The following is a 100,336-nucleotide window of genomic DNA, read 5'->3' as shown; positions in this document are numbered from 1 at the left end:
AGCTGTTTTAATACACGCACTATGGACTCATCAATGATTCACCATTAAGACACCTCGGAGATAAGCTACACTAAACTCTTATTTAAGGTTATCTTAGATTTTTTGTTTTTTGTCGGTTGTTTGTTGTGGATTGGGAGTTATCAGTGATCTGTTATGAGGTATCGGTAGATTGTCCAGAAATAGAAAGCCCCTTTCTTTAAACGATAATCTTTTACAACCAACGACGAACGACAATCAACATACAATAAAAAAGGAGAGCAATACTCTCCTTTTTATACAAAAACAAAATAATAATTCTAAAATAATAATTCTAAAATTATAAAATCTTAAAATGATGTTGTGATTCCTACTGTTAGTCCTGCAGCTTCTGTTACATAACGACAAACCCCTCCAACACATAATAATCCTCCACGTTGTCTTCCATAGCTTGTTGATACACGTGTTGTTCCTTTCGTATAACTAACACCTGCATTATAATAATGAATGCGTTTTTCTTTATCGTCATTTCCATAATTATACATGTCATTTACGAATACAGCCCAATTGGCATTATATGCAAATTCCAAAGTACCTCCTACCCAATTCTTTTTATCTCGATCTGCCCACATATGTTGCGCTTCTAAACGCACTGACTTATTATCTAAAAATTGATAAGTTGTTTCTGCGCTTAAAATACGAGCGTTAACATCTTCAAACTTTCCTTCCAAAGCTTTCATATTATAGTATTGATCTAAATACATAAAAATGGAAGACCAACTATTCGACCATTTCTTACGTACTTCGATTCCAAAATCTCTATAATACTTTTCCCCAAAATCGAGCCATTTAGACTCTAATTCTTGTTTATCGAAATTCATTTCTGTTTTTAGACCAGCCCAATATGACCCATTCACAACTAAATTAGTTCCAAATTCACCCCCCAATACACTTCCTTTAGGGAATTCATAATAAAAATCAAACTGTCCTCCTATTTCTCCAGCTCTTTTTCCTAACCAATCAATACTCCCTTGAGCTTGATACACATAAATATTTTGTAACGAATAATCATATTGTTTCGTTAAAGCAGGCACATAATTAATAACCCCTGTTAAATATTCATTACCAATAAATTCTCGTTGAGACGCATTTTGTATATTTTCGATTCGTCTAAGGTTAACGTCAATAGACATTCCTTTTTGAAAATATCCTGAATTAATTAAAAATCCTTCTCCTTTTTGCTTAGTATCAGGTTTCACAAACCCAGACTGGATCACATAATCTTTATCATTACGCACATATTCTGCTCCAAGATAAAATCCTCCCAAAGCATAATCAGCGCGAATTGCAAAGTTTGAATTAAAATCATTCAAGTTTTCATTATCCTCATTGTCATCATCAAGTTTACGTCCAAGATAACTAGCACCGAAACTCAATAAATGATTGTCCCAACCCAACAAGTCATCTATACTTACAGACAAATCAGCTCCAAACAACATAGATTTAGCAAAATCAAATCCCATACCGATTCGTTGTTTACCACCCATCACTGTAACTTTCCCCCAAGAATCAATATTATATTTTGCATTTAATCCAAACACTGCGTTGTTGACTCCTAACTGTCTATCTTCCCAAGCTCTAAAAAGCAACCCACTTCCAAATTGATCATAGAAATGTCCTGCGGTAACATCTAGTCCTTTTTCTGCATTATTATATCTCGCATATATAGTCCCAATGTCAAAATTTTTAAACTCTGGATTATAATTCAACATCGGATTTGGCGCATAACTCTCTAGCTGTGTACCAAAAGACCAATTCTTATAGTCATAATCTACTTTTAAATATGAATTAGCGCGAAAACGATCTTTCTCTGCCTCTATTGGATCTAATTTGATTTTTTTATCATCTACATACCATTGAGAATTATTTTCTAGACCAACTCTAATCTGAGCATGTGCATTTACTAAACTAAAAAAAACACCAACGGCTAACAATACTTTCTTCATGTTCTAGTTATTTATCGCTGCTTTTACTTGTTTATATAATTCTTTTTCTATTCCCGGTGTATAACTAGTATGTTTATATACAACCTTACCTTTATAGACTACAGCTGTAAAAGGAACATTCACCACGTTCATAGCACGCTTTAGTTCATGGTTTTGATCCAACAGCACTTGATAATCCCATCCTTTCCCATTTACTAAAGGTTTTACTCTTTTTACCGATTTTGCATCATCAATTGAAACAGCAATTAACTTTACGCCTGTTTCCTTTTGCCAGTCTGCATATACATCATTAATAGCAGCTAATTCTTTTAAACAAGGTCCACACCAAGTAGCCCAAAAGCTTAAAATCACAGGCTTCTCTTCTTTACTTAAATCACTAATATTAAATGCTTTTCCATCTAAATCTTTCAATACCACTGAAGGTAATGTATTTTGCTGTGCCATAACACTGAAAGACGAAACAAATAACAATAATGCTACAAAAACTCTCATAAAAAATATTTTATTATATTGAAAAAGTAAATATATGCAAAAAAACAAAACCTTAACTTTTTATTATGTTTTTTTTATTTGTAATATTGTATTAATATTAACCATTAATTAACAACAAATCAACATGAGAAAAAAAATCTTACAATCTGCAATCCTAGTACTAGCAATGGCTTTTATGGTAGGATGTTCAAGCGATGACAGTTCTTCCAACGGTGGTGGAGACAATGGTAGTGGAAATAACGGCGGTGGTAACAACGGCGGAGGTGATAACGGTGGAGGTGACAACGGTGGAGGTGATACAGCTGTATATCAATATGTACAAAAAATATTAGTTGAAGATATTACTTCTGCAAGTTGTGTTTGGTGTCCGTTAGCAACTTTTGCAACAGAAGAGATAGCGAAATCTGAATTAGGTGATAAAATTATTTCTGTTGCGGCACATGATGACTTTAATCCAAATTTAGTAAGAGATCCTTTTGTATTACCAGGCATAAGAGACCTTGTTAGAGCCGTAAAACTTACAGGTTATCCATTTGTTGCTTGGAATAGAAATACAACTATTAAAGGTACTGCTTTCCAATCTTTTATTCCTGAAAGAAGAATAGATGGAAAACCACAATATGTTTTCGATGCTAGTTTATTTGCAACATTCCACAGTAAAAACAATCTTTTTCAAGATAGTTCTCCAATCGGAATTAAAATAGAATCTGATTTAACTAATACTAACGGAAGCGTTAAAGTTAGTTTGAAATTTGGTGCTGATCTAAACCAAGATTTAAAATATGTAGTTTACATTATTGAAGATGGTCTAAAATTCCAACAAGCCAATGTATCGACTCTATATGGAAATGACACAGGTGAAGGTAGATGGGAAATGGATTTCATCCACAATCAAGTGGTACGCGCTACAAACAATTTCTTAGGAGAAGCGATTGCTGCAGGAGAATCAGTAACTACAAATGAATTTAAAACAACTTCAAACTTATCTTATACAGTAGCAAACTTAGACAATGTTAGTGTAGTTGTTGCAATTTTAGATAAAAATGGTAATGTATTAAACGCACAAAAAGCAAAAGCAAATACAACACAAGACTACCAAATTGTAGAATAATTAAATATCCTTTATAGTACAAAAAAAGCTTATGTAGACACATAAGCTTTTTTTGTACTATAAAGTGAAAATATTTTATCTATGAAAAGAGACATTAAAAGTTATTTCAGAAAATTTCAAAAACAAAAAAGCCTGACAATTACTTGTCAGGCTTTATTTGCTCCCCCTCTTGGGCTCGAACCAAGGACCCTCTGATTAACAGTCAGATGCTCTAACCAACTGAGCTAAGGAGGAAGGTATCTTACCTTAAATGCAGTGCAAATATAACATCATTTTTTATTTCTGCAAATACATTCGCTTTATTTTTTATCTACTTGAATATCGCTTTGTAAATATCGTTACCATTAGCAAACAACAGCAACCCTATAAGTATAAAGAAACCAACCATTTGAGCATTTTCTAAAAACTTATCACTTGGTTTTCTTCCCGTAATCATTTCATACAATAAAAACATCACATGCCCTCCATCTAATGCAGGAATAGGCAATAAGTTCATCACACCTAACATAATGGATAATAAAGCAGTAATATTCCAAAAATACTCCCAACTCCAAACCGAAGGAAAGATATCGTAAATGGCTTTGAATCCTCCTACACCTTTATATGCACCTGTTTCTGGTTTTACGATTTTCTTTAATTGATCAAAATAGCCTCCTACTTTTTCAACTCCTTTTGCAATTCCAACAGAGAAAGATTCACCTAACGAATACTTCACCTGACTGATGTGGTATACTCCCATTTTTTCTAGGGTATCTATCGTTAAAATTGGTGCGTAGAACAGATTCAATTTACCCTCTTGATCAATTTTTAGATCAACCGTCAATTCTTTACCGTCTCTTTCAATTACCGCAGGCACAACCTTACCTTTATTATCAGCTAATACGGCTTGTACTTGATCTGCAAATGGCGTATTTACCCCATTCACACTTTTTACTTGATCTTTTAATTGCAGCGTTTGAGCGTTAGATTGATCTCCTTCTTCATTAAAAGCAACTACTATAAATGGAATTCGCAAAGAAACAAGTCCTCCAGCTTTCTTCCCATCACTGATTTGCCCTAATAAATTAACGGGTAAATCAATTTGCTCTTTTACACCATTGCGTTCCACTTCTACCTGATGCCCCATCATAATAGCATAACCAACATCGTTAAAGCGATCTATTTCTTTTCCATCAACCGCTACAATCTTATCACCCGTCTTCATTCCTGCCTCTTGCAAGATAGGAGATTGTACCCATACACCGTGATCCATATCCTTATTAGAAATATACAAATCACCATACGCATAGGTCATCCCGATATAAATAACAAAAGCCAAGATAAAGTTTACGGTAACTCCTCCCAACATAATGATCAAACGTTGCCAAGCTGGTTTCGAACGAAATTCCCATGGTTGTGGCTCACTCTTCATTTGCTCTGTATCCATACTCTCATCAACCATTCCCGAAATTTTCACGTAACCTCCTAAAGGCAACCATCCAATTCCATACACCGTATCTCCTATTTTCTTCTTAAACAAAGAAAACTTAACATCAAAGAAAAGGTAGAATTTCTCTACGCGAGTTTTAAATAATTTAGCTGGAATAAAATGCCCCAACTCGTGCAGAATAATCAAAAAGGATAAGCTCAATAAGAATTGAGAAAGTTTAATCAATATTTCCATTGTCTAATTTCGTTTCAAATCTGAATAATAAGCAAAAATAAAATATTAGTTGAACTATCAACTATATTTTAGGAAAGTATTCGGAAGAAAGACTTGATTCTTTTGAGCACCGCTTGTACTTCCATACGCACTCTTCTTTTCTGTTGTATTTTATTCTGATATAAAAGTACTTTTTTACCCATTTATTTTGCTCAAACATCCAATAGCGTGAGATTTATTCTTTGTTTTTACTTTTTGTTATCGAGAATCAAGATGAAAAACGACAAAAAGACGAATAATAAAAAAGTATTTTCTAACTTTGTTATCTTAAACTATTATTTATACTATGTTACAGATAGCTTTTATTAGAGAGAATCAAGAACAAGTGATTAAAGGCTTGGCAAAAAGAAATCTTGATGTTACGGAGGTGCTAAACGAAGTGCTTGCTTTAGATGAGAAAAGAAGAGCAACACAAGTTGAATTAGACAATGTCTTAGCGGAATCCAATAAGCTATCCAAAAGTATTGGTGAGTTGATGAAAAATGGAGAAAAGGCAAAGGCAGAACTTATCAAAGAAAAGACATCAAATTTACGTGAGCAAAGCAAAGAACTAACAGAAAAGTTAAATCAAGTATCTGCGGCACTTACGGAAAAATTATATACGATTCCCAACATACCAGCGGATATTGTACCAGCGGGTAAAGATGCAGATGACAATATCACGGTTCACCAACACGGAGAAATTCCGACCTTACACGAAGGTGCATTACCACACTGGGAGTTGGCAAAAAAATATGATTTAATTGATTTCGAACTAGGAAATAAAATAACAGGAGCTGGTTTTCCCGTATACAAAGGAAAAGGGGCACGTTTACAACGCGCTTTAATTTCTTACTTTTTGGATAAAAATACCGCTGCTGGATATAGAGAATACCAAGTACCGCATGTGATCAACGAAGCATCTGGTTTTGGAACAGGTCAATTGCCAGACAAAGAAGGGCAGATGTACCACATCGGAGTAGACGACTTGTACTTAATCCCAACAGCAGAAGTTCCGATCACCAATATGTTTAGAGATGTGATCTTACAAGAGAATGACTTCCCTATTCTATGTACAGGATATACTCCTTGTTTCCGTCGTGAGGCAGGATCATACGGTGCGCACGTGCGAGGATTAAACCGCTTACACCAATTTGATAAAGTGGAAATTGTTCGAATAGAACACCCTGATCGTTCTTATGAAGCATTAGATGGTATGGTAGAACACGTGCAAGAGTTACTACACGAATTAAAATTACCTTATAGAATTTTAAGATTATGTGGTGGTGATATGGGTTTCACTTCTGCATTAACCTATGATTTTGAAGTATTCTCTACCGCGCAAGACAGATGGTTAGAGATCAGCTCTGTTTCTAACTTTGAAACTTTCCAAGCCAATCGCTTGAAATTGCGTTTTAAAGATAAAGAAGGTAAGAGTCAATTGGCACATACCTTAAATGGTAGTTCACTAGCTTTACCACGTGTATTAGCTGGAATACTGGAAAATTATCAAACACCAGAAGGAATTGTGATACCTGAGGTCTTAAGACCGTACACAGGATTTGATATTATTGATTAATTTTACACGATAAATACACGCATATGAAAAGCACCAAATCCTAAAAAGACATTTGGTGCTTTTTTTATCTTTGCATAACCCTAATAGAGACTTATGATTATTTACAATATCACGATAAACATTCACGAAAGTGTACACGATGCATGGATGGCATGGACGAAAGAATTTTATATTCCTGGCATCTTAAACACAAAAAAATTCGACAAAGCTCGAATGGTTAAAGTCTTGGTGGATGAAGACATGGGAGGAATTACGTATTCTATCCAATTCGAAACGGCCAATGCTGAACTTTTACAGCAATTCTACAACGAAGAGCACGATTATTTTGAAGCGGAATCACGCAAGAAATTTGGTGATATGATGCTTACGTTTAAAACAGAATTAGAACTTATAAGCGAACATTAAACCGAGAATCAATGGACAAAGTTAGAGCAAAAAAACACCTGGGCCAACACTTTTTAACAGACGAGAATGTTGCAAAGCGCATCGCCGATACGCTTACCTTAGAGGGATATAAAAAAGTATTAGAAATTGGTCCTGGAATGGGGGTCTTAACCAAATATGTTTTGGAGAAACCCATTGAAACTTTCGTTGTAGAGATTGATACAGAATCTGTTGATTACCTAAACAAACACTACACGAAACTCCACGATCATATTTTTGCACAGGATTTTCTAAAATTCAACATTGTTCAGGCTTTTAATCAAGAGCCTTTTGCGGTGATTGGAAACTTTCCATACAACATTTCCACGCAAATTGTATTTCGCGTTTTAGAACTTCGCGATTATGTCCCTGAATTTTCGGGCATGTTTCAAAAAGAAGTAGCAGAGCGAATATGCGAGAAAAAAGGAAGTAAAACCTATGGTATTCTCTCGGTTCTCACTCAAGCCTTTTACGATACAGAATATCTATTTACCGTATCAGAACATGTGTTTAATCCTCCTCCTAAAGTCAAATCAGGCGTGATGCGCATGCGTCGAAAGGAAAATTACACGCTACCTTGCAATGAGAAATTGTTTTTTACTGTTGTAAAAACAGCGTTCAATCAACGTCGAAAAACATTGAGAAACAGCCTTAAAGGTTTTGGTTTACCCGATGAAATTCGCGAAGAAGCTATTTTCAACTTACGCCCAGAACAATTGGGTGTTGAAGAATTTATTGATCTTACAAAAAAAATAGAAGTACATGGAATTCAAAATCAGTGATGAAACTATTCTACAAATCGAAGAGCTTATTGCTACAGGAAGAGAAGCAGAATTATTAGAGCTTCTCAAAGATATTCACGCCGTGGATATTGCTGAGATGATGAATGAGCTTCACTCAGAGGAAGCTATTTATATCTTCGATATACTAGATAGTGAAGTTACTGCAGAGATATTACTTAATTTAGATGAGGACTTACGAGAAAAAATCTTAAAGAGTCTTTCACCGAAAGAGATTGCAGAAGAGTTAGACGAACTTGACACAGATGATGCGGCAGATATTATAGCCGAATTATCCGAAAAAAGACAAGAAGAAGTGCTATTAGAGTTGGAAGACTTAGAGCACGCTAAAGATATTGTTGAGCTTTTGCGTTATGACGAAGATACTGCAGGGGGATTAATGGCTAAAGAATTCGTTTCAGTGAATGTCAATTGGTCAATACTCACCTGTGTCAAAGAAATGCGCAAACAAGCAGAGCATGTTTCTCGTGTACACTCTATCTACGTTGTAGACGACGAAGGACGATTAAAAGGACGCTTATCGCTTAAAGATTTATTAACTTCTTCTACGACAACGCACATTAGCGATGTATACATACCCAAAGTTGACTATGTTAAAGTGGACACGGAAGATACGGAAGTAGCGCGTATCATGCAAAAATACGATTTAGAAGCTATTCCTGTTGTAGACGAGATGGGGCGATTAGTTGGTCGAATTACTATTGATGACATTGTCGATGTCATTAAAGAAGAAGCTGACAAAGATTACCAACTTGCAGCGGGTATCTCACAGGACGTTGATACCAATGACAGTATCCTAACCTTAACCAAAGCAAGACTTCCTTGGTTAATTCTTGCGATGATTGGTGGTTTTGTTGCAGTAAATGTATCGCGTAGCTTTGAAGATGCTATGGAAAAATTTGGTGTACTCTTCTTCTTTACGCCTTTGATTGCTGCTATGGCGGGAAATGTAGGGGTACAATCATCAGCTATTATTGTACAAGGACTCGCTAATAATACAATATCGGGGTCAATTTGGAAACGATTGGGTAAGGAAGTATCCTTGAGTTTACTCAACGGATTTTTGTTAGCTATTTTATTGATGATTGGAAGCCACGTATTATTAGGTGTTGACTACATTATTGGGGTTACTGTTTCTATTGCACTGATTAGTGTAATTATCATCGCTAGTCTCATTGGAACATTTGTGCCAATTTTACTCAATAAATATGGTGTAGATCCTGCCTTAGCGACAGGTCCATTTATTACAACAAGCAACGATATTTTTGGTATTTTGATTTACTTTTCAATCGCAAAAGTAATTCTAGGGTTTTAAAATTTCTGTTATGGCAACAAAAAAAGTACTTCATTTAGATAGCAACCACCCGTTAATGTTAGCACAATTAGCTGACATGGGGTATGAAAATATTGAAGATTACAGTTCAAGTAAAGAAGCGATTGAAGCGAGTATTCACGAATACGAAGGTCTAATAATTCGAAGTCGATTCAAAATCGACGCTGCATTTCTAGAAAAAGCAACTCAGTTAAAATTCATTGGACGCGTTGGTGCAGGTTTAGAAAATATTGATTGCGAATTTGCAAAAGCGAAAGGCATTGCCTTAATTGCAGCACCAGAAGGGAATCAAACAGCTGTGGGGGAACATGCTTTAGGAATGTTGCTCACTTTGTTTAACAAGTTAAACCTAGTAGATCAAGAAGTTCGTCAAGGGATTTGGATTCGAGAAGGCAATAGAGGCATTGAACTAGAAGGAAAAACTGTCGGTATCATTGGATATGGTCATATGGGAAACGCGTTCGCTAAACGCTTACAGGGCTTTGACTGTGAGGTAATCTTTCACGATATCAAGGACAATTTAGAAAATCAGTATGCCAAACAGGTTTCACTCGTTGAATTACAACGAAAAGCGGATATTGTGAGCTTACATATTCCACAAACTCCAGATACCTACTACATGATCAATCAATTGTTTATCGAACAGATGGCTAAACCCTTTTGGTTGATTAATACAGCCCGAGGAAAAGCGGTGCAAACTGCCGATCTAGTTGATGCATTAGCAAGTGGAAAAGTAAGAGGTGCAGCACTTGACGTGCTAGAATATGAAAAATCTTCATTTGAACATATGTTTGCTGATGAAACACTCCCACAACCGATGCAATACTTAATTCAATCGGACAAAGTGTTACTATCGCCTCATATAGCAGGATGGACAATAGAAAGCAAAGAAAAATTAGCACAAACGATTATCGATAAAATACGTCGTCAATTTTTATAAAAAGTAAGAGGGTGCCCCAAAAGGTCACCCTCTTTTATGAAATTTATATTTTAAATTATTTAGAATCCTACTTCTAAAAGTATCTTTTTACCAGAAGCTTTTCTATTAACAATAGTATCTCCTTCTTTCGCAATGGTAATTAACGCAAATTCTCCAGCGTTTTCAGCAGTTCCTTCTACCAAAACATTAATAAATTCAGCACTAGTTTTAGAATAACTTTTAGTCCATTTCTTCACTTTTTCCGGAAGCGGTGCATTAGGGTCAACTACTACAGGAATATCACTTTCTGTATTCCACATATAATCTGTCGTTACTTTCGTACTACTTGACTTATTTACGGCAATTGTTTTCAAATAAACTTCATCAGTTATTTCGACAGTTACGTCGTAAACCTCGCTCTTCAAGGTTGGTTTTGGATCACTGTCATTATCTGTACTACAAGCTGTAGCACCCATTGCAAGAACTGCACATACTAAAATAAACTTAACTTTTCTGAACATTGCTTTCACTTTTATTTAACAACTCAAAAATAGCTTTTTTTTTACATTATGCAACCAATAACCAAAAAAATTATCTAATAGAACGCAAAAACAACAAAAAAACAACAACTCTATTAATACAATTCTTTTAAAAACAAAAAAAACACCTCAAATTAGGTGTTTTTTATATATTTCTAATTAAACTTATTCGCTTCTTCTTGAATTTTTCGTTCGAGTTCTGCCTCAAATTCTTCCATCACAGGTTTCACCGTACTTTCAGGCAAATCTGCAATCTTAATATACATTAGTCCGTCGATTGCATTATTAAACAGGGGATCCACATTAAACGCAATGACCTTTGCATTTTGCTTGATATATTTCTTGATCAAAACAGGAACTCTTAATTTTGCAGGTTCAACATCTTCAATAATCTTATCAAACTTATTCAAATCCGATTCGGTTTCATTAAAGATTAAATCTTTATCCGCATCCTTTAAGTTTACTTTGTATTCCATTTTAGGAGTAACATATTGTGCAATAAAAGGATCAAAATAATGTGAGCGCATAAATTCAATCATCAATGATTTTGAAAAATCAGAGAATTGATTACTTATACTCACTCCACCGATTAAGTACTGGTGTTCTGGAAAGCGCAAGGTTGTATGCACAATTCCCTTCCACAGTAAAAACAACGGCATTGGTTTTTGTTGATAATCTTTAATAATAAAAGCACGTCCCATTTCGATGGATTGTGCCATCATCGGGTACAATTCAGATTCAAAACGGAATAACTCATTAAGATAAAAACCGTTTATACCGTATTTTTTATAGATTTCAGACCCTAATCCCATGCGATAAGCGCCACAAATCTGTTCTGCTTCGCTATCCCATAGAAACATATGGTGATAATATTTGTCATATTGATCTAAATCGAGTTCATTATTCGTTCCTTCACCGACTTCGCGAAAAGTAACTTCTCTCAGTCGACCAAGTTCTAATAATATTGTGGGAATCATATCCGATTTACACAAGAAGACTTCATAATTTTTACTTTGCAGTAAACGGAAATCTTTTTCGCGTAAAACTTCAATTTCTTGTTTGATTCTATCAAGGGGTTGTGGAGGGACGATGTCCTTTACCATCTTTGGAAATTTAAAATTAAAAGAAGGAACCTTAATCCACTTACGGGAGTCCTCATCTTTGTAAGCATTGGATAATAAATACGTTTTAAAACGCAAGAAATTACCGTAATCGCTCAAATCATAATGTTCATTTTGTTCTTCTACAGATATTGGTCGCCCAATACGCACTTTTATTACACGATCTTTTTGCGTTAGCAATTCAGAAGGCAACTTTGCTGTACGTAAAGTGGGATTGATCTGAGATAAAAAGTAAAATAATTTACTGTTTTTTGCATGAAAGTAAATAGGAACAACGGGGACATTGGCTTTTTTTATCAGCTTAATTGCGCCTTCTTCCCATGGTTTATCAACAACCAAACGATCATCTTTATAGGTCGACACTTCTCCTGCCGGAAAAATACCCAAAGGTTTTCCATCACTTAAATGTCTCAGCGTTTCTTTTAGTCCTAAAACACTTGACTTTACATCTTTATTATTTTCAAACGGATTGACAGGCATAATGTATGGCTTCAAAGGCTCGATACGATGCAATAAAAAGTTAGCAATGATCTTAAAATTAGGATCGTGCTCTAACATCAATTTCAACAATAAAATACCATCAATTCCTCCCAGTGGGTGATTTGATATCGTTATATAAGGACCTTTTTTAGGTAATCGCTTTAATTCCTCAGGATCAATTTGAAACTCTATTTGAAATTCTTCTAAAATCGAATTCAAAAACTCCAAATCTTCTAAATGTTTATTTCTATCGTAAATCTTATTTAATGTGGTAACCTTAAGCGTTTTCATAAGCAACCACCCGGTAAAAGTACCAAATATACCATACTTGTCCACATTAATCGCTTTCGCTACTTCCTTAGCTGTTACTAACCCCATCAATTTCAAAATTTAAGTAAGACAAATATACTAAAATCTTTAGGTAATCTATTTTATTTTATCAACCTTGCCCGCATATCCTTAGTCATATTGAAGATAAAAACCTAAATCACTGATTAAAAAAAAGATATCTCTTTTCCTTTTGAGATTCTTACGCTACGCTTCAAAAGTCTTTTTACTTCTTCCATCATTCCTCTGCAAATTTGCAATTCCAAGCGCAGTATTCCTCTCCAATCGCCAGACCACCGATTGCCCTAGTCTGGTGCGAATGCTAATTAAAGATTAAAATATCACCTATAACAAGCTTTTAAATGAGAATAAAACATATTTTTTCTATTTTTGGTTTTCACACAAAAATACGCAAAATGAAAAAAATCATATCCTATAATGTCAACGGGATTCGCGCTGCAATAAAAAAAGGTTTACTTGATTGGATGCAGGAAGAAAACGCAGATATCATCTGTATACAAGAAACCAAAGCAAAAGAAGATCAAATTCCAACAGACGAAATTACGTTAGCAGGATATCCATATCAATACTATTTTTCAGCTCAAAAAGCTGGATATAGTGGAGTTGCCATTTTTTGTAAAGAAAAACCCAATCACATCACCTATGGAACGGGTATTGACTACATGGATTTTGAAGGTAGAAATCTCCGTGTTGATTTTGATTCATTTTCGGTTATGTCCTTATATCTTCCATCGGCATCGAATATTGATCGATTGGATTTTAAATATCAATACATGGATGACTTTTTCGACTACATTCAAACGTTGAAAAAAGAAATCCCCAACCTAATCATCTGTGGAGATTATAATATTTGTCACAAGGCCATCGATATTCACGATCCTGTCCGCAACGCGAAAGTATCTGGTTTTTTACCTGAAGAAAGAGCGTGGGTTGACAAGTTTGTTGCCCATGGTTTTATCGATAGTTTCCGCATGTTCAATACCGAGCCACACCAATATAGTTGGTGGACGTATCGCGCTAATGCAAGAAACAACAACAAAGGATGGAGAATTGACTATAACATGGTATCTGAACCAATGCAAGATCGCGTGTGTAATGCTGCAATTTTACAAGATGTCAAACACTCAGACCACTGTCCGATTGTTGTAGAAATCAACGAATAATCTCACTTATAAACACACCCCATTCCATGATAAAAAGACTTTCCATCGGCTTATTCGCTATACTTTTACTTTCCTCTTGCGTAACAAGAAGGCTATACAACGAACTCGATCAACAGTATCAAAGTGCACTTGAAGAAAATCAACGACTATCGGATGATTTAACCACTTTAAATAGCTCGATGAGTGACTTAGAGCAAGCAAAGAAACAATTGGCCCAACAACTTAAAGATTTGCAACAAGAGCGACAAAATTTAAATGCAGAGATTTCCGCTGCACAACACCGTCTTCAAGATTTGCAAAGCTCGTATACTAATTTAGAAAAACACAGCGAAGAATCTTTACAAGCTGAAGCTGCTCGTTTGGCAAAAGCACAGGCGGAATTAGATTTAAAATCAAAACGCGTTCAAGAATTAGAAGCAATCTTAGCGGCCAATGACAAACAGATGAAAGCACTAAGAGACAATCTCTCTCAAGCGTTAAATGCGTTTGAAGGAAGAGGACTTACAATTGAACAAAAGAATGGAAAAGTCTATGTATCGATGGAGAATAAATTACTTTTCAAGTCAGGGAGTTGGGCAGTAAATGACGAAGGTCGTCAAGCGGTGGTAGAACTAGGTAAAGTTCTAGCCCTTAATCCTGATATAGCTGTTCTTATCGAAGGTCACACAGATAATGACAAGGTCTTAGGAAACTTAGGTGATGGTGTTCAAAACAATTGGGATTTATCCACCAAACGCGCTTTAGCTATTGTTGCTATCTTAACGGAGAATGGATCAATCGACAAAAAGAATTTGACGGCTGCTGGACGAAGTGAATATGCCCCTTTAATGAGTAATACCTCTAATGAAGGTAAAGCCAAAAACAGACGTATTGAAGTTATTCTAACGCCTAATTTAGATAAAATAAACGAAATGTTGAATCAACTATAACGTTTATTTCACCAAATTCAAAAGCACTATAACCACATATTATAGTGCTTTTTTTAAATTATTTTGCGATTAATAAAGTTCAATTTGCCATCTTATTAACACATAAACTAATTTTTATTAGTTAACTTGCCTTTTTTCAATCAAAAAACAAACGACAATGTTCCCCTTATCTTTAAGCCAAAAAAACATCAATGATATCATCGATTTTAGTCAATTGAATGGTATTTATAAGTGGTTTTTTGATCATTTGAAATTTTTGCATCTAGAAGTTCACGAAACACATATCGTAACGACAATAGCGCTACTTCTGGCATTTTCACTTGTTATGTTTACTTTAGATTACATTCTAAAAAACATCTTCATCGTTATTGCGCGAAAATACGCTGCCTTAAGTAAAACACAATTAGATGATATCATCATCAACAATAAGGTATTGCACAATATCACCCATTTTATTCCAGTGGCCTTGGCGCGTATCTTATTTCCCATTTTCTTCATGGGATTCCCCAATGTGATCAATTTTGTGCTATCACTAACGAATATTTTATTTGTTGTGGTCATCACGTTACTTTGTCGATCGATCATCCGTACGGTACGAGATTACGCCAAAACCAAACCAAGCTTAGCAGATAAACCCATCGATAGCTATACACAAGTTGCGAGTATTATTCTTTACTTCTTTGCAGGAGTAATTATTTTTTCTACCCTAACGGGTAAAGATCCTGTTAAGTTTCTAGTATCTCTAGGGGCTGCCTCTGCGATTTTAATGTTGGTTTTCAAGGATACTATCATGGGATTTGTAGCTAGTATACAGGTGTCTACCAACGATATGGTTCGCGTAGGGGATTGGATTGAAATGGCTAAATTTGGAGCAGATGGAACAGTTTTAGAGATCAACCTTAGTACTGTAAAAGTGCAAAACTTCGACAAGACTATTACCACTATTCCCACTTATTTACTGATTAGTGACTCCTTCAAAAACTACCGCGGCATGCAAGTTTCAGGGGGAAGGCGAATTAAGAGAAGTATCAATATCAAGATGTCCTCTATCCGCTTTTTAGAGCCTTCAGAAATCAATGAATTAAAGAAAATTCAATTATTAAAACCGTATATTGAAGAACGTCAAAAAGAAATTGACGAATACAATATCAATACCAATGCCGATCAATCAATGCCAGTTAATGGTCGTCGTATGACAAATATTGGTTTATTTCGAGCTTATGTATTGCGCTATGCACAACAAAATCCAAACATACACAAAGAATATCATTTGATGGTTCGTCACTTACAACCAACAGAGCACGGACTACCTATAGAATTATATATGTTTACCAATAGTACCGTTTGGGCTTTTTACGAAACTGTTATGGCCGATATGTTTGACCATGTCTTAGCTGCCATTGACTACTTTCACCTGGAAGTATTTGAACTCCCTTCGTCTGATGATGTAAGGCAGTTTATTGCCAATAGCCAGGATTCAACTAAAAATTCAACTCATTTATAACAAAAAAGCTTCAAGGAAATCCTTGAAGCTTTTTTTGTTCTTATTGTTCTAATTTATCAATGATCTTCTCAATCTTCTCTTCTGTTGTGGTTAATTTTTTCTTGCAAAAAACAATCAACTGAGAAGCGCGTTCTACTTTTTCTGCAAGTTCGTCTACCGTAACTTCATCGTTTTTCAATGCAGTTAAAATTTGATCTAACTCATTTGCTGCGGTTTCGTAAGTAAGTTTTTCCATTGCTCTATTTCTTCTATGTGATCTATTGTTATCTTATATTGCTTATTGTAAAGCGTTATTTCTAATTCATCTCCTTTTTGTAATACGGTTGAAGCCGTTACAACCTTACTTTGATGTCGAACAACGGCCAATCCTTTTTTTAAAAGGTGATCTAAGTCATAAAGAGATAAAATTTCTTCCGTCTGTCCAAGTACTCCTTTTGTTTGTGCGATCTTGTGTTTGACACGTGCAAAAATCACTTCTTTTAACCTATTGATTTTTTGTTGTTCTACCACTAAACGCTGTTTCGCCCATAAAGTCAACCGTGTAGAGGTATCAAATAACGTGTGTTCTTCTTTTTTCAACAAACTATTCGCCTCTGCTCTCAACGTTAATTCAACGAGATTTAATTCATTTGTTGCCTGTTGAATCAATCGTTTCACAATATAAGACAGCGCGGTTGTTTGGGCTTCTAGATCTGCTTGATTTTCGGTGATTCTGAATTTACTCATTCTACCTATGTTCTCTTCAAGTTGAAGTACAGTTGATTTACTTTGTTCTACAAGACGTTGGCTCTGCATTAGTATTCCTTTTGCACTTTGAGCTAAAAACACATCAAATTCCAAAGCCAAGGCTAAAATAAAAGCCGCTACAGCACTTGGGGTTTTAAAATGTGTATGAGCAACATAATCTACAACTGTGTAATCCGTCTCATGTCCGATTCCCGTAAAAACAACAAAAGGCATTTGTGCAATCTTTGCCGCGACCTCATAAGCATTAAACACGTCTAAATCAAACTTTGATCCTCCTCCTCGAATGAGCACAACTGCTTCATAACTTCCCTTAGCAATTACCTCTAGTTGCCTGACAATACTCTGCACAGCCCCATCTCCTTGTACTTGTGTATCATAGCAAGTTAATTCAAACGAAAAATTATATGGATTTTGTTGTAAGTGCTGAACAAAATCTTCGTATCCAGAAGTGCCAACAGAAGCCACCACCGCAATTTTTTGAACAACCAAAGGTTGTTTAATCTGCTTATTCAGGTCTATCAACTTATGCTGTTGTAATCGCACTAAAGTTTGTTGCTTTTTTCTTTCAATCTCTCCTAAACTAAAAGCATAATCAACATGAATTACATGCAAGGAAAATCCAAAAACAGGATGAAAAAGCGCTTCTCCATAGCATAGAATTTCAGCGCCTTCTTTGACAACTTTTTCCAAATCATCACCACCATCAATGACACAACGCTCTACATTTCTACTCCAGATCGTTGCTCTGCATTTGGCTAAAACTTGATCCTCTACTTGCTCAACGAGTTCTAAATAATAATGTCCACGTCTATCCTTATTTACTTTCAGCACCTCTGCCTTAACCCAAAAATATTTGCCCAGCATCAGTTCGTCAAAAACTTGCTGTACACGATTGAGAATGGCGTGTAGTGAAAATATTTTTCGAGTGTCTTGCATAAGAGAAATAAGAACGAAATTACAAAATTTTATAGGACTACCTCCACTTTTTTCGATTTGATTCACGCTACAGCATCTAGAGAAATTCAGTTACAATAGAGTTGAAAACTATTCGCTGACAGGCTAATTGTCGGAACAAAACTTTATATTTGTTGCCATATTTTAATACTATTCTTTATGACATCTGTAAAAATTATAAATAAATCACAGCATCCATCCCCTCATTATGAAACTTCACAATCAGCAGGTATGGATTTAAGAGCCAATCTTTCAGAACCCATTACATTAAATAGTTTAGAAAGAGCCATCGTGCCTACAGGATTGTTTATTGAATTGCCTGATGGATACGAGGCTCAAATCAGACCGAGAAGTGGTCTAGCAGCAAAGAAGGGAATTACTTTATTAAATTCACCTGGTACTATTGATGCAGATTACAGAGGAGAGATTGGTGTTATTTTGGTCAATTTATCCAAAGAGCCTTTTGTAATTGAAAATGGAGAGCGCATTGCTCAAATGGTTATTGCAAAATATGAACAAATTCAATGGGAAAGTGCAATCGAACTATCTGAAACTGAAAGAGGAACAGGTGGTTTTGGAAGCACTGGAGTAAAATAAAAATAAAAAAAAGCTGAAAAAATGAGAATTATTGTACCAATGGCTGGACGAGGATCCCGTTTACGCCCACATACCCTTACTACACCGAAACCTTTAATTCCAATTGCCGGTAAGCCTATCGTACACCGTTTAGTTGAAGATATTGCAAAAGTATTAAATGACGAGATTGAAGAAATTGCGTTCATTATACACGAAAGCTTTGGTAAACAAACAGAAAAAGACCTAATTGCAATTGCAGAAAAATTGGGTGCAAAAGGGACTATATGTTATCAAAATGAGGCTTTGGGAACAGCACATGCTATTTTATGTGCAAAAGAGAGTATGACAGGTCCAATTGTTGTTGCTTATGCTGATACTCTATTCCGTGCTGATTTTAACTTAGACAAAACAGCAGATAGCGTTATTTGGGTCAAACAAGTTGAAGATCCTAGCGCTTTTGGTGTGGTGCAATTAAACGATAAAAATGAGATTGTTGATTTTGTAGAGAAACCTGCTACATTTATTTCTGATTTAGCTATTATTGGTATTTACTACTTCAAAAGTGGTGAAACATTACGCAAAGAATTAGAATTCTTACTGGACAATAATATCATTAAAGGTGGAGAATATCAATTGACAGATGCCTTAGAAAACATGAAACAAAAAGGTATGCGTTTTGTTCCTGGCCAAGTAGATGAATGGATGGATTGTGGAAACAAGGATGTAACTGTCGATACAAATAACCGCATGTTAAACTTTCTAGAAGCAGAAAACAGCAATTACGTATCCACTTCTGTTCAAATAGAAAACAGTACGATCATTCCTCCTTGCTATATTGGAGATAACGTGGTATTGAAAAATGCAACGATTGGTCCGAATGTTTCCTTAGGAGATCATTCTAAAGTAGAAAATGCGACAATCAAAAATAGTTTGATTCAAACACATGCCTACATTGCAAATGCGAATCTAGACAATGCAATGATTGGAAATCACGCAAAATACAACGGAATTCACACCAACATTAGCATTGGTGATTATTCTGTATTAGACTAAAATACTAAATCCGTTTTAAATTCCTTTAAAACGGATTTTTTTTATCTATATTCGATATACAAATTCCATTACCTCAAATATTATGAAAAAAATCGCTTTTATACTCCTTGCTGGTTTACTTTTTATGGGTTGTAAAAAAGGAAATGAAGGATTTCTTTTACGCGAATCAGACGCAAAAAAATCAAAAACAGCTTTGGTTATTTTGAATGATCACGCTAAAAATGCCCAACAATTTAAAACCGTCACTCTTCAGGGAACTGCGCAGTATAAGGATGAATTCGAGAATAGAAAGGTGGGAATTGAGGTTTTAATTGAGAAGGACACACAAATTCAAATGAATATCCGCTACGCGGACATTTTAATTTTCAAAGCCCTTATTACACCTGATAATCTTCAGTACTTCAACAAATTGAACGAGACGGCATTTCAAGGAGGGTTTGATATTCTTACCCAATTTATTGGTACAGATATCAATTTTAATCGCTTGCAAAATTTATTGTTAGGTCAAGTTTTGGATAGTCAAGAAGACAAAGAATTCATCGCTACCATAGAGGATGGATTACACAAAGTCAGTAGCACGCAACAAGAAGAGCTACAGTCTACGTATTTCTTTGAAGATGAAAACAGTTTATTGAAAAAAGAATCGATTGCCGAACGCGATTCGAATCGAAAAGTAACCATATCTTATCCTGGCTATCAAAAAATCAATCATTTCATTGTTCCAACAGCGCTAAACATTCAAGCAGAAGAAGGTGAAAAAAACTTAAATTTAGACATTCGTTATCAAAAAATAACCTTTAACGAAGATTTACATTTTAATTATAGTGTTCCTAAGCGATACAAAATGATTAATTTGTAAAAATTCCGTAATATTGTAAGGCTTAAGAAGTACATTGCTATGAAGAAAACCTACTGCTCTATATTGTTCATTTTGATGACATTGCCTTTATGTGCCCAACAGAAAGAGACACAAGAACAGTTGGAAAAACGAAAGCAACAGATTATTATTGAAATAAAGTCTGTTCAGCAACTCCTCCACAGAGAACAAACGAAAGAGCGCAATATTTTAGCTGAAATAGAAGAAATCAACCGCAAAGTTACCTTAAACAAGCAGTTGATCAACAATGTGCGTAAGCAAATTAATATTACAACAAACAATATTGCTAAAAATCAAAAAGAAGCTAATGCTTTAGCGAAAGAGTTGGATCAACTCAAGAAAGACTATGCACAAACCATAGTAAAAGCTTATAAAAGCAGATCCAATCAAAGTAAGATGATGTTTATTTTGTCTTCTGAAAACTTTTTGCAGGCCTATAAACGCGTACAATACTTAAAACAGTATGCTGATTTTCGAAAAGAACAAGGAGAAGAGCTAAAGGAAAAAACAATCTTATTAAATGAGGCGCTTGCTAAGTTAGAAGTTGAAAAAGAGAAGCAACGCAAATTATTGGCAGAACAAGAGTCAAACGAAAAAACCTTACAAAGTGATTTAACGGAACAACAAGGGTTGGTTTCTTTGGTAAAAAAAGATCAGAAAAAGTTCAATGAACAGATCAAGAAAAAACAAGACGAGACCAAAGCAATTGATCGCAAGATCCAACAATTGATCCGAGAAGCTATTGAAGAAGCGAATAGAAAAGCGCGAGAAGCCGCTGCCAAAGCGGGTAAATCGACCACAAAATCAACTACAAAATCAACAGATGCTGCCACTTTTGAGTTAACGCCAGAAGGTAAACTAGTAGCAGATAACTTTAAGGCAAATCGCGGTAAACTACCTTGGCCAGTAGAAAAGGGATATATTTCTTTGGGCTATGGAGATCAACCGCACCCAGTACAAACCCATTTAACCATTCACAACAGTGGTGTAGAAATTACTACAGAAGCCAATGCCAAAGCCCGAGCAATTTTCGAAGGAGAAGTGTTACAAGTTCAGGTATTGTCTGGAGGAAATAAAGCAGTTTTAATCCAACACGGTGATTATATTACTGTTTACCAAAACTTACGTGACGTTACAATTAAAAAAGGGGATAAGGTTAGTCTCAAGCAAACCATTGGAACAATTAACACCAACAGCACTGGAAAAACTGTTTTAAAATTCTTACTTTCGCATAACTCCAATATTGACAACCCTCAAAATTGGTTGAGTAAAAGTAACTAAACGCATTTTTATCCTATGAGTAATGCCGTAGCCTTTAATCTTTTACAGTGGGTTCATGAAAACAAAGACTTACTGAAACCACCTGTATCCAATAAAAACCTCTTTGTAGAGGCAAAAGATTACATCATTATGGTTGTTGGGGGTCCCAATAATCGCAAAGATTTTCATTACAATGAAAATGAGGAGTTTTTCTTTCAATTGGAAGGCACTATCTACATCGACATTCAAGAAGATGGTGAAAGAAAGCGCGTTACATTGAACCCTGGTGATATTTACTTATTACCGGCTAAAATGCCCCACTCGCCTATTCGAACAGCTAACTCTGTAGGCTTGGTTGTAGAAACGAAAAGAAAAGATCCGCATGCAAAAGATGGGTTAATTTGGTATTGCGAGAATTGCAATGAAAAATTATATGAAGTTTATTTCGAACTAACGGATATAGAAAAAGATTTTTTACCTCATTTTACACATTTTTACAATTCGCAAGAGTTGCGTACTTGTTCCCATTGCAACTGCATCATGGATGCTGTACCTTAACAAATAAATTACCAACAAATACAACATAAAAAGCCCCTCATTTTTTTATTTTGAGTGAACATACGGTTGTCACTAACAACCTAATTAGAATTTCACAGTTTGCACAAAATAAAAGTTGCATTTATTTCAAATAATTGTCAACAACTTAATAATAAAGTAAAATGATGTGTTTTTATTAACACCTCTTGGCTAAAATTATTTTTATATCTTAGCCAAGAACTATCTTATAAACTATAAAAGAAGAATAATGGCAACAACAAATGACCAATTTGGAATTTTGGATGCGATGAAGCATTTAGGACTTGAAGAAGTAAACAACGGTACTTCAACGGGTTTAAATTCATTTTCTAACGGAAGAATTATCGAATCATACTCGCCTGCAACTGGTGAATTAATAGGAAAAGTAAAAGCTTCAACAGCAGAAGATTACGAAAAAGTAATGCAAACTGCACAAGAGGCTTATAAATCTTGGAGATTAGTTCCTGCACCAAAAAGAGGGGATATCGTTCGTCAAATCGGAGAGGAATTACGCAACAATAAAGAGCACCTTGGAAAACTTGTTTCTTATGAAATGGGTAAAAGTTTACAAGAAGGTTTAGGTGAAGTTCAAGAAATGATTGACATCTGTGATTTCGCAGTGGGATTATCTCGTCAATTATACGGATTAACAATGCACTCTGAAAGACCAATGCACAGAATGTATGAGCAATGGCATCCAATTGGAATTGTTGGAATTATTTCTGCTTTCAACTTCCCTGTAGCGGTGTGGAGCTGGAATACTATGATTGCTTGGGTTTGTGGAGACGTATGTGTATGGAAACCAAGTTCAAAAACACCTTTATGTGCGGTAGCTTGTCAAAACATTATTGCTAAAGTTTTCAAAGCTAACGGAATTCAAGAAGGAGTTTGTAACCTAGTAGTAGGAAATGAATGTGGAGATTTAATGAATAATGACCACAGAATTCCATTAGTGTCTTTCACAGGATCAACTCGCATTGGACGTCACGTATCAAAAACTGTTGCTGAGCGTTTTGGAAACACAATTTTAGAATTGGGTGGAAACAATGCAATCATCGTTTCTGAGCATGCCGATATCAACATGGTATTAGTTGGAGCTGTATTTGGAGCTGTTGGTACAGCAGGTCAACGTTGTACTTCAACACGTCGTTTAATCATCCATGAAAGTGTTTACGATAAAACTATCCAAGTATTACAAAGCGCTTATGCACAATTGAAAATTGGAAACCCTTTAGATGCTGCAAATCACGTAGGACCACTTATCGACAAAGGAGCAGTTCAAGATTACTTAAATGCAATTGAGAAAGCGAAAAAAGAAGGTGGAAAAATAATCGTAGAAGGTGGAGTAGTAGAAGGTGCTGGATATGAAAGTGGTTGCTACGTTAAACCTTGTATTATTGAGGCTAAAAACGAGTTTGAAATTGTTCAAGCAGAGACATTCGCTCCAATTTTATACGTAATGAAATACAACACAATCCAAGAGGCAATCGACATGCAAAATGGTGTTCCTCAAGGATTATCTTCATCAATCTTTACAAACAACATGCGTGAAATGGAATTATTCCTTTCTCAAGCAGGTTCTGATTGTGGAATTGCAAACGTTAATATCGGTACTTCAGGTGCTGAAATTGGTGGAGCTTTTGGAGGTGAAAAAGAAACAGGTGGAGGACGTGAGTCTGGATCTGATGCTTGGAAAGCTTACATGAGAAGACAAACCAATACAATTAACTACGGAAGCGAACTTCCTTTAGCACAAGGTATTAAATTTGATTTCTAATCAAATTCAACCATAAAAAAAAGACGTCTCTAGAAGACGTCTTTTTTATTTCTATACTTTTTCTTTAGTTAGAAACGGTATCCAATCATCACTCCTGCATTGAATTCGATTGCAGAAAAACGATCATTTACCTCACTGCTAAAGTTTCTTGCCACATTAACGAAAGGTTCTATTGCAAAAGAATCACCCATAGTCCATTTGTGACCAAAGCCAATTCCCACAATAAAGCTATTCATATCTGTTTTCACACGTGCTACACCGTCAATCTCTGCCACGTATTTGTCTTCTTTAAAATTACCAAAACGATACTTAATAAAAGGAGAAACTGAGTATCCACTTCCATTTGCACCATTAGCACCACCGAAATAATACTTGTAATTTAAAGCCAAACTTGTTGTGTTGAACTTTTGATCTTTTGATTTGCTTTCGTGATAGTACGAAAAGCGGTCCATAAAATGTACATCAACCCCTATCGATTGATTATGATCAATAAAATGCTCATATCCTAACTCGATAGAAGGTATAACGATCGTATTAAGAATATTGATCTTAACTTCATTTACAGCTTGTGCTTTTACACCCAAGATGCTACCAATTAAAAAAGCAGCTGCGATTATTTTTTTCATTTTTTCTAAACTTTTGCTTACAAAGATATAATTTTTTAGCCTATTTGTGATTTCTACCGACTTCATTAGGATACAAATCTGCAAGGCAATCACTTTGCCAAAATTCTTTCGTATCAATATCCATTATACTTATTTTCCCAAGAAAAGCAGCTCCTGTGTCTAGGTTCCACACATTGGCAAAATTCACTGGCTGATCAAAGCCAAAATGCGTCACCGGCGTATGTCCGATATAAATCTCCTTATGAAATTTTAATCGTCGAGGATAAAGATCACTACTTTGATCTAAATTAGGATCCATCGACATGACCATTTCCCATAAAGTGCGATCCCAGTAGAGATATTCTTCAAAAAACTCCGCTTGAATTCCACGTGGATTCGTAAAACCTGCATGAACAAATAAGCGGTTTTCTTCATCTATATAGTAATTCTCCAGCTTTTCAAAAAAAGCCAAGTGTTTGTTTATGTCGGTCTCGCTTAGTTTTTTGTAGGCAGCAACAGATGCATCACCGCCATTTTTAAACCATTGTGGGTTTTCCTCTCGGGTCTTAATCCATTTAGTCAATAAACTCTCGTGATTACCCCTTAAAAACACACAGCGGTTTGTTTGTGCTATAGCAAATAAAAATTCTACTACCTCGGGTGATTCACTCCATCCATCTACATAATCTCCTAAAAAAATAAGTTGATCTTCTTGTGTTACGTTGGCTCGTTCAAAAAGTTGTACTAATCCTTTATATCCTCCATGAATATCCCCAACAACCAATGTTCTACTCATAAGTTTCTGTTTCGTATTTAAGCTTTCGCAAGATACGCATAACTTGTTTAAAGCCGTTAAACAACTCTGGGTCATTCGCAAACTTTAAATAATCTTTAACCGAAATTAGTTGTTCTTTAGCTTGTTCGAAACCATTCAAATAGCACAACATCATATTGTAACATAATTTATTCAAAACGCGTTCCTCCTTATTGGTCAAACGCTCTTCGCCCAGAATCTTATGAATTACTTTCACGCTATTTCGATAGATATGTTCTAGAATATTTTCGTTGTATTTAGGTGGTTCAAACAACATTTTACTTTCCATGGCATAACTTCCATTATCGTAAAATACGAGTCGAACTTCTTCAAAAGGGTAATAGCTGGTTCCGTCGTTTAGCCCTAGATTTAAATACTCTGTCAATACAAATGATTCCGTATCGTAAAACAGTGTTACCACGTCCAAGGAAGAGTAAAACAATTTAATTTGTTCATTGACAAACTCAATATCCATTCGAGAGTAAAAGGGAATACCGCGAATATTCATTTTTTTTCCCATCCAACAAATGACAAATTGTTCCTTAAACACTTTGTAATTAGCGTGAATGTCTTTCGAGGAATGTGTCATGTAGCGAACCACACTGTCAAGTACATCTTTTAAGTTATTCTGAGAATTCTTCTCAACGCTTTCTACATCATTTTTATTGCCATTATAGATCAGAGGACCATTGGGAACAGATGTGCTCCCTACTCTAGAAAAATACACTCCCTCTGTAATCTCACCTATTGCACGTTTAAATGTAGTAAGCTCAACATTGGGAAAGATGGTTACCAAGCCAATTACTTTATCTTCTGCTAAATCCGTAAAAGTTACATTGTCATAGGTAATGCTAGGAGGATTAGAAAAATAGGCATTTACTAGATTTTGAATCTTGCTATCATCATAAAAGTCAACACCGACCAATTCGTTGTTATTATCCTCTACTCCAACGATAATAAATGAATTATTTTCAGGATTTGAGTTAGACAAGGCACAAATATGTTTTAAAAATTTTGCTTTCCCCGATTTGGTATGTAAATTTAGCTGCCGTTTCTTATCATAGAAACTATTCTCATCATATTGAGCTAATAGATTTTTAATAAGTAATCGCTTATTAATCATTGCAAATTATTTTTTGTTCTTAAAATTATAAAAAGAAACCCATAAATCATGCCCAAATGTTGAAGCGCTACTTTAGATTTAACCATCTATTAACAACTTTATAGCGAATATTTTTTGAATTTGCATGAATAATTAAATGAGCGTTATTTTTCAGACAAAACTTTTATTATGGAAACACCCGGATCAAATTACGATATTCGAGAATTAAATGAACTTATAGAAAGAGAAAGTGCTTTTATTGACATCCTAACCATGGAGATGAACAAAGCTATTGTTGGTCAAAAGCACATGATTGATCGATTGTTAATTGGATTACTAGGACAAGGACACATTTTACTTGAAGGTGTGCCGGGATTAGCTAAAACACTAGCTATCAACACCCTGTCAAAAGCTGTACACGGATCGTTTAATAGAATTCAATTTACACCAGATTTATTACCTGCCGACGTAATCGGTACGATGATCTACAATGTAAAAGAAAATGACTTCTCTATTCGCAAAGGTCCAATTTTTGCGAACTTTATTTTAGCGGATGAGATTAACCGTGCACCAGCAAAAGTACAGTCTGCGCTTTTAGAAGCGATGCAGGAAAAACAAGTTACAATTAGTGACTCGACCTATCCTTTAGACAAGCCTTTTTTGGTTATGGCGACACAAAACCCTGTTGAACAAGAGGGAACTTATCCATTACCAGAAGCTCAAATGGACCGTTTCATGTTAAAAACGGTTATTGATTACCCTAAATTAGAAGAAGAACGCCTTGTTATCCGCCAAAATTTAGCAGGCGAAAAACAAACGATAAATCCTGTTGTTACGTTAGAGCAAATCAAACGTGCTCAAGATGCAGTAAAAAAAGTATATATGGACGAAAAGATCGAAAAATATATACTTGATATCATTTTTGCGACGCGTTATCCAGAACAATTCAAACTTGAGAAACTAAAACCGCTTATTAGTTTTGGTGCTTCTCCACGTGGAAGTATCAATTTAGCAACAGCAGCTAAATGTTATGCTTTTATCAAGCGAAGAGGTTATGTTATTCCAGAGGATGTTCGCGCTGTAGTTATCGATGTATTGCGTCACCGTATTGGCGTTACCTACGAAGCAGAAGCAGAAAGCATCACCTCTGTTGATATCATCAATCAAATTGTAAACGAAATAGAAGTGCCATAGTTGTCCCCAACTATGTGTCATCTGTTTATTAAACGATTACCTCTTTTAAAGGGTGTAATTATTTTTGAATAATTCTTTTACAATGGAAACCAAGGAAATTTTAAAAAAGGTCAAAAAAATTGAGATCAAAACCAAGCGTTTAAGTGATCACATTTTTTCTGGGGAGTATCACACTTCCTTTAAGGGTCGTGGTATGACTTTTTCTGAAGTGCGACAGTACCAATTTGGCGACGACGTACGCGCCATTGATTGGAATGTTACTGCGCGCTATAACGAACCGTATATCAAAGTATTTGAAGAAGAAAGAGAGCTGACACTCATGCTTTTGGTAGATATCAGCGGATCGGAAAACTTTGGTTCTACGGATGCCTTTAAGCAAGAAATCGTAACGGAAATCGCTGCAACATTGGCTTTTTCCGCTACTCAAAACAACGATAAAATTGGACTTATTCTGTTTTCAGACCAAATAGAATTATTTGTACCTCCAAAAAAAGGGAAAACACATGTCTTAAGAATCATTCGTGAACTTATTGATTTCAAGCCTAAAAGTCAACAAACAGACTTGGCATTTGCCTTGTCTTATTTGTCTAAAGTCATCAAGAAAAAAGCCATTGTTTTTATCTTGTCTGATTTTATTACGCCCCCTTACGAAAGCACCTTAAAGATAGCAGCCAAAAAGCATGACATTACGGGAATCCGCATCTATGATCAACGCGAAAAAGAACTTCCCAATGTTGGTTTAATCAACGTATATGATGCCGAAAGTAAAGAAGAACAATTAATCAACACAGGGAGTAAAGAAGTTAGACTTCAATACGCCGCTCACTTTTTAAAGCAAGAGGATCAGTTCAAGAAAACCTTTTCAAAATGTGGTGCTGGTGTAATCAACATGCGTGTAGACGAGAGTTATGTAAAAAAATTATTAGGGTATTTCAAAGCTAGATAAAATGACACTGAATAGAAAAAAATACAATCTTTTAAGCGTACTTATTCTTTTGTTATCATCTCAGTTGATGTTAGCTCAAGTACCTCTTGAAACAAAAGTAGACACTACTTCCATCAAGATAGGAGAACCTATTCAATATACCATTCGAGCCATTGCCCCAAAAAGTAGCAAGGTTCTTTTTCCTGAATCGGAGACCCTTGGTTCTCTAGAAATTTTAGACTCTTATCCGATTGATACCGTAACAAAAGACAACTTCTTCGAATTGACGAAAAAATACGATTTAACTCAGTTTGACGAAGGGAGCTATACGATTCCTGCTTTAGCAGTTCTCATCGATTCAAAACCGTACCATACAGATTCTATACGTATTCAGGTACAAAATGTAGCGGTAGACACTTTAAAAACACCGCTATACGATATCAAGTCCATTTCAAAAACAGGAGCTGCCCCTTCCACTAGTTGGTACTACTTGGCTTTTCTTATTATAGCCGTTCTAATTGGATTTGCCGTTTATATCTTCATTAAAAAACGTCAAGACAAGAATTTAACGGAAGATGACAAGTATAATACCCCTTTTGAGAAAGCAGTTACTAAGCTCAAACAATTGGAAGAAAAGCAAAATTGGACTCGAGGAGATGCCAAGCCTTATTACTCAGAGATGACGGATATTGCACGTGCATTTATTGAAGATACTTTTGGCATTTCAGCCCGTGAGCTTACCACCTTTGAAACGATTTCTATCCTAAAAGGTACCTTACGCGACAAAGACATTAAAATTGATCCTAAAGTGATCAGTGAATTCAAACGCGTACTAGATACTGCGGATTTAGTAAAGTTCGCAAAGTCGCAACCTAGTGACAATGAAATTGCAGGTGATACAGTTAACACACAAAAGATTATTAATGAAATCAATACCGCATATCCTATTTCTGCAGCTACTCAAACAGAACGCATTCGCCTGAGAGAAGATCGCAAGAGAAAAAGGAAGAGAATACGTTTGGGAGTTCCAAGTGCCATCACGGCAACACTGATGCTGTGTATTGGAATTATTTATTTGATTAACATCACATCTGAGCAAAGTTTAAACTTGTTTACATTCAACTCAACAAAACGCCTGCTCAATCAAGAATGGATAACTAGTACGTATGGTAGTGGTCTAGGTTTAACCGTGAGTACACCAGAAGTGTTAATTCGAAAAAATGATCCAACAGTAAATAACAGCGGAATTGACGGGATTGAGAATATCCAACAATTTAAAGGAGGAGAATTAGACGAATCTATTTTCATCACCCTTAGTACAATAGAAACGGGCAAAGACTTTAAATATACCGATGAAGAGATTATAGATCATTCGCTGAAGCTAATCATTAAAGATTACGCAGTGGAGCAGATTGAAATTGCACATGAAAAGTTTGAAAATGCTTCCGGATTGACAGGGTTAAAAGCAAAAGGTACATTTGTACTTCAATCGGAAAAAACCAAAGGAAAAGAGCAAAAAATAAGCTTTGAATGTGTCTTAAGTCACGAAAATAAAAACGTTTTAAATCAAATGTGGATTTTCCACCATACGGAAGATCAATATGCAGATGAAATTACCGAAAAGGTATTTGACTCTATGCAATACAAACAAGAGAAGTAATTATGAGAAATGCAACCTTTTTACATCCTGAATTCTTTTGGTTGTTTCTACTATTACCGCTTGTCATTTTTATTTGGTATAGAAACAGAAAAAAACAAAAAGCAACACTAAAGTTGAGTTCAACGGCCGCTTTTACAGGTCATTCTACTTTTTTAGTTCGCTTATTACCTTTGTCTATTCTTTTGAGAACACTAGCTTTAAGTGGAATAATCGTAGCATTAGCACGACCACAAGTAATTAGTGTTGACCATCAGATTCATTCGACACATGGAATTGACATAGTAATGGCGATGGATATTTCGGGTAGTATGTTAGCTCGAGATTTAAAGCCTAATCGCTTAGAAGCGCTAAAAGAAGTTGCGGGTGATTTCGTAAGCCAACGAGTAGCTGATCGCATTGGAATTGTTATTTACGCTGCAGAAGCCTATACCAAAACCCCAGTCACTAGCGATAAAACACTGCTTTTGAATTCGTTACGAGATATTCGATACTCAGATGATTTAAGAGATGGTACCGCTATTGGTGTTGGATTGTCAACGGCGATTAATCGCATTAAGAACAGTCCTGCCAAGAGCAGAGTTATTATTCTCTTAACGGATGGGGTTAACAACACAGGAACTGTAGATCCTTTAATGGCGACTCAAATTGCCAAAGAATTTAATATCAAGATATACACGATCGGAATAGGAACCAATGGTCTTGCAGAATCACCGGTAGGTATGCGCCCTAATGGCGAAATCATCTTCGATAAGATTCCTGTTGAATTAGACGAAGCTTTAATGAAAACAATTGCAAAGGAAACAGGAGGGCAATACTTTAGAGCTACAAACACACAAAGTCTTAAAAATATATATGACGAAATCAATCAGCTAGAAAAAACTAAAATAGACGAACAGAAATATGTAAATACAGATGAAAAATTTAGGCTATTCGCTCTACTTGCGTTTTTCTTATTAGCCTTGGATTTTATTCTGAGTAAAACACTATTTAGAGGATTTATTTAACAGCATTATGTGGGAATTAGACGACAAAAAATATTTTCTATTACTAATTGCAATTGCAGTAATTGCACTGCTCATTGTATGGGAAATACTGTGGAAAAAGAAAGTGCAAAAAACATTTGCTACAACTAAAGCACTACATGCATTAGCACCCAACAAATCAGCAAATAAACCAATTCTAAAAGCTTGTTTATATTTTGCAGCGTTGATTTGTTTAGTACTTGCTTTAGTCAATCCAAAAATCGGAACGCGCATCGTTACGGTAAAAAGACAAGGAGTAGATATTGTATTTACCTTAGATGTTTCAAAGAGTATGTTAGCGCAAGATATGGCTCCTGACCGCCTATCTAAAATGAAACAACTAACCTCTCAAATCATCAATAATTTAGGTCCTGATCGAATTGGAATCGTAGGGTATGCAGGAAGTGCTTTTCCGATGCTGCCTATTACAACCGATCATTATGCGGCAAAGATGTACTTGCAATCGATGAATACTGATATGGTTTCTTCTCAAGGAACAGCGTTAGAAGATGCTATTTACGTGGCGAGTAATTACTTTGACAACCCAAGAACAAGCAAAGTGATGATTCTAATCTCAGATGGTGAAGATCACGGAGAAAATATCGATGCAGCAATTCAAATAGCAAAAGATAAAAAGATTAAGATTATTACGATCGGAGTCGGAACAGAAAAAGGAGGACCTATCCCCATCCGCACTGCCAAAGGAATAGAATACAAAAGAGATTGGGACAATGAAATTGTAACAACCAAGTTGGATCCGACGACACTCAAACACATTGCTGATGCCACAGGCGGAAAATATTTCTATGGATCAAATACACAAGAAATCGTCGATTTAATTACCAATGAGCTGAATAAAATTGAGAAAACAGATTTTGAATCTCAACAAATCGCTGAATTTCAGTCACAGTTTCAATGGTTTTTAGGCCTTGCCTTTTTGTTTATTCTCATTGATTTGTTTATTCTTGAACGCAAAACGAGTTGGATGAAGAAGTTGAACCTCTTCAATGAAAAAGAATAATGCTTATACTTGTAAAAAAATGAAAAATATATATTTCTCCTTTCTATTGCTTTTCTTTGCTTCATTGACGTGCTTTGCTCAATCAGCAGGTCGTGCTTTGACTATAGGAAATGAAACCTATGAACACAAGCAATTTAATCAATCTGAAGCAGCCTATCGTGTTGCTTCTTCTAAAAGCGAAAAAAAAGAAACAGCAACTTATAACTTGGGCAATAGCTTACTTCGTCAAAAACAAAGTAAAGAAGCTATTTCGGCTTACACAAGAGCAACGAAAGAAGCCACAACAAAAGAAGCAAAACACCGCGCATTCCACAATTTAGGAAATGCTTATATGGCTGAAAAAAACTATAAAGCAGCAGAAGAAGCTTATAAAAATGCGCTGAGAAATAATCCAAAAGATGACGAAACTCGTTATAATTATGCTGTCGCAAAAAAACTAAACGAGGAAAATCCACAAAACGATCAAAATCAGGATCAAAACCAAGATCAGAATAAAGATAACAAGGATCAGAACCAGGACAACAAGGATCAAAATCAAGATAATCAGGATCAAAATAAAGACCAGAATCAGGATAACAAAGATCAGAATAAGGATCAAAACCAAGATCAAAACAAAGACGACAAAGGAGACAACAAAAAAGATCAAGGAGACAACCAAGAAGATAAACAAGATCAAAACTCCGATCAGAAACAACAACCTAGTCCACAACAGCAACAGAATAAAGAACAAATGCAACGTATATTAGATGCTGTTAACCGCGATGAGCAAGCAGTTCAACAACGTTTAATTGACAAGAATAAAAAAGGAGACAAAAAAGGAGAAGCACAAGGCGCTTCTACACAACGTAAAAAAGATTGGTAAGCTAAACTATGAGATCATTATACTTACATATTGTATTTTTTTGTATTCTCTTCACACAGCCGCTACTCGCTCAAGTGAGCTTTGAAGCGAGTGTGAACAAAGAACAAGTACCTTTAAACGACGTTATTCAAATTGAATTTACGATGAATAGTGATGGTGATAATTTTTCACCTCCTTCATTTGAGGCGTTTACTGTTGTAGGGGGGCCTAGTAGTTCAGTTAGTTATTCTTGGATTAACGGTAGAAAATCGTTTAAAAAGTCATATTCCTTTCTTTTGCAACCCAAACGAAAAGGAAAATTTACTATTGGAAAGGCAAGTATCCAAATTGAAGGTGAAACCCTTACTACCAATCCTATTACCATAACGGTTACAGATGCGGTAGAACGCCAAGATCCTCGTCAACGCATGAATCAAATGCAGCAGGGATCCTTAGATAAGGTACACTTAGTTGCAGAAGTATCTAAAACCAAACCTTTTATCAACGAGCCTATTAGCATTGTATATAAATTATATTTTAATGCCAATGTTGGAGGATATCGCGGCAATGAGATTCCGACATATGACAAATTTTGGACTTACAACATTGAAATGCCGCAACGCCCTGAATTAAAGCAAGGCAAATACAAAGGGGAGCTTTACAATTATGTGGTATTGAAACAAGATATCATTATGGCTCAAGAAGTGGGTAAACAAATCATCAAACCTCTATCTTTAACTGTACAGGTAGAAGTTCCCACAGGCCGTAGAGATTTCTTTGGGTTTCCTGAATACGGTTTAGTTGAAAAAGAGTATAGCTCTCAATCCATTACGATTGATGCACAAGACTTACCTCAAAAAGATAGACCTGCCGATTTTTCTGGTGGTGTAGGGGAATTTGCCTTTAAAGTAACCCCTTCAAAACAAGAACTCAAAGCAGGTGAATCGCTCAATTTAACGGTAAGTGTTTCGGGTAAAGGAAATCTAAATTTAGTTACCCTTCCTACACCTGTTGCTCATTCTGCCTTAGAAGTATACGACCCACAATATTCAGAAAAGTTAACCCCAACAGCCTCAGGATTACAGGGAAATCGCACAAATAAATACACTATTATTCCACAATATAAAGGAGAATACAACATTGATCCAATGGAGTTTTCCTATTTTGATTTAGCGTCAAAGCAATACAAAACCATCAAAACAGATACGATTAAAATCAACGTTTTAGACGGTCCAACACTACCAACAAACAAAGAAGTAGCGGGAGTAGATAGTCCTGATGACCAAGATTTTTTCCAAAAAAACAAAGCAAAATTGACCTTTGTTGAGCATCAAAAGTCTTCATATTGGAAAACTTCTTTATTCTATTTCTTGTTATTTGCACCTATTTTAGCCATGCCTTTATTCGTGTTAATTAGCCGAGCTAAAGCAGCTAGAGCCAATGATGTGGAAGGAAATCGATTGAGAAGAAATAATCGATTGGCGAAAAAATACTTGAGCGAAGCGAAAAAGCAAATGAATGACAAGGCTCTATTTTATGAGGCTTTAGAACGTTGTCTACACAACTTTTTAAAGGCAAAATTGCAAATGGAAACTAGTGAAATGAGCAATGATAATATCACCGAGATCTTACAGGAAAAAGCCATTACACCAGAAGCAATTCAATCATTTATGAGTCTTAAAAATGCTTGTGAATGGGCGCGTTATACCCCAACGGAACAAGTTAATATAGCAAAAGATTACGAAACGGCGATTGATGTTATTGATCAATTGGAAAAACAATTTAAAGCCTAATGAAAAAGTTAACTTTTTATCTTGTATTTGCTTTGTTTGGCATAGGTACTTATGCGCAAACAACGGATTGGCAAAAGACTTTTGACAAAGTAAATGAAACTTTTCAAAAGGAACACTTTAAAGAAGCTATCGAAGGTTATCTAGCACTGGCTCAATTTTACGACAACTCACCTGAGCTGTATTTTAATTTAGCCAATGCCTATTACAAAACGGGTGACTATGTTGAAGCGGTTTACTACTATGAAAAAGCCTTGCAATTAGATCCAAATATGCAAGAAGCAAAAACCAATCTCAATTTTACTAAGGAACACTTAGAAGATGACATCACCATCATTCAAGAATATGACAAGGCCGCTATTGCCCATCAAACATTGGGTAAGCTATCTGTGGATGGTTGGGCTATTCTAGCCACTTTTTCTAGTTTAGCACTACTTGCATTCTTTATTGCCTATTACCTTACCCATCGCAGTGCTGTAAAGCGAATTTTATTCGTCGCAATGTTGCTAAGTGTGGTCGTTGGTGCAGGGAGTATTTATGCAGCAGTATTTGAAGACAGCTATACTGAAACACTAGACACAGGTATTGTATTTGCAGCAAAAACAGATCTCAAAGAAGAAGCAAAAACAACCTCAACAACGATTAAAGAATTACACAAAGGCACCAAAGTTTTTATTCTTGATCGAAAAGGTTTATGGATTCAGATTCGATTAGAAAACCAGGAAACAGGTTGGATTAACAAAGATGTTATTCGCGAAATTTAAATAGATTCTGGCGTAGGTGTTTGCAAAACATCTACGCTTTTTTCAAATAGATACTTTACCATATCAAACAAACTTGGAAAAATATGTTCTGATACGAACAAGTAAACTTGGTAACTCTTCGCACTAGCTAAGGTTTCAGGGCTAACGACAATCAATCGGTTATTCACCTGATCCAATAGGGAATAGAGCAAGCTCATTACCAAAACAACCACTAATATTTGAAAAAGAGCGCCTAATATTCGATTAAAAAAACCGAGAAAAGCCGCTTCAAAAATTTTCGTTGTAAGTTGAGCAGCTAATCGCACAGCTAGAATAGCTAATACAAAAGCAATTACAAAAGACAAAACGGGCAAGAAACTAGATTCCCACCCCCATTTATGTTGTAAAAAATCTTTAACTACATTAGAAAACTTTAAAGCTCCCATTGTGCCAATCAACAGGGATAAGAAGGCAACTACAGATACAAAAAAACCGTTTTTCACCCCCTTAAACACACCAAAAATTAAAGCCAATAGGGCCAATATATCGAATATCATTCCATCTACATTTTAGAAACTACTAAATTATTATTTTTTCTATAAATCTTCGTCATAACTAAATTGTATCTTTGTTTCATTCAAACAAACAACAATATGGCAAGAGATGAACAATTAAAAAAGCGTTGGGACGATGTGGTACAAAAGATATCTACCCGCTTTGGAGACGGCGAAGTCCTTGATCTAGAATCAATCATCTATCTTATTGGTGTTCAAGAACTAGGTAAAATTAAAAAACGATATAAAAAAGACGATAAAGTTAATTTGATGCATATCGCTATATGCCGCCTACTTGAGCCCTACGGATACTATGAATTTGATCGCTACGACGACGACGGTTGGCCACACTATACGGTAAAAGAACAACTACCCGCATTAAGAGCAGGTGAACAAAGTGTCTTGATGAAAGAAGCAATTGTCCATTACTTCTTAGAGCGAAAATATATTGACTAAAACCTGGATAAATAAAAAATTTAGCATGCTTTAAATTTTATGTCTAAATGAAAAGCAGTAAATTTGCCTTTTACTTTACTTAAAATGATAGATAAAATAAAAGAATACATCGGAGAGGCAGAACATTTCCAAACCGATAACAAAGAACAACTAGAAGCTTTTAGAATTAAATTCCTTTCTAAAAAGGGAATCTTAAACGAGTTATTTGCTTATTTTAAAACCGTTCCTAATGATCAGAAAAAGGAATTCGGTCAGGCGATTAATACGTTAAAAAGCGCCATTGAAACTAAAGTAAAAACCATCCAAGAGGAAATAGAATCTAAGAATGTACAAGGGTTATATGGCGATTTAACGCGTCCTGGTTACCCTACACTTATCGGATCTAGACATCCTATTTCACTTGTAAAAAATCAAATTGTTGATATTTTTAACAGCATTGGTTTTACTATTTCTGAAGGACCGGAGATTGAAGACGATTGGCACAACTTCTCTGCATTGAACTTCCCTGACTATCACCCAGCACGTGATATGCAAGATTCGTTCTTTGTTCAGTCAAATCCTCAACACTTATTGCGTACTCATACCTCATCGGTGCAGGCACGTTATATGGAGGATCACAAACCGCCTTTGCGTACAATTTCTCCAGGACGTGTATTTAGAAATGAAGACATCTCATCTCGTTCACACTGTATTTTCCACCAAGTAGAAGGTTTATACATTGATAAAGATGTGTCTTTTGCAGACTTAAAACAAACGTTGCTATACTTTACCAAAGAAATGTTTGGCAAGTCTAAAATTCGTCTACGCCCTTCTTATTTCCCATTTACAGAACCAAGTGCTGAAGTAGATATTTATTGGGGATTAAAAACAGAAGTAGATTATAGAATTACAAAAGGAACAGGTTGGTTAGAAATCATGGGATGTGGTATGGTTGATCCAAATGTATTGACCAACTGTAACATCGATGCTAATGAATACAGTGGATTTGCCTTTGGTATGGGTATCGAGCGTATCGCTATGTTATTATACCAAATCAGCGATATCCGCATGTTCTATGAAAACGATGTTCGCTTCTTAGAGCAATTTAAAGTAAACTTTTAATCGCATTTTTCTATTATACAAAAGCCCGATACAATGTATCGGGCTTTTTTTTGGATTGAACAGGTTATAAACTAAATTCAGTATTCAACCCAAGTATTAAACTAACTTTAAAAATCTTTCTTAAATCCAATCATCACACCATCTTTGAAGAATTGACTTCCCTGATACGCACGGACATAGTCTAAGCGAAACCCTTTCATACTGCCAAAACCAATGTTAGACAATCCGACTGTAAATTCTTGGTATGCTTTTGTATCTGACATTGCTGCATTGTGATAACCAGCAACAACATTCCATCCCGTCCATTTCAACAAAGGCAGACGATTCATAATGAATCCTTTGAAATTATACTCTAAATGAGTTTCTACAAAAGATTTGTTTGTACTTAAACTGTAATACGGCAACAGGTTAAACGAACTCATTCGATCATTCTCTATATTCAAGTGCGTTTGGTTTCCTGTAAAGTGTTTGCGATCCACATAGGAAATACCATCAGCATTGAAGAAGTGACCTGCTTTCAGGTTGTATGAAAACTCTCCTTTATTTTGAAAGGAAATATCTTGTTGAACACCAGCTGTTACCAAATCATAATTATAACGACTTAAATTTCCGGCAAAGGCTTTCTCATAGTCGACTTTAATTTTCGGATATTTGGTATTAGGAATATACCAGCGTCCTTCTGGATAAGAAGCATAGGTCATTCCGAGGTTGATTGTTGCTCCAATTCTAAATTTGTACAAATGTTGTAATTCGATAGGCGCGCTCCAATCGTTTAAAGGCGCTGTGGGATCATTTGAGGTATACGCTCTACTTCCGGTATAAAAAGATCCATTTGCGTTGTTAAACAGCGGTTTTCTCTGTTCATAGCCTATTTCAGTAGACAAGGAGATCGCTTCTTCTGCAAATTTCCCTTTATATCCTGCATAGAACTCTTCCTTGTTATAGTATTTGGCAAAATTCTTTCTAAAAAGCAAGGAGAAAGCACTGTTGAGTAGCTCACTAATATTATCTTGGTGAAATTGCTCAATTTTTGTTCCTCCTTTTACATATATTCTCGATTTATGCACGTCATTCATCTGATGACTAATCGTTCCATATGCTCTAAGGCGCTCTGACGCAAAACCATAATCAAAATCAACTGCCGCACGCGTATAAGATTGTTTATCTTTCGCATATAGTTTAGCTGATAAACCTGTACCCATATAAAATCCTTGAACCGTATTAAATCCTATTCTGTCCAAATCTATTAGTCCATCATAGTTTAAAGTAAAACGCTCGTTTTTGCTTCTATAATTATATCCAAAGAGAGGAGAGGAAACTCTAAAGCGATTATACACCATTCGAATACTGTCTCTATACTCTGGTGAATCTTTGCGTGCTCGAATACTATCCTTAAATTGATAATCTCTTACTTCTTCAGTAGAGAGAGGATACAAACGATGATTACTCCAAAAATCATCCTCTTTTTTATTAGCATCTTTGGCAAAAGACAGAACCTCCTTACCAAAATCTGCCCGTGTAAAATTTGGATTGAAGTTGTAGTTATTAAATACACTTAGGAAAACACCTTGTCCTTTAAAGCCAAATAGGGCAATCATCATATCTAAGGTTTGTGAACGCTTCACCCAGGTGCGATTTCCATCATTATAGAAAAAATTTTGACTAACTGTTATCGATTCAATAAAAGGCTGTTGTAAACTCACCCCTGTAACTGTTAGATCAACACCATATAAAGCAGCAGATTGGTCAACAATGTAAATATCCCCATAAAAAACAGGTTGATTCTTTACCTTAGGTGTTACTTTAATCTTGTTAATCAAAACACCATTGTCTTTAAATGTTGCTTCAAGACTATACTTATAAAAGGCGAATGCTTGATTGGATAAGGGAGAAACCATTTGCATGTCGAAATCAGCAATTTTTAGCTGATTCTCATAAAAGTCATAGAAAGACTCATCAGCCGTATTGAAACTATAACCGTTGTTACTTCCACTTACCTTAGAAGCTACAATGTGTTCTTTGAGTTGGTTGGGTTTTTGGTATTTTAATTGAGATACCGTTTCTGATAAATACAAAATTCCTTGTCCAAGTGAATCAATACCCACAACCTTACTGTCGTTTACTGAAATTTTATCTTGTGCAAATTTGGGAATCTTTAAGCTCTTGATCATTCCTTTCGAGTAAAAGTCTGCTGAGAAAGAGGCCAAACCTTTGGTGTTAATTTCTTTATTAGCAATTGCTCTTCGAATAATCTCATCTGCAGGGTTTTTCCCTACTTTAATCACGATATCGTCGAGTTGAAACTCTTCTTCTTGTAATACAATATCAATGTTCAATGGTTTTTCAAGGTACTGAATAGTTTTGCGCTCAGTTTTATAGCCTAAAAATTGAAAAACAAAAGTCAAATTCCCTTCTGATTTAGGTTTAATTTCGAATAACCCTTTGTCATTGCTAATTGCACCTTGTTGAGTTTGTTCTAGGATGATTGTAGCATAACTAATTGGTTTTCCTTCATGATCGACGATTGTACCCGATACTTGAGCAAAAGAGAATATGGATAAAAAAAACGAAAATAAGGTGAATAACTGTTTCATACGTTATTTTTTGGTTGATATAGCATAAGACGCAGCTCTTTGTTTTATGTTACACTTTTACAAAATGCGATATTTATATTCCTTTTCTTTCTACATAAAAAAAACAACCGAATTGGTTGCTTTTGTTTTCTTTTATCCAATAAGAGTAAGCTGTTTCTTTTGTTGCTCTAAATCTTTTTCTATTAGAGGAACAACAATCACTTTTAAAACATACACATACAAAATAATTGCTGTGACAAAAAAGGCTTGCAGCACCAGCAAAATAGTACTCGTTCTAGCAAGTAAAAAACTGTGAAACACAAGAGTAAACATCAAATAGTATGGCCAAATTTCCAGACTATACAAGACAGAATCAAGTAGCCATTGTGTCTGACTCTCTTTTTTTCGCTTGATTTTTTTTCGTATCAATTGAATAAATTGAACAACCAATAATCCCATAAATACACCTTTAATTATCTCATTAGCATAAAGAGCATAGGTATCACTTAGGTATTGAAAAAGGATGTAAATCACTAAAAATAAAGCAGTTGAGATTAAAATCTTGGGAATAGTAAAAAAGTCAAGCAACAAGTGAAAGCTTTTTTTATAGTAGGCACTACTCAATTTATTTACTTTTTGCTCTACGACATCGCTAAAACCGAATATTCCAAATTTTTTAAAAGCGCAATCTAAGGCTACTTCAAAAGACAAAGCAGGAGCTTCTTTCCATTGTGCTTCAATATCATTAGCTAAGTGATCCACTAGTTCGAGTTGTACGTCGTAAAATTCAACATAGTGTTTACAAACAAAGCGATGCAACTGTTCTATTTCTGATTGTATGATCTTTCTTTCCATTGATTGCGTATTAAATAGTTTTCCATTTGATTTGATATACTTTTTCCTTTTGGTAATCTATTCGCCATTGGATCATGTAGAATAACATTACCAATCCGATGAATAAATAGGTATAAAAAAACAGTTCTCCTCCTGATATAAACTTCAGTTGACTCAACAACGGCATTATAACAAATATACTTTGTACCCATCCTAATCGCTTAAACTCCACCCTCAAAAAAGTACCCGTTGCCGTGTGCAAAGGCACTTCTTTAACTAAGCTGCGATTGTTGACATACAAAATTCCCATCCCTACATATAAAGCAAGTAGAGTTCCCAATCCACAAACTATATCTTCCTCCCTATTGATCCATCGATAAAACAAACTCCCAACGAGTAATGTAGTTAGTGCACCAAATAAACAGGCTTTGGCTCCGCGTTTCAAGCGTTCTTTAGTCCATTGATTCGCAACAAAACGAGGAATGCCTCTAAAAAAACCTTTTGCAGGTTTCAGCAGTACATCCCATTTTGCAAAAACAAGGACAAAGGCTTCCTCATAACTTTTTCCCTGCTGCAATTCTACTTCAATATCCGTAGCGATATGATCCATGACTTCTGCCTGAAGATCGATATAATACAAGCGGTACTGTTCAATTAAAAATTGGTTAATATGCTGAAGTTGATGGGATGTTAATGTTTGCATTGTACTCTATTTAATTAAATCATTTGTATTTTGCTTGCTTTGTTATAGTATAACACCTTAAAAGCAAAGAATACATTTACAATCAAGATATGTATCGCCAAAACGAAAAAACTATACGAAGACAAGCTAAAAAATTGCTCAAAATCTCTTCTGATGAACAACATAGCTAAAGTCAATACAACAATATTGGGCAACATCGTATTTCCCAAGGCATTGGTATAAAAAGTCATCGCATAATTTTTTTGCTTGTGAAAGCGCTTTTGTATAAGTATTGAAAAAACAAAACCCAACAGCACACAACCCAAACTCAACCATGGATTAGGTTCTATAGTTACAATTCCAAAATTTCCAAGAGACCAACTAATCAAGAAAAGTAGGACAAACCCGAGATAAACCATCCAATCTTTCGCATACATTTGCTTAACAACACAAGTTGGAACTCCCGTTTTTCCTAAAACCGGTTTTAATTCAAAATGCCATTTGCCTAACACAAATTTACTCGCTTCCTGATACGACACTCCTTCCTGTATACACACCTCTATTTCGCAGGCGATGTGATCTAGTATTTCCATTCGAAAATCTTCGTGGTGTAAATTATAGTGTTCCATCAAAAAACGCTCTATTGTTTGCAGCTGTTGTGTTGTTAAATGCTTCATTTCTTGGTTTTATTTTGCAATTTTAAATTGTTGATGTTTACAATATTTCCAAAACCTAAATAAGAGAATAGAACTGAATATAAAGTAATACATCACTAATAAATTAATTTCCGAAGTACGAACTTCTATGTTGCATAGTACGGCCAAAAGAGGGGAGAATGCTAAAGCTATTCCTGCATTAAGTAAGCTAATTCCAGCTTTTTTTCTCAAAAAATCAAAGCGATACTCTTGAAGTCCTTTAGACTCTTTGTAGATGATGCCAACACCAATCGCTTGTAGTACAAACAAAGAAATCATGAGTAGTAAGCTATTCAACTCCCAATACAAAATGGCAAAAAACAGAGGTACAGCAAGGAGCATAGCGACGAAGATTGAAATTATTTCCACCTTTTTATACTCTGTTCCTATTTGATTTAAAACAAAATGAGGAATCCCTTTATACCATCCTTTCTCATTGGAGATCAGTCGTACATTCCACTTTCTAAAAACTAAGATGGTTGCTTCTTCATAGCTTTCGCCTTGATTCATCAGGTCTTCTATTTCACAAGCAATATGATCCAAAAGCTCCTCGCGGATCTCATCGTATTTTAAATCGTACTTGTTCAATAGTCGCTCTTGAATAGGCTGCAATTGTTCTTGGGTCAATGTTATCATATCCGTTTTTTATTCTTACTTTAGGTTAGAAAACGACCTTACGTCAATTTTAAATTGACGATATTTTGCATATTTCGAATGAAATTTTCGAGTTCTTCCATCTTATTTGTGGTTTCTTCCACACCGCGTTCTGTCAGTTTGTAATATTTTCTCACTCTTCCATCTACGCGTTCCATATCCACATCTAAAAAACCTTCTGCTTCCAATTTATGCAAGGCAGGATAGAGTGCTCCCTCGGTTAAACTCATCTCTCCTGTGGTAATTTCTTTTACCTTTTGAGTAATTTCATACCCATACATACGACCATTTTCGGCCAATAGCTTCATAATAATCGTGTTCAAACTTCCTTTGTATAACTGTTGTTGCTTTGCCATATATAAGATTCTTAGGTATACAAATATAGTATTTTTTTAATACATAGGAATATTAGGTATTATTTTTTTAGTTAATCTGAGTTCTAAAACTTCCTTTTACTCAATGGGTTTTGTATTTTTGCTGCCTTAAACAGAACTAAACGATGTCAAGATTCAACAATTTAACGGTAAAAGAGATTCGAAGAGAAACTCCACATGCGGTATCTATCGTATTGGACGTTCCGGCTTCCTTACAACAAGAGTATACCTTTGTTGCTGGTCAGTATCTCAATATTAGCTACACGCACAACGACAAAGAGATTAGACGAGCGTATTCGATCTGTTCTACGCCACAAAGTGGAGAAATTCGCATTGTTGTTAAGAAAGTAGAACAGGGTGTATTTTCGACATATGCCAATGAAGAGTTGAAGGTTGGAGATCAATTAGCAGTAGAAGCACCTGAAGGGCGTTTTACTTTTACACCAGATGCAGAAGCGGCCAATAACTATGCAGCCTTTGCTGCAGGTAGTGGTATTACACCTGTGATGTCGATCTTACAAAGTGTGTTGACCGAAGAACCCAACAGTACATTTGTTCTTGTTTATGGAAATAAAACCGCAGAGGAGACCATCTTTCACACGCAATTACACCAATTACAAGAGCAATATCCTACGCGTTTATACGTGCATTTCGTGTATTCTCAAATGCGAGAAAGCGATTCTCTTTTTGGACGTATTGACAAAGCGGCGATCAACTTTGTGGTGAACAACAAGCACCAAGATAAAAGTTTCTCTACCTACTTTTTGTGTGGGCCTGAAGCCATGATTGATGTAGTAAGCGAAACACTTCAAAGCAAAGGCATAGAAAAAGACAATATTCTTTTCGAAATCTTTACACCCAATACTGATGGAAATAACCCTGTAGAAGCACAAGGAGGTAGCACAAAAGTAACGGTGATTGTTGATGATGAAGAATCTACTTTTGAAATGCCTAAGAGCCAAGCGCTGTTAACGGGTGTTTTAGAAGCAGGCATAGATGCTCCATATTCTTGTCAAGGGGGTATTTGTAGTTCTTGTATGTGTAGAATTACCAAAGGTTCTGCAACGATGAAACGCAATAGTATTCTGACCGATGACGAAGTTGCTGAAGGATTGATTTTATCGTGTCAAGCGATTGTTACTTCAGATGAGATTCACATCAATTACGATGATATATAAAACAGAATAGGCTACCTTAGGGTAGCCTATTTTATTATTATTTTTCCTTAAAATAAGGATACACTTTTTCATTTTTACATCTCAAAGTTTTTTACAAAATTATCTTTTTGCTTTAAAATATAAATATACTTTCTCAATAGAACCTGGACGTGAATAATGTGACATTCGATCTTCAATACGCAAGTAATCACCTTGAAAACCAATTTCTAAATTACCTCTAAACTCCCAATTTTCATCGCTATCATAATACTGACGTACTCCATTTTTATCATAATAAAAATTTCCATTGAAGTACATATTTGTTCTCAATATTCCGTTTTCAATCAACTTATTTTTCACTAAGATAATACTCCCAAATCCTTCCGAACAACGTTTATTTGTTCTAATATATTCTAGGCGCTCAAAATTGTTTTCATTATCAAATGTAGGCACTAAAATATCGTCTTTAACACAAGAAGTACCATCAGGAGGAAGTAAGCTTGTTTTATATCCTTCAATTTTAATACCAGCATAAAAATAAGTTGATTTTTCTAATTGAGTTAAATCAGTTAGTGGTATATATTTAGCAGAGAAAATAGGATCATAGGAACTCTCATCATCTGAAGAACACGAGGATAAGAAAATCACACTCACCAAGATACATGCCCAGAATTTATTAATTATATTCATAATAACATCTTTTATATTTAACATAAATTTAAACAAAAAAAGCATAGAAAAAAATTCTATGCTTTTTTTTTACAATTAATCACAACACTAAACGTACTAGTTTATCTTTGATCTGCTCAAATCCAAAGGATTGATATACAGTATTAAATTCTTTTTTTATTTCTTCATTCATCAAATTCCCAATACTTCCTTGATGGGTGTGATGTACATTTTTATCTGGTTGATAGGTACCTCCTTCAATAGCTAAACCGATTTGTTTATAAGCCTCCCTAAAGGGTATTCCTTCTAAAACTAAGGCATTCACGACCTCAACACTAAACAAATAATCGTATTTAGGATCGTTTAAAATAGCTGTATTGACCTCAATGTTGTTCAACATCAATTGCGTCATTACTAAACACTCCTTTAACGATGTAAAAGCAGGAAATAAATTTTCTTTAAGCAATTGCAAATCTCTGTGATAACCGGCAGGTAGATTGGTAGTCATTAGGGCAATTTCATTGGGTAGTGCTTGTATTTTATTGCAACGCGAACGAATAAGCTCTAATACATCCGGATTTTTTTTGTGTGGCATGATACTCGATCCAGTAGTTAAATGGTCGGGAAAGTGAATAAAGTTGTAATTCTGACTCATGTACAAGCAACAATCCATCGCCCATTTTCCTAAAGTAGCGGCAATCGAACTAATTCCTTGAGCTAATAAACGCTCGCTCTTTCCTCTTCCCATTTGTGCATAAACCACGTTGTAGTTCATGCATTGAAACCCAAGAAGATCGGTTGTAAGTTGACGATCTAAAGGAAAGGAAGAACCATATCCCGCTGCCGAACCTAGGGGATTTTTGTTCACCACTTTCCAAGCAGCTAGCATCATTTCTAAATCATCAACCAAGCTCTCCGCATAAGCACCAAACCAAAGCCCAAATGACGAGGGCATGGCCACTTGCAAATGCGTATATCCAGGCATTAAAATAGTTTTATGTTGATTACTCAACTGCTGAAATGTTTCAAAAACGGCTTGTACTTGTTGAACAACTTCTTCTATTTCATGTCTAAAATACAGTTTTAAATCAACTAAAACCTGATCATTTCTCGAACGTCCAGCGTGAATTTTTTTTCCTGCTTCTCCAATTCTTCTCGTTAATAACAGCTCTATTTGCGAGTGAATATCTTCTACTTCTTCTTCGATTTGAAATTGTCCGTTGATAATTTCGCCGTAGATTGTCTTTAATTCTTTTTGAATTACCGCTAATTCATCCGTTGTCAACAGGCCAATCTGCTGTAACATTTGGGTGTGAGCTAAAGAGCCTAGCACATCAAAAGGGGCTAAGTTCATATCCATTGCTCTATCTTGACCGACAGTGAAAGCATCAACGGCTTGATCAACTGTCGTATTTTTTTGCCATAGTTTCATTTTACTTCACTATTTGATTCAACATATCGATATAAAGGGCAATTCCTTCTTCAATTTCATGCACATAAATAAATTCATCCGCTGTATGAGATCGCGCAGAATCACCAGGACCACATTTTAGCGAAGGAATATCTAATAATGCTTGATCGCTTGTAGTTGGTGATCCATACGTCATTCGTCCTAATTGTATACCTGCGAGAACAATCGGGTGTTCTTTGGAAATAGACGAAGGTTTTAAACGAGTAGAACGCGCTTTGACTTCACACCCTACTTCTTGTCTAATGATATTCAGTACTTCTTCATTGGTATAGGCATCTGTAACGCGAATATCCACGACAAAATCACAGGTTGACGGTACGACATTGTGTTGTGATCCAGCCTGAATCATCGTCACGCTCATTTTTATTGGACCAAATTCATCAGATACTTTTGGGAACTGATAGGTTGTAAACCACTCGATATCGCTTATTGCTTTCAAAATAGCGTTATCTCCTTCATTTCTAGCTGCATGTCCTGAACGACCATGGGCGGTACAATCGAGTACCATCAATCCTCGTTCAGCCACTGCAAGATGCATTTGTGTAGGTTCGCCTACTATTGCGAAAGCTAATTCTCCTAATTTGGGAATCACGTATTCTAAACCATTTGTTCCTGATATTTCTTCTTCCGCTGTCGCTGCAATACAAAAATTATATTTCAAGTCCTTTTCTTTATGGAAGTACAGAAAAGTAGCCAAAAGAGAAACTAAGCATCCTCCTGCATCATTACTTCCCAACCCAAACAATTTTCCTTCCTCAATTGCAGGAGCAAAAGGATTTCGTGTATAATCCTTATTCGGACGAACGGTATCATGGTGCGAATTCAACAAAATGGTTGGTTTATTTGAATCATAATACTGATTAAAAGCCCATACATTGTTTAATTCGCGATGAATAACCACGTCATTTTGCTGTAAAAACTTAGCGATTAATTCTGCTGTACCCTCTTCTTCTTTACTAAATGAGGGTGTTGCGATTAATTCTTGTAATAGTTGTATTGCGGCTGTAGTTATTTCTGTTTTCATCTCTTTATGTTGTGGTTAACGGCTAATACAAGTACCGGCCTTTTCATCTAATAGGTCATTTGCTTGTTTAATGTAGACTTGTGCTACCTTTTGTTCAACAGCGTTTAAGGCATTGACAATTTTGGGAACCATCCCCGCTGCAATGATTCCCTCTTCCTTTAACTGTTTAAAGTTAATTGCATTAAGGTTGGAAATTACAGAGTTTTCATCTTGTACATCGCGCAATACTCCTTTGCGTTCAAAGCAATAAACAAGATCTACATGATAGTGTGTTGTCAAGGCGATGGCCAGGTTTGAAGCAATTGTATCGGCATTCGTATTCAATAACTGTCCTTCTTTATCAGCTGTTATAGCAGAAAATACAGGACAGAGTCCCAAGTTTAGTATTTGCTGTAAACGCGTTGTATTGACATCCTGAGGTGTGCAATCTCCGACGAACCCGTAATCTACCGTTGACACGGGACGTTTTGTACTTGTAATCAGTTGCCCATCAGCACCAGAAACACCTAAAGCATCACATTTTCTATTCTGCAATTGTGCAACGATTTGTTTGTTGATTAATCCAGCATAAACCATAACAGTAACAGGCAACATGGCTTGCGTAGTAATTCTTCGTCCCTCCACCATATCAGTAGACACCCCTAGTTGATCAGCCAATTTTGTAGCCAATTTTCCTCCTCCATGCACTAAAATTTTAGGTGCCTCTACTTGTGAAAATGCATCAAGAAAATCGCTTAATGCTTTTTCGTCATCAACAATATTTCCACCTATTTTGATTACTGTTAGTTTTTGCATCTTTATTTATTTTTCAACATTTCTTGTAAAACCGCTTGAGCAGCCCATACTCTATTACTCGCTTGTTCAATTACAATAGCATGCTCACTATCTAACACTTCTGAAGCAATAACAACATCTCGTCTTACAGGTAAACAGTGCATGACTTTCGCGTTGTTTGTTTCTTTTAATTTTTCTAAAGTCAACATCCACGATGGGTCAGTACTTAAAATTTCTCCATAGTGTTCGTAACTTGACCAATTCTTTACATATATAAAGTCAGCTCCTTCTAACGCTTCTTTTTGATCTGTAGTTGTTGTAGCGCCAGATGTGAATTCTTCTGCCAATGCATAGCCCTCAGGATGCGCAATGACAAAATCGATCCATCCGAGTTGTTCAGCTTTAATCATCCATTCTGCAAATGAATTGGGTACAGCTTGAGGCAAGGCTTTCACATGAGGGGCCCAAGTCAATACTACTTTGGGTTTCTTCCCTTGTGGGACGTATTCTTTTTTGCTTTGCTCATAAGTATAATTGCCCTTTTCAATAATTGTCATCAAATCAGTAAAGCTTTGTAAGGGATGTCTAGTTGCACTCTCTAAGCTCACAACAGGTTTTCCGCAATATTGGGCAAACTTGTGAAACAACTCTTCACTGTAGTCTTCCTCTGCATTTTTTAAATTGGGAAAAGAACGCAAACCTAAAATATCGCAATACTCTCCCATTACAGCAGCAGCTTCTTTGATATGTTCTGCCGTATCGCCATCCATCACTACTCCATCTTTCGTTTCTAGTGCCCATCCGTCAGAAGTCATATTCATAATCATCACATCCATACCCAAATTCAAAGCTGCTTTTTGTGTACTCATACGCGTACGCAAACTCGGATTTAAAAACACTAAGCCTATCACTTTATGTTTTCCTAGTTGTTCTTCTTGAAAAGGATTTGCCTTACACGCTAAAGCTGTTTGTACTGCTTCAGCTAAGGAAGGAATATCGTGTACTGAAAAAAACTGTTTCATTGGTTCTTGTATTAGTATTGTTGTAATCTCTTGTTGAATTTTTCTAAAAATAGATCGACCTCTTGCTGCTTGATATTCAACGCAGGCAGTAAACGAATAACATTAGGGCTAGCATTACCTGTAAATATGAAATCTTTAAACAACAAGTCATTGCGCACTCCCTTTAATTCAACAGGCAAGTCGATTCCAATCATTAGACCTTTTCCTCTTACTTCTTGAATTTTGTTGAATTTTTTTAATTCTTCCATCAAATATGCCCCAGTTTTTTGCGCTTGCTCCAACAATTGCTCTTGTTGTATCACTTCGAGTACAGCAACTGCAGCTGCACAGGCTAAGTGATTCCCGCCAAATGTCGTTCCCAATTGTCCATGCCAGGGTGTAAATTTGGGAGATAAAGCAACCGCTCCAATAGGGAATCCATTTCCCATTCCCTTTGCCATGGTGTAAATATCCGCTTGAACTCCACCATCGTTAACTGCATAAAAAGAACCTGTTCTCCCGTATCCACACTGAATTTCATCAGCAATAAAAACAGCGCCATATTGTGTTGTAAGCGTTCTTATTTTTTGCAGAAAAGAAGGCGTTGCCACTTGAATTCCACCAACTCCTTGGATTCCTTCAATAATTACTGCCGTTACTTCCTCTCCATATGCCTGAAAGGCTTGTTCCAAAGCATTTTCATCGTTAAAGGGCAAAAAAACAACGTGATCTGTTTGATTAACTGCTGCGACAATTTTAGGATTATCTGTTGCAGCAACCGCTAACGAAGTTCTTCCGTGAAAAGCTTGAGAAAAGGCAATTACCTTTTTTCTTCCATTGTGAAAAGATGCTAATTTGAGTGCATTCTCATTTGCCTCCGCTCCAGAGTTACACAAAAACAACTGATAGTCGTTTATTCCAGCAACTTCTCCTAACAAGGTTGCCACTTGTTGTTGTAGGGGAATCTCTATAGAATTGGAGTAAAACCCGATTTGATCCAATTGTTTTTTGACACGATCAACATAATGCGGATGAGTATGTCCGATAGAAATAACGGCATGTCCGCCATATAAATCTAAATACGTTTGTCCGTTTTTATCGAAAACATAGCTTCCCTGTCCTTTTACTATTTCAATTGGGTTTAAAGGATATACATCGTATAATTTCATCATAATTTTATCGAATTTAGAAAGCAGAAGCCTTCAAGTTTAATCCCATTTTTTCGTCTAATCCAAAAAGGAGATTCATATTTTGAACCGCTTGTCCGGCAGCCCCTTTCAATAGGTTATCAATAGCACAAGTAATCAATACGTCCTCTTGATTTTTTGTAATTGAAATCAAACATTTATTGGTGTTTATTACTTGCTTGAGGTGAATGTCTGTTGTGCTAACATGAGTAAAAGGATGTTCTTCGTAATACTGTTTGTACAGCATTTGTAGTTCTTCCAGATCCTTTGTCGATTCTAAAACTATACTCGCAAAAATCCCCCTAGCAAAATCTCCTCTTTCGGGAATAAACTTGATTTTAGGGGTATTTATTGGTTGCAACTGCATCAAGCTTTCGCCTATTTCCCCCAAATGTTGATGATTAAATGCTTTATAAACGGATAGATTATTCGCACGCCAACTAAAATGAGAAGTCGAAGCTAAACTTTGTCCTGCTCCCGTTGATCCTGTAACTGCTTGAACATAAATAGAATCTGGCAAGAGTTGCTGAGCAGCTAAAGGCAACAAAGCCAATTGAATAGCTGTAGCAAAACAACCAGGATTTGCGATAAACTGCGCTGTTTTTATTTTTTCTTTATTCAATTCCGGCAATCCGTAAATAAAGGAATTCTCCTCTGTTTTTAATCGGAAATCCTGACTCAAATCAACAATTTTCACAGCTGATCCAAAGAAATTCTCTTGCAAAAATACGCGGCTATCTCCATGTCCTAAACACAGAAAAACAACATCTATATTCGCATTCAATGTGTTGGTAAACAACAGCTCAGTATCGCCAAACAAATCACTGTGTACGCTATACACAGGTTGGTTAGCATGGCTATTTGAATGTACGAATACGAGCTCTACTTGCGGATGCCACAACAGCAATCGAAGCAATTCTCCTCCTGTATATCCAGCACCACCAACAATACCAACTTTAATTTTACTAAGACTCATCTTTTGGGGTATTTACTTTGTGCCAAATCATCACTTGGTTACCAAATATTTTAGAAAATCCTTTAACATCTTCTCCTGTCCACATGTTGTTCATCTCTCCATAACTACCAAAATCATTTGACATTAGATCGTTTTCAGATTCAATTCCTTGAATGGTAAAACGGTGTGGATGAAGGGTGATCCATACTTTTCCGTTTACTGTTTTTTGGGTGTTGGTCAGAAAAGCTTCGATATCGCGCATGATGGGATCGTGAAATTGTCCTTCATGCAGATAGTTCCCATAAAAAGCGCTCAATTGCTCTTTCCAACTCAATTGCCATTTGGTAAGGGTATGTTTTTCTAAGGTGTGATGTGCCTTAACTAAGATCAGTGGAGCCGCAGCTTCAAACCCCACTCTTCCTTTGATACCAATAATAGTATCTCCAACGTGGATATCTCTTCCTATCCCAAAAGGTTGTGCTATTTCTTGTAGTTGTTGGATGACTTCAGTAGGGTTCATTTGACGGCCATTTAATGCTACAGGCTCTCCGTGCTCAAACACAATTTCAACAACCTCTTCGGCTGTCTTGGTCACTGGAGTTGGCCAAGCTTCTTCTGGTAAATATAGATTAGAAGTTAACGTTTCTTTTCCTCCCACTGAAGTTCCCCACAATCCTTTATTAATCGAATATTTTGCTTTTTCTGCGTTTATTTTAACTCCGTGTTGTTCCAAATAGGCAATTTCTTCTTCTCTGCTCAATTTCAAATCTCGAATAGGAGTAATGATCTCAATTTCAGGAAGTAAAATATTAAAAATCATATCAAAACGCACTTGATCATTTCCTGCTCCTGTACTTCCGTGAGCTACAGCTGTAGCTTGAATTTGTTTGGCATAATTGGCAATAGCTGTAGCTTGACAAACGCGTTCAGCACTTACTGACAAAGGGTAGGTTGCATTTTTCAATACGTTGCCAAAAATCAAGTATTTCACACAATCGTTATAGTATGCTTCTGTTTCATCAATTGTCGTATGAGAAGTTACACCTAAATTGTACGCTTTGAGTTCAATTTCTTTTAATTCTTCTGGAGAAAAACCTCCTGTGTTCACAACAACAGAGTGCACTTCATATCCCAACTCTTCTTTTAAATAGATGACGCAAAAGCTTGTATCTAATCCGCCACTAAAGGCTAAAACTATTTTTTTGTTCATTTTGTTTCTTGTTAAATTTAAAATAGATGCGTTTTCTTTACCGTTTGTTTTAGCTTCATTTGCAGTCTCTTGAGTAAAGAATATTTTTTCTGCATTTCTTTTAAGCGTTCTTTGGCTTTGGTTTTTTGATCGATTTTTGATCGGAGTTCTCTTTCTTTTTCAATAGGATCCCACAACATAGAAGTGCAGAGGCAGTTTTTTCGTTCCTTGCTTTGTAGGATGGAAAAATTGACACAACTTTCACATCCTTTCCAAAAAGATTCATCCTGCGTCAGTTCAGAATAGGGAACCGGTTCATACCCCAAATCTGAATTGATTTTCATCACGGCTAAACCTGTGGTGAGTCCAAATATTTTCGCTTGCGGATATTTGGTTCTCGACAATTCGAAGATTCTCTTTTTAATGGTCTTAGCCAAGCCTTCCTTTCTGAATACGGGATTGACAATCAGTCCTGAATTGGCAACATACTCCCCGTGGCTCCAGGTTTCTATATAACAGAATCCTGCCCAAGTTCCGTCGCGGTGCAAAGCAATTACGGCTTTGCCTTCCAGCATTTTGTTTGCCACATATTCGGGTTTTCTCCTTGCAATTCCCGTACCACGAGCTTGAGCAGAAAGTGCCATTTCATCGCAAATTTGTGCGGCATAACCAACGTGTGTTTCATTCGCTGGTATAACAATAAACTGATTTGAATTCATCTCAAAAACAGATAGTTAGAATCCAACAGAGTGTATGGTTCAATCGGCTTAAACGCACGAATTTCCCCTTTCAATCTCGTTGAAATACATTAAAAAATGGATAGATTTATTGGATTGGGAAACAAAAGTTCCCCAGAAAAAGAATGCTTAACGAATTAAGCCCGCGACCGCGAAGACCGCGATGTAGATAACAAGAAAACAGCAGCAGTAGCTGAGGCTATGCTGTTCGTTTTAAAAGTAATATGTGATACTGTTTTCTTCATTTCTTGTGTATACCTCGATGGGTCGGTACAAAGTTTTCTAATAATAATTTTAATATGCAAGTATTTTTATAAAAAATAACACTAATTAACCAATTAGCTAAAAAACAACAACTTACACCATCCGAACAATCGTATTAGTACTCTTTTTTTCTAATTAGAATCACTTAAGGCAAAAATTAGGCCAAAAAAAAGAGGCTACTTCAGATAGTAACCTCTTCCTCTTCATTTGTTTTTTGTTTCACTTACTTTGCAACAGTGATTGTTTTGTAGGTGTAACTATACGTTGACCCTACAATTGTTCTATCGTTTTTAAAATAAGCCTTTGCCTTTGTTGGATATCCTTCTGCATTATATTCCAATTCTCTTAGCCAAACTTCTCCGCGATCATCTGTATACGACGTTATATTATTCGTTCCTATCTTCAACACAGTCAATCCGTAAGTATATTCAAAATCATCATACGATAAATTCATAGACATATGCGTATAAGGATTCTTCTTATCGTCATAAGAAAACACATGGAATTCATTATCTGCTGCTGCGCGAGCGATATTTCCACGACTATCATACTCATAAGTATAATTTAGTACATGTCCACTATCATCAAGTATTTTTAAAGTAGCTACTTGATTCTTTGCATTATACTGAAAAAATTTCGTTTCACCATCAACCGATTCAACGGTTTTTATTAATTGTCCCTCACCATTGTACTCCATTTTTTCATCATACCACGCCTCTCCATTTTGTGTATCTACTGTATAAAGTCTTGTGATTTGATCCTTGTCATTATAAGTTACTGTTGCTCTTGTTGTATAATGCGACTCTTCAGTAAAGGGAATTTCATCTAACTGATCAACATCTATCGTGCCAATTCTCCCCTTTTCATCATAATTGAAAACATAGTTCGTTATGCTAAATAACTCAGAACCGATCACCCCACCTTCCTCATTGTATTTGGAATCATATATTTTCTCTTCTACTTTATCCAGTACCCATAAAGTTATTGTCTCTCCTGGATTTTCTCCTCCTGGATTTTCTCCTCCTGGGTTTTCTCCTCCTGGGTTTTCTCCTCCTGGGTTTTCCTCTTTTACTGAATTATCATCTGATGTACAACTAAAAGCTAGACAAGCAATAAGGCAAATTCCAACCGTTTTAAAAATCTTTTTCATATTGTTTTAAATTAATTTTTTTACAAAATTAGCTCTTTTTCACACTTCACTATCACCCATTTGTTATTTTTATATAAAAAAGAAAAGAAATATCTACTTTATTAGTATAAAACACAATGAATAGAAATTAGGTTTAAAAACAGAACAAAAACTACTAATTCATTACAAAAAAAAGAATCAATTAGAGCGAAAACAAGGCCTTTTTCAAGATATTATTTCACTAGTTGAAGAAAAAAAAGGAGATGCTCTCTAGAACATCTCCTTTTCCTCTATATCTTCAAAAGCTATAATTTAATAGCTCAACAAGCTTTTTACTTCATAGTTTTTCAACTTCTCTCTTCCGTGTAAGAAAGACAGTTCCATCAAAAAGTTTACTTGTACGATTTCACCTCCTAAGCGTTCAACCAATTTACAAACGGCTTCAGCTGTTCCTCCCGTTGCTAGAACATCGTCGTGAATCAATACTTTTTCTCCGGGTTTAATCGCGTCTGCATGGATTTCTAATACATCCGTACCATATTCGAGTTGATACTCTTGAGAAAGGGTTGTAAAAGGCAATTTACCTGGTTTTCGCACGGGTACAAACCCTGCTCCTAATTCTTTGGCCAATAAGGTAGCAAAGAAGAATCCGCGGCTTTCCATTCCTACCACGCGATCAACTTTTTTATCACCAACCAAAGCCAATAATTGCTGACTGGCAACTTCCATTGCTGCAGCATCATTTAAAAGGGGAGTAATATCCTTAAAACCAACACCTTCTTTTGGAAAGTCTTGAATATCTCTGATATAATCTTCTATCTTCATAATATCCTCTATTCGATCGTAAACCGATTCTATTTTTTATTTTTTTGTGCTACTTCAACCACTTTACTACACACGGTATGAGGTGCAATTGTACGCATGGCGTCTTCATATCCCTCTACCTTTTTATTTCCGTAAACGGATGTTGGCAATAGAGGATATTGTGCACGATCTGCAGTTAAACAATACTCCATAGGTTGATTAAATGGTGTAAAGCCTGCAAAAGGATGTGTTGCACCCCACAAAGTTACAACTTTTACCCCTAACATAGCTGCGATGTGTGCGTTTCCAGAATCCATAGACAACATCACGTCTAAATGTTGAATTAGATTCATCTCTACATCTAATTTTACTTTACCAGCCATCACGATAACATTGTCATTATCGCGTTTTAACTGATTCAATAAAGCGATTTCTTTTTCACCTCCTCCAAAAAGAAAGATCAGATTATTTTCTTGTTCTGCTAGTTCATCCACTACATTTTGCATCAAATCAAGGGGATAGACTTTACTATCGTATTGTGCAAAAGGCGCGATACCAATCCATGTTTTGTCTTGATCTTTATTGTACAGTGCTAACTCAGCTGACAACGGTGGAATTGTAGGAAAGACAGGATTAGATAGATCGACTGAAATTCCAAGTTTTTTCAGTGTTTGCACGTGATTCTCAACCATAGTTTGTACGGGTTGAAACACCTTATTTTCTGCACGAGTTAGTTCTTTTTTAGCTGTTCTTCCTTTATCTAACGCGGCTGTTGGTATGCCCGAAAGCTTAAACAAGCTACGCACAATTTGCGCGCGTAACACATTGTGAAAATCAGCAAAATAATCCGGTTTTAATCGCTTAATATCTTTGTACAAGCGAATTAATCCCAAAAATCCTTTGTGCTTTTTCTTGACATCTACTGCGTAAAAATCAACCCGGTTAATTCCTTTAAAAAAAGGTTTAAAAAAGGGGCGTGAAACTACTGTTACACGAAGGTTGGGATGTTGCTCAACTAATGCTCGAATAACAGGCACAGTCATGGCTACGTCTCCCATAGCGGATAGTCTAAAAATGACAATATGTTGTAAACCTTTCACTAAAAACTGTATTTATCTTGAACAAGAAAAGCGTGATTATCCACGCTTTACCAAACAAAAGTAATTTTTTTTACTGATAGAAAAAAAGATATTTTCTCTTGCCGCTTTTCAATACAATCCTCCAATTAGAATTTCCTGCTTGGCTCGGCATAAAAAAAGGCGTGTATTTTACACGCCTTCTTTTTATTTTTTATTTTGATACAACACTGGGTTTAATTCCTCGTCGTTGTACATTTTCATTTGCTTGTACACTTTCATGTATTTATCACCTTGTGCAATATCGTTTAATAAATCGTCAATTGCCGTTGATAAATCTTGCTTTTGCTCTAACAAAACATCTAATTTTTCTTGACATTTTGCTCTGTGTTCTGGTGTTGCTTCAGCTCTTGTTGCCTCTTCGCGCATGTGGTAAATTTTCAACGCTAAAATAGAGTAACGATCAATTGCCCAAGCTGGACTTTCAGAGTTGATTTTAGCCTCTGCTTTTACCTGAACATCTTTGTACTTATTCAAGAAATAACTATCGATATACTCAACCATATCCGTTCTTTCTTGGTTTGATGCGTCAATTCTTCTCTTTAACGTCAAAGCTGCTACTGGATCAATTTGCGGATCACGAATAATATCTTCAAAATGCCATTGAACGGTATCAATCCAATTTTTTAGATATAATAAATGTTTGATATCATCTTTTGGATAAGGATTGCTAATTGGCTGATCTACATTATCATATTTATGATAGTCACGAATACTCTCTTCGAATATTGGAAAGGCTAATGCTGAAAACATATGAATAATTTTATTTACAAATATAGTTTTAATACTTTTATGGTACTAATTATACCGTTATGAAAATTCACTATATTTCTGAGGAGAATAGCATTTTAAATCATTTCTTAGCCCAGCTTCGCGATGTAAACATTCAAAAAGACAGCATGCGTTTTAGAAAAAACATCGAGCGCATTGGCGAAATTATGGCTTATGAACTGAGTAAAAAACTACCTTTTAAAGCGCTAGATGTACAAACTCCTTTGGGAATTAAGCACACCACTTGCATTGAAGACAACGTTGTGTTGTGTTCTATTTTGCGTGCGGGACTAGCTTTACACACAGGATTTATGAACTTTTTTGACGATGCCGAAAACGGATTCGTCTCTGCTTACCGCCGTCATGGCAAGCATGGAGAAGCAAGTGAAATCTTAGTTGAGTATCAAGCAGCACCTTCGTTTCAAGACAAGATTTTAATTCTCATTGATCCGATGTTAGCAACAGGACAATCACTTGTTGCAGTTATCAACAAGTTAATGAATGAGGAAAAACCAAAAGAATTACATCTTGCAGTTGTTATTGCTGCTCCAGAGGGAATTCAGTATTTAGAAGAAAACCTTCCTGCTGATGTACACTTATGGGTTGCGACTTTAGATGAAAAATTAGATGATCACAATTACATTGTGCCAGGTTTAGGAGATGCGGGTGACCTCGCTTATGGTCAAAAATTATAAGATAATTAATTGTACAAGGTAGAAAAACAAGCCAATACAGAAAATACTGTACACGTTGGCTTCCTTTCTCCATCTTTGTGGGATACTTTCAATATAATTTGCACCTAAAATCGCTAATGGAAAGAAAGTAAACAACAATAATCCGTTAGATTTATCGGCAGATATCACATAAATAGCAGCACCTATGAGAAATGAAAGTATAATTTTCTTGTAGGTGTTTTGCATATTATAGGGTCTGCTCTTGATGGCTAAAGCCTGAGAAACAGAGTATAAAAGGGCAATAGACACAAATACAGCTAAGGCAATATTTTGGTAAATATTTTCAAAATACATGAAATCAAAACTAACTTGAACGCGTTCTGTCCACCAAGTTAAAAAATGTTGCTCTTCAATCAACAAATAGAGACTTAATAGAATTGAAGCGCCAAAAAAAGCAATAATTGGGATGATCCAATTGCGATAATCCTTTGCGCCAAAAAAAGCTATCGCATAAAACAGTAGGATTAAATACAAGATGCTCCAAAAATGAAATAAACTTGCAATACAAATCCACAGCGAGGCATCTAATAGCTTCTCTTTAGACTGTTTAAGGGAGTGTAAGGACAAAATGCGACGCAGGGCCAATAAAATAAGATAACTGGCTATAATCACGCGTACATTCTCAAAAGACGTAGGAAATACAAATAGAAAACTCGTAAAAATAAGAGGAACATACCCTGTATCATCAACTAATCGATTGCGCGAAACGATAAATTGAGAGACATACATCATGAGTAACAATAGCAATAAAACACATCCTCTTTTGAGCATTTCATAGGTGGTCCACTCAATACTAGAATCTAAACCAATAAATAAACAATAGCCTGTTACGATTAAAAGCGTAAGCATGATGTAGTTAATCGGTCTAGTTTTACTAAAAATACTTGCTAACATGTATATATTTTATATTTTTGTAGTACTATTTGTTTTTTTGGGTGTTTTGTATCCGTACCAAATATTATAAAATTCAAATAATATTATCTAATTTAAAAATAAAGGAAAATGACTTCATTTTTTAATGGTTTAGGATTCTTGTTTGAAAAGGTACTTTTCATTCCAATGGATTTCTTTGCAAAACTAGAACTTGAGAACTGGTGGACTGCAAACATCATTACTTGGATTTTCATCCTAATTACTTGCTACTTCTTTGTATTTTGGTTAAAACAATTGCAATTGTTCAAATCGAAAAATGAAGATACACAAGATACTACAGCCCACTCATTTCTAAAGTAATCCACTATCTTAAAGATCGAATCCGATATCTTTACGATAATAAATCTTATCGAAATTTAGTTTATCTATATTTTGATAAGATTTTTTTAATGCCTCTTCGTAACTATTCCCATAGGAAGTAACCGCTAAAACACGTCCTCCATTCGTTACAACTTCATTGTCTTTTAGTGCTGTTCCTGCATGGAAAACGATAGAATCTTCTACTTGTTCAATTCCAGTAATGACTTTTCCTTTTTCATAATCCTCTGGATAACCTCCAGACACAAGCATTACCGTTGTTGCACTACGCGAATCTAATTCAATCGTTTTTGTATCCAATTCTTCTTTTGCAATCGCTTGGAATAATTCCACTAAATCTGATTTAACTCTTGGCATAACCACTTCTGTTTCAGGATCTCCCATACGCACATTGTATTCAATTACGAATGGATCTTCTCCTACTTTAATGATACCAATAAAGATAAATCCTTTATAATCTAATTGATCTTTCTTAATTCCTTCTACGGTAGGAATCACAATGCGATCCTCTATTTTTTTCAAGAAATCATCTGTTGCAAAAGGCACTGGAGAAACAGCTCCCATACCTCCTGTATTCAATCCTTTATCTCCTTCTCCGATTCGTTTATAATCTTTGGCTGTAGGTAATAACTGATAAGATTTACCATCCGTTAGCACGAAACAACTTAATTCGATTCCCGATAAAAACTCTTCGATTACTACTTTTGAACTCGCATCTCCAAATTTAGCATCAACCAACATATTTTCTAACTCAGCTTTTGCATCTTCTAAATTTTCCAAGATCACCACTCCTTTTCCTGCCGCTAATCCATCCGCTTTTAAAACATAGGGTGCTTTTACAGTTTCTAAGAATTTCTTACCTTCTTCAACTGTGTCTTTCGTGAAACTTTGATACGCTGCTGTAGGGATGTTGTGTTTCATTAAAAACTCTTTTGCAAAGTCTTTACTTCCTTCTAATTGAGCCGCCTTTTTAGAGGGACCAATTACAGGAATGTGTTGAATACTTGGATCTTGTTTAAAGAAGTCAACAATTCCCTTTACTAATGGATCTTCTGGTCCAACGACAACCATGTCAATTTGATTAGCTAAAACGGTTTGTTTTACAGCCTCAAAATCATTGGGATTGATCGCTATATTTTTCGCAATTTGAGCAGTTCCTGCGTTACCAGGAGCAACAAAAACAGCCTTACATTGTGGGCTTTGTAACATTTTCCATGTTAATGCGTGCTCACGTCCACCTGAACCTAATAATAAAATATTCATTAATTGTGTTGTTTGTTATTAAGGCTCAAAAATAATTATAAAAAAATGAATAAAGAAAAAGTTCCTAAGAATAAGAGGAACAACTTACTAAAAAGATTTAATACGCTTTTTCTTCTCCTCTAAAAACGTTGTAAACGGTGAGATAAATAATTTTTAAATCTAATAAAATAGACCAATTTTCAAGATAGAATAAATCGTACTTGAATCGATTAATTATATCTCTGTCATTTTCAATTTCACCACGATATCCATGGGTTTGAGCCATTCCTGTAATTCCGGGTTTCACTAAGTGTCTTAACATGAATCGACTCACGCGTTTAGAGTACATTTTGGTGTGTACAACCATGTGTGGGCGTGGTCCTACAATAGACATATTTCCGAGAAATACATTGATAAATTGAGGAAATTCATCCAAACTAGACTTGCGTAGGAAAGCTCCTATTCGCGTAATACGTTGATCGTTTCGCGTAGCTTGTTGTTTATCGCTATTCTCGTTTATATGCATGGATCTAAACTTATAACACCAGAATTCTTCATCGTTTAATCCCGTTCTTTTTTGCTTGAAAAAAACAGGGCCTTTTGATTCTCTTTTGATTAAGAAAGCAACCAAAGGAACAAGCCAAGACAAGATAAAAACAATCACTAAAATAGAGAATACTAAATCAAACAATCGCTTAAGCAGTATATTATACGGTTTATCTAAAGGGATTACTCTTCGGGGTACAACAGGTATTAAATCGTAGTACTCTACAGCGAAATTATTGTTCAGGATATCTTTTTGTGTAGGGATATAGTGAACAGTAATCATACTGCTATCTGCAAATTCTAAAATAGCTAAGAAGTTCTTCTCTTTCGTCAGAGAGAACTGAATAAAAATTTCGTCTACCTCGTTTTCGGACAGATATTTTTTCAAATCTTCCAAACTATCGTCTTCCAAATTGAAGAAGTGATTCGTTATTCGATAACCTAAATCCGTCCTTTTAAGCAAAACTGATTTTAAATTATCAACTTCTTTTTCACTACCTACTAACACAATATTTCTAAAGTTTCCACCTAAAAATTTTCGAATGTATTTCAACAAAAAGAAAATGGTAAACTTTATGGTACAAATAATTACAAAAATAGAGATGCCATAGCCAACAAGTTCATTAGCCTCAGCAAATCGATCTAAAATACCGTTATAAGATGCGACGAGTATAAATTGAAAGATAAATTGCTTGCATACCTTTTCTGCAACACGCACTGTTTTCGTGTGTCGAAACACCTCATAATACCCACTTAAACCCGCAGCAATTAACCATCCGATAGACAAAATCAGATGAAATAAAAAATGTCCCTCCGTCAAGCTTGAAAACCAAACCTGAGCTAATGCATTGATGATAATCAAGTCAATACACGTGGTTAAAGGGCGTATCAAATAAGAATACCTACCTGCTTTTTTACTCATTAATAAATGTAATTTGAAAAATCTTTATGTTCTTCTTTTGCTAAATCTTCTTTTGTAAAGGATTTGAAATATGACAAGGTGCGATTCATCCCTTCTGTTCGGTCGATTTTAGGAGACCATCCCAGTATCGTTTTAGCTTTGGTTATATCAGGACAACGCTGTAGTGGATCATTTATTGGCAAATCCTTAAAAATTATTTTTTGATCGCTATTTGTCAGGTTAATAATTTCTTTCGCAAAATCTAGGATAGTAATCTCATCTGGATTTCCAATATTAACAGGTAAATGATAATCTGACAGTAGTAAGCGGTATATTCCCTCTACTTGATCATCTACATAGCAAAACGATCTTGTTTGAAGACCATCGCCAAAAACAGTGAGATCTTCTCCGCGCAAAGCTTGACCAATAAAGGCAGGAATTACTCGCCCGTCATTGAGTCGCATGCGAGGACCATAAGTATTAAAAATCCGTACAATTCTCGTGTCTAAACCGTGAAAAGTATGATATGCCATCGTTATAGATTCTTGAAATCGCTTGGCTTCGTCGTAAACACCTCTTGGCCCTATGCTATTGACATTGCCATAATACTCTTCCGTCTGAGGGTGTATCAAAGGATCTCCATAGACTTCCGAAGTAGAAGCAATCAAAATTCTAGCACTCTTGACACGAGCTAATCCCAATAAATTATGTGTTCCTAAAGAACCTACTTTAAGCGTTTGAATCGGAATTTTCAAATAATCAATAGGACTTGCTGGTGAAGCAAAATGCAAGATATAATCTAATTCACCAGGTACGTGAACAAATTTGGTCACATCGTGATGATAAAATTCAAAATGAGCCTCCGCAAACAAATGTTCAATGTTTTTTAAATCTCCAGTAATTAAATTATCCATTCCTATTACGTGAAATCCTTCTGCGAGGAATCGATCACATAAATGAGATCCTAAAAAACCTGCTGCACCTGTTATTAAAATACGTTTCATCCTATTTTTCATTTCAAACAAAGTTAAGGAACTTTATCAATTCTCAGAATTAGTTCCTTAATGATTTTACAAATCCTAAATAAATAAACTAAATTTGTCTTTAAAAATTTAGACTGCTAATGCGAATTATCCATATTGTAGAATCTTTTGGTGGAGGTGTGTATTCTTATTTCAAGGACTTGGCTTTGTTTTTTAGTCAATACCCTGATATTGAAACCTATATTATATACAGCAACAAGCGAAAAGAAATTACACAAGATCAAATTGACCAAGATTTTCCTTCTTCTATTCGGTTAATTCCTATTGAAATGGAAAGAGAACTTAGACCATTACAGGATATACGCTCTACTTTTGCATTAAGACGTACCATTAAGCAACTGCAACCCGATGTTATTCATTTACACTCGTCTAAAGCTGGTGTGATTGGTAGATGGGCGTGTTTTATGTTGCAATTTAAACGCAAGGTGTTCTATACACCTCACGGATATTCTTTTTTGCGTCAGGATATTTCTCCTACCAAGCAAAAACTCTTTTACAGCATAGAAAAACTAACTCAACTTATTTTTGGTGGAACGACAATTGCTTGTGGGGATACAGAGTATAAAATTGCTCAAAGAATTGGCAGATCTCTTTTGGTTCGAAATGGAATTGACTTATCTCACCTTAATCAACACTATATTGAAAAAGAAAACAGCAGTTCACAATTAGTTATTGGAACAATTGGCAGAATTTCATACCAGAAAAATCCAGCGCTCTTCAATGCAGTTGCTTTGTTGTTTCCACAACATCAATTTATATGGATTGGTGATGGAGAGCTTCGCCATCAATTGACCGCACCTAATATTACCATATCGGGCTGGTTTACAAATAACACTGCGGTTTTTCCTTATTTAAATCAACTAGATCTATACATACAAACCTCGCTTTGGGAGGGGTTGCCAATCGCTGTTCTAGAAGCAATGGCTTTTAGAAAACCGATTATCGCTACAGATGTAATTGGAAATAACGATATTGTTCAACCTCAATACAACGGTTTCTTATTTACAAAAGAAACAGATTTACTTCCGCTAATAACTCAATTAGAAGATAACGATTATCGAAAGAATATGGGAGAACAAGCTTATGCTATTTGTCAAAATAAGTTTGATAAAAACAAAAACTTTAGTGAACTACTCACTCTATATCAGGCTTAATTTTTTGCAGTATCTTCCAGTTGTTGTTTGTAAAGCAATACGATAAGGGTAAGTACAAAACCAAACAAATACACCCCTAATTGTCTATTAAACAGATTCTCAACGAAACAAAAATTAAAAAGCGAACACGTTAACGCGATTGGAATAAAAAAGCGCTTCACTTTTACAAGGAGAAAGGCAAATAAGAGGCAAAGCAAACCACCTCCTACTACACCTGTTAAAACATAGTATTCAATAAATTGATTGTGTGTATTAAACAACGCTTCTAAAAAATAATCACGCATAGGGTTGCCGTGCGTATTATCTTCATAACACTGCGCTAATTTATCGTCTAAGGTTTTAACTTTTCCCAGTCCTTGTATAGGATTAAAGGTATCTTCATGAGTAAAAGAAAATGCGCATTTCCAAATCAACACACGCGGTTCCTTTTGCTCTAACCTCGAAACTAAGTTATCTAATGTTGATAGTGAATTGAGTTCAAAACGCTCTTTCAACGTAGGAGTTAGCGCAAAAAGAAGAACGATTGCCATACTAAAACCGAATAACCCAATGGCTTTTTTAATCCAATTGGTTTTCATGTAAAAAATCCCGTATAAAAGAGCGACAAGGATCAAGGAAACAATTTGTATACGATTTCCAATAAAAGCTAAGTAAGTTAAGAAAAGTAGACTTAATAGAATGAAATATAGTTTATACTTGTTCTGTCTACGCGATAAATACAAGCTAATTAATATCCCAATGTTCAACATAAAGCCAACATAAGGTCTTGCTACGACAAGTAGTGTATCGATGTGCCCTCCTTTATTTATGGTAAAATAATCCGTCGTTAGGTAGTACTGCAGTAAATTATAACTTCCTATTACAACTAAAAGAAGCAAACAACTCAAATAGCAATACAGGATAAATCGAATATCTTTAATCCAAAGTAAAACAGTAGAAGAAGCAAAGAGAATGGCCAAGAATCCAAAGCGTTTTTCACTTAAATCATCAAAAATAACACCGTGTATCCACTGAAAGACAATCATGGCTAAAAGTGTCCCATAAATCAATCGATTCTCTTTCCAATTGGCGAATAGCTGTGCTCTGTTTTCTTTAAAAGTAACAAGAAAAAAAAGCAATAAGGCAAGTAAGGCTAGATTGATAATCTTGAAATTAAACACTAAAAAACCAACATAGGTGGCTAACAAAGTGTGTTTAATGATTGTAATCGCTTTTTCTTTCATAACAATGGTGCTTCCTCAATCAACTTTTTTCTAAATAATCAAGCTAAGCTACTCCTTATTTACAAGTTTATATCCTATAGAAATAATAAATCTTCTAAAAAATTTCAAATTTGAAAAAAGGTAGAAAAACGCATATTCAACTATATTCAACTGTTTGTTTTGATACAGGTATTTAAAATTGGATAATTCTCCTCGTTGCATTTTGTAAATATCTCCGGATAAACCTGAATCTCCAAAATCTCGCTTCATTGTTATACTACAAGACAGATTTTCAAAGAGACAAACACCATAGTCACCTTTACTCAATAAATCGAAGAAAAAGCGATAATCTTCAGAGTGTTTTTGAGTAACATTAAACAAAACACCTTGTAAGTGTGCTCTTTTAACCATTGATGAAGACGTCAGAAAGTAGTTTTTAAAGCACAGTTTTTTAAAGTTTATTTTTGCTACATGTGCTGCGCTTATTTCAGGTTTAAAGACGCCTTTTTCTCCCCCTACGACGACTGCATCAGGGTAATTAGTCAATACCTCAACTTGTTTATTCAGCTTATCTTTATGCCAAACATCGTCAGAATCAAGAAAGGCAATCCAGTCTCCTTTGGCAAGGTTTAATCCAACATTTCTTGCTACAGAAGGCCCTTGATTTTTTTGCGTTACAACGGTAATAGATACAGGTTCATTGGCGTATTGCGTTTTGATTGCATACAGTTTTTCTAAGGTTTGATCTTTTGACCCATCATCTATTAAAAGAAGTTCAAAAGGAAGATAACTTTGACTAAAAACACTAGCTATGCATACATCAATAGTAGCACTACAATTATAACAAGGAATTACTACTGAAATTTTCACCTCTTTCATTTTTTATTTTGGTATTCATCAATATTAATACAAATGCATAGCTAATCCAGAAACCATACAGCATATAATCGTCATTTTGTCCCCAATTTACGATTAGTCCAACAAGGGTAATCAGCAATGTTTGCGCAAAAATACGCTTTGTCCCTGAAGTTCTAGCAATTAAAATGAGTGTTTCCTTGAGGCTTGTTACTTGGAACCAAACAAACAACAAAAAACCAATTATTCCTGTTTCGGCCAATAGTTTTGTATAGACATTAAAGGCTGGCGGATACATGCGGTCTTCTTCGTTTAAATACATCTCACTAAACTCATAATTATCTTTAACGGCCCAAGTGGGATAATAGTTCATTTTACTGTAGGTTTCTTGTCCCAATCCAACACCATAAATCGGAGAATCACTAAAGACATGCAAAGAAGCTACCTGCATTCCTATTCTACTTTTGTTTGAAATACTTGTCCCTACCAACTGCTCTATACTTGTTTGTTGTATGCGATCAAGTATACTACTTCCTTTTATTGCAAACAGCAAAAGGAGTACAAAGGCAAGGCTTTTCAAAGCAAAAAACGCATTGTTTATCACAAAATTTTGAACGGGTTTATAAAGCAATAGAATAACCAAAAGCTGAGGTAAAATAGAAACCAAAGCTGAACGTGCTCCACTAAAATAAACTAAAAACAGCACTAATGCGAAAGGAATAAAACGCCATTTACTCTGATTAGTCAGGATATAGCTAAACATCCATCCATGAATAAAAATGAGATAGGTTCCTAACGCAGGCACCTCAAAAGAGACAGAATTTAACCGCGTTGTATTGTAAAACAAATGTCCATTAACGAAGGGTAAATAATCAAGAGCTAAAAAAAGAGGTTCTAAACGAAAGACTTCAAATCTCAAGATCAGTAGTTGCAGCAAAGCATAAGCAAAAACAAAAAGAAAAGACCAAAAAATAATTTTCCTAGTCAGAAGAAAGATACTTTCTACTTTCATTCCTCTAAAAGCATTGTGAACCAGCAGTACGATACCTACTCCTACAAAAAGCAGCATAAAGAAATTAACGCCAAACATGTAAATTCCCGATTTTTGCTTGTAAAAATGTTGCACGATATCACTTAGGTTCAATAAAAGTGTCAAGACTGAAAAGGCCAAAAACAAGAAGAAGATCTTGTATGATTTGGAGAAGATTGGTACGGTTATTTTCTTTCTAAACACAAAAAAAGCAATGAATAACAATCCTATCGCGGGCAACCAAAAATAAGCGCTTCCCTCTTTCTTAAAAATGCTCAATATTTTATACCCCTCTAAACTATTGAAAGGTAAAAAGAACAACCCTAAGGAGAATAGTGCTAAATATAGTTTACGAAAATCCATTATCTGTTTAGTTTATTTTTCTCATCATCTCAATGAGTTTGGTTCGGTGTGCGATTGATAGCATCTGAACGAGGCCTTTGATCAATAACACACGCTTGTTTTGGATACACCAACCTATTATTTTTTCAAATTTAGAGCGATGCTGTACATAATACACATTCAGATGTTGTGCAGCATACAGAACCGTCGGTTCTTGCATAATTCGATCAATAAACGCATTCTTTTCTGCTCTTTTCATTTTGGACTTGGATAACCTAAAAAGTAAAAAACAAATACTATACATGAATCTTGATGACTTAAAGGTACGTATTTGTGCCTCACTAAAAGCTAAGGTAGCTGCATTTTTATAGTCATAATTAAACTTTTGAACGAGTTGTTCCAAAGCATTACTCCCCATAAAGTCTCTAGTCACACTCGCTTCATTCTCTAGATAATAATAGCCCGAATATGCAATTTGAACTAATGCATTCATGGTGGTATAGACTTGAAGATTGAACATTCCATCTTCTTCTAACGTCAAATTTTCATCGAATAAAATAGCCTTATCCATTAAAAAATCGCGTTTATATATTTTATTTACTACAGAGAGTAGATCTAAATTCTCAACGGTCAAATAGCGGGCTAATACTTCTTCTGCAAACTCTTTTTGGCTGTAAATTCTATTGGATTCGAGCAGTGATTCTTTATGTACAAAATTCCCTTCTTTTTCAATTAACAAACCACTGATAACCACATCAACTTCAGATGATGAACCTAACAATTGCTCATAAAAATCCTCTTTTACTGTGTCATCTGCATCTACAAAACCAATATATTCACCTCTGGCGGCCTTGATTCCTGTATTACGAGCGGAACTCACGCCTCCATTTTCCTTTGAGATGATTCGTATCCTAGGATCTGACATTGCATTTACAACCGCAAGAGTATGGTCGGTAGAACCATCGTCAACTACAATAATTTCAATAGCATTCAAACTTTGATTCAGAAGTGCTATCAACGTCCTTTCAATGAATTTTGCTCCATTGTAAACCGGAATAATAATACTAACTCGTGGTGTTGTCATGATGTTTTCAAAAAGGGTTTAGCATAATACCACATTCCTATAGCAAGCAGAGATTGGGCAATAGTACTGGCTATCGCTGTACCTACAAATCCCAACTGATAAGTTAATCCCACACATAATAAAACGCTAGCGATAGAGGTATAAAAAAAGACTTTAAAAAATAGATTTTCTTTGTTGTTTGTTAATAGAACTAACTTTCCAAACAGCTGATCTAGAAAAGAAAGTAACGGAAATAAAATCATAATTCGAAAAGCTAAAACACTTTGTGTTGGTTGGCTTCCAAAAAGGATGGTGAAAATGAATTCTGAAAAGAGAAACAACAGTACAAGACCTACTATATCAGCCAAAGCACCAAAACGCGCTAATTTCTTAATTTGGAGAATTGCTTTTGTTTTGTTTTCTAGCATCAACTTAGAGATATACGGATAAAAGGCATTGATAATTGGCGCTTGAAGATTAGACACTGCGCGAATTACCTTTTCTGCAGTTGCATAATAACCCACAGCACTATCATTTAATAAAAATCCGACAATCAATACGTTTGCATTTGCAATTAGTGCAATCTGAAATTCCGACATAAAAAGATATTTCGCCTGACGTAGTTGTTCTTTTACTTGCTTAAAACTGCAAAAGGAAAAGTGAATATTAAACTTTGATCTTACTACCCAAAGTGCAGATATCCCACTCAGCAAAAAGCCCATAGAAGTAAGCAGTGGTGCGTAATAATAATCACTTTCTTGTTTGACCACAATAAAGATTAAAAGTGTACAACTTGTTTTAAATATAACATTTAAATACGTTATATATTTCATTTGTTGTAAGCCTTGAAACAGCCAAACGGGAAACAGTGCTTGTCCAATAACCATGACATAAGTAAAGAGATATACCTCTAAATCGGTTCTAAACTTTGGTATTAGAATAACCGTTAATAAGAAAACAACCGTACTGACACAAAGCAAGAAAAGCTTTGTAGTCAACACTTTATTAAAAATATATTGAACTGCTTTAGTATCTCTAGATACAACAGATACATCCCTTGTTGAAATTGTGTTGAATCCATACTCCACCACAATTTGAAAAAAGGTTACGAATGCCAAGGCAAAACTGATCAAACCAAATTTTTCAACACCAACTACGCGAAGCAAATAGGGAATCGTTAAGAAAGGCAGGAGTATATTTAAAACCTGCAATACCGTTAAGGATAAAAAATTGCCGATTAATACTCTAAAATTCTGTTCCTTAAAAAACATTTTGATCCGATTCATAACATTTTGTTTATTCTAATACGCTGTATTTTGGTCTTTTTGCTTTCGTTATATAATCCTCTGACTTGATTCGATTAACTTTCATTTCTATGCCTTCTTCCTGAAAAATGGAAACTGCGAAATCATACCACGAACAGCAACGATCACCGCGGTAATGATACAATCCAAACGCTGCTTTTTCAACGATAAGGGACATACTATACTCCATGACGTCAATTGCATTGGTAGGGCATCCTATTTGATCATCAACCACGCTTATTTCTGAACGTGTTTGTGCTAAATTCAACATTGTTTTTCTGAAATTATGCCCAAAGATAGAATACACCCAAGAGGTACGAATGATATAATGCTTAACCCCTAAAGTTTGAATATATTGTTCTCCCTTTAATTTTGATGCACCGTAGACATTAATAGGATTCGGAACATCTGTCACTTTATAGGGCGTATTTTGCTGACCATCAAACACAAAATCAGTAGAAATATGAAGCAATATTGCATCAAATTGCAAACATACCTCCGCCAAATTTTTACATCCTTCAGCATTGACCAAGTAAGCTAATTCTACCTCCTCTTCCGCCTTTTCCACATTGGTGTAAGCCGCTAAATTAATACAATAGTCAGGTTGAAATTTTGAAAAAACAACAACGCAGTCTTCTATTTTTGTAATATCTAAATCTTTGCTTGACAAAAATATAAAACTAGCTTGAGGAAATTGAGGAGCAATAGCTTGCAAAGCTTGCCCCATTTGACCTGCTGCACCTGTTACAAGAATTTGCATCATAAGGGTGTGATTTCTTGAAAAGAAGGCAATATCAAATCCTTATCGGAAATAAGATATTCTTGATCTAGCTCTGTCCAAGCAATTGCCAAAGTAGGATCGTTATACAGAATTCCATTTTCTGCCTCTTTATTGTAATAATTATCGCATTTATAAGCAAATATTGCCGTTTCACTCAGCACTAAAAATCCATGAGCAAAGCCCCTTGGAATAAATAATTGCTCTTGATTTACATCGTTTAAAATCATCGTAAAATGCTGTCCGTAACTAGGCGAGTTTTTCCTTAGGTCAACAACAACATCGAGGATTTCGCCCTGGATAACACGAACTAATTTCGCCTGTTGATATGCTCCTTGCTGAAAGTGCAACCCACGTAAAGTGCCTTTTGTGGAAAACGACTGATTGTCTTGTACAAAATCAACCTGTAGTCCAGTCTCTTTTTCAAATAATTCTCGATTATAACTTTCAAAGAAACAACCTCTATGATCGGTAAAAACCTTGGGCTTTACAACCAAACAACCGGATAGTGCTGTAGTTCTTATTTCCATATTACCCCTTCTTTTTTGTATAGTTTCTATTGATCGTATAGATCCATTGACCTAGAAGGAACAAAACCAACCCCACAATAGGAAATTGAATCTTTTTGTGAGAAATCGCGTTTGAGTTCAATCCGTTGTTTTCAATTATCTCGTCAGACTTGCTTATTTCATACGCCTCAAAGACAACAGAAGCCGTTTGTGCTTGTATAATTTTAAGGGTTACTAACTCTTCTTCTAATGCCTTCTTTTCCTTAAACACGGCAAGCAAATCTGTTGCAGCCATTGTCTCTTTTTCAAGCAGTTTATTTAGTCGAATGATGTAATTACTTATCTCTTCCACTCTCTCACTTAGAAAAAGTTGATGTAACTCTTTTGTTTTCGCAAAGTGGGGAACGCGTTCTATTTTAGTTGTGAAATCCTTCCAAAATAATTTAAAATCAAATCCTTCTTTTGCTATAATCACGCATTTATAGTAGTGAAAATCAGTAGCAAAAAGACCTAATTTTGCTTTTTCCTTTTCAACAAGCGTTGATGAATTTTCACCTGAGGATTCTATACGTTCTCCTTCAGATGTTTTATCGGCCAACTCTTCTATCTTAAGGTCAACTAATCCCGCCTCTTTCCAATGTTTATCGAGAAGATATTCCTCCATCCATCGCTTCGCCAAATCAATTGAATTATAATTAAATACAATGGCTGTTTGCTTTTGTACTAGTCTATCCTCTTTTGTCGTAATTACTGGTTCCTTCCCTTGCTTCTTATCTAAATAATAGCCTGCTCCAAAACCAATACCTACAATTATTGCAAGATATATTCCGTTCTTTTTTAAGTACTTCAATATTTTAAAAATATTACTCTCTACAAAAAACTTCAAGTCAATTATATCCAATTCATTGTCGTATTTATTGCTATCTTTCATTTTTACTATCTAACGTTTTTACTTGTAAACCTATAAAACTACTACATAATTCACAATAGTGTAGCATTAAAAACAAAAAAGCACTCCATCAACTGTAGAGTGCGCGATTTGCAATCTTAAAATTACTACATTTTAAATATTTGTTCTAGTATTTTTATTGTAATTAAATACGTTGGTTTAACCCCTGTTGTCCCCAATCCTCCAGAAGCCAAGGTACTTCCTGTTTCCAATGGATTATCCGAAGCATAGTACGCATAGCGAACTTTTACATTAGGATTAATGCTTTTGCGAATCTTAGAAGCGGATTGAATGGCTTTTTGATAATGAGCTCCTTCCATTTCCAATCCGATAACACCCCAAGTAGAATCGTGAAAGAATTTCAACAAATCTTTATTTTGCAAAGAAGTTCCCAATACCGTAACCATTGTTCCTCCTACTACTGGAATTTCGTTATTTTCAAACATATCAACGGTCAACTCATTGTCAAAAGGATAATTATCTCCTGTTCCTTCGTTAATATGGGCAAATGGAATCATAATATCTCCTTTTCCCCCTTCTAAAATACCTGCTTTCCCCATGATCGAAACAGATTCAACATTGAGTTGAATTTGTTTTTTATAAGGTTTCAACAATTCGTCTATGGTTTCATACGCTTGTTCTCCAAAAGCGTAATCCATCACGATAATTACGGGTTTTTCTCCGTCGATTTGAGCCTTTTTAAAGTTCGTTTGTGCTAGATTAATCTTCGCTGTATCGAAAATTTGCACATCAATATTTGTTCCCGAATCATCCGACAAGAAGATCATTCCCTCTTTTTCCGCGCGTTCTCTCACTAAGTTGCGCAACGGTTTATTTTCGGGTTTACTCAACTCTTCGTAGATTTCTATTTCTTGCTCAACATCTATTTCACTTTTCATTACAGAAGGAGCAAAGATAGAATTCATCACACTGTGCATATTGGCACTAATAATGTGAATAGGGCGTTCTAAGAGTCCTTTTTCCACCAAAACACTCTTAATTCGATCCGACCAAATTTCACCGTATATATGATGTCCTAAGCGCTCTCGCAATAATGGACTAAAAGTAATTGTACGTTTGTTGTTATCTACCTCTTCTTCGATTGCCAACTTACCTAACCAATAGATCACATCCAAAAATCGATCTGGATTTTCTGGAATAGCAAACTTCTCGTATACAGTTAATACCTCAGCAAACGAACGTCCTAACACATTGGCAAGATGAGACATCGTTACTTCTTTATCCTTTAACTCTAAGGGTTCTTTCTGCTTAGCTGCTAGTTCAATTTTATTCCAATCGCGCGTTACTTTACCTTCTTCATCAATTAAAACTCTATTCTTAATTTTATGTGACTCAATAAAGATAAAAGTCAAATGCGTCAAAACATCATAAATATCAGAACGTCCTCTGGTAATTTCAATGTTCATTTGCTCCTCGTCTATGCGGTAACAATTTCTTCTTCGCTTTGGTGGTACAATAGCTTGAAAATGAGAAAAAGAATAGCCTTCATCCGAAGTTAAGTTAATATATCTACATTCTTCAATACCTATTGGCAATCGTTCAATAACATACAACAACCCATCTAGTTCAACCTTTTCTTCAGCGATTGTTCCATAGATTTCCGGACGCAATTCTAATAGCGCTTCTCTTAACGTATCACCAGATACCCCCATTGGTTTATAGAATCCTCTATTAAACAAATGACGCATGGTGATATAAATGCGTTCAATAGCTGCTGAAGAGACCTGCGCTCTTGTTCTTGAAATATTTTTAATCTCTCTCATAGTCTTCCAATTTTTATTTCTTACTTATCTGTTTTCAATTGATCGGCAATCGTTCTATCATTGCTCAATCTCGGTAATTTATTTTGTCCCCCAAGTTTACCTATGCTCTTCATATACGTTTGGAAACCTTCCTTTTCTACGGAACGAATCACTAGAGTACGCAATACCTTTCCAACGATTAGATCGTCATAATACACATTTTGATTGCGTAGGGCATGATCAATTTTCAAGGCAAACTCTTCCATGTCATCTGGAGCTTGTCCAAATTCGATAAACCATTCGTGATAGGGCAATCCCTCTTCTGGAGTAATTTGGGGTGCTACGGTAAACTCATTTACTTCTACTGTTGTCCCTTCCATAGCTTGTTCTAGGGCAGTTTCTACTTCCTTGCCAATAACATGTTCTCCAAAGGCAGAAATAAAGTGTTTAATACGTCCTGAAACAACAATTCGATGTGGATTAAGGTTGACAAATTGAACTGTATCTCCAATATTATATCCCCATAAACCTGCATTAGTTGAAATAATCAAGACATAATTAACGCCTACTTCTACTTCACCGATGGTATAACGCTTGGGATTTTCAGTAAAAAATTCCTCTACTTTGATGAATTCATAAAAAATCCCCGCATTTAAAAGCAATAGAAGTCCCTTTTCTTTTTGTGAATCCTGATAAGCAAAAAAGCCTTCTGAAGCGGGAAACAATTCGATAGCAGGAACTTTTCTTCCTATTAATTGTTCAAATCTGGCGCGATAAGGCTCATAATTAACCCCTCCGTAAATAAATAGATTAAACTTCTTAAAAATCTCACCTACTCCTTTTCCTTCTCTTGCCTTCAATCGTTCAAAATACATTTGTACCCAACTGGGAATTCCAGAAATCACCGTCATATTCTCATACACAGTTTCTTCTACAATGGCGTCCACTTTTGTTTCCCAATCCTCAATACAGTTCGTTTCCCAACTTGGCAATCTATTTTTCTGTAAATAAGCAGGAACATAATGCGCTACAATACCTGATAGTCTACCCAGGTTAATTCCATTCTTTTGTTCAAGAATAGGGCTTCCTTGTAAAAAGATCATCTTACCATCAACAAAGTCGGCAATACCCGTTTCATGTACATAGGCTAAAATTGCATTTCGAGCAGCTTCAATGTGATAAGGCATCGATTCTTTAGTCAAGGGAATATACTTTGCTCCGGAAGTTGTACCAGAAGTTTTAGCAAAATACAGAGGTTTCCCTTTCCACAACACATGTTCTTCACCTTTCACCACGCGATCAACATACGGTTTTAGTCCTTCGTAATCTCGGATGGGTACGTGTTGTGCAAAATCTTTGGCATTGTGAATCGAGTCAAATTGATGATCTTTTCCAAAAGCGGTATGTTTGGCTTGCGCAATTAAATCTGCTAACACCTTTGCTTGTGTTTCTACTGGATTTTTAAGCCATTTTTGAGTTTTCTTATGGATGATAGAAGCAAATATTTTCGCTCCAAAAGATTTGATAGACATATTGTTTTTATTCTAAATCAATAAATAATTGAGCATCTAATGGATAATTGTCTTTCCACAATTCAAAGTGCAGGTACGATTGACTTACTTTGCCTTTGCCCTCCTCCTGATTGTAAAGTCCTAAAACATCTCCTGCTTGTACAGTTTCATATTTGCTCTTGGTCAGGGATGACAAATGCTTATACACCGAGCTAACTCCTTCTTCATGCAATATAATAACCGTATAGCCGTCGTTTATTGTCCAATCAACAAAAATCACGGTTCCTTTGGCCGCTGATTTAACCATCGAATTTTTGGCTGCAATAAAATCAATACCAAAATGAGAAGATTTTGGATCATACTTTCGAACAATCGTACCTTCAATTGGTGAAAAAAGAACCATATTAACTCTAGCTTCTGCATTGGTAAAAAGATTGTACTTATCTTCCAAACGCACATACTCACGAAGTTCTAAATCCTTTTCGCTTGGAGTGGTATGTTCAATAGCATGAAGTGGCGTTTCCGTTTTCATCAAAGAATCAACACTTGCTGAGGTAATTTCAATATCACCTAGTAACACGCGTTTAACGGCAGCAACATATTGTTCATTCTTTTTAATTTCCGTTTCTAAAGAATCTACTTTTAAGGCTAAATCCACTGATTTTTGTTTCAACTCCGAAGAAGAATATCCTGGTATATATTCCTTTAAAGGTGTAACAATAAGCAAAATAACATTGGAAACAAGTAAAAGAAAAACAATTGTTGTCGTTGCACCAACCACATTTAAGAGATTTAATTTAAATGAACTGATGTCTTCAAACGTTCGATCGTTCACTACCACTACTCTATATTTATCTAGAAGTCGTTTCTTCCATTTCTTCCATTGAAGTCCTTTCTTAGACATAAGCTACTTGTTTTCCACACAAATATAAACATTAAAAAAGTTGACTTCTTCTCTTTTTTGCTTTTATTCACATATTAAATTGGTCATAATGTTAATATTACTGATCAAAAAGTTAAATAATCGAATCCTTCAATAAGTCGAATCAGTTTTTCTTCCTATATTTGTTTTTATTAAAATCTTCAAACAAAATAATATGAACTCATTACATATTTTTTTAGGAATGGTTGGACCATGGCAAATAGTAATTATCGTTGCCTTAATTTTATTGTTATTTGGTGGTAAAAAAATTCCTGAATTGATGAAAGGATTAGGAACTGGAATCAAGGAATTCAAAGATGCAACTAGAGACGAAAATGCTCAACAAACATCTAAGAAAGATACGACTAAAGAAGACAACTCTAAAACAGAATAAATCCATTTAGATCTCGATATTTACATGCGTTATACCTAGGTATAGCGCATTTTTTATTGTGCCATTTTAAAAAAAATGCCCGTTGAAACAACGTTCAACAGGCACTTCACTTATAAAACATAATAAAAACACTACTTAACTTTCTTTATCAAAGAAAACCTTACTTACATTTTCTTTTAAAATAAAAACAAAGACTGTGCCAAACTGTGTTTTTAAATTTAATATTAGAGTATCATTGAAAGTTGTACTCGTTTTTTTACTGGATCAACATCAACAACTTTAACTTGAACATGCTGATGCAATTTCACTACTTCATTAACATCAGAAACAAATCCTTCATTCAGTTGAGAAATGTGAACCAACCCGCTTTCTTTAATTCCTACATCGACAAAGCAGCCGAAGTTGGTGATATTATTTACGATTCCAGGTAAGACTTGACCGATTTTTAAATCTGCAAGCTGTTTTACGGAAGGATCGAATTCGAATACTTTCGCTGCCTTACGCGGATCTAGTCCTGGTTTTTCTAATTCTTTCAAAATATCCGTTAACGTTAGGATACCTATATCCGCGGTTTCATAGTGCTTTACCTCTATTTTTGCAATAGCCTCTTTATTTGAAATTAATGTTTCAACAGTTACTTTTAAATCTTTGGCCATTTGCTGTACGACAGGATAGGCTTCAGGGTGAACTGCAGAATCATCTAAAGGATTTGTCGCATTCTTAATACGAATAAAGGCTGCGGCTTGTTGATACGCCTTTTCTCCTAAACGCGGTACCTTTTTTAATGCGGCACGAGAAGTGAACGCCCCATGCTCTGCTCTATATTGCACGATATTCTCTGCCATTTTTTCTCCAATACCCGAAACATAGCTCAACAGTGATTTACTTGCCGTATTGATATTGATTCCCACTTTATTCACACACTTCATTACAACAGCATCCAATTCGCTTTTTAATAGCGTTTGGTCAACATCGTGTTGATACTGCCCTACACCGATTGATTTAGGGTCAATTTTCACCAATTCAGCTAATGGATCTGCGAGTCGACGTCCTATTGAAACAGAACCTCTAACAGTTACATCGTAATTGGGAAATTCTTCTCTTGCAATCTTAGAGGCAGAGTAAACTGAAGCTCCAGCTTCGTTTACGATGAATACTTGTACTGGTTTATCAAAAGCTATTTTCTTAATAAAGAACTCCGTTTCTCGAGAAGCCGTTCCGTTTCCAATAGCAATAGCCTCAATGCGATACGAATTGACCATAGATCGCACCTTTTTCATAGCAATAACGCTGTCTTTTTGTGGTGGATGAGGATAAATAGTTTCGTTGTACAATAAGTTGCCATTTTCGTCTAAACACACAATCTTACAACCTGTTTTATATCCTGGATCAATCGCTAGGATACGCTTTTCACCTAAAGGTGAGGCAAGGAGTAATTGTGCTAAGTTATCGGAAAATACAGCAATCGAATTAGCGTCAGCCTTGGCTTTAGCCTCTGCCAATACTTCGTTAGACAAGGCGGGTTCTAACAAGCGTTTATAACTATCTGCAATGGCTTTTTGTAAATAAGGTACAGCATCTCCTTTGCCTTTAATAATAGTTTGTTCAATAAATTGAATTGCGTCTTCTTTTTCAACGCCAATATTCAGGCGAATATAACCTTCTTTCTCTGCTCGCAACACAGCTAAAAGTCGATGGGCAGGCATTTTATATAACGGCTCTGACCAATCGAAGTATTGCTCAAATTTTTGTGCACCTTCTTCTTCCATTTTGGCTTTTACAACCTTCGTTCCAACAACAGCCTCACGTTGAAACTTTCTTCTCAATGCTTTTCGAATATACAAATGTTCGTTGATCCATTCTGCAATGATATCGCAAGCTCCTTGAATAGCTTTTTCTTCATCTTCTACCTCTTGGGTAATATACTTTGTTGCAATCGAGGCTATATCTGTTGCGTTTTGCGCCATAATCACCTTTGCTAAAGGCTCCAATCCTAAAGCTCTAGCTGTATCTGCTTTGGTTTTACGCGTTTTTTTATAGGGTAAATACAAATCTTCAATTTCAACTAAATCAAAGCTCTGTTCAATCTTTGTACGCAATTCAACTGTTAGCTTTCCTTGCTCTTCAATAGAGGCTAAAATCGACTCCTTGCGTTTGACAATTCCGACGTATAAATCGCGGTACTTGGCAATTTTTTCAATGGCAACTTCGTCTAGATTTCCAGTTCTATCTTTTCTATATCGTGCAATAAAAGGGATGGTACAGGCTTCATCTAACAAGGCTAAAGTGTTTTCAATACTTTTAGTAGAAACATCCAACGCTTGTTGAATAAAATGAATCAACGTCATAATATATTATTTTAAGAATAGCTAAAATACTACCTTTGCGCCAATAAATAAATGAGATGAAGTTTTTATTCTTTTACATTTTCGCCATCAACTATATTACGTTCTCTATGTTCAAGATAGACAAAGAACGGGCGATCAAACACAAGAATAGAATTTCAGAAAAAAACCTACTTACGCTCTGTTTTTTGGGAGGTAGTATAGGAGGGTGGCTTGCGATGAGGCACTTGAAACACAAAAACGCTAAACAGAGTTTTAAACTGAAGTTTTATGCGGTGTTTATTATTCAAGTTGTCTTGTTTTTTGCTTTGTTTAAGCGATAAATAGGGGAGATGATCATAAAAAAAGCACTTGCTCAGGCAAGTGCTTTTCTATTTCTATATTTTTTATCAATTTAAGAACACGCGATTTTACTCACTCGATTCGCATGACGACCACCTTCAAAAGCGGTGTTTAAAAACGTTTCTACCATCGCAACGGCTTGTTCAATGGAAGTAAAACGAGCGGGAATACTGATTATATTGGCATCGTTGTGTAAACGCGCTAATTCTGCAATTTCTTTGGTCCAACACAAGGCACAACGCACCCCTTGGTGTTTGTTGGCAGACATGGCAATTCCATTTCCACTTCCGCAAATAACAATACCGAAATCTACAGTTCCATTTTCCACTGCTGTGGCTACTTGATGACCAAAATCTGGGTAATCTACTGAATCAAAACTATCTGTTCCATAGTTTAGTACTTCATGCCCTTGGGCTTGTAAAAAATCGACAATGGCCTTTTTATATGCTGGCCCTGCGTGATCATTTCCGATTGCTATTTTCATGTGTGTTGCTGTGTTATTATTCTTGTACAAAGGTAAAACTTTTGCCTTTTATAATCCTAATTCTTCAACGGCTATTTGACGCATTTCCACCTTTCTAACTTTACCAGAAATGGTCATAGGAAAAGACGAAACAAACTTCCAATACTTTGGTATGCGGTAATGAGCAATCTTCTGATCACAGAAAGCACGCATACTTTCACCTGTTGCCGTTTTGCCTTCTTTCAAAATCACCCAAGCCATAACTTCTTCGCCATATTTTTCGCTTGGTACACCAATTACTTGTACATCTGCTACATCAGGGTGGGTATACAAGAAATCTTCAATCCATTTTGGTGAGATATTCTCTCCACCGCGAATGATCAAGTCTTTAATACGCCCTGTAATAGCGATATAACCTTCATTATCCATCGTTGCTAAATCTCCGGTATGCATCCATCTATTTTCATCTAACACTTCAGCAGTTAGGGTTCTGTTATTCCAATATTTCAACATGACAGAATACCCACGTGTGCACAATTCTCCCGCTTCTCCTCGAGGAACTATTCCTCCTGTTTCTGGATCGACTATTTTAATTTCCAAGTGATCTTGTACCGTTCCAACGGTACTTACTTGTTTTTTAAGATCAATTCCGATATGCGTTTGCGTAGAAACTGGCGAGGTCTCTGTCATACCATAACATATACTGATTTCATCCATATTCATTTCCGTTTTTACGCGTTTCATTACGTGCTCTGGACATAGAGAGCCTGCCATAACTCCTGTGCGTAAAGACGATAGGTCATAAGTTTTAAAATTGGGCAATTGCAGTTCGGCAATAAACATAGTAGGCACTCCATAGAGCGAAGTACACTTTTCACGTTCTACCACTTCTAGCGTTTTAACGGGATCAAAGCTGTCATTGGGAATCACGATTGTTGCTCCATGAGAGGTACAGCATAAATTGCCAATCACCATACCGAAACAATGATAGAATGGCACTGGAATACAAACGCGATCTTTTGCCGTGTACTTTAATCGTACGCCAATAAAATAACCGTTATTTAGGATATTGTGGTGAGTAAGTGTCACTCCTTTAGGAAACCCCGTTGTTCCAGATGTATATTGAATATTTACAGCTTCACCAAACTGAACAGAATTTTCAATTTCAGCTAAAACTACTGGATCTACGGCTTGTCCATTAGCGACGAATTGATTCCATTCTTCCCCTAAAAACACGACCTCTTTCAGCGATGGACAGTCTTCACGCACAACGGCTATCATTTTTCGGTAATCACTCGATTTATAAGATTCAGCAGATATAATAGCTTTTATTTCAGATTGATTCACTGCAAATTCCAATTCATGGGCGCGATAAGCAGGATTCAAATTCACTAAAATTACTCCAATACGAGCAGTTGCATATTGCAAGAGTACCCATTCATAACAATTCGGAGCCCAAATTCCTACGCGATCTCCTTTTTCAATAGATAATACCAAAAGTGCTTTTGCAACTTCTGTTGTTTGTTGAAAAAATTGACGATAGGTAGCCCTATAATTTTGATGCGCACTGATTAAAGCTTCCTTGTTAGGATACAGTTCCGTTATCTTTCTAAAATTCTCACCTATTGTTTCCCCTAATAAAGGAATATTTGATGCGCCATGCACATAAGATATTGCTTTCATCGTTTGTTTTACTTTTAATGATTGGTTTTCCTAAAATACAAAAAATAGTAGATGGTTAATTGAATTTTTCTTTTTTCGACCAATTGCATCAATGTAGAAAATTGCATTTTGTTGCGAGAAAAAAAGAGGTTCACCCGTTTTTTTAAAAAAAATTTAGGAATAGGTGATATAAAAAGATCTTCGTTTCGTAAAAAAATAACAAAATGACCGATTACTAAAGAAAAAAGAAATACTTTTGTCTTCAGTTTTCCGTGTGAATTACACATCTTAAGGCATACTACGAGTAGAAAACCATTGAAAAGACTTAGACCTCAACTGATTCTTCTTGTTGCCTTTACCCAAAAAATGAAAAACTATGTTTCGATATAGTGAAGATTAGCACACTTTTTAGCCCCAGTAATTCACAATAATAACACAAAAAACAGACTTTTATTCTTCGGAGTAAAGAGTATTTCGTACATTTAAACAACTTTCCATAACCCAAGAGGTTGGGAAAAAAACTCAAAAAATGGCAAAAAAAATTAAACATAAAAAGAAAAAACAATTTGATTTTTCGAATAAGATTTTAAAGTTTTTAGGGAAAAATCCTACTAAATCTTACAATTATAAACAAGTAGCTGCCCAATTAGAAGTAGTAGATACCCAGGGCAGAAATGAAATTATTAAAGAACTGAAGTTTTTGCTTTCCAAAACGCTTATCGAGGAAGTAGAACTTGGTAAATTTCGCTTTGTACCTAAAGCTAATTACGTAGAAGGTCATATTGATATGACGAGTAGAAAAACAGCTTATTTAGTTAGTGATGAGCTAGAAGAGGATGTTTTCATTCCAACCAACAACCTAAACAAAGCGCTTGACGGAGATTTAGTAAAAGCCTATATCTACAACAAGCGAAATGGCAGAAAACCAGAAGCAGAAGTTGTTGAGGTATTAGAACGCCACCGCACACAATTTGTTGGTGTGATCGAAATTCAAAAAAACTTTGCATTTGTTACAACAGCAGATGCCAAGATGTATACAGACATTTTTATTCCCAAAGACAAGTTTTTGGGTGCACAACCAGGAGATGTAGTACTCGTTGATTTGGAAGATTGGCCGGAGAAAGCAGACAGTCCATTTGGTAAAGTCGTTAAAGTACTTGGAAAGCAAGGAGAACACAATACTGAAATTCACGCAATTTTAGCAGAATATGGCTTACCCAGTGAATTTCCAAAAGAAGTAGAGGAGTTTGCCAATAAACTAGATACCTCTATTCAAGAGGAAGAAGTAGCAAAACGCCGCGATATGCGCGAGGTGCTAACTTTTACGATTGACCCTAAAGATGCCAAAGACTTTGACGATGCTTTGTCTTTCCAAACACTAGAAAATGGAAACTACGAAATTGGAGTACACATTGCTGACGTATCTCATTATGTTCAGGAAGGTACAATTTTAGATGACGAAGCATTTCATCGCGCTACTTCAGTTTATTTAGTAGATCGCACAGTTCCGATGCTACCAGAAGTTCTTTCAAACTTTGCTTGTTCACTTCGACCTCATGAAGATAAGTATACCTTTTCTGCAGTATTTGAAATGACCCCAAAAGGAGAGCTTATCAATTCGTGGTTTGGACGCACTGTTACACATTCAGATCAACGTATGGCATACGAAGAGGCGCAATACATCATTGAAACACAAGACCGCACAATTCTTGCATCAACCTCAATTACTGGAGAAGATCAAGAAGTTAGTGCAGAAGTTGCGCATGCGGTACTAACACTCAATGAACTAGCTCATATTCTACGTAAGAAACGAATGAAGGCAGGAGCAATTTCCTTTGATAAAGTAGAGGTAAAATTCAATCTAAACAGCGAAAGTGAACCTATTGGTGTATTCTTTAAAGAGGCCAAAGATGCCAATCACTTAATTGAGGAGTTTATGCTATTGGCAAACCGCAAGGTTTCTGAATTCATAGGCAAACAAAAGAAAACATTTGTCTATCGTATACACGATGAACCGGATCAAGATAAATTATTTGGATTACAGGCCGTTATTTCGAGATTTGGACATTCGTTAAACTTTAAATCTAGAGATACCATTTCCAAATCGCTGAACGAATTATTAAAAAACGTTCAAGGAAAAAAAGAGCAAAACTTAGTCGATACATTGGCTATTCGAAGTATGAGTAAAGCGAGTTATTCCACACAAAACATAGGACACTATGGTTTGGCATTTGATTACTACTCACACTTTACATCACCTATTCGTCGTTATCCCGATGTTATGGCACACCGTTTGCTAGAATTTTACTTACACGGTGGAAATTCTGTCAATGCTGAAGAATATGAAACCAAATGTAAGCACTGTTCTGCTATGGAAAATTTAGCTGCCAATGCGGAGCGAGATAGCATTAAATACATGCAGGTTAAATACATGCAAGATCAGAAAGACAAAGCTTTTGTCGGCGTTATTTCTGGTGTTACTGAATGGGGTATTTACGTGGAAATCATCGAAAATAAATGTGAAGGAATGGTTCGTATACGCGAAATAAAAGAAGATTATTACGTTTATGATGAAAAGCAATACGCTATGGTTGGTCAAGCGACAAATAACACACTTCAGTTAGGAGATACTGTTGTTGTTTCAGTAAAAAATGCCGATTTAGTAAAAAAACAATTAGACTTTAATTACATACAAAAACTGAACTAAGATGAGAAAAATAGCTATGTTATTTATTGCGCTATGTGGAACAATTGGATTTGCGCAAGAAGTCAAACAAGTAGGGGAGTTCAAACGCGTAAATGTCTTTGATAAGATTGAGCTAACACTAATCCCTGATACAGAAACGAAAATGGAAGTTTCGGGAACTAATGCTGAAGAGGTAACTTTTGTAAATAAAAATGGAAACTTAAAAATTCGAATGAATATTTCTAAAAGTTTCCAAGGTGGAGATGTACGCATCAAATTGCACTACAAAGATTTAGAAGAAGTAATTGCCGAAGAAGGAGCTACAGTAAAAAGTTCAGAAACCCTCAAAGCAACGAGTTTAGCGATAACTAGCAAAACCGGAGCGTCTGTTGATTTGAAAATTGAAGCTCAAAAAGCTACTATACGAGCGTATACAGGAGGTATTATGACCCTAACAGGTAAAGTGAATACCCAAGATATTCTAGCCAATGCTGGAGCCTCTGTTTTCAACGAAAAATTAATTAGTGAACAAACAGAAGTAACAGTAAATGCCGGAGGTACAGCAAAGGTTAACGCAACGGAATTAGTCGATGCCAAAACCCGTGCCGGAGGTGAAATCATCATCTTTGGAAAACCTAAAAAAATAAATGAAAAAATTGTAATGGGTGGAAGCATCAGCAAAGGAAACTAAAAGTATTTATTCTTTTCTTATTCTTTTGAAATAAAAAGCTGTACCTTGCAATAGGTAATAAACATAGGTGCCAATATATCAAAACTATATTGGCATTTTTAATTGTGGTAAATGATCGATGACTTACTTACAGGTGTTACCTTAGGTTTCTTCCTAAGTTTCATGATTGGCCCTGTATTTTTTATTCTTATAGAAACGAGTATTACAAGGGGAATCCGTGCAGCTCTTGCTTTTGATATGGGGGTAATCCTCGCAGATGCCCTGTTTTTTACAATAGCATTTTTTAGTAGTTTTCGCCTAATTAATTCTATAAAAGACGATCCGGCTTTATTTATATTTGGCGGTCTACTCATGCTAACCTATGGAATAATCTCTTTTGTAAAGCTAAAAAAAGTACAGGTTCACACCATTCAAATTGCTCCTCCAAATCTAAAAAGAGAATATTTAAATTTATTTGTAAAAGGTTTCTTACTCAATTTTATCAATGTAGGAGTTTTGGGCTTTTGGTTAGCCATTATCATTACGTTAGGACCGCAAATGGACATGAATACGGAACGTATGTTTGTATTTTTTCTCTTTGCAATATCTGCATACTTTGTAACGGATATCTTCAAAATACTACTTGCAAAACAGCTAAGAAAGAAACTAACTGCAGAGAACATTCTCAAAGTAAAAAAAATCAGCAGTATTTTACTGATTATCTTTGGCGTTATTATTATGGTTAAAGCCTTTATTCCGACCTCAGACAAAGAACTAAACTTACCTCTTCCTAAGCTGGAACGAAAATAAGATATAGAAAAAGAACCCTGGTGGTTCTTTTTTTTATTGTCTTTTCACACTTCGTGTGGTGTGAAGTTGTAAACGATCTTTTTTAAACAAAAAAAGCCCTAACTTTCGTTAGAGCTTTCAATAAGTCGGGGTGGCAGGATTACCTCCCTACGGACGTTAATCCTCATAAAAGGGGATTTGTACTAAATGAAAGCTTCGCTACGCTCCTATACTTTTTTCATATCCTAATCGAATTTCAAGTAAAACTTGATTCGATTAGGATACAAAAAAAGCCCTAACTTTCGTTAGAGCTTTCAATATGTCGGGGTGGCAGGATTCGAACCTGCGACCTCCTGGTCCCAAACCAGGCGCGATGACCGGGCTACGCTACACCCCGCTTTCGGTATCGTGAGTGCAAATATACGGCAAAAATTCAATCTGTCAATAGTTTTGACAACTTTTTTTACATAAAATTCATTTTACATTGTAAGTTATTGAGAAATAGAAAAATAGAAAGAGGAGAGAAGAAAGAGGAGAGAAGTGAAAGAGGAAATTGGAAAGGAGAAATCGAAACGTCGTGAAAATTTTACTAAAATAGGGGGATTCCTTCCTTTAATCGAAGATTCAAAAACGAATTTACCAACAACCAACAAAAAAAGGATAGCAAATTGCTATCCTTTTTCCTGAGGCATCGAGCGGATTCGAACCGCTGTAGACGGTTTTGCAGACCGCTTCCTAGCCACTCGGACACGATGCCGTATCCATTAATTGGATGCAAACTTACTACTATTTTTTAAATTTAAAAACCAATTAAGTGAGTTTTTTATCTTCAATGCTAGAAAAACTATCTAACTCCCTGCATCTCAACGGTTACATATTCTACATCTCCTCCAATAGGCGGATTAATTTTAGATACTGCAACGGTAACTTTCTCTACTAGCTTTATTTCAAGTAAAATGCGATCGATAATACGCTGTACAACGGTCTCCAATAATTTAGAACGCTTGTCCATTTCTTCTTTTACAATTTGATTCAACTGCACATAATCAATAGCGTGAACCAATTCGTCTGTCGCAGCAGCATCTCTAAAATTTCCTGAAGCGGTAACATCTACGCGATATTCTGAACCAATTTTAGCTTCTTCTGGCATACATCCGTGAAATGAAAAGGTACGAATATTGTTGAGTCTAATAATCCCCATAAAATCCTTCTTTTAGTTTAAAAGCTAAAATTACGACTATTTTTAGTTAGATATCTTCTTTTGTAGAAGTAAAATGCTTAGAACTTGTTTAGTTTTTTGATACCTTTGTAGTTATAATATTTATATCCATGTCAACAAAAGAGAAATCATTAAATTTTATTGAGCAAATCATTGAAGAAGATTTAAAAAATGGTTTGCCAACAGAAAAACTACATTTCCGTTTTCCGCCTGAGCCTAATGGTTATTTACACGTAGGTCATGCGAGTTCTATTTGTTTAAACTTTGGATTGGGATTAAAGTACAACGCGCCAGTTAACTTGCGTTTTGACGATACGAATCCCTCAAAAGAAGAGCAGGAATTTGTTGACGCAATCAAATACGATGTAGAATGGCTAGGTTATAAATGGGCAAATGAAGTGTATGCATCGGATTATTTCCAGCAATTATACGATTGGGCAGTACGCATGATTCAAGAAGGAAAGGCTTATGTAGATAGTCAAACTTCTGAAGAAATGGCTCAACAAAAAGGTACACCAACCACAGCAGGGGTAAACAGCCCATACAGAGATAGAAGTGTAGAAGAGAACCTCGATTTATTCGAGCGCATGAAAAAAGGAGAATTCGCAGAAGGAACGCATATTTTACGTGCTAAGATTGATATGGCACATACCAATATGTTGATGCGCGATCCAATCATGTACCGCATTATCAATAAAGCACACCACCGCACGCAAAACGATTGGTGTATTTATCCAATGTACGATTGGGCTCATGGAGAAAGTGATTACCTAGAAAGTATCTCTCACTCTTTCTGTACGCTTGAATTTTTACCTCACCGTGAATTATACGATTGGTTCTTAGATCAGGTTGTCGAAGGGGAGAATATCCGTCCTAAACAACGTGAATTTGCGAGAAGAAACCTTTCTCACACCGTTGTAAGTAAACGAAAACTAGCAAAATTAGTTGCCGAAGGACATGTAACTGGATGGGATGATCCAAGAATGTCTACAATCTCAGGTTTAAGAAGAAGAGGATATACTCCTGCTTCTATCCGCAACTATGCCGATACTATTGGTATTGCAAAACGAGATAACCTCATTGACGTTTCGCTATTGGAATTCTGCGTGCGTGAAGATTTGAACAAAATCGCTCCACGAGTAATGGCTGTTTTAGATCCAGTAAAACTTGTAATCACAAACTATCCAGAAGGACAAGAAGAGTGGTTAGATGCAGAAAACAATCCGGAAGAAGAAGTAATGACATTCCGAAAAGTTCCTTTTTCAAGAGAATTGTATATCGAAAGAGAAGACTTTAAAGAAGAAGCGAATAGCAAATTTTTCCGCTTAACTCTTGGTAAAGAAGTACGCTTGAAAAACGCTTATATCATCAAAGGAGAAAGTGTAGTAAAAGACGAACAAGGAAATATTACAGAGATTCACGTTACTTACGATCCAGAAAGTAGAAGTGGAAGTGGTACAGAGGCAAGTAAACGCAAAGTAAAAGGTACTATTCACTGGGTTTCTACTGCACATGCTGTTGAGGCAGAAATCCGCATATACGATCGTTTATTTCTCAATGAGAATCCAGATGGAAATAAAGAAGTTGACTTTTTAGAATTCATCAATCCTAATTCCCTATCTGTAATTAAAGGATATTTAGAACCTAGTTTACAGGAAGCACAAAAAGGAGATCAATTCCAATTCCAACGCATGGGTTATTTTTGTGTAGATAAAGATAGCACAACAACAAACCTTGTTTTTAATAAGACTGTAGGACTTAGAGATACTTGGGCAAAACTTGATCAAAACTAATTTTAGCAATACAATCTTATAAAAAAGGTGTTTTTAACGTTACATTAACGAGTAAAAACACCTTTTTTCATTAACTTTATGAGATAATCATAAAAAACAATAGTTATGTCAGATCGTTTAGGTAGTACATTAGCAGCTTTAGTAGCTGGAGCAGCAATAGGAGTAGGTATTGGAATACTGTTCGCTCCTGATGAAGGAAAGAAGACGAGAAAAAAAATTAGAAGATCGTTTGATGAATCAAAAGATGAACTTTCACACAAAATTGACGACTTAAAAAAACAAGTTCGCAGTGTTGTAGATCGAAAGTCTAATACTATTGAAGATGGTATTGAGGATTTCATCAATTCAGCTGGTAAAAAAAGAGATGAGGTGATTTCAGCTTTAGAGCAAAAATTAGCTGAACTTAAAAAGCAAAGCAAAGAATTAGCAGAAAGCACAAAAAAATAATCTTTTTACACCAAGTAGGACATGGCATTCCAAGAAATTAAAAACAACATTAACGAGATTAAAGAACATTCGGAACAGTACATCAATTCAAGTATGAACTACTTTCGCTTGTGGGGCCTAAAAATAACCGCTAAAACAGCAATTATTTTTATGACTGTTTTTGCAGTGGGCATCTTTTTTTTACTCTCACTTTTGTTCATCTCTTTATTTGCGGCCATCGCTATTGGTGAGCAAATCCAAAGTAGATCTCTTGGTTTTCTTTATGTCGGACTTTTTTATTTATTAATCAGTATTCTTGTCTTTACTTTACGAAAATACATCGTTGATAGACCTTTGATAAAAAAGCTTTCAGAAGCAATTTTTTCTGAGTAAGACTTGTTAATTCTACTACTATGAGAAAGCATTATTCCTCCTTTGAGCAAATTGATCTCGATTTGCAGATCTTACGCGTTAAAAGGGAGATTCATTACCAAAAAATTAATTCGGCTTTAGACCAATTAAAAGATGAAGCAGCTCCACAAAATTTACTTAAAAGTACTTTAGGTTCGGCTGGTTCCTTATTGACAAACTCAAGTGGTATTCAGACTTTACTAGTCACGTCTATTTTCAAGTATATCATTCGAAAGTTTAGAAAATAATCACATATCACAAAAATAAAAAAGCGTTGTTCGTCAAATACGAACAACGCTTTTTTATTTTAGCGCTTTTAAGCCCTTTATTTTTAAAAATAAACCCTACTCTAAAGTATTGTCATTTGCTTTCTTAGAAGGCTTTATTGGGGCTGTATGGCTCATTTCTGATACTTTACTACTTGCTGCAAATGAAGTAACCATATTCGTTAGCATATCACTTGCTGCAGTAGGGGAATTAGGTAATAAAATTAAATTAGATCTCGAATCAGCACCTACTGCCTGAAGCGTATCGTAATGTTGTGTTACAACAATTAGGGCAGAAGCCTCTTGAGAATTGATTCCGACCTTATTTAATACATCCACACTTTCTACTAATCCCTGAGCAATCTCGCGACGTTGATCCGCAATTCCTTGTCCTTGCAGACGTTTGGATTCTGCCTCCGCTTTTGCTTTAGCTACAATGCGAATTCTACTTGCCTCTGCTTCATACTCAGCTGCTACTTTCTCACGATCGGCAGCATTGATTCTATTCATCGCATTTTTCACCTGAATATCTGGATCAATATCCGTAATTAAGGTATTAATGATATCGTAACCATACGTTGTCATCGCTTCATTCAATTCGCGTTTTACTGCTACAGCGATATTGTCTTTTCGCTCAAAAACATCATCTAAAATTAATTTTGGAACCTCTGCACGAACGACATCAAACACATAAGATGTAATCTGATCGTGTGGATACTCCAACTTATAAAATGCATCGTAAACACGATCGGCAATTACTTTGAACTGAACAGAAACTTTCAACTTAACGAAAACATTATCTTTCGTTTTTGTTTCAATCATCACATCCAATTGCTGGATTCTCAAATTAACCACTCCTGAAATTCGATCTACAACAGGTATTTTCAATTGTAAACCAGAGTGCCTAATGCTATTAAATTTCCCAAAGCGCTCAATAATCGCTGAGGACTGTTGTTTAACTGTAAAGAAACTTAAAAACAAGATAATCAATACAGGTACAAGAAAGATTAAAAACATAACAATATTTATTTATTAGTACGTCAAATTACAAAAAAATCTCCATTTCTGGAGATTTCTTTTTATTGTCTATCAAATTGTAATTCTACTTCTATCAAAGCAAGCATTGCAGGTGGTAAACTTGAAGCTAAATCAGGAACTAAAATTGGAATTAAAGCTGCAAATTGATCTCCTTTTGCTTTAATCGTAAACTTATCTGCTGTTAGCGAAGTCACATTAACGTTCATCACTTGATCAAATAAAGTAAACGTCAATACTTTTGTTGCTTCATTAAATGACCACGTTGTTCCAGTCGTAGAAACTGCACAACTATCATCGTGATAGTTAAATTTAACTGTTGCTGCGTCGTCAAAAACTAAAGTATCGTCTTCACAATTTTCTTTTTTAGGATAGGGCATGGCAATAGGATCTGCCATAGGTATGTTAACATTAACATGAGTTGGAACCCATGTATTAACCAAAGAAATATCTGCTACTGCTTTTTTTACTTCAATCGTAAGCTCATTACTTTCCTTGTATCCCTCTTTTTTCGCTACAACTTTAAATGTACCCATTTCTGTAAATTTGAATGGATTAGTTGCATCTTTTCCATTCACATAGAGTTGAGCACCTTCAATTGCAGTTGTACCAACGGCAATCATAAAAGTAACTTCTTCATCTACATTTACTGTATTGCCTTTTAAAGACTTTAATTCAAGTGTTTGTGTGTGTTTTTGTTCTGTACTATTATCATCACTACTACAAGAAACAGTTCCTGTAAGAACTAAAGCGAGTAGTGAAAAAGAAAGAAATATTTTTTTCATAAAACTAGTTTTTGTTAACTCTCAAATATACAACTAAATATCAATTCAATTTACATTTAAATTAACTAAAACATTACGTTTATTTAACAAATTTAAATACAGCTTGTAGTTGTTCTTGTTGCTCAATGTGTTTCTTCACTTTTTCTTGTAATTCTAAGTCAAAATAAGGTAACACTTGTTCTAAGGGTAAAGCCACCTCGAGTTCTTTCTGTGATTTATGTAAAATCACAGCTTTAAAAACGGGGTAATCAGGTAAAACAAGACCTAATTCTTCAAATTTATGATACCATTTAAATGCAGTCGATTTGATATTTTTTTGCTGATCTTCTCTTGTCAAAACCCCTGTAAAATCTTTGTTCAATCTTACTACATCGTTGGGTTTGCTCAACGCAGTGTAATCTTCTCTGAGCAATACATCACCTAGTAAAGGCTTTACGCTTAGAGAAATTGGTTTCCATTCTCCGATTAAATGCTTCTGAATGTAATCGTTCCATTCGCTTTCTGCTCTTTGCCCAGTATTTGCTTCATCATTGGAGCAAGCCGTTGACAAAAAAGCAACAACACATAAAATAGTTAGTAATCTTTTCATTCTACTTTTTTTCTAGCTTAAAATTACAGCTTATTTCTCATAAATAGATAAACCTTTTTTATAAAGCAAAAGAGAGCTAAAATTAGCTCTCTTTAATTTTTATACTGTCGCAATTGCTTGCTTAATTCTCTTCAGCGTTTCTTCTTTACCAATTAACTCAATGATTTGGAATAAATCAGGTCCTTTTAAAGCTCCCACAACACAAACGCGTAAGGGTTGCATTACTTTGCCCATTCCAACACCTTGTTCATTAATCCAGTCTTTCACTTGCTTATCGATTTCTGTTGCATTAAATACACCTACCTTTTCAATAATCTCAGCTACTTGTTCCATTAAACCAGCGGTATCTTCTTTCCAATTTTTAAGCGCTTTTGAATCGTATTCTACAGGTGCTTGAAAAAAGAAATCACTCAATTCAAAGAAATCCGAAACGAACGTTGCACGTTCTTTGATTAATCCTACCACTTGTTGCACATACTGATCTTCAACTTGTATTCCTTTTTCTTTCAAAATACGCTGAAAATCTTGAGCTAAATCAGCATCTTTTTGAAGTTTTAAATAGTGTTGATTGAACCATTTATTCTTTTCTGGATCAAATTTAGCACCTGCTTTATGTACGCGTCCTAGATCAAACTTAGCTACTAATTCTTCTAAAGAAAAAATTTCTTGATCTGTTCCATCGTTCCAACCTAATAAGGCTAAAAAATTAAGAACAGTTTCTGGATAAAAACCTTTTTCTCTATATCCTGAAGATTTTTCACCAGAAATAGGGTCTTGCCAATCTAATGGAAATACAGGAAACCCAAGCTTATCTCCATCGCGTTTAGATAATTTTCCATTTCCAACTGGTTTCAATATAAGTGGTAAATGAGCAAATTTAGGAGCTTCCCAGCCAAATGCTTTGTATAACAATTCGTGTAGTGGAAGAGAAGGTAACCATTCTTCACCGCGAATAACGTGAGATGTTTCCATTAAGTGATCGTCTACAATATTTGCTAAGTGATACGTTGGCATTCCATCACTTTTAAACAATACCTTATCATCTAGTAAACTTGTTTCAAACTTAATATCTCCACGGATAATATCATTTAAATGCAAGGTTTCTCCTACAGGAGTTTTAAATCGAATTACATAAGGTTCATCAGCTGCTATCAATTGATCAACTTCCTCTTTTGATAGATTAAGTGAAGTTCTCAACTGCGATCTATTACTGTGATTATAAATAAAAGTTTGCCCCGATTCTTCAGCTTTCTTGCGTAATTCGTCTAGTTCTTCTGCTGTATCAAATGCATAATATGCCCATCCACTTTCAATCAACTGATCTGCATATTGCTTGTATAATTCCTTGCGCTCACTTTGTCTATAAGGTCCAAACTTTTCGTTTTTTCCCATCGTTTCATCAGGAGAAATACCCAACCATTCTAATGCTTCTAGAATATAGGCTTCTGCACCAGGAACAAATCTATTTTGATCTGTATCTTCTATTCTAACATAGAAAACACCGTTGTTTTGTTTAGCAAATAAATAATTAAATAATGCTGTTCTAACACCACCAATGTGTAAAGGTCCTGTAGGACTAGGTGCAAAACGCACGCGAACTTGATTAGCCATTTTGATTCATTATATTTTTACAAAGATACTACAACTATCGTTTTTATAAAGTTGTAATCTCCTTAAAATCATTTATAAAGTTGTAATCTAACTTTTACACTAATAACATAGTCTTTCACAAATGCCAAATTAGGCCTAGCTAAGAAGCCTTGCAATCACAAAAAAAACGAAAATAACACCCTCTGTTTTAAAAAATCTATACCTATATATATAGTATTTCTATTGCTGTTATCATCTACATTTTAATACATTTTTTACGGTAATAACTAGTTCTAAATTTCAATTTTATGCTTTTTTTGACTCCAAAAAATATCATTTGATCCCCATAAATAAACTAAAATATACGTCATTTTGAAGTCAATTTTTTTACTTTAAATTCACTTTTTTAGCATTTTTAGTGCCTGTAATCTCCCGCATTTATACTGTTTTTCGAGGCTAACTTTAAACGCTATTTATCGAAAATAATGCACATAATAAAAAAATAATTCTCTATAATTTACAGTAAAAACAACCCAATTGATGAAGTAAATTATCCTACAAACCAGTTTGGATGAAAAAAAGTAGTTTGGAAATATTCACAAATAATATGCTGATTTATAAGTAATTAACAGTTATCAACAGGAGTACTTTTAAAATCCTCTAATCTTTTGATTTTGAAGCAATACGCTATAAACAGATTTTGTTGATAAGTATGGAAAGAATAGAATAACTATTTTTTGTTTAGTTAAAATATTTTACAATACAGCAAGTAAATGTACTTGTGCAAATTTATTTTTTAGAAACTATTAGTCAGATATCCATAGTCTATCCACCACTTATTAACAGCTATACACACCCTAAGTTATATTAAACAAGCTGTTGATAACGGTTATTAACCGTGTTAATAAGATAGCTATTTGGCTATTTTAAAGCGTTTTAAGAAATGATATCGTGTTAATAAGTTTTTATAAGTCAAAACTGCAAATTCTAGCTAAAAAGTTATTGTACATATTAACAAGCAATATAATAGAGAAGATATTTTTTAATTTTTAAAAAGATTTTATTTCTATTATTAGTATTGTTGATAACGTTGATAAGTCTTCTTTTTTCTCCTCTTCTGTTTTGTTTGTTGAATGGGTGTTTTTTAGTACAATTTTTCTGTCTCTTTTTTTTTTGGACTGTTGTGCTTGTTGTAAAAAAAAATGGTTTGATGTTTGGATAGAATATGAAGAATATAGCCTCGCTTTTTTTGGTTCATTCCGAATTTTCTAAGCGCTATATTTTGCTTAAATGAAATTGCTGAAGATCGAGTTGAAATAATCCAATTAGGACGCTTGCTTTTTCTCAGATACCAATTTTTTCTAAACGCTATATTTTGCTTAAAAGAAATTACATGAATGTTGGGTTGAAATAATCTAATTAGGACGCTTACTTTTTCTTGGTCAATAAATTTACTAAGCGTTGTATTTCGCTTAAAACAAAATTGCTTGGTATTAGATAGAAATATGAAAGATATAAAGCATGTTTTTTTTGTGAACTGGAAATTTTCTAAACGTTGTATTTCGCTTAAAATAAAATTGCTTGAAGTTAGATAGAAATATGAAAGATATAGAGTATCGTTTTTTTCTGAATAGAGTTTTTTCTTTGCCTTGTATTTTGCGTAAAATAAAATTATTGACAGTTAGATAGAAATATGAAAGATGTAGAGCATCGTTTTTTTCTGAATAGAATTTTTTCTTTGCCTTGTATTTTGCGTAAAATAAAATTACTTGGAGTTAGATGGAAATAAGAAAAGTACAAGATGAAAATTTTTTCTGGCTTGAAAATTTTCTTTGCCTTGTATTTGGCGTAAAATAAAATTACTTGGAGTTAGATGGAAATACTAAAAATATAAGCCGCTTTTTTTTCTGGCTTAAAAATTTTCTTTGCCTTGTATTTTGCGTAAAATAAAATTATTGGGAGTTTGGGCGAAATATGAAAAATAGAAGACGGATATTTTTTTGGTTTGAAAATTTTCTTGGCCTTATATTTCGTGTAAAATAAAATTATTGGGAGTTTGGGCGAAATATGAAAAATAGAAGACGGATATTTTTCTGACTCGAAAATTTTCTTGGCCTTATATTTTGCGTAAAATAAAATTATTTAGAGTTAGGTGGAAATATGAAAAGTACAAAAAGCAAATTTTTCCTGGCTTAAAAATTTTCTTTGCCTTGTATTTCGTGTAAAATAAAATTATTGGGAGTTTGGGCGAAATATGAAAAATAGAAGACGGATATTTTTCTGACTCGAAAATTTTCTTGGCCTTATATTTTGCGTAAAATTAAATTATTTGGAGTTAGATAGAAATACGAAAAATAGGAGAGGAGCTTTGTTTTAACTGATTAAATTTGCTTCATCTTATATCTCGTATAAAAAAAAATGATTTTTCCCAGATTTACAAACTGTGAAGCGTTGTTTAACGAACCCTTGTAGTTTTGATATCTGTAATTTTTGTTTCTTTGTTCTGAAATACGCGAAATACAGCGTCTTAATTTGATGTAAGGGATGTATTTTTTCTTGAGCCGAACTAGCCTGAGTTGCTTAAATGGCAGGTAGAAGTTTTTACATTACGGTTTGCCTTGTTGATTATTTTTTAATTTTTTTTCTTTCGATTAGGGCATTTTAGTTTTCTAGCACTTTTATTTTATAGAAAATCAGGTTTTTTATTTGGGAATGTTTTTAGATTTCAGTGTATTACTGTTTTAATTTTCATCGTACCTTTGCCGGATATTTATATTTTATATGATAACTTTTAATTACGAATTAGATTTTTCACTCCAAAATGAGGAGCAGTATGAAGCGTGGATAGAATCCATTGTTCTTTCTGAAGGCTATCATTTGGGGGAAATAAATTATATTTTTTGCACGGATGAATACTTACATGAGATTAATGTAAAGTATTTGGATCATGATACTTTAACTGATATCATTAGTTTTGATTACACTGATAATCAAGTTGTTAGTGGTGATATTTTTATTAGTTTAGAGCGTGTTAAGGAAAATGCCTCTGATTTTTCAGTAGCTTTTGATACGGAGCTTTTGCGTGTGATGGCACATGGAGTCCTTCATTATTGCGGGTATAAGGATAAAAGTGAAACAGAAGAAGCGTTAATGCGTCAAAAAGAAGAAGAAAAGATGAAATTGTTCCACGTGGAACAATAAAACGATTAGATTTTTACAAAAATGAGTATTTTTCAAGATATATATGATGTAATCGTTGTGGGAGGTGGACATGCGGGTTCTGAAGCTGCTGCTGCTGCTGCCAATATGGGGTCCAAAACACTTTTGATCACAATGAGTTTACAAAACATTGCGCAAATGTCTTGTAATCCTGCTATGGGTGGGATTGCCAAAGGACAAATTGTGCGCGAGATTGATGCCCTAGGAGGGTATTCAGGGATTGTTTCCGATCAAACGGCAATTCAGTTCAAAATGCTAAATAAGTCTAAAGGACCTGCGATGTGGTCGCCACGAGTGCAATCGGATCGTATGCGTTTTTCTGAAACATGGCGTTTGATGCTTGAGGGAACACCTAATTTAGACTTTTATCAAGATATGGTTAAGTCACTTTTGGTTAATAATCACAAAATTGAAGGGGTTGTTACGAGTTTAGGATTGACTATCAAAGCGAAAACTGTTATTCTGACAAATGGAACTTTCCTTAACGGATTGATCCATATTGGAGAGAAGCAGTTCGGTGGGGGTAGAGCTGGTGAAGGTGCTGCTTTTGGTATAACAGAAGACTTAGTAAAATTAGGTTTTACCGCTGGGCGAATGAAAACAGGTACACCTCCTCGTGTAGATGGACGCTCTTTAGATTACACTAAGATGGAAGTTCAAGGGGGAGATATCAATCCTTCGAAGTTCTCTTATATGGATGTAACCTCGCCTTTAAAACAGCAAAGAGACTGTTTTATGACGTATACTTCAACAGAGGTTCATGACCTCCTTCGTGAAGGTTTTGATCGTTCTCCGATGTTTACGGGAAGAATTAAAAGCTTAGGTCCTCGCTATTGTCCGTCTATCGAAGACAAGATTAATCGCTTTGCTGATAAAGAAAGACACCAAATTTTTGTTGAACCGGAAGGGTGGAATACTTGTGAAATCTACGTTAATGGATTCTCAACTTCACTACCAGAAGATATCCAGTTTAAAGCTTTGCGTGCGGTTGCCGGTTTTGAAAATGCTAAAATATTTAGACCAGGATATGCGATCGAATATGATTACTTTCCGCCTACGCAATTGAAGCATACACTAGAAACAAAATTGGTGGATGGTTTGTATTTTGCAGGTCAGATTAATGGTACAACTGGATACGAAGAAGCAGCATCTCAGGGATTGATGGCAGGTATAAATGCACACTTAAAAGTACACGAAAAAGAGCCTTTGATCTTGAGAAGAGATGAAGCTTATATCGGTGTTTTGATCGATGATTTGATCACAAAAGGAACGGAAGAGCCTTATCGTATGTTTACTTCTCGAGCAGAATATCGCACTTTATTGCGTCAAGATAATGCTGATTTCAGATTAACTCCGATGTCTTATTCGATCGGTTTAGCGTCTGAAGAACGTATGAGACGCATGGAATATAAACGCAACGAATCGGAAAAATTTGTTGAATTTTTCAAGGAGACTAGTGTAAAAACAGTGGAGGCAAATCCTATCTTAGAGGCTAAAGGATCTTCTTTAATGAGCCAACCTGATAAGATGTTTAAAGTGTTTTCTCGACCACAAATTGAATTAGATGATATCCTAAAGTTTAAAAAAGTGGAAGAGTATATCGCCGAACATAACCTTGATCAGGAGGTGATTGAACAGGCAGAAATTCAAGTTAAATACTCTGGTTATATTGAGAAAGAAAAGAACAATGCCGACAAGTTGAACCGTTTGGAAGACGTTAAGATTCCCGAAAATTTTGACTATGATAAGATTGTTTCCCTATCGTTTGAATCACGTGAGAAGTTCAAAAAGATCCGTCCGATAACGATCTCTCAAGCATCTAGAATCAGTGGGGTAACCCCAACAGATATATCGATTCTCTTGATCCATATGGGAAGATAACAAGTGAATTGAACTATAAGATAAGGATTGTTCCACGTGGAACAATCCTTATTTTTTTGTTGAGTAGGTAAGAAGCAATATGCATCTTTACAATTAATTACAGCGTTGCTTAAAGTAATAGATGAAGTAAGAATAAGCGATAAACAACCTTTGATGTCTGTATTAGCTGCAGTTTAAATGAAATGATTGAGAGCGACTATGTAGTTGGTAAACGTGCTGAGAACAGATGGGAAATGATCTTGTTTCGCTACTTGGTTTTCCATTAATCACATGTTGTAAAAAATAGACTTTGTAACAAAATAAATAGAGAAGAAAAGACAGAGAAGAAATGACAGAGAAGAAATGACAGAGAAGAAATGACAGAGAAGAAATGACAGAGAAGAAATGACAGAGAAGAAATGACAGAGAAGAAATGACAGAGAAGAAATGACAGAGAAGAAAAGACAGAGAAGAAAAGACAGAGAAGAAAAGACAGAGAAGAAAAGACAGAGAAGAAAAGACAGAGAAGAAAAGACAGAGAAGAAAAGACAGAGAAGAAAA

General features: G+C 35.4%; 94 protein-coding genes and 3 tRNA genes (1 of these 97 running past the window's edge). 41 read left to right on the top strand and 56 right to left on the bottom strand.

Going from position 1 to position 100,336, the window contains the following annotated elements; translation table 11 throughout:
- Positions 1 to 326 precede the first annotated feature (326 nt).
- Together H4K33_RS08380 and H4K33_RS08375 are read right to left on the bottom strand one after the other, a co-directional pair.
- Positions 327 to 1,982, bottom strand: coding sequence for a DUF6029 family protein (locus H4K33_RS08380; protein WP_182648009.1), 1,656 nt, complete (start codon positions 1,980 to 1,982; stop codon positions 327 to 329).
- Between the two features lie 3 nt (positions 1,983 to 1,985).
- Complete coding sequence (locus tag H4K33_RS08375) at positions 1,986 to 2,474, bottom strand: TlpA disulfide reductase family protein (RefSeq protein WP_182648008.1); 489 nt, start codon at positions 2,472 to 2,474, stop codon at positions 1,986 to 1,988.
- A 124-nt stretch (positions 2,475 to 2,598) separates the two neighbouring features.
- On the opposite strand from H4K33_RS08375, the gene H4K33_RS08370 reads away from it, so the two are divergent.
- Entirely contained in the window at positions 2,599 to 3,585 is a 987-nt protein-coding gene (locus H4K33_RS08370) for an Omp28-related outer membrane protein (RefSeq protein ID WP_182648007.1), read from the top strand.
- 160 nt (positions 3,586 to 3,745) lie between these two features.
- On the opposite strand, the gene H4K33_RS08365 is transcribed toward H4K33_RS08370, so the two are convergent.
- Positions 3,746 to 3,819, bottom strand: a tRNA-Asn gene (locus H4K33_RS08365).
- Between the two features lie 76 nt (positions 3,820 to 3,895).
- Positions 3,896 to 5,248 (bottom strand): RIP metalloprotease RseP, encoded by a 1,353-nt coding sequence (gene rseP, locus H4K33_RS08360; RefSeq protein WP_182648006.1) that lies wholly within the window; start codon positions 5,246 to 5,248, stop codon positions 3,896 to 3,898.
- Positions 5,249 to 5,573: 325 nt separating this feature from the next.
- Between rseP and serS the strand changes: the two genes are divergently transcribed.
- The 5 genes from serS (at position 5,574) to H4K33_RS08335 (ending at position 10,341) form a co-directional block, all read left to right on the top strand.
- Complete coding sequence (serS, locus tag H4K33_RS08355) at positions 5,574 to 6,845, top strand: serine--tRNA ligase (protein ID WP_182648005.1); 1,272 nt, start codon at positions 5,574 to 5,576, stop codon at positions 6,843 to 6,845.
- A 93-nt stretch (positions 6,846 to 6,938) separates the two neighbouring features.
- Entirely contained in the window at positions 6,939 to 7,250 is a 312-nt protein-coding gene (locus tag H4K33_RS08350; protein ID WP_182648004.1) for a DUF4286 family protein, read from the top strand.
- Positions 7,251 to 7,261: 11 nt separating this feature from the next.
- Entirely contained in the window at positions 7,262 to 8,050 is a 789-nt protein-coding gene (gene rsmA / locus H4K33_RS08345) for a 16S rRNA (adenine(1518)-N(6)/adenine(1519)-N(6))-dimethyltransferase RsmA (RefSeq protein ID WP_182648003.1), read from the top strand.
- Positions 8,031 to 9,383, top strand: a complete 1,353-nt coding sequence (mgtE, locus tag H4K33_RS08340; RefSeq protein WP_182648002.1) for a magnesium transporter — start codon at positions 8,031 to 8,033, stop codon at positions 9,381 to 9,383. The genes rsmA and mgtE overlap by 20 nt, the downstream gene beginning before the upstream one ends.
- Positions 9,384 to 9,393: 10 nt before the next feature.
- Positions 9,394 to 10,341 (top strand): 2-hydroxyacid dehydrogenase, encoded by a 948-nt coding sequence (locus tag H4K33_RS08335; RefSeq protein WP_182648001.1) that lies wholly within the window; start codon positions 9,394 to 9,396, stop codon positions 10,339 to 10,341.
- A 59-nt stretch (positions 10,342 to 10,400) separates the two neighbouring features.
- Here the strand turns inward: H4K33_RS08335 and H4K33_RS08330 are convergent, their stop codons facing one another.
- Positions 10,401 to 10,841 carry a hypothetical protein gene (locus H4K33_RS08330; protein WP_182648000.1) on the bottom strand — a complete coding sequence of 147 codons (441 nt, stop codon included), beginning with the start codon at positions 10,839 to 10,841 and terminating at the stop codon, positions 10,401 to 10,403.
- A 173-nt stretch (positions 10,842 to 11,014) separates the two neighbouring features.
- Complete coding sequence (locus H4K33_RS08325) at positions 11,015 to 12,838, bottom strand: lysophospholipid acyltransferase family protein (protein WP_182647999.1); 1,824 nt, start codon at positions 12,836 to 12,838, stop codon at positions 11,015 to 11,017.
- 365 nt (positions 12,839 to 13,203) lie between these two features.
- Between H4K33_RS08325 and H4K33_RS08320 the strand changes: the two genes are divergently transcribed.
- The 3 genes from H4K33_RS08320 (at position 13,204) to H4K33_RS08310 (ending at position 16,404) form a co-directional block, all read left to right on the top strand.
- The gene (locus H4K33_RS08320; RefSeq protein WP_182647998.1) at positions 13,204 to 13,971 is read left to right on the top strand and encodes an exodeoxyribonuclease III; all 768 of its coding nucleotides are present in this window, start codon (positions 13,204 to 13,206) and stop codon (positions 13,969 to 13,971) included.
- A gap of 26 nt (positions 13,972 to 13,997) precedes the next feature.
- Positions 13,998 to 14,900, top strand: a complete 903-nt coding sequence (locus H4K33_RS08315; protein WP_182647997.1) for an OmpA family protein — start codon at positions 13,998 to 14,000, stop codon at positions 14,898 to 14,900.
- Positions 14,901 to 15,057: 157 nt separating this feature from the next.
- Positions 15,058 to 16,404: a mechanosensitive ion channel family protein gene (locus H4K33_RS08310; RefSeq protein ID WP_182647996.1), complete on the top strand. Its 1,347-nt coding sequence runs from the start codon at positions 15,058 to 15,060 to the stop codon at positions 16,402 to 16,404.
- A 40-nt stretch (positions 16,405 to 16,444) separates the two neighbouring features.
- Here the strand turns inward: H4K33_RS08310 and xseB are convergent, their stop codons facing one another.
- Positions 16,445 to 16,639, bottom strand: coding sequence for an exodeoxyribonuclease VII small subunit (xseB, locus tag H4K33_RS08305; RefSeq protein WP_182647995.1), 195 nt, complete (start codon positions 16,637 to 16,639; stop codon positions 16,445 to 16,447).
- On the bottom strand, positions 16,600 to 18,087 hold the full coding sequence (gene xseA, locus H4K33_RS08300) for an exodeoxyribonuclease VII large subunit (protein WP_182647994.1): 1,488 nt from the start codon (positions 18,085 to 18,087) through the stop codon (positions 16,600 to 16,602). The genes xseB and xseA overlap by 40 nt, the downstream gene beginning before the upstream one ends.
- Positions 18,088 to 18,264: 177 nt before the next feature.
- On the opposite strand from xseA, the gene dut reads away from it, so the two are divergent.
- From dut to H4K33_RS08270, 6 genes are all read left to right on the top strand, one after another.
- Positions 18,265 to 18,702 carry a dUTP diphosphatase gene (gene dut / locus H4K33_RS08295; RefSeq protein WP_182647993.1) on the top strand — a complete coding sequence of 146 codons (438 nt, stop codon included), beginning with the start codon at positions 18,265 to 18,267 and terminating at the stop codon, positions 18,700 to 18,702.
- A 21-nt stretch (positions 18,703 to 18,723) separates the two neighbouring features.
- Positions 18,724 to 19,734 carry a sugar phosphate nucleotidyltransferase gene (locus tag H4K33_RS08290; protein ID WP_182647992.1) on the top strand — a complete coding sequence of 337 codons (1,011 nt, stop codon included), beginning with the start codon at positions 18,724 to 18,726 and terminating at the stop codon, positions 19,732 to 19,734.
- Between the two features lie 82 nt (positions 19,735 to 19,816).
- A complete protein-coding gene (locus tag H4K33_RS08285; protein WP_182647991.1) occupies positions 19,817 to 20,593 on the top strand; it encodes a DUF4292 domain-containing protein in 777 nt (258 codons plus the stop codon).
- 39 nt (positions 20,594 to 20,632) lie between these two features.
- Positions 20,633 to 21,892 carry a murein hydrolase activator EnvC gene (locus tag H4K33_RS08280; protein WP_182647990.1) on the top strand — a complete coding sequence of 420 codons (1,260 nt, stop codon included), beginning with the start codon at positions 20,633 to 20,635 and terminating at the stop codon, positions 21,890 to 21,892.
- Positions 21,893 to 21,907: 15 nt separating this feature from the next.
- Positions 21,908 to 22,429 (top strand): 3-hydroxyanthranilate 3,4-dioxygenase, encoded by a 522-nt coding sequence (locus tag H4K33_RS08275; RefSeq protein ID WP_182647989.1) that lies wholly within the window; start codon positions 21,908 to 21,910, stop codon positions 22,427 to 22,429.
- 247 nt (positions 22,430 to 22,676) lie between these two features.
- Positions 22,677 to 24,224, top strand: coding sequence for an aldehyde dehydrogenase family protein (locus tag H4K33_RS08270; protein ID WP_182647988.1), 1,548 nt, complete (start codon positions 22,677 to 22,679; stop codon positions 24,222 to 24,224).
- 68 nt (positions 24,225 to 24,292) lie between these two features.
- On the opposite strand, the gene H4K33_RS08265 is transcribed toward H4K33_RS08270, so the two are convergent.
- From H4K33_RS08265 to H4K33_RS08255, 3 genes are read right to left on the bottom strand one after another with little or no spacing between them, the layout of a single operon-like run.
- The gene (locus tag H4K33_RS08265) at positions 24,293 to 24,850 is read right to left on the bottom strand and encodes a DUF3575 domain-containing protein (protein ID WP_182647987.1); all 558 of its coding nucleotides are present in this window, start codon (positions 24,848 to 24,850) and stop codon (positions 24,293 to 24,295) included.
- A 40-nt stretch (positions 24,851 to 24,890) separates the two neighbouring features.
- The gene (locus tag H4K33_RS08260; protein ID WP_182647986.1) at positions 24,891 to 25,625 is read right to left on the bottom strand and encodes a metallophosphoesterase family protein; all 735 of its coding nucleotides are present in this window, start codon (positions 25,623 to 25,625) and stop codon (positions 24,891 to 24,893) included.
- Positions 25,618 to 26,766, bottom strand: coding sequence for a DUF5929 domain-containing protein (locus H4K33_RS08255; protein WP_182647985.1), 1,149 nt, complete (start codon positions 26,764 to 26,766; stop codon positions 25,618 to 25,620). The genes H4K33_RS08260 and H4K33_RS08255 overlap by 8 nt, the downstream gene beginning before the upstream one ends.
- Before the next feature lie 168 nt (positions 26,767 to 26,934).
- Here H4K33_RS08255 and H4K33_RS08250 point away from each other — a divergent pair, with 168 nt between their 5' ends.
- From H4K33_RS08250 to H4K33_RS08215, 8 genes are all read left to right on the top strand, one after another.
- The gene (locus tag H4K33_RS08250; protein WP_182647984.1) at positions 26,935 to 27,939 is read left to right on the top strand and encodes a MoxR family ATPase; all 1,005 of its coding nucleotides are present in this window, start codon (positions 26,935 to 26,937) and stop codon (positions 27,937 to 27,939) included.
- Between the two features lie 82 nt (positions 27,940 to 28,021).
- Positions 28,022 to 28,885, top strand: coding sequence for a DUF58 domain-containing protein (locus tag H4K33_RS08245; protein WP_182647983.1), 864 nt, complete (start codon positions 28,022 to 28,024; stop codon positions 28,883 to 28,885).
- 1 nt (position 28,886) lies between these two features.
- Positions 28,887 to 30,524 carry a BatD family protein gene (locus tag H4K33_RS08240; protein ID WP_182647982.1) on the top strand — a complete coding sequence of 546 codons (1,638 nt, stop codon included), beginning with the start codon at positions 28,887 to 28,889 and terminating at the stop codon, positions 30,522 to 30,524.
- Positions 30,525 to 30,526: 2 nt separating this feature from the next.
- The gene (locus tag H4K33_RS08235) at positions 30,527 to 31,528 is read left to right on the top strand and encodes a VWA domain-containing protein (protein WP_182647981.1); all 1,002 of its coding nucleotides are present in this window, start codon (positions 30,527 to 30,529) and stop codon (positions 31,526 to 31,528) included.
- 7 nt (positions 31,529 to 31,535) lie between these two features.
- Positions 31,536 to 32,567, top strand: coding sequence for a VWA domain-containing protein (locus tag H4K33_RS08230; protein ID WP_182647980.1), 1,032 nt, complete (start codon positions 31,536 to 31,538; stop codon positions 32,565 to 32,567).
- A 19-nt stretch (positions 32,568 to 32,586) separates the two neighbouring features.
- Positions 32,587 to 33,429: a tetratricopeptide repeat protein gene (locus tag H4K33_RS08225; protein WP_255493617.1), complete on the top strand. Its 843-nt coding sequence runs from the start codon at positions 32,587 to 32,589 to the stop codon at positions 33,427 to 33,429.
- Between the two features lie 8 nt (positions 33,430 to 33,437).
- Positions 33,438 to 35,201 (top strand): BatD family protein, encoded by a 1,764-nt coding sequence (locus tag H4K33_RS08220; protein WP_182647978.1) that lies wholly within the window; start codon positions 33,438 to 33,440, stop codon positions 35,199 to 35,201.
- The gene (locus H4K33_RS08215) at positions 35,201 to 35,962 is read left to right on the top strand and encodes a tetratricopeptide repeat protein (protein ID WP_182647977.1); all 762 of its coding nucleotides are present in this window, start codon (positions 35,201 to 35,203) and stop codon (positions 35,960 to 35,962) included. The genes H4K33_RS08220 and H4K33_RS08215 overlap by 1 nt, the downstream gene beginning before the upstream one ends.
- On the opposite strand, the gene H4K33_RS08210 is transcribed toward H4K33_RS08215, so the two are convergent.
- The gene (locus H4K33_RS08210) at positions 35,959 to 36,498 is read right to left on the bottom strand and encodes a CvpA family protein (RefSeq protein ID WP_182647976.1); all 540 of its coding nucleotides are present in this window, start codon (positions 36,496 to 36,498) and stop codon (positions 35,959 to 35,961) included. The genes H4K33_RS08215 and H4K33_RS08210 overlap by 4 nt on opposite strands.
- Before the next feature lie 96 nt (positions 36,499 to 36,594).
- Here H4K33_RS08210 and H4K33_RS08205 point away from each other — a divergent pair, with 96 nt between their 5' ends.
- Both H4K33_RS08205 and pheS read left to right on the top strand, forming a co-directional pair.
- Positions 36,595 to 36,951, top strand: coding sequence for a hypothetical protein (locus H4K33_RS08205; protein ID WP_182647975.1), 357 nt, complete (start codon positions 36,595 to 36,597; stop codon positions 36,949 to 36,951).
- Between the two features lie 84 nt (positions 36,952 to 37,035).
- Positions 37,036 to 38,052 carry a phenylalanine--tRNA ligase subunit alpha gene (gene pheS / locus H4K33_RS08200; protein WP_182647974.1) on the top strand — a complete coding sequence of 339 codons (1,017 nt, stop codon included), beginning with the start codon at positions 37,036 to 37,038 and terminating at the stop codon, positions 38,050 to 38,052.
- 107 nt (positions 38,053 to 38,159) lie between these two features.
- Here pheS and H4K33_RS08195 read toward each other — a convergent pair whose 3' ends face one another.
- The 6 genes from H4K33_RS08195 to H4K33_RS08170 form a co-directional block, all read right to left on the bottom strand.
- Positions 38,160 to 40,646 (bottom strand): DUF5686 and carboxypeptidase regulatory-like domain-containing protein, encoded by a 2,487-nt coding sequence (locus tag H4K33_RS08195; RefSeq protein WP_182647973.1) that lies wholly within the window; start codon positions 40,644 to 40,646, stop codon positions 38,160 to 38,162.
- A 132-nt stretch (positions 40,647 to 40,778) separates the two neighbouring features.
- Complete coding sequence (locus tag H4K33_RS08190) at positions 40,779 to 41,480, bottom strand: hypothetical protein (protein WP_182647972.1); 702 nt, start codon at positions 41,478 to 41,480, stop codon at positions 40,779 to 40,781.
- Positions 41,481 to 41,490: 10 nt separating this feature from the next.
- Positions 41,491 to 42,162, bottom strand: coding sequence for a hypothetical protein (locus H4K33_RS08185; protein ID WP_182647971.1), 672 nt, complete (start codon positions 42,160 to 42,162; stop codon positions 41,491 to 41,493).
- 14 nt (positions 42,163 to 42,176) lie between these two features.
- Positions 42,177 to 42,818 carry a hypothetical protein gene (locus H4K33_RS08180; RefSeq protein WP_182647970.1) on the bottom strand — a complete coding sequence of 214 codons (642 nt, stop codon included), beginning with the start codon at positions 42,816 to 42,818 and terminating at the stop codon, positions 42,177 to 42,179.
- 9 nt (positions 42,819 to 42,827) lie between these two features.
- On the bottom strand, positions 42,828 to 43,472 hold the full coding sequence (locus tag H4K33_RS08175) for a hypothetical protein (RefSeq protein ID WP_182647969.1): 645 nt from the start codon (positions 43,470 to 43,472) through the stop codon (positions 42,828 to 42,830).
- A gap of 38 nt (positions 43,473 to 43,510) precedes the next feature.
- A complete protein-coding gene (locus H4K33_RS08170; protein WP_182647968.1) occupies positions 43,511 to 43,846 on the bottom strand; it encodes a PadR family transcriptional regulator in 336 nt (111 codons plus the stop codon).
- 143 nt (positions 43,847 to 43,989) lie between these two features.
- Between H4K33_RS08170 and H4K33_RS08165 the strand changes: the two genes are divergently transcribed.
- Positions 43,990 to 45,042 carry a ferredoxin--NADP reductase gene (locus tag H4K33_RS08165; RefSeq protein ID WP_182647967.1) on the top strand — a complete coding sequence of 351 codons (1,053 nt, stop codon included), beginning with the start codon at positions 43,990 to 43,992 and terminating at the stop codon, positions 45,040 to 45,042.
- Between the two features lie 99 nt (positions 45,043 to 45,141).
- On the opposite strand, the gene H4K33_RS08160 is transcribed toward H4K33_RS08165, so the two are convergent.
- From H4K33_RS08160 to H4K33_RS08100, 13 genes are all read right to left on the bottom strand, one after another.
- Positions 45,142 to 45,711 carry a hypothetical protein gene (locus H4K33_RS08160; RefSeq protein ID WP_182647966.1) on the bottom strand — a complete coding sequence of 190 codons (570 nt, stop codon included), beginning with the start codon at positions 45,709 to 45,711 and terminating at the stop codon, positions 45,142 to 45,144.
- A gap of 79 nt (positions 45,712 to 45,790) precedes the next feature.
- On the bottom strand, positions 45,791 to 47,122 hold the full coding sequence (gene argH / locus H4K33_RS08155; RefSeq protein ID WP_182647965.1) for an argininosuccinate lyase: 1,332 nt from the start codon (positions 47,120 to 47,122) through the stop codon (positions 45,791 to 45,793).
- A 1-nt stretch (position 47,123) separates the two neighbouring features.
- Positions 47,124 to 48,185 carry a M20 family metallo-hydrolase gene (locus H4K33_RS08150; protein WP_182647964.1) on the bottom strand — a complete coding sequence of 354 codons (1,062 nt, stop codon included), beginning with the start codon at positions 48,183 to 48,185 and terminating at the stop codon, positions 47,124 to 47,126.
- A 15-nt stretch (positions 48,186 to 48,200) separates the two neighbouring features.
- Positions 48,201 to 48,980: an acetylglutamate kinase gene (argB, locus tag H4K33_RS08145; protein ID WP_182647963.1), complete on the bottom strand. Its 780-nt coding sequence runs from the start codon at positions 48,978 to 48,980 to the stop codon at positions 48,201 to 48,203.
- Positions 48,981 to 48,982: 2 nt separating this feature from the next.
- Positions 48,983 to 49,981 carry an acetylornithine carbamoyltransferase gene (locus H4K33_RS08140; RefSeq protein ID WP_182647962.1) on the bottom strand — a complete coding sequence of 333 codons (999 nt, stop codon included), beginning with the start codon at positions 49,979 to 49,981 and terminating at the stop codon, positions 48,983 to 48,985.
- 11 nt (positions 49,982 to 49,992) lie between these two features.
- Complete coding sequence (locus tag H4K33_RS08135; protein WP_182647961.1) at positions 49,993 to 51,132, bottom strand: aspartate aminotransferase family protein; 1,140 nt, start codon at positions 51,130 to 51,132, stop codon at positions 49,993 to 49,995.
- Positions 51,133 to 51,145: 13 nt separating this feature from the next.
- A complete protein-coding gene (gene argC, locus H4K33_RS08130; protein WP_182647960.1) occupies positions 51,146 to 52,123 on the bottom strand; it encodes an N-acetyl-gamma-glutamyl-phosphate reductase in 978 nt (325 codons plus the stop codon).
- Positions 52,113 to 53,312, bottom strand: coding sequence for an argininosuccinate synthase (gene argG, locus H4K33_RS08125; RefSeq protein ID WP_182647959.1), 1,200 nt, complete (start codon positions 53,310 to 53,312; stop codon positions 52,113 to 52,115). Before argG ends, argC begins: the two co-directional genes overlap by 11 nt.
- 17 nt (positions 53,313 to 53,329) lie before the next feature.
- Positions 53,330 to 54,010: a GNAT family N-acetyltransferase gene (locus H4K33_RS08120; RefSeq protein WP_182647958.1), complete on the bottom strand. Its 681-nt coding sequence runs from the start codon at positions 54,008 to 54,010 to the stop codon at positions 53,330 to 53,332.
- 505 nt (positions 54,011 to 54,515) lie between these two features.
- Complete coding sequence (locus tag H4K33_RS08115) at positions 54,516 to 55,442, bottom strand: hypothetical protein (protein WP_182648012.1); 927 nt, start codon at positions 55,440 to 55,442, stop codon at positions 54,516 to 54,518.
- Positions 55,443 to 55,733: 291 nt separating this feature from the next.
- Entirely contained in the window at positions 55,734 to 56,246 is a 513-nt protein-coding gene (locus H4K33_RS08110; RefSeq protein ID WP_182647957.1) for an adenine phosphoribosyltransferase, read from the bottom strand.
- Positions 56,247 to 56,275: 29 nt separating this feature from the next.
- On the bottom strand, positions 56,276 to 57,325 hold the full coding sequence (locus H4K33_RS08105; protein WP_182647956.1) for a glycosyltransferase family 9 protein: 1,050 nt from the start codon (positions 57,323 to 57,325) through the stop codon (positions 56,276 to 56,278).
- 183 nt (positions 57,326 to 57,508) lie between these two features.
- Entirely contained in the window at positions 57,509 to 58,114 is a 606-nt protein-coding gene (locus tag H4K33_RS08100) for a DUF4254 domain-containing protein (protein ID WP_182647955.1), read from the bottom strand.
- Between the two features lie 59 nt (positions 58,115 to 58,173).
- Here H4K33_RS08100 and upp point away from each other — a divergent pair, with 59 nt between their 5' ends.
- Complete coding sequence (gene upp / locus H4K33_RS08095) at positions 58,174 to 58,827, top strand: uracil phosphoribosyltransferase (RefSeq protein WP_182647954.1); 654 nt, start codon at positions 58,174 to 58,176, stop codon at positions 58,825 to 58,827.
- Here upp and H4K33_RS08090 read toward each other — a convergent pair.
- Positions 58,822 to 59,760, bottom strand: a complete 939-nt coding sequence (locus tag H4K33_RS08090; protein ID WP_182647953.1) for a DUF6427 family protein — start codon at positions 59,758 to 59,760, stop codon at positions 58,822 to 58,824. The two genes, upp and H4K33_RS08090, sit on opposite strands and share 6 nt — an antisense overlap.
- 108 nt (positions 59,761 to 59,868) lie before the next feature.
- Between H4K33_RS08090 and H4K33_RS08085 the strand changes: the two genes are divergently transcribed.
- Positions 59,869 to 60,099 (top strand): uracil phosphoribosyltransferase, encoded by a 231-nt coding sequence (locus H4K33_RS08085; RefSeq protein WP_182647952.1) that lies wholly within the window; start codon positions 59,869 to 59,871, stop codon positions 60,097 to 60,099.
- Positions 60,100 to 60,108: 9 nt separating this feature from the next.
- Here H4K33_RS08085 and purD read toward each other — a convergent pair whose 3' ends face one another.
- The 3 genes from purD to H4K33_RS08070 form a co-directional block, all read right to left on the bottom strand.
- The gene (purD, locus tag H4K33_RS08080) at positions 60,109 to 61,380 is read right to left on the bottom strand and encodes a phosphoribosylamine--glycine ligase (protein ID WP_182647951.1); all 1,272 of its coding nucleotides are present in this window, start codon (positions 61,378 to 61,380) and stop codon (positions 60,109 to 60,111) included.
- Between the two features lie 97 nt (positions 61,381 to 61,477).
- Positions 61,478 to 62,827 (bottom strand): exopolysaccharide biosynthesis polyprenyl glycosylphosphotransferase, encoded by a 1,350-nt coding sequence (locus H4K33_RS08075; protein WP_182647950.1) that lies wholly within the window; start codon positions 62,825 to 62,827, stop codon positions 61,478 to 61,480.
- The gene (locus tag H4K33_RS08070; protein WP_182647949.1) at positions 62,827 to 63,810 is read right to left on the bottom strand and encodes a UDP-glucuronic acid decarboxylase family protein; all 984 of its coding nucleotides are present in this window, start codon (positions 63,808 to 63,810) and stop codon (positions 62,827 to 62,829) included. The genes H4K33_RS08075 and H4K33_RS08070 overlap by 1 nt, the downstream gene beginning before the upstream one ends.
- A gap of 119 nt (positions 63,811 to 63,929) precedes the next feature.
- Between H4K33_RS08070 and H4K33_RS08065 the strand changes: the two genes are divergently transcribed.
- Positions 63,930 to 65,003 (top strand): glycosyltransferase, encoded by a 1,074-nt coding sequence (locus tag H4K33_RS08065; RefSeq protein ID WP_182647948.1) that lies wholly within the window; start codon positions 63,930 to 63,932, stop codon positions 65,001 to 65,003.
- Here H4K33_RS08065 and H4K33_RS08060 read toward each other — a convergent pair.
- From H4K33_RS08060 to H4K33_RS08010, 11 genes are all read right to left on the bottom strand, one after another.
- Positions 65,000 to 66,226: an O-antigen ligase family protein gene (locus H4K33_RS08060; protein ID WP_182647947.1), complete on the bottom strand. Its 1,227-nt coding sequence runs from the start codon at positions 66,224 to 66,226 to the stop codon at positions 65,000 to 65,002. The two genes, H4K33_RS08065 and H4K33_RS08060, sit on opposite strands and share 4 nt — an antisense overlap.
- A gap of 48 nt (positions 66,227 to 66,274) precedes the next feature.
- On the bottom strand, positions 66,275 to 67,075 hold the full coding sequence (locus H4K33_RS08055; RefSeq protein ID WP_182647946.1) for a glycosyltransferase family 2 protein: 801 nt from the start codon (positions 67,073 to 67,075) through the stop codon (positions 66,275 to 66,277).
- Complete coding sequence (locus H4K33_RS08050) at positions 67,044 to 68,453, bottom strand: O-antigen ligase (protein WP_182647945.1); 1,410 nt, start codon at positions 68,451 to 68,453, stop codon at positions 67,044 to 67,046. The genes H4K33_RS08055 and H4K33_RS08050 overlap by 32 nt, the downstream gene beginning before the upstream one ends.
- 7 nt (positions 68,454 to 68,460) lie before the next feature.
- Complete coding sequence (locus tag H4K33_RS08045; protein ID WP_182647944.1) at positions 68,461 to 69,516, bottom strand: glycosyltransferase family A protein; 1,056 nt, start codon at positions 69,514 to 69,516, stop codon at positions 68,461 to 68,463.
- Positions 69,513 to 70,781, bottom strand: coding sequence for a flippase (locus H4K33_RS08040; RefSeq protein ID WP_182647943.1), 1,269 nt, complete (start codon positions 70,779 to 70,781; stop codon positions 69,513 to 69,515). The genes H4K33_RS08045 and H4K33_RS08040 overlap by 4 nt, the downstream gene beginning before the upstream one ends.
- A 10-nt stretch (positions 70,782 to 70,791) precedes the next feature.
- A complete protein-coding gene (rfbD, locus tag H4K33_RS08035) occupies positions 70,792 to 71,562 on the bottom strand; it encodes a dTDP-4-dehydrorhamnose reductase (protein ID WP_182647942.1) in 771 nt (256 codons plus the stop codon).
- The gene (gene rfbC, locus H4K33_RS08030; protein ID WP_182647941.1) at positions 71,559 to 72,107 is read right to left on the bottom strand and encodes a dTDP-4-dehydrorhamnose 3,5-epimerase; all 549 of its coding nucleotides are present in this window, start codon (positions 72,105 to 72,107) and stop codon (positions 71,559 to 71,561) included. The genes rfbD and rfbC overlap by 4 nt, the downstream gene beginning before the upstream one ends.
- Position 72,108: 1 nt before the next feature.
- On the bottom strand, positions 72,109 to 73,017 hold the full coding sequence (locus H4K33_RS08025; RefSeq protein WP_182647940.1) for an AtpZ/AtpI family protein: 909 nt from the start codon (positions 73,015 to 73,017) through the stop codon (positions 72,109 to 72,111).
- A 125-nt stretch (positions 73,018 to 73,142) separates the two neighbouring features.
- Entirely contained in the window at positions 73,143 to 74,819 is a 1,677-nt protein-coding gene (locus H4K33_RS08020; RefSeq protein ID WP_182647939.1) for a hypothetical protein, read from the bottom strand.
- A 20-nt stretch (positions 74,820 to 74,839) separates the two neighbouring features.
- Entirely contained in the window at positions 74,840 to 76,330 is a 1,491-nt protein-coding gene (locus H4K33_RS08015; protein ID WP_182647938.1) for a GH3 auxin-responsive promoter family protein, read from the bottom strand.
- A 7-nt stretch (positions 76,331 to 76,337) separates the two neighbouring features.
- Positions 76,338 to 77,213 carry a murein hydrolase activator EnvC gene (locus tag H4K33_RS08010; RefSeq protein ID WP_182647937.1) on the bottom strand — a complete coding sequence of 292 codons (876 nt, stop codon included), beginning with the start codon at positions 77,211 to 77,213 and terminating at the stop codon, positions 76,338 to 76,340.
- Positions 77,214 to 77,406: 193 nt separating this feature from the next.
- On the opposite strand from H4K33_RS08010, the gene H4K33_RS08005 reads away from it, so the two are divergent.
- Positions 77,407 to 77,625 carry a twin-arginine translocase TatA/TatE family subunit gene (locus H4K33_RS08005; protein ID WP_182647936.1) on the top strand — a complete coding sequence of 73 codons (219 nt, stop codon included), beginning with the start codon at positions 77,407 to 77,409 and terminating at the stop codon, positions 77,623 to 77,625.
- Positions 77,626 to 77,849: 224 nt separating this feature from the next.
- Here H4K33_RS08005 and H4K33_RS08000 read toward each other — a convergent pair whose 3' ends face one another.
- Positions 77,850 to 79,973, bottom strand: coding sequence for a Tex family protein (locus H4K33_RS08000; protein WP_182647935.1), 2,124 nt, complete (start codon positions 79,971 to 79,973; stop codon positions 77,850 to 77,852).
- Positions 79,974 to 80,029: 56 nt separating this feature from the next.
- Between H4K33_RS08000 and H4K33_RS07995 the strand changes: the two genes are divergently transcribed.
- Entirely contained in the window at positions 80,030 to 80,293 is a 264-nt protein-coding gene (locus H4K33_RS07995; protein ID WP_182647934.1) for a DUF1294 domain-containing protein, read from the top strand.
- Between the two features lie 71 nt (positions 80,294 to 80,364).
- Here H4K33_RS07995 and rpiB read toward each other — a convergent pair whose 3' ends face one another.
- Both rpiB and H4K33_RS07985 read right to left on the bottom strand, forming a co-directional pair.
- Complete coding sequence (gene rpiB, locus H4K33_RS07990) at positions 80,365 to 80,796, bottom strand: ribose 5-phosphate isomerase B (RefSeq protein ID WP_182647933.1); 432 nt, start codon at positions 80,794 to 80,796, stop codon at positions 80,365 to 80,367.
- 48 nt (positions 80,797 to 80,844) lie between these two features.
- Positions 80,845 to 82,458, bottom strand: coding sequence for an AMP-binding protein (locus tag H4K33_RS07985; RefSeq protein WP_182647932.1), 1,614 nt, complete (start codon positions 82,456 to 82,458; stop codon positions 80,845 to 80,847).
- Between the two features lie 508 nt (positions 82,459 to 82,966).
- On the opposite strand from H4K33_RS07985, the gene rnr reads away from it, so the two are divergent.
- The 3 genes from rnr (at position 82,967) to H4K33_RS07970 (ending at position 86,603) form a co-directional block, all read left to right on the top strand.
- On the top strand, positions 82,967 to 85,144 hold the full coding sequence (gene rnr, locus H4K33_RS07980) for a ribonuclease R (RefSeq protein ID WP_182647931.1): 2,178 nt from the start codon (positions 82,967 to 82,969) through the stop codon (positions 85,142 to 85,144).
- Between the two features lies 1 nt (position 85,145).
- Positions 85,146 to 85,814: a head GIN domain-containing protein gene (locus tag H4K33_RS07975; RefSeq protein ID WP_182647930.1), complete on the top strand. Its 669-nt coding sequence runs from the start codon at positions 85,146 to 85,148 to the stop codon at positions 85,812 to 85,814.
- A 111-nt stretch (positions 85,815 to 85,925) separates the two neighbouring features.
- Entirely contained in the window at positions 85,926 to 86,603 is a 678-nt protein-coding gene (locus H4K33_RS07970) for a LysE family translocator (protein WP_182647929.1), read from the top strand.
- 301 nt (positions 86,604 to 86,904) lie between these two features.
- Here the strand turns inward: H4K33_RS07970 and H4K33_RS07965 are convergent.
- The 3 genes from H4K33_RS07965 to folB all read right to left on the bottom strand — a co-directional run bounded on the left by H4K33_RS07965 (position 86,905) and on the right by folB (position 87,783).
- Positions 86,905 to 86,979 (bottom strand) — tRNA-Pro (locus tag H4K33_RS07965).
- A gap of 289 nt (positions 86,980 to 87,268) precedes the next feature.
- Positions 87,269 to 87,339, bottom strand: a tRNA-Cys gene (locus H4K33_RS07960).
- An 87-nt stretch (positions 87,340 to 87,426) separates the two neighbouring features.
- Positions 87,427 to 87,783: a dihydroneopterin aldolase gene (gene folB, locus H4K33_RS07955; RefSeq protein WP_182647928.1), complete on the bottom strand. Its 357-nt coding sequence runs from the start codon at positions 87,781 to 87,783 to the stop codon at positions 87,427 to 87,429.
- Between the two features lie 128 nt (positions 87,784 to 87,911).
- On the opposite strand from folB, the gene H4K33_RS07950 reads away from it, so the two are divergent.
- From H4K33_RS07950 to H4K33_RS07935, 4 genes are all read left to right on the top strand, one after another.
- Positions 87,912 to 89,594, top strand: a complete 1,683-nt coding sequence (locus H4K33_RS07950; protein ID WP_182647927.1) for a glutamine--tRNA ligase/YqeY domain fusion protein — start codon at positions 87,912 to 87,914, stop codon at positions 89,592 to 89,594.
- A 105-nt stretch (positions 89,595 to 89,699) separates the two neighbouring features.
- Entirely contained in the window at positions 89,700 to 90,041 is a 342-nt protein-coding gene (locus tag H4K33_RS07945) for a YtxH domain-containing protein (RefSeq protein WP_182647926.1), read from the top strand.
- 21 nt (positions 90,042 to 90,062) lie between these two features.
- The gene (locus H4K33_RS07940) at positions 90,063 to 90,413 is read left to right on the top strand and encodes a hypothetical protein (RefSeq protein WP_182647925.1); all 351 of its coding nucleotides are present in this window, start codon (positions 90,063 to 90,065) and stop codon (positions 90,411 to 90,413) included.
- A 20-nt stretch (positions 90,414 to 90,433) separates the two neighbouring features.
- Positions 90,434 to 90,679, top strand: a complete 246-nt coding sequence (locus tag H4K33_RS07935) for a DUF6327 family protein (RefSeq protein WP_182647924.1) — start codon at positions 90,434 to 90,436, stop codon at positions 90,677 to 90,679.
- A gap of 96 nt (positions 90,680 to 90,775) precedes the next feature.
- Here the strand turns inward: H4K33_RS07935 and H4K33_RS07930 are convergent, their stop codons facing one another.
- The 4 genes from H4K33_RS07930 to gltX all read right to left on the bottom strand — a co-directional run bounded on the left by H4K33_RS07930 (position 90,776) and on the right by gltX (position 94,717).
- The gene (locus H4K33_RS07930; protein ID WP_182647923.1) at positions 90,776 to 91,714 is read right to left on the bottom strand and encodes an SPFH domain-containing protein; all 939 of its coding nucleotides are present in this window, start codon (positions 91,712 to 91,714) and stop codon (positions 90,776 to 90,778) included.
- A gap of 62 nt (positions 91,715 to 91,776) precedes the next feature.
- Positions 91,777 to 92,517 (bottom strand): hypothetical protein, encoded by a 741-nt coding sequence (locus H4K33_RS07925; RefSeq protein WP_182647922.1) that lies wholly within the window; start codon positions 92,515 to 92,517, stop codon positions 91,777 to 91,779.
- Between the two features lie 79 nt (positions 92,518 to 92,596).
- On the bottom strand, positions 92,597 to 93,106 hold the full coding sequence (locus H4K33_RS07920; RefSeq protein WP_182647921.1) for a hypothetical protein: 510 nt from the start codon (positions 93,104 to 93,106) through the stop codon (positions 92,597 to 92,599).
- Positions 93,107 to 93,205: 99 nt separating this feature from the next.
- Positions 93,206 to 94,717, bottom strand: a complete 1,512-nt coding sequence (gltX, locus tag H4K33_RS07915; RefSeq protein WP_182647920.1) for a glutamate--tRNA ligase — start codon at positions 94,715 to 94,717, stop codon at positions 93,206 to 93,208.
- Between the two features lie 2,760 nt (positions 94,718 to 97,477).
- Here gltX and ybeY point away from each other — a divergent pair.
- The 3 genes from ybeY to H4K33_RS07900 form a co-directional block, all read left to right on the top strand.
- Positions 97,478 to 97,897, top strand: coding sequence for an rRNA maturation RNase YbeY (gene ybeY, locus H4K33_RS07910; protein ID WP_182647919.1), 420 nt, complete (start codon positions 97,478 to 97,480; stop codon positions 97,895 to 97,897).
- Positions 97,898 to 97,918: 21 nt separating this feature from the next.
- A complete protein-coding gene (gene mnmG / locus H4K33_RS07905; RefSeq protein WP_182647918.1) occupies positions 97,919 to 99,796 on the top strand; it encodes a tRNA uridine-5-carboxymethylaminomethyl(34) synthesis enzyme MnmG in 1,878 nt (625 codons plus the stop codon).
- A gap of 426 nt (positions 99,797 to 100,222) precedes the next feature.
- Positions 100,223 to 100,336, top strand: partial view of a hypothetical protein gene (locus H4K33_RS07900; protein ID WP_182647917.1) — the 5' portion only. The gene runs 33 nt beyond the window's last position; the window shows 114 of its 147 coding nt (coding positions 1-114); it begins with the start codon at positions 100,223 to 100,225; its stop codon lies off the right edge, out of view.

This window comes from Myroides sp. WP-1, from assembly GCF_014145635.1.
Lineage (GTDB): Bacteria > Bacteroidota > Bacteroidia > Flavobacteriales > Flavobacteriaceae > Flavobacterium.
This window is presented reverse-complemented; position numbering and strand designations above follow the sequence as displayed.

Bases quoted from the DNA above. Each gene is read 5' to 3' on its own strand.
- H4K33_RS08380 (WP_182648009.1), bottom strand. From the start codon at position 1,982: ATGAAGAAAGTATTGTTAGCCGTTGGTGTTTTTTTTAGTTTAGTAAAT.
- H4K33_RS08375 (WP_182648008.1), bottom strand. From the start codon at position 2,474: ATGAGAGTTTTTGTAGCATTATTGTTATTTGTTTCGTCTTTCAGTGTT.
- H4K33_RS08370 (WP_182648007.1), top strand. From the start codon at position 2,599: ATGAGAAAAAAAATCTTACAATCTGCAATCCTAGTACTAGCAATGGCT.
- rseP (WP_182648006.1), bottom strand. From the start codon at position 5,248: ATGGAAATATTGATTAAACTTTCTCAATTCTTATTGAGCTTATCCTTT.
- serS (WP_182648005.1), top strand. From the start codon at position 5,574: ATGTTACAGATAGCTTTTATTAGAGAGAATCAAGAACAAGTGATTAAA.
- H4K33_RS08350 (WP_182648004.1), top strand. From the start codon at position 6,939: ATGATTATTTACAATATCACGATAAACATTCACGAAAGTGTACACGAT.
- rsmA (WP_182648003.1), top strand. From the start codon at position 7,262: ATGGACAAAGTTAGAGCAAAAAAACACCTGGGCCAACACTTTTTAACA.
- mgtE (WP_182648002.1), top strand. From the start codon at position 8,031: ATGGAATTCAAAATCAGTGATGAAACTATTCTACAAATCGAAGAGCTT.
- H4K33_RS08335 (WP_182648001.1), top strand. From the start codon at position 9,394: ATGGCAACAAAAAAAGTACTTCATTTAGATAGCAACCACCCGTTAATG.
- H4K33_RS08330 (WP_182648000.1), bottom strand. From the start codon at position 10,841: ATGTTCAGAAAAGTTAAGTTTATTTTAGTATGTGCAGTTCTTGCAATG.
- H4K33_RS08325 (WP_182647999.1), bottom strand. From the start codon at position 12,838: ATGGGGTTAGTAACAGCTAAGGAAGTAGCGAAAGCGATTAATGTGGAC.
- H4K33_RS08320 (WP_182647998.1), top strand. From the start codon at position 13,204: ATGAAAAAAATCATATCCTATAATGTCAACGGGATTCGCGCTGCAATA.
- H4K33_RS08315 (WP_182647997.1), top strand. From the start codon at position 13,998: ATGATAAAAAGACTTTCCATCGGCTTATTCGCTATACTTTTACTTTCC.
- H4K33_RS08310 (WP_182647996.1), top strand. From the start codon at position 15,058: ATGTTCCCCTTATCTTTAAGCCAAAAAAACATCAATGATATCATCGAT.
- xseB (WP_182647995.1), bottom strand. From the start codon at position 16,639: ATGGAAAAACTTACTTACGAAACCGCAGCAAATGAGTTAGATCAAATT.
- xseA (WP_182647994.1), bottom strand. From the start codon at position 18,087: ATGCAAGACACTCGAAAAATATTTTCACTACACGCCATTCTCAATCGT.
- dut (WP_182647993.1), top strand. From the start codon at position 18,265: ATGACATCTGTAAAAATTATAAATAAATCACAGCATCCATCCCCTCAT.
- H4K33_RS08290 (WP_182647992.1), top strand. From the start codon at position 18,724: ATGAGAATTATTGTACCAATGGCTGGACGAGGATCCCGTTTACGCCCA.
- H4K33_RS08285 (WP_182647991.1), top strand. From the start codon at position 19,817: ATGAAAAAAATCGCTTTTATACTCCTTGCTGGTTTACTTTTTATGGGT.
- H4K33_RS08280 (WP_182647990.1), top strand. From the start codon at position 20,633: ATGAAGAAAACCTACTGCTCTATATTGTTCATTTTGATGACATTGCCT.
- H4K33_RS08275 (WP_182647989.1), top strand. From the start codon at position 21,908: ATGAGTAATGCCGTAGCCTTTAATCTTTTACAGTGGGTTCATGAAAAC.
- H4K33_RS08270 (WP_182647988.1), top strand. From the start codon at position 22,677: ATGGCAACAACAAATGACCAATTTGGAATTTTGGATGCGATGAAGCAT.
- H4K33_RS08265 (WP_182647987.1), bottom strand. From the start codon at position 24,850: ATGAAAAAAATAATCGCAGCTGCTTTTTTAATTGGTAGCATCTTGGGT.
- H4K33_RS08260 (WP_182647986.1), bottom strand. From the start codon at position 25,625: ATGAGTAGAACATTGGTTGTTGGGGATATTCATGGAGGATATAAAGGA.
- H4K33_RS08255 (WP_182647985.1), bottom strand. From the start codon at position 26,766: ATGATTAATAAGCGATTACTTATTAAAAATCTATTAGCTCAATATGAT.
- H4K33_RS08250 (WP_182647984.1), top strand. From the start codon at position 26,935: ATGGAAACACCCGGATCAAATTACGATATTCGAGAATTAAATGAACTT.
- H4K33_RS08245 (WP_182647983.1), top strand. From the start codon at position 28,022: ATGGAAACCAAGGAAATTTTAAAAAAGGTCAAAAAAATTGAGATCAAA.
- H4K33_RS08240 (WP_182647982.1), top strand. From the start codon at position 28,887: ATGACACTGAATAGAAAAAAATACAATCTTTTAAGCGTACTTATTCTT.
- H4K33_RS08235 (WP_182647981.1), top strand. From the start codon at position 30,527: ATGAGAAATGCAACCTTTTTACATCCTGAATTCTTTTGGTTGTTTCTA.
- H4K33_RS08230 (WP_182647980.1), top strand. From the start codon at position 31,536: ATGTGGGAATTAGACGACAAAAAATATTTTCTATTACTAATTGCAATT.
- H4K33_RS08225 (WP_255493617.1), top strand. From the start codon at position 32,587: ATGAAAAATATATATTTCTCCTTTCTATTGCTTTTCTTTGCTTCATTG.
- H4K33_RS08220 (WP_182647978.1), top strand. From the start codon at position 33,438: ATGAGATCATTATACTTACATATTGTATTTTTTTGTATTCTCTTCACA.
- H4K33_RS08215 (WP_182647977.1), top strand. From the start codon at position 35,201: ATGAAAAAGTTAACTTTTTATCTTGTATTTGCTTTGTTTGGCATAGGT.
- H4K33_RS08210 (WP_182647976.1), bottom strand. From the start codon at position 36,498: ATGATATTCGATATATTGGCCCTATTGGCTTTAATTTTTGGTGTGTTT.
- H4K33_RS08205 (WP_182647975.1), top strand. From the start codon at position 36,595: ATGGCAAGAGATGAACAATTAAAAAAGCGTTGGGACGATGTGGTACAA.
- pheS (WP_182647974.1), top strand. From the start codon at position 37,036: ATGATAGATAAAATAAAAGAATACATCGGAGAGGCAGAACATTTCCAA.
- H4K33_RS08195 (WP_182647973.1), bottom strand. From the start codon at position 40,646: ATGAAACAGTTATTCACCTTATTTTCGTTTTTTTTATCCATATTCTCT.
- H4K33_RS08190 (WP_182647972.1), bottom strand. From the start codon at position 41,480: ATGGAAAGAAAGATCATACAATCAGAAATAGAACAGTTGCATCGCTTT.
- H4K33_RS08185 (WP_182647971.1), bottom strand. From the start codon at position 42,162: ATGCAAACATTAACATCCCATCAACTTCAGCATATTAACCAATTTTTA.
- H4K33_RS08180 (WP_182647970.1), bottom strand. From the start codon at position 42,818: ATGAAGCATTTAACAACACAACAGCTGCAAACAATAGAGCGTTTTTTG.
- H4K33_RS08175 (WP_182647969.1), bottom strand. From the start codon at position 43,472: ATGATAACATTGACCCAAGAACAATTGCAGCCTATTCAAGAGCGACTA.
- H4K33_RS08170 (WP_182647968.1), bottom strand. From the start codon at position 43,846: ATGGCAAAGCAACAACAGTTATACAAAGGAAGTTTGAACACGATTATT.
- H4K33_RS08165 (WP_182647967.1), top strand. From the start codon at position 43,990: ATGTCAAGATTCAACAATTTAACGGTAAAAGAGATTCGAAGAGAAACT.
- H4K33_RS08160 (WP_182647966.1), bottom strand. From the start codon at position 45,711: ATGAATATAATTAATAAATTCTGGGCATGTATCTTGGTGAGTGTGATT.
- argH (WP_182647965.1), bottom strand. From the start codon at position 47,122: ATGAAACTATGGCAAAAAAATACGACAGTTGATCAAGCCGTTGATGCT.
- H4K33_RS08150 (WP_182647964.1), bottom strand. From the start codon at position 48,185: ATGAAAACAGAAATAACTACAGCCGCAATACAACTATTACAAGAATTA.
- argB (WP_182647963.1), bottom strand. From the start codon at position 48,980: ATGCAAAAACTAACAGTAATCAAAATAGGTGGAAATATTGTTGATGAC.
- H4K33_RS08140 (WP_182647962.1), bottom strand. From the start codon at position 49,981: ATGAAACAGTTTTTTTCAGTACACGATATTCCTTCCTTAGCTGAAGCA.
- H4K33_RS08135 (WP_182647961.1), bottom strand. From the start codon at position 51,132: ATGATGAAATTATACGATGTATATCCTTTAAACCCAATTGAAATAGTA.
- argC (WP_182647960.1), bottom strand. From the start codon at position 52,123: ATGAGTCTTAGTAAAATTAAAGTTGGTATTGTTGGTGGTGCTGGATAT.
- argG (WP_182647959.1), bottom strand. From the start codon at position 53,312: ATGAACAAAAAAATAGTTTTAGCCTTTAGTGGCGGATTAGATACAAGC.
- H4K33_RS08120 (WP_182647958.1), bottom strand. From the start codon at position 54,010: ATGAATTCAAATCAGTTTATTGTTATACCAGCGAATGAAACACACGTT.
- H4K33_RS08115 (WP_182648012.1), bottom strand. From the start codon at position 55,442: ATGAAAAAGATTTTTAAAACGGTTGGAATTTGCCTTATTGCTTGTCTA.
- H4K33_RS08110 (WP_182647957.1), bottom strand. From the start codon at position 56,246: ATGAAGATAGAAGATTATATCAGAGATATTCAAGACTTTCCAAAAGAA.
- H4K33_RS08100 (WP_182647955.1), bottom strand. From the start codon at position 58,114: ATGTTTTCAGCATTAGCCTTTCCAATATTCGAAGAGAGTATTCGTGAC.
- upp (WP_182647954.1), top strand. From the start codon at position 58,174: ATGAAAATTCACTATATTTCTGAGGAGAATAGCATTTTAAATCATTTC.
- H4K33_RS08090 (WP_182647953.1), bottom strand. From the start codon at position 59,760: ATGTTAGCAAGTATTTTTAGTAAAACTAGACCGATTAACTACATCATG.
- H4K33_RS08085 (WP_182647952.1), top strand. From the start codon at position 59,869: ATGACTTCATTTTTTAATGGTTTAGGATTCTTGTTTGAAAAGGTACTT.
- purD (WP_182647951.1), bottom strand. From the start codon at position 61,380: ATGAATATTTTATTATTAGGTTCAGGTGGACGTGAGCACGCATTAACA.
- H4K33_RS08075 (WP_182647950.1), bottom strand. From the start codon at position 62,827: ATGAGTAAAAAAGCAGGTAGGTATTCTTATTTGATACGCCCTTTAACC.
- H4K33_RS08070 (WP_182647949.1), bottom strand. From the start codon at position 63,810: ATGAAACGTATTTTAATAACAGGTGCAGCAGGTTTTTTAGGATCTCAT.
- H4K33_RS08065 (WP_182647948.1), top strand. From the start codon at position 63,930: ATGCGAATTATCCATATTGTAGAATCTTTTGGTGGAGGTGTGTATTCT.
- H4K33_RS08060 (WP_182647947.1), bottom strand. From the start codon at position 66,226: ATGAAAGAAAAAGCGATTACAATCATTAAACACACTTTGTTAGCCACC.
- H4K33_RS08050 (WP_182647945.1), bottom strand. From the start codon at position 68,453: ATGGATTTTCGTAAACTATATTTAGCACTATTCTCCTTAGGGTTGTTC.
- H4K33_RS08045 (WP_182647944.1), bottom strand. From the start codon at position 69,516: ATGACAACACCACGAGTTAGTATTATTATTCCGGTTTACAATGGAGCA.
- H4K33_RS08040 (WP_182647943.1), bottom strand. From the start codon at position 70,781: ATGAATCGGATCAAAATGTTTTTTAAGGAACAGAATTTTAGAGTATTA.
- rfbD (WP_182647942.1), bottom strand. From the start codon at position 71,562: ATGATGCAAATTCTTGTAACAGGTGCAGCAGGTCAAATGGGGCAAGCT.
- rfbC (WP_182647941.1), bottom strand. From the start codon at position 72,107: ATGGAAATAAGAACTACAGCACTATCCGGTTGTTTGGTTGTAAAGCCC.
- H4K33_RS08025 (WP_182647940.1), bottom strand. From the start codon at position 73,017: ATGAAAGATAGCAATAAATACGACAATGAATTGGATATAATTGACTTG.
- H4K33_RS08020 (WP_182647939.1), bottom strand. From the start codon at position 74,819: ATGAGAGAGATTAAAAATATTTCAAGAACAAGAGCGCAGGTCTCTTCA.
- H4K33_RS08015 (WP_182647938.1), bottom strand. From the start codon at position 76,330: ATGTCTATCAAATCTTTTGGAGCGAAAATATTTGCTTCTATCATCCAT.
- H4K33_RS08010 (WP_182647937.1), bottom strand. From the start codon at position 77,213: ATGTCTAAGAAAGGACTTCAATGGAAGAAATGGAAGAAACGACTTCTA.
- H4K33_RS08005 (WP_182647936.1), top strand. From the start codon at position 77,407: ATGAACTCATTACATATTTTTTTAGGAATGGTTGGACCATGGCAAATA.
- H4K33_RS08000 (WP_182647935.1), bottom strand. From the start codon at position 79,973: ATGACGTTGATTCATTTTATTCAACAAGCGTTGGATGTTTCTACTAAA.
- H4K33_RS07995 (WP_182647934.1), top strand. From the start codon at position 80,030: ATGAAGTTTTTATTCTTTTACATTTTCGCCATCAACTATATTACGTTC.
- rpiB (WP_182647933.1), bottom strand. From the start codon at position 80,796: ATGAAAATAGCAATCGGAAATGATCACGCAGGGCCAGCATATAAAAAG.
- H4K33_RS07985 (WP_182647932.1), bottom strand. From the start codon at position 82,458: ATGAAAGCAATATCTTATGTGCATGGCGCATCAAATATTCCTTTATTA.
- rnr (WP_182647931.1), top strand. From the start codon at position 82,967: ATGGCAAAAAAAATTAAACATAAAAAGAAAAAACAATTTGATTTTTCG.
- H4K33_RS07975 (WP_182647930.1), top strand. From the start codon at position 85,146: ATGAGAAAAATAGCTATGTTATTTATTGCGCTATGTGGAACAATTGGA.
- H4K33_RS07970 (WP_182647929.1), top strand. From the start codon at position 85,926: ATGATCGATGACTTACTTACAGGTGTTACCTTAGGTTTCTTCCTAAGT.
- folB (WP_182647928.1), bottom strand. From the start codon at position 87,783: ATGGGGATTATTAGACTCAACAATATTCGTACCTTTTCATTTCACGGA.
- H4K33_RS07950 (WP_182647927.1), top strand. From the start codon at position 87,912: ATGTCAACAAAAGAGAAATCATTAAATTTTATTGAGCAAATCATTGAA.
- H4K33_RS07945 (WP_182647926.1), top strand. From the start codon at position 89,700: ATGTCAGATCGTTTAGGTAGTACATTAGCAGCTTTAGTAGCTGGAGCA.
- H4K33_RS07940 (WP_182647925.1), top strand. From the start codon at position 90,063: ATGGCATTCCAAGAAATTAAAAACAACATTAACGAGATTAAAGAACAT.
- H4K33_RS07935 (WP_182647924.1), top strand. From the start codon at position 90,434: ATGAGAAAGCATTATTCCTCCTTTGAGCAAATTGATCTCGATTTGCAG.
- H4K33_RS07930 (WP_182647923.1), bottom strand. From the start codon at position 91,714: ATGTTTTTAATCTTTCTTGTACCTGTATTGATTATCTTGTTTTTAAGT.
- H4K33_RS07925 (WP_182647922.1), bottom strand. From the start codon at position 92,517: ATGAAAAAAATATTTCTTTCTTTTTCACTACTCGCTTTAGTTCTTACA.
- H4K33_RS07920 (WP_182647921.1), bottom strand. From the start codon at position 93,106: ATGAAAAGATTACTAACTATTTTATGTGTTGTTGCTTTTTTGTCAACG.
- gltX (WP_182647920.1), bottom strand. From the start codon at position 94,717: ATGGCTAATCAAGTTCGCGTGCGTTTTGCACCTAGTCCTACAGGACCT.
- ybeY (WP_182647919.1), top strand. From the start codon at position 97,478: ATGATAACTTTTAATTACGAATTAGATTTTTCACTCCAAAATGAGGAG.
- mnmG (WP_182647918.1), top strand. From the start codon at position 97,919: ATGAGTATTTTTCAAGATATATATGATGTAATCGTTGTGGGAGGTGGA.